Source organism: Salinicoccus luteus DSM 17002 (assembly GCF_000712035.1).
In the GTDB taxonomy this organism is placed as follows: domain Bacteria; phylum Bacillota; class Bacilli; order Staphylococcales; family Salinicoccaceae; genus Salinicoccus; species Salinicoccus luteus.
On record NZ_JONV01000010.1, the window covers coordinates 1 to 115,343 of the forward strand.

The following is a 115,343-nucleotide window of genomic DNA, read 5'->3' on the forward strand; positions in this document are numbered from 1 at the left end:
TTATTCCACAGTAGCTCAGTGGTAGAGCTATCGGCTGTTAACCGATCGGTCGTAGGTTCGAATCCTACCTGTGGAGCCATTTTTTTGTTTCAATACATATATATGCTGGCCCGTTGGTCAAGTGGTTAAGACACCGCCCTTTCACGGCGGTAACACGGGTTCGAATCCCGTACGGGTCATTGATTGGAGAATTAGCTCAGCTGGGAGAGCATCTGCCTTACAAGCAGAGGGTCGGCGGTTCGAACCCGTCATTCTCCACCACGGAGGGGTAGCGAAGTGGCTAAACGCGGCGGACTGTAAATCCGCTCCTTCGGGTTCGGCAGTTCGAATCTGCCCCCCTCCATTTTTAAAAGTATTGGGCTATCGCCAAGCGGTAAGGCAACGGTTTTTGGTACCGTCATGCGCAGGTTCGAATCCTGCTAGCCCAGCCATGAGCCATTAGCTCAGTTGGTAGAGCATCTGACTTTTAATCAGAGGGTCAGAGGTTCGAATCCTCTATGGCTCACTAATAAGGCATCTTCCTTTTGGAAGGTGTCTTTTTTGTTCGTGCACATAATTTTATTCACTATTCATAAATATTTGCATAAAAATCCAAGGTTGTATACTATAGTATTTGTGAGACTGAACTGAATGGAAAAGGGGATCTTTATGAATCATAATGTACATATTATTGGTGCCGCAACTGCCTTTGGACAGCCTAGACTTGGTGTGGATTTCGGTCCGGATGCCTTGAGGTATGCTGGTCTTATCCAAACATTGAAGCAATTGGGTCTCTCTGTGACAGACAAGGGAAATATTAGAGGGAATTTCAAGGTCGAGGCAGGGCGTCATAGCATCAAGAATGATGATAATCTGTTGAACTATGATGCTGTAAAGGATTTCAATACTGTACTTGCCGGCTCAGTAGATGCTTCCATTTCAAATGGATATTTCCCATTGATACTCGGGGGAGATCATTCCTTGTCCATCGGATCGCTTGCAGGCATCAGCAGGCACTATGACAATCTGGGAGTCATCTGGTATGACGCCCATGGAGACTTGAATGACAGCAGGACCTCTCCATCCGGAAACATTCATGGTATGCCGCTTGGCATATCGTGTGGGATTGGTGATGCAGCTCTGGTCAACCTCTATGACGAAGGACCGAAAGTAAAACCTGAAAATATTGTGCTTATAGGTATGCGGGACTTGGATGAGGGGGAGAAGGAATATATCCGTGATAATGGTATCCTGACCTTTACCATGATGGATATCAGATCCAAGGGTATTGAGGCTGTAATGAAGGAGGCATTGGACCATCTTGCTGCAAAGTGTGATGGCATCCACCTGTCCCTTGATGTGGACGGCCTCGATCCGATGGAAACCCCTGGGACAGGGACACCGGTGGACGGTGGTCTTTCACTGTCTGAGACCCAGTTGGCGATGGATATACTGAACGATTCCGACAGTATTACGTCAATGGATTTGGTTGAAGTGAATCCTCTTCTGGATGACAGGAATAAAACAGCAGAGAAGGCTGTAGAGATTGCCGCCTCCCTCTTCGGTAAAAAGCAGTTATAGACAAAAAAGAACTGCATCCTCTGGTGGGGTGCAGTTTTATAATATCTAGTCTTCTCCTATGGGCATGATTTGGACCTTGTAGTCCTTTGTATTCTTGGCTCCTTTTTTTTCGGAGTTGTCCTTTACGAAGTTCTTCAGTTCCTTTTTGAACTGCTTGAGGTCATCTTCCTTCATTCTCAAGTTATATGACATGCTGTCTTTCTTCTTTTCATCGGCGCTGTATCTCAGGAGGTCTATATTGGGAACGACCTTTTTCGCCACAGGTTCATAGAACTTCTGAATGATGCTGTTCTTCTCCTCGGTCTTCACTACATGAATAATCCCATTCTTAAGAAGCTCATTCAGATGATAATGGATTTTGGCCCGCGGGATGTCGAGCTCATCAGCAAGCATCTGTCCGGTTTTCGGCTTCTCGGCAAGCATGGTCAGCAGTTCAATCCTAAAAGGGTCGCTGACGCTTTTCAGTTGGGCCAGGTTATCGATAACCAGTAATTTTTTCATGCAGAACACCCCTTATCATGTATATTTATAGTATGATTAAGTATAAATGCGATGTCAATTAAATGAACATTGATTTTGTTTGCTTGGTCACACTTGTAACATTTGTTGCATATTTGCCAATTTGGTATGATGGAACTGTTAAGAAAGTGAAAGGGGCACCATTATGATTGGACAGCGGATCAAGGAGATACGCAATAATAACAATCTGACCCAGGAAGAACTGGCAGACGGCATCATTTCCAGGACGTATTTAAGCTTGATTGAAAAGGGAAGCGTGCATCCTTCGACCAATGTATTGATAAAATTGAGCGAGAGGCTCAACTGCTCGGTCAACGACTTTATGCAGGAAGTTTCTCATTTCAGGTATAATGATGTGGAGATTCTAAGGGAGATTGCCTACTATGAACAGAAGATTGAACAGGGGGACTATTCGTCACTCCATTATTTCATAGAGAAGGAATACGAAGGGGTCGAACAGATTCCTGCACCTGATAGTGGCCGGGTTCATCTACTCTATGCCAAGTATTTCAAGCATACAGGGGACAGGCGGAAGCTGACGATACATATTGATCGGGCACTTGAGTTGCTGTCGACTGTATCAATCAACCAGGCGTATATCGATGCGGTCATTCTCAAAGTAGGGCTGCTGGCTGAAGAAGAAGCACATGAAGCATCACTCGACCTGCTGGAGGATACACTGTACACCATCCTCCATTTTTCCGAATTCGACCTTGGAGTCATCAGAATCATTTTTGAGATCGCACAGTGCTATCATGAGTGTGGGGAATATCTTACATCTTCACGTTTTATTGCACGAATCAAAAAGCATTCCAGAATGCTGAACATCGACTACAGAAGGGATGACCTTTCACTGCTTGAGGGGAAGAATCTTGCCATGCTTGGAAAAGTCGAAGAGTTGGAAACGGTGGCATCACAATCAAGACTTCCGCTGATGCAGCTGTTGAACAGCTATGCAAAATATAGAAATGGAAATATCAGAGCCGCAGAAGAAGGTTTTAAAAATCTTGATTCCGATCCGGAGATGATCAGACAGGATAAAGTCCTATCCAGTATACATGAAGAATTGGAAGAGAGACTCGGATTTATATGAATGATTAAGTGAGGGACGCGTTATGCAGACAGACAATTTTTTTGAGAATGTCACAACGGCAACCATAATTGCAAGCATTGTCGATCTGCTGATTGTATGGTATGTAATATATCTTTTGATTACTGTAATGAAGGGAACAAAAGCCATCCAGCTGATAAAGGGTATATTCCTTATCCTCATCGGCCGGTCAATCAGTAACTTTTTCGATTTGACAACGACAACACAGATGTTCGATACTGTTCTGGAATGGGGTTTCCTTGCGATTATCGTAATCTTCCAGCCGGAGCTGAGGCGCGCACTCGAACAGCTCGGGCGGGGGAGCCTATTCCGTACGAATGGAAATGCAAGCTCCACAACGGAGCAGGACAAACTGAGGGAAGCCATGGTGAAGTCGGTCCGTTACATGGCCAAGCGCCGCATTGGTGCGCTTATCGTATTTGAAAAGGAGACGGGGCTGAAAGATTATATAGAGACCGGCATTCCGATCAATGGAAACATCACTTCCGAGCTGTTGATCAACATATTCATTCCGAATACACCGCTGCATGATGGGGCGATGATCATACAGGGGAACAAGATCGCCACCGCAGCAAGCTATCTTCCTCTATCAGACAGCAGCAAGATTGCCAAGAACCTCGGCACCCGGCACCGCGCAGCTGTCGGAGTGTCTGAAGTGACCGATGCATTCACGGTCGTCGTTTCCGAGGAGACGGGGAATATATCCGTAACCTACGCGAGCAAGCTCACGAAGGAAATCTCTCTCGAAGAACTGGATGAACTGCTTAAGACACACTGGAGCATTCTCCCACCGTTGAAGGAAGGAGGCGGTCTTTTTGCTAGAAAGTAAATGGGGATTGAGATTTGTTGCCCTGCTGCTTGCCCTGTTCATGTTCCTTTCAGTAAATAATGTGTTCGATGAATTCCTCTATTCCAATGGGGAAGCACCGGAATCTGAAGTAATTGAAGGTATGCCTGTGGAAATCCTCTATGACGAGGAGAACCACTATATTTCCGGTGCTCCCGATCAGGTCAATGTACAGCTCTATGGCAATACATCGAATGTAAGAAGGCTTCAGACGACGAGGGATTTCAATGTCTTCCTCGATCTCAGGAACCGGAGCGTCGGTGAATATGAAGAACATTTCACAGTCGAAGGTCTGCCTGAGAACGTGACCGCTGAAGTTGTACCAGAAACCGCCAATGTAAATATCCAGGAACTGGTGACACGGACGTTCGAAGTTCAGGCGGAAGTCAGTGAAAGTCGTGTTGGACCAAACCATGACCTTGAATCTGTACAGATTGAACCCGAAACTGTTACGGTGATGGGTGGGGAAAGCGAAATGAATCGGATACAATATGTACGGGCTACGCTGAACGATAATTCAAGGATTACTGAAAATCGAGTGGAAGAAGCGGAAGTAAGTGTATTTGATACGCAATTCAACAAGCTCGATGTCCGTATCGATCCGACACATGTACGGGTGGAAATCAACGTCGAGGAGCGGAGCAAGGAAGTGTCGGTAAGCTTTGAAGTGAACGGCCAGGTTGAAGAAGGCCATTCACTGGAAAACGTGTCCCTCAATTATGACACGATTGAAGTTTATGGTACGGAAGAAGTATTGGCGGAGTTGGATAATATAAATGTCGGTGTGGATGTGGATGGTCTTACGGAATCCACTACACAGGACGTGGAGATTGATGTACCTGAAGATGTTGACCGGACAGAACCTGCGGTCCTTCAGGCGGATATAGAAATTGAACAGGATAACGGATAATATACTGCATAAAAAAGGAGAACGTCATGGGTAAATATTTTGGAACTGATGGAGTAAGAGGTGTAGCGAACACTGAACTGACTCCAGAACTTGCATTCAAATTGGGTAGATTCGGCGGTTATGTACTGGCAGGTCAAAAAAGCGAGAATAAGACGGTACTTGTTGGACGCGATACGCGTATTTCAGGTGAGATGCTCGAGTCTGCGCTCGTAGCCGGACTGCTTTCAATCGGAGCGGAAGTCATGAGGCTCGGCATCATTTCCACTCCGGGTGTCGCATATCTGACCAAGGAAATGGAAGCGGACGCCGGGGTCATGATCTCTGCTTCCCACAATCCGGTAGGGGATAATGGCATCAAGTTTTTCGGCGCGGACGGCTTCAAGCTCACAGATGACCAGGAGGCAGAAATTGAAAAACTTCTGGATATGGAGGAAGATACGCTCCCAAGACCGACAGGTGCAGATCTGGGCAATAAATCGGACTACTATGAAGGCGGACAGAAATATGTCAGCTATCTCAAGTCGACAGTCGATGAAGATTTCGAGGGCATGAAGATTGCACTCGACGGCGCCCATGGCTCCACCTATTCCCTCGCCCCCTACCTGTTTGGGGATCTTGAAGCGGATACCGTCACTGTAGGCTGCAACCCGGACGGCACAAACATCAATGCAGGTGTCGGCTCCACTAATCCCGACAAGATTGTTGAACTCGTAAAGGAAGAATCGTGCGATTTCGGTTTTGCCTTTGATGGGGATGGCGACAGAATCATTGCAGTGGATGAAAAAGGAAATATCGTGGACGGAGACAAAATCATGTTCATACTGGCCCAGCATATGAAATCTGAAGGCATGCTGAGGGATGACATGGTCGTATCGACGGTCATGAGCAACCTCGGCTTCTACAAGGCATTGGAGGCACATGGACTGAAGAGCGACAAGACCAAGGTCGGTGACCGCTATGTCGTCGAAGAAATGCGATCAGGCGGCTACAGCCTTGGTGGAGAGCAGTCCGGTCATATCATCATGATGGACTATAATACAACGGGTGACGGTCTCCTGACTGGCGTACACCTTGCATCGATCATCAAATCCTCCGGCAAGACGCTGAGTGAATTGGCAGGCCAGGTGGAAACATTCCCGCAGGAACTTGTGAACATCCGTGTCTCCGACAAGTACAACGTAGTGAACAATAATCTTGTCGCAGAAAAGATCGAAGCGGTAGAAAAAGAGATGGACGGCAATGGCCGCGTCCTAGTAAGGGCTTCAGGCACAGAACCCCTCGTCCGTGTCATGGTGGAAGCGGAAACGGAAGAACTGGCGCGACAATACAGTAATGACATCGCAGAAGTGGTCCAAAAAGAGATGGGTCTCGACTAATGAAGGCATAGTACCTCCAAACCTTGGGTTTGGAGGTTTTTTATTCCAAATTATATGGAGAACGCATATTTATATTGAAGTATGGACATTTATCGATTACAATATGGATGGTGAGGACTAAGGAGGGTAGGGTGTATAAAAAAATCGGAATAGCGCCTGGGCAAGCATCGGCTTGCTGACGAGGAGGACAGTGATCGATCATCGGCGGATACTGTCCCGGATACTGAAGTATTCGTGAGGTCAGCTGTTAAAACTGTTGGGTGACCAACGGGACAGAGCACTGGCCAAAAGAAAGATAACCAGAGAGAGAAAGGGCGTTTTTAAATGTGTGGAATAGTAGGGTATATTGGAAATAATGATGTAAAGGAAATATTGCTGTATGGACTCGAAAAGATGGAGTACCGTGGCTATGACTCTGCAGGTATCGGAGTCAGGGATGACAATGAAGTGAAGGTATTCAAGGAAAAAGGCAGAATCAAGGATCTGCGGGAAAAAGTCGATATGGGCTTTGATGCGACAGTGGGCATCGGTCATACAAGATGGGCGACACACGGCGTGCCGAACGTCAAGAATGCACACCCGCACCAGAGTGCGGATGGCCGCTTTACGCTGGTCCATAACGGTGTCATAGAAAACTATGAACAGGTCAGACAGGAGCACATCCCGGATGTCGACCTCGTTTCAAGCACAGATACTGAAATCATCGTGGAGCTCATTTCCAAGTTCGCACATGAAGGCATGTCTACTGAAGAGACCTTCACCAAAACACTGGAAATCCTCCATGGTTCGTATGCGATCGGACTGCTGGATGAGGAAGATCCGGATGTCATCTATGCGGCAAAGAATAAATCTCCGCTGCTGCTCGGTAAAGGTGAAGGCTTCAATGTCATCACTTCCGACGCCATGGCAATGCTGCAGCAGACAAATGAATTCGTCGAACTGATGGATGGCGAAGTCGTTCTGCTCAAAAGGGACGAAATCATCATCAAGGACAAGACAGGCAAGGAGATTGAGAGAGACTCCTATATCGCAGAAATCGATGAAAGCGATACTGAAAAGGGCACATACGACCACTACATGCTGAAGGAGATCAACGACCAACCTGCAGCAATGAGAAAAATCATCCAAGAATATCAGGATGAAGATGAAAATCTCAAGATTGATCCTGAAATCATCGACCAGCTGAAAGATTCGGACCGCCTCTATATCATCGCTGCAGGCACGAGCTATCATGCCGGCCTCATCGGCAAGGAATTCTTCGAGAAATGGGCAGGCGTGCCTACAGAAGTCCACGTCGCTTCAGAGTTCGTCTATAATACGCCACTGCTGTCAGAGAAGCCGCTCTTCATCTTCATTTCACAATCCGGTGAAACTGCAGACAGCCGTGCCGTACTGGTTGAAATCAAGAAGCTTGGACACAAGTCGCTGACAGTGACGAACGTACCAGGGTCTACCCTTTCAAGGGAAGCCGACCAGACACTCACCCTGCATGCAGGACCTGAGATTGCCGTCGCTTCAACCAAAGCCTATACAGCACAGATTGCCGTCCTCTCCATCCTGGCCCAGGTTGCAGCAAGGGAACTTGGAAAAGGTACGGAGATCAATCTGATGCAGGAGCTCGCGAAAGTCACGACGGCCATCACAGCAATCATCGATGATGCACCAATGATCGAGCAGATCGTCAACGAGTACCTCGAGACGACACGCAATGCATTCTTCATCGGGCGGACGATGGACTACTACGTTGGACTCGAAGGGGCACTCAAGCTTAAGGAGATCTCCTATATCCAGGCAGAAGGGTTCGCCGGCGGGGAACTCAAGCATGGTACAATTGCACTGATCGAAGAGAATACCCCGGTCTTTGCACTCGCTACACAGGAGAAGGTGAACCTGAACATCCGTGGCAATGCGCAGGAAGTCGAAGCACGCGGCGCCAAAGTGTGCATGGTATCCATGGAAGGACTGGACCAGGAAGGCGACACATACGTCATCCCGCGCGTCCATGAGATGCTTACACCACTCGTATCCGTAGTCGTGTACCAGTTCATCGCATACTATGCAGCGCTTCACCGCGGCAACGATGTCGACAAGCCGCGCAACCTGGCGAAATCTGTAACGGTTGAATAGTATAAAGTAAGGAAAATAACCTCCAACGGTCTGGACCGTTGGAGGTTATTCTAGTCCTTTGTTAAGCCCATTACGACGGTTACATATAGTATCTATGTCTGGATTGAAAGGGTTATGGATATGAAGAAAACGAATATCGCAATTGTTGTCATTATTACTGTCTTTGCGGCTTCGGTGGGACTCATAACTTTGTGGAATGGCAATGGTAACCCGGAGACAGAAGAAGCATAGGAAGGACCCAATACAGCAGAAGGGGTGGACTACAACTATCCGCCGGAAAGGGCGGAAGAGCTGCTCCAGGAACAGGAGAGGCTGGAAGCGGATATTCTGGCGGAAAGTAGTGGTGGTACACTGGAGGATCCATATGTGAACCTGGACCCTTATGGCCGTAGCCCGCTATCTGCGCTGGTGGTCTTTGGTACGGAAGAGCGCGCCCAAGTTTCCTTCACCGTTCTGGGAAAGGACAGTGAAACGGATATTTCAAATACAATCGAAGGGTTCAGGACACATCACGAGCTTCCCATCGTGGGTCTGTATCCCAGCTATACGAACACGGTGGAAATCATTGTGGAAACGGAATCCGGGGAAACCATGACCAATACTGTGACGATAGTGACAGGGCGCCTGCCCTCTGGCATGCCCGCAGTAGAGATCAAAGAAGCCAAGCCTGAAAAGATGCAGCTCGCTGAAAATGAATTGACTTTCTATGTGCCGAGTACAAGGCATGCATTCGCATTTGATATCAATGGGGACTACGGTGGTATGGAGCGGGCTTCAACAGTCATATCCTGCAGGAGTTGGATAACGGGAACCTGCTTTATTTGAGCAAAGATGACAATAGTGGAAGTACGTATAACCGTCTGTATGAAATAGACTATATCGGCAAGTTGTATAACGCTTTCGATATCAGTGAAGAAGCGGCCGAGCAGGAGGCTGAGGACTTGGAATCGACTCTGATCCATCATGACGTAGCAGAACTGCCGACGGGAAACCTCCTGATGACCGTTAACGATGGGGGTGGCGAATACATGGAAGACATGATGGTAGAGGTGGACAGAAAGACGGGGAAAGTGCTGAAAGTCATTGATCTGAAGGATCTGTTTCCAAGGGAAGTATATGAAGAATACGAAGTCAGGGATGACTTTGGTCTGCGGGACTGGTTCCATCAGAACTCTGTCGTATATGATGAAAGCGATGACAGCATCATCATTTCCGGGAGGCATCAGGATACCGTTATGAAGATTGATTATGAGACGGAAGAAATCATCTGGATCTTGGCCCACCCCGAAGGATGGAGCGAAGAAATGGCGGAGCATCTTATAGAAGGGGAGAATGATGATTTCAAATATCCCGCAGCCCAGCATGATGCCACAATACTGCCCGACTTTGACAACAATCCGGCAACGATAGATGTATTGTTGTTTGATAATAATACTGTGGTCACCCGGGGGGATGAAGAGTCGGCTGGAGAATACAGTGCCGCAACCCATTACAGGGTCAATGAGGAGACATTGGAGGCGGAAATAGTCTGGACCTATGGGGAGGAGCTCGGGGCAGATTATTTCACAAGGATCATAAGCAGTGCGAGATATCTGGAGAACAGTGGCAACATACTGATTGACTTCGGTCATGCCGAGGATGGGGAAAGAAGTTCATTTGTGGAAGTGACCCATGATGCCCAGTCGGAAAGGGTATTCGAAGCCGAAATGACAAGGTTCCGGACAGGAGCGTGGGCCTACCGGGCTGTTAGATATCAATTATACAATGATTTGTGGGAAGAAAGGTTCGCTCTTGAGAAGTAGAAGCGCATGCCCTTATCGTTGTCCCCAGTCAATTTATAGTCACATTTTAAGATGGATCTGATAGGTTTTACACCTTATAAATTTACATTTGATAGGGATGTGGTAAAATAACGGACAATATGTATTAGAAGGAGAAATGACATTAATGAAGAAATTATTATTCAGTTTATCTCTCGGCACATCCATAGCTGTTCTGGCAGCATGTGGTGGCGGAGATGAGTCTGCAGAAAATACAAATGAAGAACCGGAAACACAGGAGGAAGCAGCATCAGGAAATAACGACGAGACGGCCTCAGAAAGCAATGGAGAGGCGACTGGAGAAGGGGAAAGTGCAGGACACCCTGAAATGCCGGAGCCGGATCTGGAAGATGTACCGGATGTTGTTGCTGAAGTGAATGGTGAGGAGATAAGTAAGGAAGATTTCGAACAGTTCTATACTGTACAGTTCCAGCAGGTAGCAATGCAGCAGCAGATGGCCGGAGAGGAAGTCGATCAGGATCAGCTGAAAGAGCAGGTTGTTGAAGGTATGGTTGGTCAGGAGCTGCTCATGCAGGAAGCGGAAAACAGTGATGTCAGTGTGCCTGAAGAGGAAGTCAATGAAACGCTGGACCAGTTGGTTGAACAGAATGGTCTTGAATCCCAGGATGAGTTCTTTACGGCACTGGGGGAGCAGGGCATGTCCGAAGAGGAAGTGCGCTCCCAGCTAGAGACGGAATTGAAGGCCAACAAGTTGATTGCTGAAGAGGCTGGAGATATAGAACCGACCGAAGAAGAACTCCAGACGATGTATGATGAGATGACAAGCATGCAGGAAGAAGCGGGCGAAGGGGAAGTACCTTCCTTTGAAGAAGTGAAACCGCAGCTTGAAGATCAGGTGAAGATGACGAAAGAAGGAGAAGCAGCGCAAGGTCTTATTGAAGAACTGCGTGAAGATGCTGATGTAACCATCCACCTGTAATTATAAGAGTGAATAAAGGACCCCCTCCAGTATCTTTTTATCTGGAGGGGGTCCTTTGCTATTCGACTGCCTTTTCGAAAATTTTGCGGTCGAACGATGCGAAGGTCTCTGCGCCGTTCTCGGTAATATGCACGGACTCTGTAATGGAGACGCCGAAGTTGTCGAACCAAAGGCCCGGCATCAGGTGGAAGGTCATGTCCGGCTGAAGCATGGTATGGTCCCCTGGCCTGAAGCTGATGGTATGCTCTCCCCAATCAGGTGGATAGCTGAGACCGATGGAGTAGCCGATGCGGGCATTCTTAACATAACCATGCTTGCCGATGGTGCGGGTCCACACCTCATTCACCTCCTCGGCTGTAGTCCCGGGAGTCATATGGTAGAGTGTTTCATTGATGCCTTCATTGATTACGTCTGCCACCTCCTGGACATGACCAGGTGCTTTGCCAAGGATCATGGTGCGGGCCATAGGAGTGTGGTACCGCTTATAGCATCCGGCGATTTCGAGCGTCAATATATCGCCTTCATCATATCTTCTGTCGGACCATGTAATGTGTGGGCTGGCTGTCAGTTTTCCGGAAGGAATCATGGGTACCATCGATGTATAATCTCCTCCAAAATCGTCACTTCCGTAGATTTGGGCGTGTGTAATGGCGGCGGCAACTTCATTCTCCCTGACACCGATATTGACAGTATCATATGCCGCCTGCATGGCTTTTTCTACGATTTGGGCAGCGTTGCGCATATAGCTGATTTCCGTATCGCTCTTGATGACCCTGACCCAGCTTACAAGGTTTCCCGTATCTTTCAGCTCAGCGTTGGGCAGGCCGATCTGAAGCCGTTCATGGCACATTGCCGTATAGTAGAATGAATCCATTTCGACACCGATCTTTTTGTCGTCCTGACCACATTCGACCAATACTTCAGCGACATAGTCCATGGGATGCCTGATGGTCGACTGTACATATTCATCCGGATAGAAGCGGATGCTCGATTCCTTCATCCAGGTTGTCATTTCCGCACCGCTGGCATCCATCTGCCTCCCGATCCATATGGGTTCGTCCATATCGATGAATATGAGGACGACCTGATTTACATAGAAGCTCCATGCATCGTACCCCGTCAGGTAGTACATGTTTGAGGGGTTGGAAATAATCAGCCCCTCGACCCCGTACTGCAGCATCTTTTGCTTAGTATTGTTCATTCTGATATCATATTCCTCTTTGGAGAACATGGGCCTCTCCCCTTTATCTGTGGATTGTTGCTCAAAAGCCGGGTGTTATGGATTATGATGGGGTATTGTGGACATTGAGTGCCTGTAGTGCATTTTCAAGGTCCTGCTTCAGGTCGTCGAATGACTCTATGCCCGCAGAATACCGGATGAGTCCCTCAGCGATGCCGAGTTCCGCCCGTTCTTCCGGAGTGGATTCCACATGACTCGTCGTCCGCGCCGGTCCAACTGTCGTTTCGACGGCACCAAGGTTGGCTGCCCTGTTGGCAAATTCAAGCCGCGGCAATACTTCTTTGACGGCATCCATGCCGCCATGCAGGGAGAAGCTGAACATGCTGCCGTACCCTTTCATCTGTTTTTTTGCGATTTCATGGTTTGGATGGTCCTCAAGTCCCGGGTAGAATACTTCCGCTACAGCAGGGTGATCGGACAGATACTCGGCGAGCCTGCCTGCATTCTCCGTCTGCTTCCAGACCCTCAGATCCAATGTCTTCATACCTCTGATCATCAGATAGGCGGCATTGGGATCCATGGTGGCTCCATTGATTTCACGATAGTGGAAGACCTGCTCCACAAGATCTTTTCTTCCGCATAGTACCCCGCCAAGTGCATCCGCATGTCCGCCCAGAAACTTCGTGGCACTGTGGATGACAAGGTCGGCTCCGAGTGACAGAGGGTTCTGCAGAATTGGAGTGGCAAATGTATTGTCCACGACAAGCAGGGCATCCTGTTCTCTGGCAAGTTCTGCAATCCTTTCGATATCAGTAATTTTTACGGTCGGGTTGGTCGGCGTCTCAAGATGGATCAGCCGGCAGCCTTTTCCGATTTCAGTTTCCATTGCCTCGTGATTGCCGGTCTCACACAGTTCAATTTCAATATCGAGTTTCGGCAGGAATTCTGTAAATATCTTGTTGGTTCCGCCATACGTGTCCTTGATGCTGACAACACGGTCCCCGGGTCGCAGGAATGTGTGGAGGGTGTTGCTGATGGCCGCCATACCGGTGGAAAAGCTGGTTGCCGCTTCAGCGCCCTCCATCTGTTTGATCTTATCTTCGAATGAAGCGACGGTCGGGTTCGTATTTCTTCCGTAGATGTGTCCCTCTTCTTCACCAATCGCCACCTGATACCAGTGATCGAGGTCATCATAGTTATAGGCGACGCTGTTGACAACCGGCACCTGGCTGGCTCCGTGCACCCTGTACGCCTTCTCTCCCGCCCAAACAGCTTCTGTTGCATGATCTACATTTCTCTTCATTTCAACACACCCCTTTAATATAATGGAAACGCTTACATAAATATACGTTTAGTGTACTATAACATTAAAAGGGTATATTTATAAATAGAAATGAACTATTTAATGAAGGAAAATTAAAATAGGGGGAATGGTGATGACGGTTTTCGATGAATTCCTCAATGGAATCGAAAATAGGGAGCACAGGGAGAAAGTGGCACATGTCCTTTCATGGGTGCATGACAAATACCCGCATATGGAAAGGGTGGTGAAGTGGAACCAGCCGATGTTGACCGACCACGGTACTTACATCATCGGTTTCAGTGTGGCGAAGAAGCATATGTCGGTTGCTCCCGAGAATAAGGCAATCACAGAATTCAGCAGTGCGCTGGAAGAAGCGGGCTATGGTTATACCAATCAAATTTTCCACATGCCTTGGGACAGGGAGGTCGACTATGATCTCCTGAAGAAGGTCATCGATTTTAATATTGAAGATAAAGCGGGGCTCGATACATTTTGGCGATGATTTAAACATAGTACGGGGACTGGCCATCAGTCCCTGTTTTTTTATGGAAAAATCAAGTCAGATACTTGAAAGTCAAAGAAGGTCAATGTATAATAAAGTTAAGGTCAAAGATAGTCAATAAGAGTGGATTTGAAGATACTGACCTTAATCATCTTAGTGAGCAACATTATTGAATCAGTGTTTCAAAGGTTTTATAATTAATTTATAGTCAAATAAAGTCAAACTAGAAGGTAAGTTTATATATAAGTTGAAGGAGGAACTATTCATGAAATGTCAAAATTGTGGTATCAATGATGCGAATGTCAATCTGGCAATGAACATCAATAACCAGAAGACGCAAGTCCACTTATGTAATGAATGTTTCCGTGAAATCAGAGGCCAGATGATGGGTGGCAGTGATTTCTTTTCCGGGTCTCCTTTCGAAAATTCAGGGTCCAATGATAAATATTTCCAAGGAAATGGCGGCAGCCAGACGGGGACGCGGACAAGACAGAAACAGGGAAGCGGAGGAAACGGCCTGCTGGATCAGCTTGGCAAGAACGTTTCCGATGAAGCGAGAGCGGGCAACATCGACCCGATTATCGGACGTGACACGGAAATCAAGCGTGTCATTGAAACACTGAACAGAAGGAACAAGAACAATCCGGTACTGATCGGTGAGCCGGGTGTCGGTAAGACGGCAATTGCTGAAGGCCTTGCCCTCAAGATTACAGAAGGGGCAGTCCCTGCGAAATTGACGCATAAAGAAGTCTATGTGCTTGATGTGGCATCACTTGTCGCGAATACAGGCATACGCGGCCAATTCGAGGAACGCATGAAGCAGCTGATTGCTGAGCTTCAGGAGCGTAAGGATGTCATCCTTTTCATCGATGAAATCCACCAGATCGTCGGTGCAGGTACGGCAGAAAGTTCACAAATGGATGCAGGCAATATTCTGAAGCCGGCACTGGCACGTGGTGAAGTGCAGATTATCGGTGCGACGACATTGAAGGAATACCGCCAGATTGAAAAGGATGCGGCACTGGAACGCCGTCTGCAGCCGATCATCGTAAAAGAACCGACGCTGGAGGAAGCGGAGCAGATTCTCCAGGGCATCAAGGACCGCTACGAAAAATTCCATGAAGTACGCTATTCCGATGATGCCATCCATGCATTTGTTACACTGTCCGACCGCTATATCCAGGATCGTTTCCTGCCGGATAAGGCAATCGACCTTATGGATGAAGTCGGTTCACGACTGAATCTCTCCAATGCGGAAAGTGACTCGAACTCGATTCAGCAGCGGCTGAATGAGATTGCCCAGGAAAAAGAGGAAGCGGCAGAGCGTGAAGAGTATGAAAGGGCAGCCAACCTCAAGTATCAGGAAATACAGCTTGAAAAACAGCTGGAGAAAGCCAAGGACAAGGAACAGGTGCTCGATGTCGAGGTTTCAGACATTCAACTGATCGTTGAAGAGAAGACAGGCATCCCTGTGACGAAGCTGCAGGCTGATGAGCAGAAGAAGATGCGCAACCTGGAGGGCGAGCTTGCCAAAAAGGTCATCGGACAGGAGGAGGCCGTGGGCAAAGTAGCCAAAGCCGTGCGCCGCAGTCGTGCAGGACTGAAGTCCAAGCACCGTCCGATCGGTTCATTCCTGTTCGTCGGGCCGACCGGTGTCGGTAAGACGGAGTTGACCAAGGCACTGGCTGAAGAGCTTTTCGGCTCCCGCGAATCGATGATCAGGCTCGACATGAGCGAGTACATGGAGAAGCACACCGTGTCCAAAATCATCGGTTCACCACCGGGATACGTCGGACATGAAGAAGCGGGACAGCTGACGGAGAAAGTCCGCCGGAACCCTTACAGCATCATTCTGCTGGATGAGATAGAAAAAGCCCATCCGGATGTACAGAACATGTTCCTGCAGATCATGGAAGATGGTCATCTGACAGATTCCCATGGCCGTACGGTCAGCTTCAAGGATACTGTCATCATCATGACAAGCAACGCAGGTACGGGTGTGAATACAGCAAGCGTCGGTTTCAATCCGGACAAGCATGAATCGGTATCGACGCTGGACAACTTGAGCGACTACTTCAAACCTGAATTCCTGAACCGCTTCGATTCCATCATCAACTTCAATGCGTTGACTGAAGACAACCTGATTGAAATTGTCGATCTGATGCTTGCAGAACTTCAGGAGACTGTCGAAGAGAACGACATCAGCATCTCAATCACGGATGAAGCCAAGCGTGAGCTTGCGAGACTCGGCTATGACAGACGATTCGGTGCGAGACCGCTCCGCAGGGTCATCCAGGATAAGATTGAAGACCAGCTGACCGATCTCATCCTGGAAGAAGAGATTGTAGATAGTGTGAGAGTACAGATGGAAGATGAAGAGATTGCAGTTGTAAGAGGTTGATTCATCAATTGTATATAAGGAAAGGCTGCCGCCCCTCCCATGGGACGGCGGCCTTTTCTATTATCTGGTGTTGTTTCGCATCTGCAGCAGGAGGGAAGAGTGTTGCAACAATACTCTAGGAGGAGATACTGTGAAGGAGCATCAGTTATATATAAATGGTGAATACACTGCGTCCACCGGAGATGAGTGGCTGGACATCATCAATCCGGCAACGGAGGCAGTGATATCGAGGACACCAAAAGGCACATCAGAAGATGTGGACAAGGCAGTGGGAGCGGCTTCGCGGGCTCAGGCTGCATGGGAGCAGATGCCGAACATTGAACGGGGCAAAATTGTACGCAAAATGGGTGAGAAGATTGCAGAAAGAAGGGAGACATTCATCGACCTGCTTCAGGAAGAGCAGGGGAAGGATTATGAACTGGCAAGCGGTGAAGTGGATCTGGCAATAGACTATTTCGAGTATATGTCCGAATGGGCAAGAAGAATTGAAGGGGACATTGTACCGAGTGACCGTTCAAATGAAAACATCCTTGTCTACAAAAAACCGATCGGGGTGGTGGCCGGCATCATTCCGTGGAACTTCCCAGTCTTCATCCTGGCACGGAAAGTGGCCACTGCACTGATGACGGGTTGTACCGTTGTAATAAAGCCGAGCCAGCATACGCCGAACACGACGATGGAATTCACCAGAATCGTAGATGAGATGCCGGAGGTGCCTGCAGGCATATACAATGTCGTAACAGGTGCAGGCTCTGAAATCGGCAATGCCCTGGCTTCACACAAGGATGTGCACATGGTGACGATGACGGGCAGCATCACCGCAGGTACAAAAGTGATGGAGGCAGCGGCTCAGAACATTACAAAAGCGAATCTGGAGCTCGGAGGGAAGGCACCTGCCATAGTTACTGAAAATGCCGACCTTGACCTTGCGGCAGAAGAAATCACGACTTCGAGGCTTGCCAACAATGGCCAGGCTTGTACAAATGCTGAGCGTGTCTATGTACATGAGAATGTGGCCGAAGAACTGACCCGTAAACTCAAGGAGAAGTTTGAAGCGAAGACATTTGGTGATCCACGCAAGGACAAGGAAGCGGATCTTGGGCCGCTCGTCAACCAGGACCGTCTTGAGACAGTGGACGAAATGGTACAGAATGCTGTCTCAGCAGGGGCTGAAGTGGTTACAGGCGGCGAGGCCGCGGATGTTGACGCAGGATTCTTCTATAATCCGACGATCCTGACGGGTGTTACCCATGAATCTGATATCATGACAGACGAAATATTCGGGCCGGTGTTGCCCATATCTACTTTCAGCACATTGGATGAAGCCATTGAAAAAGCCAACGATACAGTATATGGGCTATCCTCATCCGTCTACACGGAAGATCTGAACGAAGCGATGCGGGTTGTCAATGAGATGAAGTTCGGAGAAACCTACGTCAACCGTGAAAATTTCGAAGCTGTCCAGGGCTATCATGCCGGCATGCGCCAGTCGGGCCTTGGGGGTACAGACGGCAAGTATGGCGTAGAGGATTTCCTTGTGACACAGGTCGTCTATATGCAATATAGAGAAAACAAAAAATAAAATATTAAGAATGGGGTGCAGTGAATTTCTGCACCCCTTTAATTTAAAATGAAAATATTATTCCCTCGGTTTTGGCATTTGGATGATTGTATCGATGCCGGATGGACAACTCATTGTTCGAAAAGTGTTATAATACACTAAAAGCCTTGTTTACATAAATGAGTGTGAAGCATGCGTTCCCAATAGAAGAGGAGGGGTGTCATGAAAAATCAGGCAATGGTCAAGAAATTCGACAGGCAGTCAAAAACGTATGACAAGAGAAGGGGCAACGATCCTACAGATAAATACCGTGCACGCATCATCCCGGAAGCTGAAGGAAAGGTTTTGGAGGTAGGCATTGGTGCCGGAGGGAATTTCCCATACTACGAAGCGGATATTGAGCTGACAGGCATCGACTTCAGCTCCAAAATGATTAATGCGGCACAGGAAGCTGCATCAGCCTATCCTTTTGAAGCGACCCTGTTCGAGGCGGATGTAGCGGAGTTGGAGTTTGATGAAAACAGTTTTGACACAATCGTCTCCACGCTTTCATTCTGTGCCTATGAACACCCTGATGATGTACTCGACAGTTTCAGAAAGTGGTGCAGGCCGGAAGGGACGATATTGATGATGGAGCACGGCAAGAGTACGAACCGTCTGCTTGCAGGCGCGCTGAATATAGTGGACCCGGTTTCGATGAAGGTGCTCGGCTGTCATCAGAACAGGAATATATCAGAAATCGTAAGGCGTTCCGATTTGAAGATCATGAAGGAGGAGAGGCATCTGGCCGGCTGCCTGTATATGCTGTGGATAAAACCCTGAATAATGGTAAAATCAGGGCAGGAGAACATCTTCTGCCCTGTTTGAATGTATGATATTCAGGGAATGGAGCAAATAGCAGAAAGGGAAAGGAGTCCATATGAAACGCTTTAGACTTTTGGTGGCGGCAGTAATGCTGACTACATTGATGGCAGCATGTGGAATGAACAATGATTCCGATGAGTTTGATCAGCAACAGACGATAAATGATACGATGGACCAGCAGGGCCAGGGCGGATCTGATGGAAACAGCCAGGAGTAACATCTACATAATAGTTATTTTTAAAAGCGGTCGGATATGACCGTTTTTTTGGTGCCATTTAATATAGGCAGCCTGGGAAATGAGTTTAGGTTCATATTTTATGGGAATCGAATATATAAGACAGATTGTAAAGGGGTATGTCATGAAAATCTGGAAACTTTTATTTTTGACGCTGATAGTCGGAATCGTAATGGCAGCCTGTGGCGGCAATGAGGAACCGGAAGCGGAAGATCAGGAAAGGGTGGATGAAACGATTGACGAAGAAAGGAATGATGTCGCCGAGGAGACGAATGAGAGCGCTGAAGAAGAAGTCGTCCTTATGAACAATGAGGGGGAGGAGACCGCGACTGCTACACTGAGTGAAGGTGAGCATGGGGTGAATATTGAGCTTATAGGAGAAAACCTCCCTGCCGGTACACACGGTTTCCATATTCATGAGACGGGAAGCTGCGAGCAGCCCGACTTCGAATCAGCCGGTGGACACTACAACCCGACAGATGCCAACCATGGATTTGACGATCCTGAAGGACCACATGCCGGTGACATGGAAAACATAGAGGTTGCTGAAGATGGCACTATAAACACGGAAGTCACAGCAGATATGGTGACGATGGAAGAAGGTCAGGAGACTACGCTCTACCCGGAAGGCGGTACGGCACTCGTCATCCATTCCGGTGCTGATGACTATGAAAGCCAGCCTTCAGGCGATGCAGGAGAACGTATCGCCTGCGGGGTGATTGGAGAATAGAGGCATGGAAAATTCCGGAGGACGGAAATGACCTCCGGAATTTTCTTTTGAGCTATTCGTCTCTATTCAAGTCCCATCGATTTCTTATAGCCCTCCAAGTATGGGATTTCTGACGGAGATCCCCTATCCAGGCTGTTCATCGCACGATGCCATAGTGGGTAGTATGGTTCAGGACGGGCGGCGGCTTCAATTCTGTCATGCTCTTTTTGCGTAAGACGTATATTATATGATGCGATATTCTCATGGAGCTGTTCTTCATTTCTTGCTGCAATGACCACCGGCCCCACATTTGGGCGGTCCTTGATCCATGCCAGGGCAATCTGCGGTACTGTGGCATTGCGATTTTCCGCCACTTCCTTGAGTGCATCGATGACATCATAAAGGCGCTCCTCATCCTTTACCCAGGGCTCGGGCCAGCCTTCGCCCTGACGGGTGCCTGGAGGGGCTTCGTTATTGCGGTCGATCTTGCCGTTCAGCAGCCCCTCACCGAGCGGACTCCATATCATGGAACCGATGCCGAGCTCGCTCCCTGCAGGCAGCAGTTCATATTCCGCTTCCCGTGCTTCAGGCGTATAGTAGATCTGTTGGGTAATCGGTGGAATGAGCCCCCTTTGTTCTGCAATCGTATAGGTTCTGGCCAAGGCCCATCCACTGTAGTTCGAAACACCCCAGTAGCGTATTTTACCGGACTTGATGAGGTCATTCATCGTTTCGATCGTCTCCTCGATGGGGGTACGTCCGTCCCACAGATGGACAAAGTAGATATCCAGGTAATCCGTACCGAGCCGTTCCAGGGTCCGGTCGATCGACGTTTCAATATTGATGCGCGAGGCGCCTCCGGCATTGGGGTCCTCTCCCAGGTCAAATCCTGTTTTGGAAGTCAGGAGCACCTTGTCCCGCCTCCCCTTGATCGCCTCACCAAGCACTCTTTCCGCATCCCCTTCAGAATAGAGGTTGGCCGTATCAAACATGTTGATGCCCGCATCGAGACATATGTCCACATGGCGTCTGGCAGCTTCTGCATCAATATTGCCGGTCGGCTCAAAACCGTTCGTCCCACTGAAAGGGATGGTGCCAAGAATATACTTCGGCACTTTCAAACCGGAATTTCCCAGATAGATGTAATCCATAATATCCTCCTTAGAAACCTTTTGGAAGTTAAATTCCCCCTGGATGCGAGCATAAACATTTCCATATGTTATCTCCCTTCTCCATTCACCAGCCAGTTGGAAAATGAAATGAGATCCCTGAAATGATGATCTGCGCCGATCTTCTTATTTTTCCTGTCCCCGATGAAGACGGTCCGAGTGCCTGCATTCCGGCCAGCCTGGATATCCGGCTCCCTGTCGCCGACCATGTAGCTCTCTCCAAGGGAGATGCTGTGCGCCTCTGCAAGCTCCAGAATCATCCCCGCTTCCGGCTTCCTGCATGCACATCCTTCATGGGGCGTGTGCGGACAGTAGGCGATATCATCCACCTTGGCACCCGATGCCTCGAGAAGATCCACGAGCCTGTCGTGTATTTCCCCAAGCGCATCCTCAGTCATATAGCCAAGGCCGACACCGCCCTGGTTGGTGACGATGAACACTTTCCAGCCACCCTCATTGAACTGCCTGATGGCCTGCTCCACACCTTCAAGGAGGTGGAGATCTTCGGGGCGGTTCACGAACTTCACCCGGTGGTTGAGCACTTCGTTAAGGACTCCGTCCCGATCAAGAAAAACTGCCTTCTGCATAGGCCTCATCCTTCCTATCTAGTTCCATGTACATTACATCTTCCCGGATTCATACAGTTCAATCCATTCATCCGCGGTCATTTTCCCTGCAAGTTCCCCAAGCAGTGCATAGGGTATTCTGTCCGGATTGGAAAAACGGATACAGCTTTTGCCCATGTTGAGTTTGGTCGTCATGTGCTTTGGATATGTTTCTGTAAACCATTCGTACAGTTCATCATCGGTGTATACCCCCATATGATAGATGGCGAGGTGCCTTTTTTGGGCGGCGACACTTATAAAGGGCAGGGCTTCGCCATCCACATGGTAGCCTTTCGGATACGTCTCCTTTGGAATAACATAGGTCGGCATGCCGTGCTGCATCTCTGCCTGGAATCCTCCAGGGAGGTTTTCACCGATGGTTCTCCAGACTTCTAGAAAAGTATCCCGCCATCTGTCGTCGATCTGTCTGATGTACTCTTCAGTGTCCATATTGCCACTTCCTTCATTTTTAAGATTGGTCATGATTCCATTTAACCACAAATTTCAATCATTGGGTGTAAAAATACTTTACCCGAAACATACTGCAGGTCATAGAACTCCAGAGCGTGCACCCGGGGGTTTGCATATTCGCTGTGTAAAGACGGCCATGCTGATATAATTGCACATGAAAAGACACTACAGGAGGGATGGATATGCCGCATGATCATTCGCACGGAGCGAACAGGAAGGTTCTGCTGGCCAGCTTCTTCATCATTACCGGCTATATGCTGGTCGAAGCAGTCGGCGGCTGGCTTACGAACAGCCTCGCCCTTCTGTCGGATGCAGGACATATGCTGAGCGATGCGATAGCATTGGGGGTTGCGGTCCTGGCCTTCAGTCTGGGACGGAGGACGGCCAACTACAGCAAAACGTACGGATATAAGCGGTTCGAAATATTGGCGGCGATCTTCAACGGCGTGACGCTCATCCTCATTTCCATCTACATCTTCTATGAGGCGTTCCAGCGCTTCATGGATCCGCCGGAAGTTGCGTCAGCAGGGATGCTGGTGATTGCTGCAGTGGGACTGGTGGTCAACATCATTGTCGCATGGATACTGATGCGTGGCGGTGATACGGAGGGGAACCTGAACATCAGGGCGGCCTTCCTCCATGTGATGGGGGACCTGCTCGGCTCGGTCGGAGCCATTGTGGCTGCGCTCCTAATCATGTTCCTCGGATGGAGTCTGGCCGACCCGCTGGCGAGTGTCATCGTGGCGGTGCTGATCATCATCAGCGGCTGGCGTGTGACGAAGGATGCCATCCACGTACTGATGGAGGGCACTCCTGTGAATATAGATGTGGACCATATCATCAGCGTCATGCATGCGGACGAGCGGGTCATCGACATCCATGATCTCCATATGTGGAGCATCACAAGTGGACAAAATGCCCTGTCATGCCATGTGACAGTCGATGGCGGCATGACCATCAGGGAGAGCGGTGATCTGCTGCACGCACTGGAGCAGAGGCTTGAGGATGAGGGGATCGGTCATGTGACCATCCAGGTCGAGAGCGAAGTCCACCCACACGATGATGCATTGATGTGCCGGCTGGATGATATGGAACACGAATAAAATGCATAGGGGTGGTCGCAGTCAAGACAATAACCCGCCCCATTTGACTGAATTTTTTGATTTGTATATGATGGAGACGATGACATTGCAGTATTGATAGCCATAAGCGCTGCATCACATTCGATTCAAAACTGAAGGTTTGAAAGGGGAAGCGTAATGAGTAGAATCAATTTGGAAAATGCAAAGAAGATAATTGAGGGCGCAGAGCAGAAGGCGTCGGAAATCGGTGTACAGATGGTAATCTCCGTCATCGATGAAGGGGGCAACCTGGTTGCGGTACACCGCATGGATGATGCATGGCTCGCAAGCATCGACATTGCCCAGAACAAGGCATGGACAGCGGTGGCATTGAAGATGCCGACTTCCAATCTGGAGGAGGCGACGGTGCCGAACGCAGAGCTGTTTGGTCTGAACACGACCAATCAGGGCCGTATCGTCGTATTCGGCGGCGGCATCCCGCTTGAAGCGGACGGCAAGGTTGTCGGAGCGATCGGTGTCAGCGGCAGCAGCGTGCCGGACGATGTGAAAGTTGCTGAAGCGGGCGTCGAGGCATTCAAGGCGCTGTAGCCGGTCGTCTTTGAATTTCATAAGTGCGGAAGACCTCCCTATGGATTGGAATATCTGAAGGGAGGTTTTCTGCCCCTTATGAGGCGGTGTACATGTACAGAGATATCGATGGGAGGAATGAATATGCAGGAGGATCAAAGGTTGTCGGATGAGGAAAAACAGCAGTTGCTGAGTGTATTGAAAACGCGTTTTGAATCACATATGCATCGGCATGAGCGTCTGGATTGGAAGGATGTTGAAGCGCGTCTTGATTCCCATCCGGGGAAGCTATGGTCACTCGGGGAGATGGAGCGGACCGGCGGCGAACCGGATGCAGCAGGTGAGGCGGATGGTTTGATAGTATACTATGATTTTTCAGAGGAAAGCCCGAAGGGGAGACGGAAAGTCTGCTATGATGATGAAGCGCTCCAGGCAAGAAAGAAGAACAAACCGGAACACAGTGCAGTCGGCATGGCGGAGGAGATGGGGGTGGAACTTCTGGATGAGGCGCATTATCGGCAGCTCCAGACCATTGAAACCGTCGACAGGAAGACATCGAGCTGGATCCGGACACCTGCTGATATCAGGGGGCAGGGAGGGGCACTGTTTGGTGATTACCGTTACGGCGCGATGTTCATCTATCATAACGGTGCAGACTCCTACTACAGTGCCAGGGGATTCCGGGCCGTGCTCCATGTATGATGCGATATATGACAGATGTCATGTGTTATTGCTGACACCTGCCTCTACGTCATCTTATTGGCCTATATTAAAATAAAGTCAACGAGATTACAGGAAAGAGGTTGGTCAACATGTCAAAACAGAAACAGGCACAGCTCAGAAAAGATGTCATGCCGTTCGCGAAGTCACAGACGAAGGCGAGCATCATCCAGCTGTTCAATACGATTCTGCCATTCTTTGCACTATGGTTCCTGGCGTACCAGTCACTGAGCATTTCATTCTGGCTCAGTCTGCTGTTCAGCATCGGAGCTGCCGGATTCATGATCCGGACATTCATCATCTTCCACGACTGTGCCCACCAGTCATTCTTCAAGAGCAAGAAGTGGAATACGATATTCGGAACGATCACCGGAGTCATCACCCACTTTGCGTATGAAAAATGGAAGCGGGAACACTCGATCCACCACGCAACAAGCGGCAATCTGGACAAGCGGGGCATCGGTGACATCTGGGTCATGACGGTTGAGGAATACGAGGAGGCGGGCAAATGGGAAAGGCTCAAATATCGCCTGTACCGCAATCCGCTCATCATGTTCGGCCTCGGACCATTGTCACTGTTCCTGCTGGACAACCGCTTCAACCGCAAGGGCGCCAAGAAGAAGGAGCGCATGAACACCTATCTGATCAACGGCCTGATTGTTGCGATCTACTGCCTGATCGGCTTTACGCTCGGCTGGCATGTACTGCTGCTCGTACAGCTTCCAATCGCCTATGTGGCAGGCATGCTCGGCATCTGGCTCTTCTATGTCCAGCACCAGTTCGAAGATTCCTATTTTGAAAATGAATCCGAATGGGATTACGTAAAAGCGGCAGTGGACGGCAGCTCCTACTACAAGCTGCCCCGCTGGCTCGAATGGATGACAGGCAGCATCGGCTATCACCATGTGCACCATTTGGCGCCAAGAGTGCCCAACTATTCACTGGAAAAAGCACATGAGAGTACGCCACCCCTGCATCAGGCGACGACCATCACTCTGAAGTCGAGCCTCGAATCCATCCGCTTCCGCCTGTATGATGAGAAGAAGAAGACATTTGTGACCTTCCGCGAGATGAAGGCGCAATTGAATGAAAAGCACCAACCAAGTACAGACTAGATGAAATCCCCCTAATCAGTTAGGGGGATTTATTTTTATACATTTTTCATGGGCCCATCGTTCCATAAAACTGTTACACTGGAACAAATAAGGAGAAGGGAGGCGGTCATTCATGCGCGACTGGTATCATATATTTCCGAAGAATACCGGACTCAGTCTGTACATATGGATCATATTCTGCATCCTGCCGTTCTATTTCATATTCCGCTCCAATGATTCATGGGAGATCGTCTCCGGTGTCGTCTTGACCATCCTGTTCTTTACAGTATACTGGCTGACGTTCAATACACGGGGGCCACTGATCTACATAGGTCTGAGCATTGAATTCTGCATCAATATCGCGATGACCATATTCTATGGCTATGTCTATTTTGCGCTTTTCACCGCATTCTATGTCGGAAACATAAGGAACAGGGGCGGCTTCATCTCGATGTATGTCATTCATCTGGTGACAACGGTAGGCGCCATCACTTTCGGATTCTTCTACAATTATACGCTGCTGCTCAGCCACCTGCCTTTTCTGATCATGACCGTCCTCGGCGTCATCCTTCTGCCGATCAGCCAGTACAACCGCCTGAAACAGGAGGAGTTGGAATCACAGCTTGAAGACGCCAACATGAGGATTGCGGAACTTGCGATATTGGAAGAGCGCCACAGGATTGCCCGTGACCTGCATGATACGCTGGGGCAGAAGCTGTCGATGATCGGGCTGAAGAGCGAACTGTCACAGAAGCTGATAGACAAGGATTCAGATGCCGCAAAGCGCGAGCTCGCAGACATCCAGTCGACGTCCAGACAGGCGCTGAAAGAGGTGCGGGAGATGATCAGTGACATGAAGAATGTCGATCTGGAGGATGAGGTCGAGCACGTGAAAAAACTGATGGATGCCGCCCAGATACGGTATGATATAACTGTAGAAGGGGATTTCAACAATATCCCCGTGCTCGTCGAAAATGTGCTGAGCATGTGCCTGAAAGAAGCGGTCACCAATGTGGTGAAGCACAGCCAGGCGCATCTATGTGTCATCGAGCTGGTTGATACGGATAAGGATATTCTGCTCAAGGTCATGGACAATGGAGAGAGCAAGGAGGCTTTCCAGTCGGGCCATGGCATCCATGGGATGCGTGAACGTCTGTCATTTGTGAATGGGGAGATGCAGATCGTCAATAACAATGGTGGTTTTGAAATCAATATCGTAGTACCGAAAATATTGAAAGAGATTGAGGAGGGGTGAAGATGATCCGCATTGTGCTGGCTGAAGACCAGAACCTGTTGAGGGGGGCGCTCGGTGCGCTATTAGATTTTGAAGAGGATATGACTGTCGTCGGACAGGCAGCGAATGGCTCGGAAGCCCTGGACCTTGTGTCCAGGGAATCTCCCGATGTCTGCCTGATGGACATCGAGATGCCCGTGATGACCGGATTGGAGGCTGCGGAACGTCTGAAGGATGAGCCATGCAAAGTCATCATACTTACGACCTTTGCACGCCCCGGCTACTTCGAACGGGCGAAAAAGGCACAGGTGAGTGGGTATCTGCTGAAGGACAGCTCCAGTGAAACACTCGCCCAGTCGATCAGACATATCATTGAAGGCAGACGCATCTATTCCCCCGAGCTGATAGACATTGCTTTTGAAGCCTCCAATCCCCTTACCCCGCGGGAGATGGAGATCATCCAGCTGCTTGAAGCGGGGAGGACGACGAAGGCCATTGCGAAGGAGCTGCACCTGTCGAATGGGACGGTCAGAAACTATATATCCATCATCCTGGATAAGCTGTATGTCGACAACCGCATCGAAGCCATCACAAAGGCGAGGGAAAAAGGATGGTTGAAATAGAATCCATATCTGTAGTATAGGATTTAAATGTTTAACTTCGGCTTCCCATGAAGGTATAATGGGGGAGAGACATTATGGCAGTAAGCAGTTATTTTTATACACCATGGATTGGGAGCTGATCAGATGAAATATAGTTATGTATCGCATCTCTATTGTCCAAAATGCAGCAGTACTTATGACACGAAGGCGCAGCATCAGCTGTGCACATGCGGAGCGCCTCTGCTTGTCGACTACGATCTCGAAGGGGCCGGGAAAGTTCTGTCACCGGAGCAGCTGAAGCATCGGAAGGCCGATTTGTGGAGATACCACGAACTGCTTCCGGTGGAGGATGAAAACAATGTCGTGTCACTCGGGGAAGGCATGACCCCACTTGTTCCATTGTACCGTCTGGCGCGCGACATGGCCGTGGACCACCTCTACATAAAGGATGAGGGCCTGGTGCCGACGGGTACATTCAAAGCACGGGGTGCCGCCGTCGGTGTATCGAAGGCAAAGGAACTGGGTGTGGAGGAACTGGCGATGCCGACCAATGGCAACGCCGGGGCGGCCTGGGCGCTGTATGCCGCAAGGGCGGGGATGAAATCCACAATCGTCATGCCCGAAGATGCACCGGAGATCACCCGGAATGAAGTCGCCATATCCGGAGCGGACCTCTATCTCGTCAACGGACTGATCAGCGACGCCGGAAAGATTGTCGGCAGGGCGGTAAAGGAATATGGCCTGTACGACGCTTCCACCCTGAAGGAGCCGTACCGGATAGAAGGCAAGAAGACGATGGGACTGGAAATAGCTGAACAGCTGGGCTTCAAAATGCCCGATGTCATACTCTATCCCACAGGCGGCGGGGTCGGCCTGATCGGCATCCATAAGGCACTGAAGGAGCTGAAGGTACTCGGATGGGTCGAGGGAGACCTGCCGAGGCTCGTCGCTGTACAGGCGACAGGCTGTGCACCAATCGTCAGGGCATGGGAGGAAGGAAAAAGGGAATCCGAATTCTGGAACGACTCCGAAACCAAAGCCTTCGGCATCAACGTGCCCAAAGCGCTCGGTGATTTCCTGGTGCTCGATGCACTCTATGAGACGAATGGCTGTGCCGTCGCAGTGGATGACGAAGTGATGCTCAAAGAGCAGGAGCGGCTGGCCCGCCTGGAAGGCAGTTTCGTCTGTCCAGAAGGGGCGGCCGCCTTCGCAGCGGCCCGCAGGCTGAAGGAGACGGAGTGGATCAAAGAAGGCGAAACAGTCGTGGTACTGAACACCGGAGCAGGCATCAAGTATCCGGATACGGTCGACATCCAGCCTGAGCGGCTGGAGAAGGAAGCGGCGATCGACAAATAAAGCCGGAATACTGGGAACTGGTATGAATAAAAATGCGCGCCTTCCATCGTATTGATGAGGCGCGCATGAATTTATGGCTACCAGAACCTGAACCATCCGAGCGTTTCGTATCCAAAGTAGAAGGCCAGAAGCGCAAGAATGCTGAAAATCAGGTTCTCCACCTTGCTTCCGGTTCTGATGGTGAGGGGGAAGCGGACGGTGAGGTCGAGCGGGAAGAAGAGCTTGATGCCGCTTCTTGTCGCCATATCCAGTATATAATGGCTCACCATACCTGTCAGCAGTCCATATTTCAGTATATCGTTTGGAAAGAACCGGTCGATGAGGAACGATACGATTACCAGAAACAGGAGGCTGTGGGTGAATGTCCGGTGGCCGAACAGTAGATTGATGATCCGGGAGAGGATGGGAAACCGTCTTCCGATTCTGCTCCCACTGTGGCAGATGTCCGGCAGAAGCGCCCCGGCGATGCCGGCGCCGACCATGATCAGCGGGTTTTCATTCGCTGCATGGGCAACCGCAAGACTTGCTGTGATGCCACCCATTATATGTGTTTTTCCAGTCATGATGCCGCCTCCTTAATTTTGCCCGAATAATAATTATAATATATTATATGCATTTTTTCTGTATTTTTCATGATTTGCCTTATGAATATATGTGATTGGCAGGGGACGAAGATTATATCCCCTCATAAAGGGAATGAAGAGATAAAGGAAAATAATGGACGATAATGGCATCTTGCCATATTCGAACTGACGGAAAACGGGATAAATCAGGAGGGATAGTCATGGGAAGACTGGACGGCAAAGTGGCAATAATCACTGGCGCAGGCAGTGGCCAGGGGGCAGTGGAGGCAGAACTTTTCGCCCGGGAGGGTGCGAAGGTCGTAGCGACGGATATGAATGAAGCGCATCTCAATCCGGTGGTGGAAGACATCAGCCGGCAGTACCCGGATGCGGTGATTGCCCTGAAGCATGATGTGTCGAAGGAAGCGGACTGGGAGCGCATTGTGGAGGAAGCCCTCGGCGCATTCGGCAAAATCGATATCCTCATCAATAATGCGGGCATAACGGGCATGACGGAATTCACCCTGAACAAGCTGACGGTGGAAGAATGGGATAAAGTCATGAACGTCAACGCACTGGGGAACTTCCTTGGCATGAAGCACACCATTCCTGCGATGAAGAGGAATGGACAGGGGGCAGTCGTAAACATCTCCTCCCTGACCGGCATCAGCGGTCTTGGGGGGCTTACTGCGTACTCCGCTTCCAAAGGTGCAATCCGCACCATGACGAAAGGGGCGGCAAGGGACTTTGGAGGAGACCACATACGCGTGAATTCCATCCATCCAGGCTATATTGAGACGCCGTCTACGGATTATCTGACATCCAACAACGATATCAGGGAAGCCCTGATTGCAGCTGTGCCACTCAAATATTTGGGTGAATCGGAAGATGTGGCATACGCAGCATTGTTCCTCGCATCGGATGAAGCCAAGTTCATCACCGGGGAGGAACTGATCATCGATGGTGGACAGACGATAAAGGAATAGGACTATATCATTCATTAAGGAGATTATCAATGGACGGAACAAAAAGAGAGCATATTAAACCAGGCGTAAAGGTGAAAGTGGTACAGAAGCAGCATCAGCGGTCGGGGGAACTGACCGAAGGGGTTGTGGCGAGATTGCTGACCAACTCGTCAACACATCCCCACGGCATTAAGGTGAAGCTCGAGGACGGCACTGTTGGCAGAGTGAAGGAGATATTGGAATAAATAGGAAAAGTGCCCATCAGAAATAACTGGTGGGGCACTTTTTCTATTCGACATTTGTATCTGCAATGTCGTCCGGCCGGGCACGATATACACGCAGTGCCATCACTGCCGCAATGATGGAAACGATGAAGGCGATGAAGTATACGAGCTCCACACCCGCGACCATGGCGAGGTCGATTGTTGCGGGGTCCTCAGGTGTTTCTGCATTTGAGAGGTAGCTGGCCTGTCTTGCATTGAGAATGCTGATGAAGACCGAAACGCCTATGGCACCGGCTATTGGCTGCAAGGTGGAAATGACAGCGGTGCCGTGCGGGTAGAGCCGTTTCGGCAGCTGGTTGAGTCCATTGGTCTGGGCAGGCATCATGATGACCGAAACCGAAACCATGAGCAGCAGGAAGCCGATGACGATCATCCATACGGAACTGTCGGTATCCAGGCGGCTCATCATGAACATGGTGCCGCTCAGTACAAGCGTCGCGGGAATCATCATCGGTCTCGGACCGACCTTATCGAACAGCTGTCCCATGAAAGGCGAGAGGGCGCCGTTCAGCAGACTTCCGGGAAGCAGGAGAATGCCCGCAGTGACGGCACTCAGTGCCAGAGGTCCCTGCATGTAGATCGGCAGAATGATTTCCGAGGCAAACATGGTCATGATGATGATCAGGAACATGATGACGGCATGACGGTACATCGGGTATTTGAATACCCTCAAATCCATAATGGGCTCGTCCAGGCGCAGCTGCCGGTAGGCAAACAGGAAGATGCCGGAAACCCCCAAAAGGAGGAAAAGAAGGACTTCCGGGCTCAGGAAGCCGGCTTCACTCTCTCCGACCGAGCTGAATCCATAAATGGTGGCGCCGAAACCGACAGTGGAAAAAACGATGGATGGGATGTCGATTTTGGGCCGGGTCACTTCCGATACATTGACCAGGAAGAAGTACGCGAACACTACGGAGAATAATGAGAACGGAATGACTGTAATGAACAGGAAGCGCCATCCGAGGTATTCTACGATGATGCCGGAAAGTGTCGGGCCGATGGCCGGTGCGAACATGATGACGAGCCCGACGATTCCCATGATTCTGCCCCGTTTATGGGGCGGGTACATGAGCAGGAATACATTGAACATGATCGGCATCAGCATTCCGGTACCGACGGCCTGTATCAGGCGTCCTGTCAGAAGAATGCCGAATGTCGGGGCGGAGGCGGCGATGGTCGTTCCGATGGTGAATATGATCATCGTGCCCAAAAAGAGCTGGCGGGTGGTGAACCATTGGAGCAGAAGGGCCGAGACAGGGATGACGATTCCCATGACGAGCATGAAGCCTGTTGCCATCCACTGTACGGTTGGCAGCGTGATGTTGAATTCAGTCATCAGTGTCGTCAGGGCGATATTGAGCAGTGTCTCATTTAGAATCGCAAAAAACGCCCCGATGATGAGCGAAAGCATGATCGGGAGGGTTTTGATATCGGGATTATCCGATAGATATTCATATTGGCTGTTGGTGTTGTTTTCCATGTATAGGTCTCCTGTATGTATTGGATTTGAATGTTTGATGCACAAGTGCATTTGAATATACTATTATGAATGGAGGGATTACACAAGGGTTACGACTTGTGAATATCCAGAAAAAGGAGCCGAGCACATGAGATGTGGTACAGAATGCTTCATTGTGACATTCGAAAAAGACGGTGCCGATTATACCAGGGAGGCCCGGGCAAAGTCGCAGATCGAAGCGCGCAGGATGGTAAGCAGCAAATATGGTCCGGACAGCCGAATCAAAAAAATAGTGAAAAAGTACAAATAAAGGTTTGCAATTCATACACTTTTAGTGTAGTATGCAAAACTATAGTATATTTCTTAAATATTCGGAAAATATTGAAATGTACTATAAATTAAGTGTATACAAAATACGGAGGCGAACTATTTAACATGTCCAAACTTTGGAATGATGTGGACGCGTACTTTACTTCCCAGCTGAATGCTGATGATGAGGTAATTACGGGAATTCTCGAAAACGAAGAAGAAAGAACCGAAGCGACGAGTGGCCAAGGAAAGTTTCTTCAGTTATTGGCGAGAATCAAAGGTGCAAAAACGGTGTTGGAAATAGGCACATTGAGTGGCTACAGTACATTATGGCTGGGTAAGGCACTGCCGGAAGATGGCAGGATGGCCACCATCGAGTCCAACCCTGAATATGCAAAAACAGCGTTCGAGCACATTATGGCTGCTGAACTGGATGACAAGGTTGAAGTCATCGAGGCGCCGGCGGAAAATACATTGCCGAAATTGCTTGAGAGAGGATATCCACGCTTTGATTTCATCTATATCAATGCAAATCAGCAGCATTATCCGGATTACCTTGAAGCGGCAATCAACATGGCCAAGAGCGGCTCGGTCATCGTAACGGAACGTAAGATCATGGAATCGTTTGAAGAGGAAGAGGCGAAATGCCCCAAAATGCAGCGTTTCCTGCAGATTCTTACAGAACATCCCCGTGTAGATGCGACAGCAGTTCAGACAGTAGGCAGCAGAGGACACGACGGGTTCGTCATGGCAGTATTGGATTAACCGAAAAGTATACAAATTAAAAAGCTCAGTATCAACCTACTAAAGTGGATTGATACTGAGCTTTTTATTGGCGCTCTTATCGGCGGGTGGCCGTTATGGTAGAGTATAATAAAACTGTAAAGAAGGGGATACGATGCTGACGCGTTTCAACGCTTTCATTCAAAAATGGATTGCGGTCCTCACGCCGCTCAGTCTCATCATCGGGGTGGTGCTCGGCGAAGTCGGGACGCACTTCCTCTTTCTGATTCCATGGTTTTTTGCCTTCATGACCTTCACAGGGGCGCTGGGCATGGATTTCAAGGACTTCAAAATGGTCGCAAAATATCCGAAGGCGATACTGCTGAGCATTCTGTTCTTGCATATCCTGATGCCCCTGTGGGGATATATGCTGTCGACTATCCTGCTGGATGATTCCCTTCTGACCGTCGGATTCACACTGGCGGTGGCGGTACCGACAGGTGTGACTTCAGTCATATGGGTAACCATCACCCGAGGCAATCTGCCGCTTGCACTCTCCATCATTCTGCTGGATACACTGCTCGCCCCGCTGATACTGCCGCTCATACTTGTAGCAGTTGCAGGCACAGCCGTTACCATCGATTCCGGGGCCCTGATCATGGGATTGCTGTGGATGATCGTATTGCCGACCCTGGCCGGCATCATGATGAACGAAGTGACACGCGGCAGTGTGAAGGACACATTGGGAAGGCAACTGGCACCTTTTTCAAAAATAAGCCTGCTGCTCATCATCATGATCAACGGCAGTGTCATCGCCCCCTATCTTCAGGAATTTTCATGGGAAATCGTCGGCATACTGCTCCTTGTCCTGTTCATTACTTTATCTGCGTATGCCTTCGCACTGGCTACCGGACACTACCTGCTGAAGGAACCATCCATCGTTACGACCTTCACCTATAATGTGGGGATGAGGAATATTTCGGTAGGGGTGGTCATCGCCACTGCCTATTTTCCGCCGAAAGTCGCGATGCCGGTGGTGTTCTGCATGCTTTTCCAGCAGCTGATCGCCTCCTTCGCGAGCAAAGCGATGATTCGGTATCAGGCGTATAGAAACTATTGAAGCCAGACAGTCGGCGTTGAGCTGTCTTTAATTTTTACAATGACACCTACATAAATAGTGCGAGAACGGGTATAGGAAAATATTGAAGTTTTATCATTTTATGAGGAGGCTACATATGGAGCGATTCAAAGCATTGGTCGTCGACCAGGTCGACGAAGAAACAGTGATGGATATTAAGGAAATCGGTATGGATGATTTGTCTGATGGGGAAGTGACGATTAAAGTTGCCTATTCAAGCGTCAACTATAAAGATGGTATGGTGGCGGTGACAGGCAGCATCGCTGAAACATTCCCGCTGGTTCCGGGCATCGACCTTGCTGGAACGGTGATCTCTTCTGAAGACGAGCGTTTCAAGGAAGGGGATGAAGTGATTGCCACCAGCTACTATATCGGCACACGGCATAGCGGTGGTTTCAGTGAAGTCGCGAGAATTCCTGCGGAATGGGTCGTGACACTGCCGGAAGGACTGACGCTGAAGGAAGCGATGGAGCTTGGCACTGCAGGGTTCACGGCTGCGTTGTGCATCCAGAGGCTGGAAGAGAATGGGCTCGAACCTGGCCCGGGCAAAGTGCTCGTCGATGGAGCGAGCGGTGGAGTCGGCAGCCTCGCCATCAATATGCTTTCCGACAAGGGCTACGATGTCGTCGCAAGCACAGGACGGACGGAAGAAGCGGAATACCTGAAATCCCTCGGTGCGGCCAAAGTCATCCATCGTGATGAAGTGACCGACACGGACGGGAAGTCGACCAGAAAGCGGCAATGGAAGGCGGCAATCGACCCGGTGGGAGGTAAAACCCTGCAGTATATCCTGAGCAGCCTCGATTATGGCGGTTCAGTCGCGACTTGCGGGCTGGCCGGCGGCATCGAAGTGGAGACGACGGTACTGCCCTTCATTTCCCGGGCAATAAACTGGCTCGGCATCGATTCCGTCAAATATCCGATGGAACGCAGGGTGAAAGTATGGGAAAGCTTGGCAGGGGACATGAAACCTTCTGCACTGGAAACCCATATCTCCCATGAAGTATCGCTCGAAGAACTGCCGGACACTTTGCGAGATATTCTTAAAGGCCGCGTCCGTGGCCGTATCATCGTCAAATTCCAATAAAAAGATCCCTTCATCCAATCTGTTCATGGATGAAGGGATTTTCTTTTATTTGGCGTAAGCCTCTTCTTCAAGTACTTTAATCTGGGCATTCACTTCGTCTGCCGACAGATCATTTTCGATGACATATCTGTTTCTTGGATGCTTTGTGCATTCCAGGGAGCAGCCGCCAAGGTGCTTCGCTTCGTTTTCTTCGGAGGCGAGGATCTGGTCGTTGCACTCGGGATTTGCACAGTTGATATAACGTTCACATGGAGTGCCATCGAAATGGTCGCGGCCGACGATATTATGCTCCACCTGGTTCACAGGTACAGTCAGTCTTTCATCAAAGACATACATCATGCCGTCCCAGTGCTGTCCTTTGACCTCGGGGTCTTTACTGTATGTTGCGATGCCGCCATGGAGTTGACCGACATCGTCGAATCCTTCCCGCTTCAGCCAGCCTGAGAACTTTTCACAGCGGATGCCGCCAGTGCAGTATGTCAGGATGCGCTTGCCCTCAAGCATTTCACGGTTCTCCTTGACCCATTCCGGCAGTTCACGGAATGCCTCGACATCCGGACGGATGGCGCCACGGAAATGGCCGACATCATATTCATAGGTGTTTCTTGCATCCAGGACGATTGTATTTTCATCCTGCATCTGTTCATAGAAATCTTTCGGGTCAAGATACTCGCCTGTCAGTTCGCGCGGATCGATATCATCCTCGAGGCTGAGGTTGACGAGTTCCGGACGCGGACGTACATGCATCTTTTTGAAGGCATGGCCTTCCGAGGCGTCGATCTTGAACACGATGCCATCGAACAGGGGATGGCGCTTCATGTATTCCATATACTTTTCGGTATCTTCCACAGTTCCTGAGACGGTACCGTTTATACCTTCATTGGCGACGAGAATGCGTCCTTTGAGGTTCATTCCTTTGCACAGATCAAGATGCTCCTCTGAGAATGCTTCGGGATCTTCAATGTCTGTGTAGTAGTAATAGAGTAAAACTTGATATTTCATTGTCTTTTCCACCTATCAATTATATTTGCAGGATATACCTGATAGCTGCATGGAATAAAAGTCCTTTCATGCAATTGTTTATTATATCAATTAAACAATGCATTTGAAAGGACTTTTTACACCTGTCAAAAATTATTCAATTCGTTCGGACTACAGACCTTCAGCACCTCCCGGGCGTGGCGAGTCGGCTGCACCGTAGAGTTTGTGTCCGTTCGTCTGGTCGATCATGATTGCCTGTACATCCCCGAGGCGCGTATCCGCAGTTTCTTTCCGGTACGACTGATCGAAGTCATAACCCAGCTTCTCCAGTGCCTCCAGCACCTCTTTTTCAAGGCCATCCTCCCACTGGGTAGCGAGATCGCGTGTCACATATATTCTCGGCTCCTTAATCGCCTCATCCAGTGACATGTTGTAGTCTATGATGTTTATGATGGTTTGGGCGACGGAGGCAACAATCGTCTGGGCCCCCGGGGAACCGAGTGTAAAGAACGGTTGCCCTTCATGGAACAGTATCGTCGGACATTTTGAGCTTGTCGGATACTTGTGTCCATTCGGTCCGTTGACCTTGTCGGGTTCTGTTTCGAAATCGGTCAAGTCGTTGTTCATGAGGAAGCCGTGATCCGGTACCATGATGCCGGATCCAAAAATGCGCTCTATGGAAGAGGTGCAGGCTGCAACATTGCCCCACTGATCCACGGCAGTGAAGTGCGTCGTTTCCATTCCTTCATTGTCCGCGTACCTGTCAGTTTCAATCGTGCCGTCCCTGCCCGGCTGGTACTTCCAAGGATCACCTGCTTCGTATTCTTTTGCTTCATTCTCTTCCGATATCAACTTGATGCGTTCTTTAATATAGTCCTCATTCAGCAGTCCATCCATTGGCAGTTCATGGAAATCGGCATCGCCGATATGGGTATTCTTATCGGCCAGGGCCAGCTGGATTGTCTGGGCGAGCAGGTGATACTTTTCTGGAGAGTGCGGGTCGTATTGTGAAATACCAAGGTTTTCCAGTATTTTCAGCTGCTGGGCAACGGCAATTCCGCCACCGCTCGGCGGCGGAGGCATGGCGATGTCGAATCCCTTATAGCGGCTCCATAAGGGTTCTTCAATTTTGACATGATAATTGATCAGATCCTGATGGGTCATGACACCGCCCTGTTCTTCTACGGCGTCCACGATGGCGTCGGCAATCTTGCCCTCATAGACGGAGTCGAACCCTTCATCCCTGATGGTCTTCAAAGTTTTGGCGAGTTCGGGCTGGGTGATGGTATCCCCTTCCCTGAGCGGTTTGCCGCCCGGCACGAATTTTTTCCGGGCTTCCTCCCCGAGGCGGTGCTCGAACAGGTCGAGTGTACGTTCCCATAGCGAATTTACACGGAAATCCGATTCGGCCAGTTCGATGGCTGGCCCAATCAATGTCTCAAGCGGCAGGGTGGCATAGTTTTCATGCAGGTGCTTGAGCCCTTTCATGATGCCGGGGACACCGACGGAACTGCCATGGGTGGACCGTTTGTCGAATGGAATGGCTTCTCCTTCTTTATCCAGGAAACAATCCGATTCAAGTTCGGCAGGCGCTCTGGAATGGGCGTTGATGACCTTCGTCTCCTCATTCTCCCTATCGTAGCATACGATGAAGCCGCCTGCGCCGATGCCGGTATTCATGCCTTCGACGACGGACAGGGCAAGCTGCACCGCAATGAGTGCATCGAATGCGTTGCCGCCCTGATCCAGCATCTGGTTGCCGGCATGGGTGGCTTCCTTGATGGCACTTGCGACCATGCCGTATCTGCCGGTGTCCCCCTTGATCTGGTTGCCTGTATCATAATATTTTTCCTGGGCCTCAAAAATCTCTTTCAGATTTGCCATTTTAAATCTCTCCTGTCCTTCTTTTGTAAATCGAGTTATAGTTTCATAACCTAAAAAGTGCGGGGATAAACACAATTTTCAGCCTGAAGGATGAGGAATAAAAGGTTCGAAGAGTGGAAATTCACCATGAAAATTGGTAAAATCATATAATTGGATATCGAATGATGAGAGGTAGATGATGAATGGACAGAAACAAAGCACTCGTTGTTTTCTCCGGCGGACAGGATAGTACGACATGCATGTTCCATGCTATGGCAAACTATGATGCAGTGGAACTGGTGACATTTGATTACGGACAGCGCCACAGTAAAGAGATTGAAGTGGCAAAGAGCATTGCAGAGGAGCAGGGGCTCAAGCATCATGTGCTTGATATGTCTCTGCTTGGCCAGCTGAGCCCGAATGCGCTGACCGAGCATGGGATGGATATTGCCCAGTCAGAGGATGAGGCCGTGCCGAATACATTTGTGCCTGCCAGAAACATGCTCTTCCTCTCCTTCGCCACCGCCCTCGGCTACCAGACAGGTGCCGGGACGATCATTACAGGTGTATGCGAGACGGACTTCAGCGGCTATCCGGACTGTCGTGATATTTTCATCAAATCGATGAATGTCACTGCGAACCTTGCGATGGACCGGAATTTCGTCATCGAAACACCTCTAATGTGGCTGGATAAGAAACAGACATGGGCACTGGCCGATGAATACGGCCAGCTCGATTATATAAGAAATAGAACATTGACGTGCTATGAGGGCGTCATTGGAGACGGGTGTGGAGAATGCCCGGCATGCAACCTGAGAAACGCAGGACTGCATGCATATCTGAACGAAAAGGAGTTGTAATGATGAGCTATAAGACACCCGAGCATGATTATAAATATGAACTCAACAAGGATCTGAACTTTTCAGCGGCACACTTTATTCCTGATGACCGTGCGGGAAAATGCAGCAAAGTCCACGGCCATACCTACTTCGTCAATATCACGATTGCCGGTGACGACCTCGATGACCTTGGATTCCTGGTCAACTTTTCATCGCTCAAATCCCTGATCAGCGATGCATTCGACCATACACTGCTCAACGAACACGAACGGTTCCAGGAGCGGCCGCCGACATCCGAGACGTTGGCGGAGACCATATATGAGATGGTGGCGGAATTTGTCGGCGGCCTGGAGAACCGGCCGGTATGCCTGCAGGTGTATCTCCAGGAGACACCGACAAGCTATGTCATCTATCGTCCCAAGGAGAGTCGGAAATAATGAAAGTGCCAGTACTTGAAATTTTCGGTCCCACATTCCAGGGGGAAGGCGCAGTCATCGGACAGAAGACCATGTTCGTCAGGACGGCGGGATGCGACTACAGCTGCAGCTGGTGTGATTCAGCATTCACCTGGGACGGCAGTCAGAAGGACAAGATCCGCATGATGACCGCCGACGACATATTGGCCACGCTGGATGACCTTGCACCGGGCAACTACAATCATGTAACGATATCCGGAGGGAACCCGGCACTGCTCAAGAATATGCAGGAGTTTGTGGAGAAGGCCAAGTCGCGTGGCATCGCGTTGGCCGTGGAAACGCAGGGAACGGTATTCCAGGGGTGGCTCGCAGAAGTCGACGATGTGACCATCAGTCCGAAACCGCCGAGTTCAGGCATGAATACCGATTTCGAAAAACTCGAAAAGGTGATGGCGGGTCTGGATGAAGGCCCCGCCCACTACAACCTCAAGGTTGTCGTCTTCGACGATAAGGATTTTGAATATGCAGCGGATGTCCACCGGAGATATCCGGATGTGGATTTCTATCTCCAGGTGGGCAACCCATACTTGGGTGATAATGTCGAAGGCCATACCTTCAAACTGCTTGAACGCTACGAGCATCTCGTCGATATGACCATGGCCGATCCACGCATGAATGATACGAAAGTGCTGCCGCAGCTGCATACGCTGCTGTGGAGCAACAAACAGGGCGTCTAAAGGCTGCAGGCATTTGACAGGAAGAGGATGCCCTTGAATTGTTATAATGTGCACAGGATATATTCATTGAAGGAGGCAGGGTTATGGAAATTGAAATCTGGTCGGACATCGGCTGTCCATTCTGTTATATAGGCAAGCGCAACTTTGAAGCGGGACTTGAACGGTTCGAGTCAAAAGATGAAGTAAATGTCGTCCATAAGAGTTTCCGCCTTGATCCGGCGGCATCCACAGAACCGGATCAGAGCATGGCTGAACTGCTGGCCAAAAAGTACGGAAAGAGCCTGGAAGAAGCAAGACAGATGAACCGGCAGGTCAGCCGGGCGGCAGAGGCTGCCGGACTCGAATTCAATATGGATGCGGTCGTACCTTCCAACACCATGGACGCCCACCGCCTGATCAAGATGGCGGAAGCGGAAGGGAAGGACGGCGAAGCACTGGATCATCTCTACCATGCATATTTCACAGAGGGCAGAAATGTCGCCCGGGCAGAGGTGATTCTGGAGATTGCACAGACCATCGGGATGGACACGACGGCAGTGGAGGAGATGCTCGGTTCGAATGACTACAAGGAAACGGTCATCTCGGAACAGAATGAAGCCACTCGGCTGGGCGCCCAAGGCGTGCCGTTCTTTGTCATCAACCGCAAATATGGTGTATCCGGTGCACAACCTCCGGAAGCCTTCCTCGAAGCGATCGAAAAGGCCCACGAGGAGGAGAAGCCGCTTGTCGACCTGGGTGGAGATGATGGTGCATCCTGTGGCAGAGACGGCTGTGAGTAGTAAAAATTCAATATAGAGGTCCCTTAGCTACCCTCTATAAAAAACTAGGACACATGAAGGGCCATGTGGCCGGAGAAGCCTCATGGCCCTTGATGTATGAAAAGGAGCAGGAATGATGAGTGAAGAAAATACACAGGATTTGAGTCTTCTGGGCAACCAGAACGTAAAGTATGATTTTGACTACAATCCGGATGTCCTCGAGACATTCGACAATAAGTATCCGGGACGGGACTATTTCGTCAAATTCAATTGTCCGGAGTTTACGACGCTATGTCCGATAACCGGTCAGCCTGATTTTGCAACACTGTATATCAGCTATATCCCGGATGTCAAAATGGTGGAAAGCAAAGCGCTGAAACTTTATCTTTTCAGCTATAGGAACCACGGGGGATTCCATGAGAGCAGCGTTAATATGATCATGGACGACCTGGTGAAGCTTATGGATCCGAAGTACATCGAAATATGGGGCAAGTTTACGCCACGTGGCGGCATCTCCATCGACCCCTACTGCAACTATGGCCGCCCTGGGACGAAGTATGAAGAAATGGCGGACTACCGCATGATGAACCATGATATGTATCCTGAAAAAGTGGATAACAGATAATTGATGGCAAAAATAAAGGAGCCCGGAAGGGCTCCTTTTCTATTCTGAAGCGGTACGGCCGGACCGATTGTAGGTGACAATCTTGTACAGATGATGGCCGGCACCATACAGGACCAGCAGTGGTGTAATGATCAGCAGCAGGAAGAAGAACAGGCCACCGAACTCACGCAAACCGAAAGTGGCAAAGAATTCCTGTGTAGCGACATCGGAGAGCGGCGGGTAGAATATATATACATAGATGAACCCGATTACTGCAAGTGTAAACACATAGAAGATCATGTTGGTAATGTGGTAGGGCAGTGTATATTTGTCGAATTTGAACATAATTATAAAATTCCCCTTCGTATTCATTTCATCCACATTATACACTATAATATGGATATGAGAAAATAGAAAATGGTGAATTATAGAAAAACTAGGAGGTTCTTTATGGGTATCAGAAAAGCAGTGCATGAAGATCTGGAAAGAGTCATGGAGATAAAGGAAAAGGTGGTCCCGCTGATGGTTGGTGCGGGAAATACACAATGGAGTGAGGCCTATCCCAATCAGAACCGCTTCAGCAGGGATGTGGAAGCGGGGTCATTATATGTATATGAAGAGGACGGCGCCCTGGATGGTTTCGTCGTCGTGGATGACGACCATCCTGAGCAGTATGACAGAATAGACTGGGAAGTGCCGCGGACGGAAAGCAAGGCGATGCACCGTATGGCAGTGGACCCTTCAAGGCAGGGGCGGGGCATTGCCCGCAAAATGATGGCGGCAGTCGAAGCGCAGCTTGAAGCGGAAGGCATCAGAGCCATCCATACGGATACTTCCCTTGAAAACGAAAGGATGCAGAAGCAGTTCGAAAAGAACGGATATACTTTCAAAGGGAAACTGCATCTGGATGATAATGACGACGACTGGTATGTCGCCTATGAAAAAGTTTTTGGGAACAGGTATTGAATGCGCATTCACAATTTGGTTTTTTTCCCGGGGTGTATAGTGTAAGATGAAGAGTGGAATTAATGAAAATAGGAGGAATTTTTAAGTGAAACTACTACTCAAGCTGATTGCCGGTATCGTTGTCGGTATCGGAATCGGTGCACTGTATTATGGTGTGGATGCATCAGGGGGAATGGAGTCGGTGCTGGCGTTTTTGGTCAGGCTGCTGCTTACTTTGGAATCTATTCTGGGAAGCTTCATATTCTTCATGATTCCATTGATCATCCTTTTCTTCATCGCCAACGGAATTTCAAGGATTGGAGCAGGGTCCGGCAAGGTGGTCGGGGCAACATTGGGTACAGCATACATATCAACACTCGGTGCCGGCATCCTGGCGTATCTGGTGGCAATGATGGTCATGCCGCGCATCACTGATGGGGGGAGTGTTCCTGAGGAAGGTGCAGGGCTCGAACCGTTCTTCGAATTTGAAATCGCACCGCTCATGGACATCCTCACAGCGCTTGTTCTGGCATTTGCTTTCGGGATTGTCATTACACTTACGAAGTCGGAACTCATGCAGAGATGGTTCGAAGAAGGGAAGAACATCGTTGAGTTCCTGATCGAAAAGGTCGTCATTCCAATCCTTCCTTTCTACATCGCAGGTGTATTCGCAGGAATGGCATCACAGGGGACGGTATTTGACACGCTTGCTGTATTCGGTGTTGTGCTTCTTGTGGCGATACTGCTCCACTGGGTTTGGATTACCATACAGTATACGATAGCCGGTGCATTAATCGGGAAGAATCCATTAAAGATGGTGAAGACGATGATGCCCGCCTACTTTACAGCATTGGGTACGATGAGCAGTGCTGCAACGATACCTGTCACACTGAGACAGACGAAGGAGAACGGTATCCGCAACAGGATTGCAGACTTCGTCATTCCATTGTGTGCAAATATCCACCTTTCGGGAAGTACAATCACAATCGTCAGCTGTTCCATTGCAGTCATGTCGGTACTGCCGGACTATGAACTCCCAGGCTTCTTCACGATGCTTGGAACAATCATGCTGCTTGGGGTTGTAATGATTGCGGCACCGGGCGTACCCGGAGGGGCCATCATGGCAGCAAGCGGTGTACTTATGACGAATCTTGGCTTCACTGAAGCGGCCGTTGCATTCATGATTGCCCTGTACATGGCTCAGGACAGCTTCGGTACTGCGGCAAACATCACAGGAGATGGTGCAGTCAGCGGCATCATCGATGCGTACGAACAGAAATTGAATAGATGACGTGAAAAAGACCGCTATTTGCGGTCTTTTGTTATTTCCTTAATGAAGATGACGGTGGGGAGAACGATGCCCAGAAATCCTTCAAATATGGATATGAAACGTATGGGGCCCACGGGCACCAGGTCTCCATACCCTATTGACAGGAGTGTAACCCCACTGTAGTAGAGGATCTGCATGAATGTATAGTCAGTGATCAGTTCCCCCGTGTGTCCCACTTTAAGAATGGGGGTATAGACAGAAGAAATGTAATATATTACAGCAAATATGAGCATGGTGGAGAGCAGTACAGTGAGTATGTACAGATAGAGCGGCCACTGGAGAGAAAACTTATGGGTATCCTTCATATCGCCCTTCTTCTTGACGAATGCGCCCAGCTGAAACAATATAAGAACAACAAGAATGCCTAGAAAAGCTTGAGTCATCGAATTCCCCCAAAATCAAAAAGTTGTTTATAATGGTATGTAAGATAAATAAGAAAAAAGGACATGAGTCATGAACAAATTTCTCTACCTCATAATCATCATATGTTTTCTGGATCTGTTTGTCCAGCTGCCGATCATCACCCCATTCGCGCTGTCTCTAGGTGCTGATGAATATACGGCAGGAATCATAGTAGCAATATATTCCCTGTTCAACATGGTGGGAAACGTTTTTGGCGGATTTTTCTCTGATAAATTTGGACGGAAGAACATGCTGCTGCTGGGCATGGGTCTGCAGGTGATCATCCTGCTCACCTACACTATAGTTCCTTCGGTGGGTCTGTTGATCCTCATCCGTGTGGTGCATGGATTTTCAAGCGGATTGCTGACACCTGCCGCATTCAGCCTGGTGGCAGATATATCCAAAAAGAAAGCCATTGGCCGGTCGATGGCCCTGACGGGCGTCTCCATCGGTACAGCAGCAGTCCTCGGTCCTGCACTTGGTGGCATAGTGTCGAGCCGGACAAGTTACGAGATGGTCTATTTCGTCATGTCGGGCATATTCATCTTTGGAATCCTGCTGATCCTCCTGACAGTCAAGGAGAGCACGACAGAGCAGAGCCGGGAGATTCATTATGCGACGAACTATGGACAGATCATTACCCGTCCATCTCTGATTGTTGCCTATATATCGGCCTTTACACTGATGGTCTCAAACGGGTCCCTAGCATTTGGACTACCATTGAAAGTGGCGGCGGTCGGACTGTCCGACCAGACGACTGGAGCCATGCTGAGTGTCTTCGGAATCGTGGCCATCCTTGTCTTTGCCACGCCAACCAACCGAATCTATACGAAATATAGTCCGGTCGCTCTCGTCTCCACAGGAATATTCATTGTGGGGACAGCGATGATCTTCCTGCACTTCGTGCCTGTAGTCTCTCTCATCTATACGGCGATGGTCATTTACGGAATTGGGTTCAGCTTCATCTTTCCATCCATGAACAAGATCATCGGCCAGAATACGGAGATGCATGAGAGGGGGAAGGCAAATGGAATATTCTATTCCTTTTTCTCACTCGGATCTGTGGCGGGATCCTATCTTTCCGGGATATTCGCTACGTATTTCGAGACCCCCTTCCTATTCATCGGATTAATACTCCTAATGCTGCTTGCCGCAATATATGCTGCACATAAAAAGAGTGGATTCAAGGAGTCATTTTAGGGAAATAAGTTGTCTAGGGAAGTGATAAAGTGAAAAATGTCCTATTAATGGGTGTGAACGGCAGAATCGGACAGAATCTCTACAGGGAATTAAAGGACTCCTTCAATCTGTATGCATTCTCGAGTGCCAACCAGGATGATAAAAATCTGGATATCACTTTTCTGAAAAAGGATCTGTTCATACTTCCGGAAGTGGAGGAGGCCTTAAGGGGAATCGATATTGTAATATTCTTCGAGGATCCGATTATGAGGCTCAACCGGCAGACACAGGGCAGATTTGAGGACCTGTATATACTTTTGGCTGATAATATTGCCCGGGCATCCCAGATCAGGGAGGTCGAACAGATTATATTTGTTGCGGATGAAGTCAGCAGCGAATATACAGCCGAGGTGCTTGGCGCCTACGGTACAGAAGTCAGGATCACCCAGACGCCCATCAGGAGATACGGAAAAACCCTCTCATATAAAGCTTCCGACTACAACAGCGTCAGAAGTGTGCAGAGGGCTCCGCTTCCAGCTGGATGGCACATCAAGGATGTCGGCAAATACTATTTTGAATGGTTGAATGATATCCTTTATGATCTGATTAATGTTGAATATGACAGCCATCTCATAAAAATACGATTTGCCAGGATGGATACGCCTGCACTGATTGTGGAATACGATGCAAAAAGAAGCTACAATGGCGTTGAAATCTACAGGATACAAGGAGGCGGCCTGTCAAAGCGGATGTCGAACAAGACGCCCCGTCTGGAGTTCAGGGAACTCCCGGGCCGTGAAGAATTCATCATGGCGCTCCATGACTTTGAGCCGAAATCCCCTTGGTCCGTATATCTGCTCACCCAAGCGCCGCTGTATACACTGGTGAACCGGATATACCAGGTGGAGATGACCATAAATAATGAAGCGCCGGGGTCACATAACCGTCCGTTCAACGGAGAATAGAAAAAGAGCGCAGCATACCATTGGTATGCTGCGCTCTTTTGTGGTTTGATCCTCTATTAGTGGATGAAGTTGTGGCCTGAAACTTGGGAAGAGCTGATTGTCCTGAAGGATTTGACGCCCTTGCCGCTGCCGAAGTTCATTTCGGAAACGAGGATGGATCCGTCAGAGTTGATCCTTTCAACAACTGCTACGTGGCCAAGGCCCCAGGCGAAGTTGGTCCATGCATTTGCCTGCATGATTGCACCAACGGATGGAGAGTTGTTCACTTTGTAGCCTGCACTTCTTGCTTTGTTGTCCCAGTCATATGCATTGCCCCAGTTGTTGCCTACCGGTTTGCCGAGCTGCTGGCGGCGTTCGAATACATACCATGTGCAGTCTCCCCAGTAGTAGTAGTTCTTGCCGTAGGATACATTCGTTGGTGCCGGCGCAGAAACATTTTGTGTTACTGAGCTGCTGCTTTCAGAAGCGCTTGAGTTGGTTGAAGCACTTGAGCTGTCAGAAGAACTAGCCGTACCGGAGACTTTCAGCGACTGTCCCGGGTAGATGACTGTGGATGACAGGTTGTTGAGGTTCATGATGTTCCTGTATGTAGTACCATGAGCTGAAGCGATTCTGCTCAGCGTGTCACCGGATTTTACTGTATAGGATCCAGTCGAAGCGCTTGAAGAACTGCTTGAACTTGAAGAACTGCTTGAGCTGGAAGAGCTGCTCGAGTTGGAAGACTTGTCAGAAGAGCTGGAAGAGCTTCCGCTTACAGACAGTTTCTGTCCTGGATAGATGATATGTGAAGAAATGTTATTGATATTCATCAATGTTCTGTAGTTCATGCCGTGTGCTCTAGCAATTTTGCTCAGCGTATCACCGGATTTGACCGTGTATGTACCGCTTTTGGAGCTGGAAGCACTGCTTGAGCTTGAAGAACTGTTTGAGCTTGAACTGCTTGAAGCACTGCTGCTTGAGCTGCTTCCGCTAGTTTTGAGGCTCTGGTTTACATAGATCATATCAGAAGACAGATTGTTCCAGGATTTGAGCTGGGATACGGATACGCTGTTCTGATTTGCTATTTTCCAAAGTGTGTCTCCACTTTGTACTTTATAGGATGATGCTTCCGCTTGGTCTGAAAGACCGTATGTAGTAAGGGCTGCTGTTGCCGTCAAAGCAGTAATGACTTTTTTCATAAGTGAGTCGATCCTCCTGAGTTGTGTTTGTAAGTATATATATGATTTATGTTAAGTTCAATGTTGGCTGTCTGTGTTTACAAAACATATCTTAGCAAACTAATGACGAAAAAAGGGCGATGTAATACAACTGTAATATAATTAAAACATTACTAATACATTCTGGAGGCTTATGTAATGGAACGATAACCTGCTCTGGTTGTTTTAGGCGATCTGGGGTATAGACACTGTATTAATACAAAGTAAATGGAGGGTATTCGAATGGCGGACCGTCATGACTATAGATTGGTATGGCTTTATTTTCTTTACTACTGGGTGATTTTCGGCATAGGGACATACTTCGGCCAGTATCTGCCCGAGGAATGGCGGCCGACTGCTTCGATGGTGCTGTTCGGCCTGCTGATGCTTTCACTTTTCGTCAGGGGGTTCAACCATAGCGGGCCGATCATAAGTCATCTCTATGCCTTTCTGGTCGGCCTGGTATCATTCGGCCTGTTCGAGTCATTCATAGCGGATTTCGGGGCGGATATATTCTACCGTATAGTACTCCTTGGAATCATCGTATTCGTCTTCTTCGGATTCATAGGCTACTTCTTCCTGAGGGACATCACCCACTGGGGGAAGTACCTGTTCGTTGCATTGCTCATACTCATCTTCGCCTCCCTGCTCAACTTCTTCATCAACTTGCCGTATATGACACTGGTGATTACGATAGTGGGTCTCGTGCTCTACATCCTCTTTACGATGTATGACTTCAACCGTATGAAGAACAAGAAATTCAGGCCGAGGGAAATGGGGTTCAACCTCTTCATCAACCTTCTGATCATCATCAAGAGGTTGCTCAGGCTCTACCAATACATTAACAATAGGCGATGAATGTTATAAAATGATATATTAAAGGATATAAACCAGCTAAAAAGGAAGATGACCAATGGGACGCAAATGGAACAATATCAAAGAGAAGAAAGCACAGAAGGATAAGGATACGAGCCGGGTCAATGCGAAATTCGGACGGGAGATATATGTCGCCGCCAAGAAGGGGGAACCGAATCCCGAGAGCAATCAGGCATTGAAGGCTGTACTGGACCGGGCAAAGACCTATTCTGTGCCGAAGCATATCATCGATAAGGCGATTGATAAGGCCAAGGGCAGTGACGATGAAGCATTCGACGAGCTTCGCTATGAAGGGTTCGGTCCCGAAGGTTCCATGATCATTGTGGATGCACTGACGAACAATGTGAACCGCACCGCTTCAGACGTACGTGCCGCTTTCGGTAAAAATGGCGGCAATATGGGTGTCAGTGGTGCGGTAAGCTACATGTTCGATGCCAAATCGGTTTTTGTGTTCACAGGCTTTGATCCCGAGGAAACGATGATGGACTTGATGGAGAAGGATTTGGATGTGGAGGATGTAACGGAGGAGAACGGCTTTACAGTCGTCTATGGCCCGCCGCAGGCCTTCCATGAAATCAAGGAAGCACTCGATGAGATGGGTGTGGAAGACTACGAAGTCGCTGAACAGACGATGATTGCACAGAATGAGGTATCATTGGAAGAGGAGTCCCAGGAACAGTTTGAAAAGTTGATTGAGGCACTGGATGATCTTGAGGATGTCTCAAACATCTACCACAATGTCAACCTGGGCGAATAATCAAAGGGGGATAACAGCATGGATTTCGGATATGAAGGAAAGGTAGCAGTCATTACAGGCAGCAGCAAGGGCATTGGACGCAAGACGGCCGAGCAGATGGTGAAGCTCGGGGCGAAAGTCATGCTTGTTGCGAGAGGTGAAGCGGGGCTGAAGGAAGCCAGGGAGGAGATTTCCCGGTTCGGAGAAGTCGACTATGTCGTTGCGGATGTGAAGGATGATGCATCGGCATCACAGATCATCGAACAGACGGTTGAAAGGTTCGGCCGGCTGGATGTGCTCATCAACAATGCCGGCGGCTCCTTCGCAAAACCATTCGAAGAAGTGTCGGTTTCCGACTGGGAGCAGGATCTTGATCTCAAACTGATGGCTGCGGTCAGGATATCGAACGCCGCACTGCCGCATTTGAAAGAGCGGGGCGGAGCGATACTCAACCTCACTGCGGTCCTCGGCAAGACGCCGCCCGCCTCCTCACTGCCGACGACGGTGTCGCGTGCGGCAGGCATGGCGATGACGAAAGCGATGAGCAAGGACCTCGGGAAGTACGGTATCCGGGTGAACACGGTATGTATCGGACTCATCAGAAGCGAGCAGATAGAGGAAAGATGGAAGAATGAAGAGCCGGGATTGACGTGGGATGAATATTCAAGACTCGACAAGCATAATATTCCGCTCGGCAGGATCGGGGACACGGAAGAAGCGGCCAATGTCATCACCTTCCTCTGTTCTGACCTCGCTTCATATGTCAGCGGGGATGCTGTCAATATAGATGGTGGCGCCGGTCACGCGCTCTGATTTTTCAACGCCTTCGGGCGTTTTTTTTGTTGCCTTTTAACCACACTAACTGTATTATTATAATTAATACAGTAGGGAGGAGGCAGTCTGGTGATCAATTTGGATCTTAAAAGCCGTATGCCCATATACGAACAGCTTGTCGATAGAGTAAAGCAGCTCATCATACAGGGCGTCATAAAGCCGGATGAGAAGCTTCCTTCAGTCAGAAGTCTAGCGCAGGAATTGACGATCAACCCGAACACGATTCAGAAGGCCTACCGTGAACTGGAGAGGGAAGGGTATATATATTCCCTTCCCGGCAAGGGCAGTTTCGTCGGGAAGATGGGGGACCAGGAAAATGACAGGAAGATCGAGTCGCTCACCCGTAATTTTGAACAGGTGACCAGTGAACTGCTCTATCTTGGCGCATCCAAGAGGCAGCTCATCAAGCTGATTGAACAATTGGAAGAGGAAAGGGGAAAAGAAGATGAATCTCGAGACTAGGCAGCTGGACAAGGCATTCAGCAGACAGAAGGCGGTCGACACCGTTACATTGACCGTCACTTCAGGGACCATCCATGGCCTTCTCGGCTCCAATGGCGCAGGCAAGACCACCTTCATGAAACTGCTCAGCGGCATATATAAGCCGGATGCGGGAGAGGTGCTGTATGATGGTGTCCCCGTGTTTGAGAATCCTGACATCAAGGATGATGTACTGTTCATCAATGACATCCCCTATTTTTTCAATGGTGCCACGCTGGAGTCCATGGCACGCTTCTACAGATCGATGTATCCCAGATGGTCGACCAGCCGTTTTGAACAGCTTTCAAAACATTTCAACCTTGATGTGAAAAAGCCGCTTTCACAGCTCTCCAAAGGAATGAAAAGGCAGGCATCGTTTGTTCTGGCCTTTTCTGCACGGCCGAAGGTTCTGCTGCTGGATGAGCCGTTTGACGGGCTTGACCCGATCATTCGCCGCCAGGTGAAGAACATCATGATGCAGGACATCGCGAACCATGAAATGACGGTCATCGCCTCCAGTCATAACTTGAGGGAAATGGAGGACCTGTGCGATTCCGTCTCCATCATGCATCAGGGGAAGCTTCTGTTCCATCGCGACCTGAACGAGGTCAAAGGCTCCCACTGCAAGCTGCAGATCGCCTTTGATACCCTTCCGGATGAACGCTTCTACAGGGAGATGGGCGTCGTCCATCGCGAAGTGAAGGGACGGGTCATCACGTGCATCATCAAAGGGGATATGAAACACATTGAAGAGAAGGTGACGAAATATCACCCGTTGATGTACGATATCCTGCCTTTGTCACTGGAAGAGATATTCGCTTATGAAATGGGGGAAAAAGGCTATGAAATCAGCAACATCATTGTTGAATAGGACACTGCTCAATCATTTTACAGGATCGGTATTCTGGCTTTCCATACTGTTTCTTATCGGAAATATACTGATTCAACCTTTGGCGCTGTGGATAAATTCAACCAATATCCGAATGAGGAGTGATCGTTTTATCCCTGATAACCCTCTGGATATGATGGGTGGTTTTCAGTTGGCTGGTGGCATGGTCTATGTCATATTCTTGACAGTCTTTTTATTTAGTTATAAGAACAAGGAAAGCTCGCTCGATTTCATGCATGCTCTACCCATCAGAAGGGAACGTCTGTTGAGTCATGCACTGGTTGCCGGACTTATATATATTGCCGTCCCGCTGGCTATTACAGCCATCATTCTATTTTTCGAACGGTATTTCCTGGCATTCAACATCAGCACTATGGATATCATCGAGTGGTTCTTCTACTCCCTTTTTGTACTGTTCGTCGTCTTCGCATTTTCCGTATTCTCGGGTTTTCTAGTTAATAGTGGTTTTGTCCACTTGCAACTCGTAATAATTATATTCTTTTTGCCGGTAATATTTTGGGGATTGAATGTCACAGTTGCCGATACGCTTTTCGAAGGGGTGAGTACCACATCCTCCACCGGGAATGGAAATGATCTTTTAAGTGTGGTCGTAAACAATACCTTTCCGATATTTGCCGTGCAGCAGATGATGGACGGAGTAATTTTATGGAAAACGATCGTTTGGTTGATACTTGCGCTGGTATTTATCATGTTATCTTATTTTCTATATGGCAGAAACAGGAATGAAAATGTGCATTCTACGTTCAACCATTTATGGGTACGCAACATGCTGGTGGCGTTCCTGTCCATATCCGGCATGCTCATCGTCGGTCTGATCATCTCATTCACACTGCCGGATGGTTTGTTCATCTTCGTTCTGTCATTCCTTATTGGTACAACTTTTGCTTATATAGTCGTGGAGATGTCATTTCAGGGGACTGTACGCATACAGCGTGAGAAGGGGTCTCTCATCACTACCACCATCGCACTCATCATCTTCTGGATCATTTTCATCGTCGGATGGAATCAATATGTTTCTTATGTTCCGGATGAAGCAGAGATCGAGGGTGTAAGCCTGAACAGTTCATGGAACAGTAGTTACAGCAGCTATGGGGGCAGCGGTGGACAGATGAAGGAAGAATATTTGTATATCAGTGACACAGAAGTAATTGAAGAAGCAACCCAGCTTCATAGGGAGGCTGTAGAGGGTCCCTCTCTCAAAAACAGCATTGAAGATTCCGATTGGGTGGAGATCAGCTATAGAATGAGTGATGGGTCTCATATCAATAGAAGGTTTGATAATTTGACGGCTGGTAGTGCACCTTATCAAGATATTCTTACAAAAGTGAACAATGGTAAATATGCCAAAAATTATGATGTGCTATATAACATTGAGAGTCCTTCCGAAGTCAGACTGGTTGAAATAACTACCTCGGGAGGTTATATACCGATCGAAGAAGGAGCGGCATTCGTAGAGGAATATCAAAGGGCGGCCCATCAAATTGATGAAGGTATTCCTATATATATGGGCATCGGAAATTTTTCTCTTCTCAGTGCCAACGTTGAATTCGACAATGAATTCTACAATGGGAATGTCTCCATCTATAATCCGGTGCTGCTTAATGCTATAAATGAAGAGCAAAGCATTACAAGTTTCCTCAATGTGAGAAACAGCGAGGAGATGTTTGTGATATCGCTTGGGGAAAATGACAAAAATGAATTCTTCGAAGATTATCAGAAGATCGAACCAGAAGCTCTCATTACAAAGTATGACCTTGAGGAAGTTACTGGTGAGGAGAAGAGTGAAATACTGAATGCGATTGATCAAGGCCGATTGAATGAGAAAGGTAACAGGATTCTGATGTTCCATTCAGATGCTAAAGAATGGATAGAGCCTGGAAATGCTGCACCCACGGCTTCCCAGGAATACAATATAATTGGCATCGAATAGCCTGTAATATTTAAGACCCTTATCCCTTCACATTCTTTCCCCGATTTTTGTATAATTGGGGGAAGGAGATGAACGTGATGAAAACCAAATATCTCGATAAGAGAGGATGGAGACGTCTCCTCCGATCTGACTACAAGGAAAAAATCATCCACCATGACGGTGAGGAAATGCTGGTCGGACTGCTCGACATCCATAAAGTGCGGTCTCCACTCACGGTGCCGATACTGGATAAGAAGGTCCGGGTATGTGATGACCACTATAAATGGCTGCAGATTATGCCGAGGGATGGGAATTACAGTCTTACTGTCATGTACGATGACAATGATCATGTGCTGCAGTACTACTTTGATATCAATGTCGAACATATACTGGAGCTTGGTAATGCCAGGCGGAAGGATATCTATCTGGATGTGCTCGCCCTGCCGGACGGACGCTATGAACTCGTTGATGAGCGGGATATAAAACGGGCGGTCAAAAGAGGGCATATCACTGAGGATCAGCGCGACTATGCCTATTCGGTCGCGAATCAGGTGATGCAGGAGCTTGAAGTGGATTTCAACCGCTTCAGGCGTCTTGCGGAACACTGCAAAAAAACAATCGACCAGTAGAAAAGCAGTAAGGGGAAGAAGTCCCCTTACTGCTTTTGTTTAAGTGGTCATATAGTCTCCACCGTTGACATGGATGACCTGGCCGGTCATATAGCTTGAATCATTGGATGCGAGCATCACATAGCTTGGGGCAAGTTCGCTTGGCTGGCCGCGACGCCCGAGTGGCGTGTCCCCGCCATGCTGTTCGACTTTCTCTGCATCGAATGTTGCCGGAATGAGCGGTGTATATATCGGTCCGGGAGCGACGCCATTGACACGGATGCCTTTTGAGGCAAGGTTGCCTGCCAGGGAGCGTGTAAATGAGGTGATGGCTCCGTTTGTCGCCGAATACTCGATGAGTCCAGGTGACCCCCTATAGGCCGTGACACTCGTCGTGTTGACGATTGCATCCCCTTTGTCCAGATATGGCAGCGCTGCCTGGGACATGAAGATGATGCCGTAGATGTTCGTCTCAAAAGTCTCCCTGATCTGGTCTTCACTGATATCGAGGAAATCCTCTGTTGGGTACTGGACGCCTGCATGATTGACCAGCACGTTCAGTTTGCCGAAGTTGTCTATCGTGAACTTGACGAGATCCTCACATTCCGATTTCTTTTTGACATCGAATGCGTAGGTTTCACATTTGACACCATAGGACTCGACGGCTTCCTTCGTCTTGTCTGCATCGTCATGTTCGTCGAGGTAGGCAATGACCATATTGGCGCCTTCCTTGGCATAAGCCACGGCAACAGCGCGTCCGATGCCGGAGTCGCCTCCGGTGATGATGGCAACCTTGTCCTTCAGTTTACCGCTGCCTTTATAGTAGTCATCATCGAATATCGGTTTTGGATCCATCTCCTTCTCAACACCGGGTTGGCGGTCCAGGGTATACCCTTCAACCGCTTCATCAACTTTCTCATGCTTATTCTTTTCAGTCATGGTAGTGTTGCCTCCTATTACAATGATTTAATCAATAGGCATATACCCAAAGCGCAGCCTTCCTACACTTATTTGAAATCAAGGATTGTGCAAATGTTTATTTATGATAAGATTTTCTTATTGATGAAAGGATGTTGAATGAATGAAAGTCGATGATTATAAGCTGCTTGTCACACTGGATGAGACCAGGACGCTGCGGCGTGCTGCAGAAAAGCTTTTCATATCCCAGCCGGCTGTGAGTCAGCGCCTGAAATCCATTGAAGATGAGTGGGGAGTAAAGATATTTGTCCGGACCAAGAAGGAATTGTATGTGACGGGGGAAGGGGAGAAGATCATTGAGCACGCCCGCAGCGTAGTGGAGCGTGAATCCCTGGTCAAAGAATACATACGCATCAACCAGAATTCCATACAGGGGAATCTTTCCATAGGCGTCTCCTCCCTGATCGGACACACCATACTCCCCGAAATACTGGCCCAGTACCTGAAGCTCTATCCGAATGTGAACATCAAAATCAAAGTCGGTTCATCCCAGCAGATCATCAACGAACAGAATGATTTCCATATATGCATCGTGCGGGGCAACCGGATACTGAACAAGCAGAATGAACTGCTGTTTGTAGACCGCCATTATCTGGTGACGCCGAAAACGACGGATGATGAAAAGCGGCTTCCCATTATAGAATTTCAGGCGGATCCGATCTACATCAGTGAAATCGAACAGTTTTTCGAGCGGCGGTTCAACCGCAAATACGATTCACAGATCAAGGTGGACCAGATTGCAACCTGCCGTGCCTTGCTGCTCGAGGGCATCGGTATGACCGTACTGCCTGAAATTGTGGTGGAGGGCTTCGACAGTGCCCAATTCAATATCGACGAAGTGCTTTATGAAGACCGTCCAATCACCCGTGATACTTATATCGCCTTTGACAGGAGTGTGCTCGAACTGCCCCAGGTAAAGGCATTCCTGACACTGGTGCGGACATTCGTCAATGCAAACTAGAATTTAAAAATGTATAGAAAGAATGGTTAAGATAATGCGCAAACTCTTTCACATCCAGAACTACCGGCTCTTCCTGCTCAACATGACACTGCTGGGCATGGCTGTATCGCTCACCGCCCCTTTCCTCGTCATCTTCATGACGGAGACGCACGGCATGCCGACCGCCACATACGGCCTGTTCATGGCAACGGTTGCCGTAGGCAGTTTCATGATGAACACTTTCATCGGAAGGAAAAGCGACCGCCTGGCATTCGACCGCAAGTATCTCATCATCGGTGCCCTGGTGATGATGGTCATCGCTTTTTCAAGCTATCTCATAATTGGCAATGTCTGGCTTCTGGCCCTGTCCTACATCCTATTCGCATCACTCGGTGCGCCTGCAATGCCGCAGCTCTATGCCTCGGCGCGGGAATCGATCAACGCCTACAGATCGAGTATCGCAGTGCTTGCGAATACCGTGCTCAGATCCATGTTCTCCTTCGGTTTCCTGTTTGGTCCGCTGATCGGTTCCGTGCTGATTGGCATCTATGGTTTCGATGGTCTCTTTACGGGTACTGTGATCATGTTCATCGTTGTCCTCGGTCTGTCTTTCCTGATCCGTCCTGCAGAGAAGAAGGTTGTGCCCCAGAGTGCTGTTGATATAAAAAGCTATGAGGAGAAGATTGCGCCCAATCTGTTCAGGACGCCTGCTTTGCTGCTGCCATTTATAGCGTTTACGATGCTGTATGTGGGACAATGGATGTATCTCCTCAACATGCCGCTCTATGTGACGAACCATCTTGGAGAAGGGGAGCGGGGTGTGGGCATACTGTCCAGCCTATGTGCCGGCTTGGAGGTGCCTTTCATGATTTTCATGGGGATGATCGCAGGGAGGGTCAGTTCCAAATCACTTCTGATACTCGGTGCTTTTCTCGGCAGCCTCTACTTCGCATCGATCGGCATCTTCAATGATTTTACAGTGATGGTAATCGGGCAGCTGCCGCTGGCGATATTCCTCGCCGTGCTGCTCGGTCTCGGCATCAGCTATTTCCAGGATCTGCTTCCGGATTTCCCGGGGTATGCATCGACGCTTTTCGCCAATGCCATGATCATCGGGCAGCTGCTGGGCAATCTGCTTGGTGGAATGGCCAGTGATGTTGTAGGATTGGAGTACTCATTCTTTGTATCGGGAGCGTTCGTATTTGCAGCGTTCGTATTGTTCTTCTTTACTAGAAGTGAAATCAGGAAAGGGGAAATATAATGGAAATCATATGGTGGCTCATCGTCATCGCTTCATTCATCATCGGATTTTTGGGGCTGGTCTTTCCGGTCGTACCGTCCGTATTGATGTTCTGGCTCGGTTTTCTCGTCTACCACTTTGCAGTCAACAGCGAGACCCTGTCATGGATGTTCTGGCTCATCGTCTTCGTTCTGACGGTCCTGGTCCTTTTCAGCGACTTTATCGCAAACAGTTATTTCGTCAAAAAATATGGCGGCACCAAACGCGGGGAATACGCCGCAATCGTCGGCGTGATCATCGGGATGTTCCTGTACCCGCCGTTCGGCATCATCTTCGTTCCATTCGTGCTGGTACTGATTGTAGAAGCGCTGAATTCAAAGGACTTCAACCAGGCACTGAAGGCTTCGGTCGGTTCACTGCTCGCCTTCTTATCCAGCGCCGTATTCAATGCAGTCGTCTATGTATTGATGGTGGCATGGTTCCTGCTCGATGCACTCGTGTTCTAGACGTAAATAAAGCTCCCTCATCTTGAGGGAGCTTTATTTTATTTCTGTATTTATTTCCGTGCCTTTTCCACTTCTTTTTGCGTACTCTGGTTATCCGTGCCTTCTTCATCAAGGCTTTTGCGCACATCCGTCATATTGTACTTCGGTTTGTGCTTGCCCTGCTGAATATCCAGTGCATAGTGGCAGGCCACGCTGTGTTTGCCTTTGTAGATTTCATCCTTCTCTTCCAGTTCCGGAACCACGTCACGGCATTTATCCGTGGCGAAGGGACACCTTGTATGGAAACGGCAGCCTGTCGGCGGATCGATCGGGGAAGGGACGTCCCCACGCAGGAAGATCCGCTCCGATTTCTTCTTCGGATCCGGCACCGGTATCGCAGAAAGCAGTGCTTTCGTATAAGGGTGCTGCGGGTTCTCGAAGATGCTCTTCGTATCACCGATCTCGACGATCTTGCCCAGATACATCACGATGATGCGGTCCGATATGTGGCGCACGACACCGAGGTCATGGGCGATGAAGAGGTATGTCAGCCCCATTTCACGCTGGAGCCGTTTGAGCAGGTTCAATACCTGTGCCTGAATGGATACATCAAGGGCACTTACGGCTTCATCACAGATGATGAGCTTTGGGTTGACCGACAGTGCACGGGCAATGCCGATACGCTGCCTCTGTCCGCCGGAGAACTCGTGGGGGAAGCGGTCGATCTGGTGCTTTTGGAGCCCGACCGTTTCCATAAGTTCAATGATGCGGTCGTTGCGCTCCTTCTTTGGAACGATATTATGGATGTCCATGGCTTCGTTAAGCGTCTGACGAACAGTCTTACGCGGGTTCAGGGAGGCATATGGATCCTGGAAGATGATCTGCATTTCACTTCTCATGCTGCGCATTTCAGAAGCATTCTTGCCGAGCACATCCTTGCCATCGAATTCGATTTTACCTTCGGTCGGTTCATCAAGCCTGAGGATGGCGCGTCCTGTAGTGGATTTTCCACAGCCGGATTCCCCAACTACGGAGACCGTTTCGCCCCTGCCGATCGTGAAAGAGATGTCATCGACCGCCTTGACATTATTTACGGTGCGTCCCAAAAGTCCGCCTTTGATCGGGAAATATTGTTTAAGGTTCTCTACTTTAAGTAGTGGATTCTCTGTCATAGACTTTTACTCCCTTCTCGCCGTCCCATTCTTCAGTGTAGATCCAGCATCTTACATCATTGCCGTCTTCCTGGGTTTCGAGTCCGGGCAGCTTGCTGCATATATCGGATGCGTGCGGACAACGCGGTGCGAACCGGCACCCCGTCGGCATTTCATCCGGTGCAGGAACGTTCCCTTTGATTGGAACGAGTTCATCCTGATCGACATCATGGCGCGGCAGTGAATTGAGCAGCCCTACGGTATAGGGATGTTTCGGGTTCGCGAACAATGTTTCCACATCTGCATACTCAACCACCTTGCCACAGTACATGACGGCGACATAGTCGCATGTTTCAGCCACGACACCAAGGTCATGTGTGATCATGACGACGCTCATGCCGATTTCGTCCTGAAGCTCCTTGATCAGTTCGAGGATCTGAGCCTGGATGGTAACGTCGAGTGCTGTAGTCGGCTCATCCGCGATGAGCAGCTCCGGTTTGCAGGCCAGTGCCATGGCGATCATGACACGCTGCCTCATGCCGCCCGAAAGTTCGTATGGATACTGGTTGATGCGCTTTTCAGGGGAGGGGATGCCGACGAGTTCGAGCATTTCGATGGCCCGTTTCGTCCCTTCCTTCTTGCCAAGTCCCTCGTGGATCTTATAGGACTCCCTGAGCTGCTGGCCGATTGTATATACAGGGTTGAGTGAAGTCATCGGCTCCTGGAAGATCATGGAGATTTCATTGCCACGGATATCCCTCATCCTGGAGTTTTTGGCCTTCGTAAGCTCCTCACCCTTGAAGTTGATGCTGCCGCCGACGATCTTTCCGGGGTTCTCGATGAGCTGAAGTATGGACAGGGCACTGATGCTCTTGCCCGAACCCGATTCGCCGACGATGCCAAGTGTCTTTCCTTTGGGCACCTGGAATGTCACCCCATCGACCGCTTTTATTTCATTTCCTTCGACAAAGAAGGAAGTTCTGAGATCATTTATATCAAGAATATTTTCTGACACATGTGTCACTCCTAACTTAGTTTAGGTCAATCCGCTTGTTCAGGAACCTGTAGGAAATATCGACTGCCAGATTTACAAGAACGAAGGTGACGGCAATGACCAGGATGGCCCCTTGGACAACCGGGAAGTCACGCTGCAGAATGGAATCGATGATCAGACGGCCGAGACCGTTGATGGCGAATACACTCTCGGTGAGGACGGATCCTGCAAGGAAGTAGCCGAATTGAAGACCGATTACAGTCACGACCGGAATCATCGCATTCTTGAGCGCATGCCTGAATATGACGACACGCTCCTTGACGCCCTTTGCCCTGGCTGTACGTATATAGTCCTGTGAGATGACATCGAGCATGCTGCTCCTTGTCATACGTGCAATGATTGCGGCACCGGCAGTACCCAGTGCGATGACCGGGAGAACAATCTGGTCGGGGTCTCCCCAGCCTGTCGGTGAGAACCAGCCCAGGTTGATGGAGAACCACTGGATGAGCATAAGGCCGAGCCAGAAGTTCGGCATGGACAGCCCGAAGAGGGCAACAATCATGATGACAACGTCAGAGATTGTGTACTGGCGTACCGCTGAAACGATGCCCGCCAGCAGTCCAAGCACTATCGCGAAAATCATGGAGTATACGGAAAGCTCCAATGTAATCAGGAACCTTGACTGGACATGGTCGAATACCGGGATGTTGTCCCGGATGGATGTACCAAGATCCAGCTGCAGGGCATTGCCCAGGAAGTTGAAATACTGTATATGAAGCGGGTCGTTCAGACCCAGGCGTTCTTCGATTGCCTGTACTGTTGCCTGAGGGGCACTTTCTCCTGCCATAATAACCGCTGGGTTACCCGGAGTGAGGTGCATCAGACTGAATACGAGAATTGTCACCCCAATGAGAACGGGGATGGCCTGTAGCAGCCTACGAATAATAAAAGTAGTCATATGATGCCTCCTATTTTTTGAATTTCGGATCGAGTGCGTCTCTCAATCCGTCTCCGAATAAGTTGAATGCGAGTACGACGATGACGATCATCATGCCAGGGAAGAATGTGATATGTCCCGCCTGGTACATGTAGTTCCTTCCGTCATTGAGCATGGCACCCCATTCAGGTGTCGGCGGCTGTACGCCGAGGCCGAGGAATGAAAGGCCGGCTGCGGAAAGGATGGCTGTAGCGATGAACAGAGTCGTATTTACGATGATTGGGGACATGATGTTCGGCAATATGTGCTGGAAGATGATCTTGCCATCACGTGCACCGAGGGCACGGATTGCATCGACATATTCCAGTTTCTTTGTTGTAAGGGTTGAACCGCGGACGATCCGGGCAAACTGAGGTACGGCCCCGATCGCAATGGCAATGGTTACGTTTATTGTGCTGCCGCCGAGTACGCTGACGATCGCAAGCGCAAGCAGGATGCCCGGGAAAGCGAGTAGAACATCCATGAGCCTCATGATGATCGTATCAAGCCATCCGCCGTAATAACCGGCGAGGATTCCAAGTGGTACACCCACAAGGCCGGCAAGGAAAGTCGCTGCAAACCCTACCCCTAATGTTATGTACATACCGTGGATTATTCTGATGAAGATGTCCCTGCCGAGATGATCCGTACCGAACCAGTGGGCGGCTGAAGGACCTTCCAATTTTTCTGTCAGACTGGTTGCATTTGAACTGATTCCTGTAAAGCCGTAGTTTGCATCGAGTGCACCGAAAATCGATACAATGAAGAAGAAAACAAGTATATAAAAACCGATGAGGGCTGATTTGTTCTTCTTCAGGCGCTTATAGAAATCCTTCATGCTTTTAACCCGTGGATTGACCGGTTTGGTATCCCGGATTCTTTCTTTGGATGCAACTGCCATGAATTGACCTCCTAATAATTCTGATTGAATTTTATGACAAATCCTTGAATTGCTTCTTATAATGATACAGTCATAAAGTGAATTTTTCAATATTTTAAAGAAATAAATGAAAGGGCTTTCATGTATTTATCAAGAAAAATTCTTAAAATTGTGTAAAATGACTCATTTAATTTAATATTTTGCGTTTAAATCTGTTTGAAAGATATGTATATTTGATGTAACTGTCAAAATTCTGTATATTCAATCAATTTAATTATTTTAAATGTGTACATTACATTGGATTTAAGGGGCAGACTAAACTTGGCTGGAGTAATTTTGATAGAGGTCTGACAGGGGGCAGTAAAAACTGTATTGAACATCCTCTTAATCTAGTGTACTATTACCTCTATAAAACCTGTTTGTTAAGTATGGATTAAATAGATAAACAGAAGGTGGAAGGCGGGATTTGATGAAGAGATTTATGGGGATGTTCATGCTTGGGTTGTTCCTCGTTCTGTCGGCATGTACGGACGACAGTGATGTTGAGCCGGAATCGGATTCAGACGAAGGGGCAGCTGAGAGCGGGGGAGACCTTGTCATTTCCACTGCAAGTGACCTTGTATCCCTGGATCCCCACGGCAGTAATGATCTGCCTTCGGATAAAGTGAGGAATACGATCTACGATGGACTGGTTGCACACAATGATGAACTCGGCATTGAACCGCTTCTGGCTTCCGATTGGGAGCAGACGGATGACACGACATGGGTGTTCAATCTGAGGGAGGATGTCACATTCCACGATGGCAGTGCATTCAATGCTGAAGTAGTAAAAGCGAACCTGGATCGTATACTCGATCCGGCAATCGCATCCCCCCGCGTGAATATCTTCGAAATGATTGAAGAAGTCAATGTTCTGGATGAACACCGGGTGGAAATCGTCACTGCCTATCCATTTGCGCCGATGCTGAACCATCTCGCCCATGACGGCGGCGGAATGATCAGCAAGGAAGTCATCGATGAGGATTATCAATATGCAATTGAAGAGGCTGGCCTTGATATGACAGTTGAGGAGTTATATGAAATGCGCGAATCGGACCCTGAAGCATATGAGGGCGTATCCGATGACATCTCCGAAAACCTGCATGCGATTGTTGAACAGAATCCGGTAGGAACGGGCTATCTCATGTTTGTGGACAGAACCCCCGGCGAACGTACGGAACTCGCAAGATTCGATGATTTCCTGGAGGAGCCTGCCAAACTTGATACTGTCACATTCAAAGTGGTTTCCGAGACGGGCTCGAGAATTGCCGAGCTTGAAACAGGTGATTCCCATGTAGTTGCCGGATTTGAGCCATCCAGTGTGGAAAGAATCGAAAACAATGAAGAAACAAACATGTATACACTCTATAATATCGCGATGGAATACATCGGCTTCAATACGTCGAAGGAACCACTCGATGACAGGCAGGTCAGGCAGGCGATTTCCCATATGGTGGATAAGGAAGCAGTCATCGATGGCATATACAGCAGTACGGGAAGGATCATGGACGGGCCACTGCAACCTGAAATCCTCGGCTACGACGAAAGCATCGAAGGGCTCGGGTATGATGTGGAACGGGCAAAAGAGCTCATGGCGGAAGCGGGTTATGAAGACGGATTCGAAATTTCAATCATCACCAATGACGCGCCGGAAAGGGTCGATCTCGCAGTATTCCTGCAGGAGCAGCTGAGAGAGATCAATATCGAAGCCACAGTGGACCAGTTGGAGTGGGGTGCGTACCTCGAGGCTGCCTCATCCGGTGATCATGAAATCTTTATACTGGGATGGCCGAACTCGACAGGCGATCCCGACAATGGACTCTGGCCCCTCTTCCATTCATCCATGACAGGCAATCAGGGAAACCGGTCTTTCTATGAGAACGATGCGGTTGACCAGCTTCTCGAAGAAGGCAGACGGACAACGGAAGAAAGCGAAAGAGCAGAGATCTACAGGGAGGTCCAGGAAGTGCTGGTCGACGAAGCACCGATGGTCTATCTGCGTCAGGCAGAAAGTATGAATGCATATAGGGATGAAGTGAATGATCTCTATATCGACCGGTTCAACAGGCCGGATTTCAGGAATGTGACATTGGAGCAATAGAAAAAGGATTGAGCTGGTTATGGCCGAAGGCGCCATACCCAGCTTTTATTTTTAATTTCCGAATAGTTACTATTGAATGAAAATTCCGTTTAATATAATATTGAAGCAAGCACTATGGGATGACGTGATAACAGAGGACGAACCGTGGAGCAGCATCCCGATACGAGGAGGAAATCCATGAAACACTTATTGAGAATACTACTGGGTCTGACCGTTCTTCTGCTCACTGCATGTACGGATGATAGTGATGTCGAGCCGGACGATGGCAAAAGTGGGAGTGCAGGTCAGGAGGCGGGCGGAGACTTCACAATAGCCACTGTGAATGATATCGTTTCCATGGATCCGCATGGCAGCAACGACCTGTCATCCGACCAGGTGAGGGACACAATCTATGAAGGACTGGTGACGCAGAACGACGAACTGGAAATCGAACCCCTCCTGGCAACCGACTGGGAGCAGACCGATGATACGACTTGGGTTTTCAACCTGCGGGAAGATGTCACTTTCCATGACGGCAGCGCATTCAATGCTGAGGGGGTGAAGGCGAATCTGGACCGTGTGCTCGACCCGGCAGTTGCATCTCCCCGTCTGAATATATTCGAAATGGTCGAAGAAGTGAATGTGCTGGACGAACATCAGGTTGAAATTGTAACCGCCTATCCATTTGCTCCGCTGCTGTCCCACCTGACGCATGATGGTGGAGGGATGATCAGCAAGGAGGTCATAGACGAAGATTATCAATATGCGCTGGATGAAGCGGAGAGCGGCATGTCACTGGAAGAGCTGTATGAACTGAGGGAAGCCGGTGGGTCCGGGTATGAAGAAGTTTCAAAAGAAATTTCAGAGCACCTGCGTACCATAGTGGAGCAGAAACCGACAGGTACAGGATATCTGCAGTTTGAAGAGAGGAACCCTGGTGAAAAGACGGTTCTTGCCAGGCACGATGAATATTGGCGGGAACCGGCAAAACTGGATACCGTCACATTCAAATATGTTGCTGAAACCGGCTCGCGCATAGCCGAGCTTGAAACCGGCGACTCCCATATGATCAATGGTTTTGAAGCTTCGAACATCGATCGGATTGAAAATAACGAGGAGACCCATATATATACATTCCATTCCATTTCAATGGAATACGTCGGGTTCAACAACCAAAAAGAGCCATTGGACGATAAAAGGGTCAGACAGGCGATTTCCCATGTATTTGACAAGGAAGAGGTCATCGATGGCATATTCGGCGGTACAGGACGGGCGCTGGAGGGCCCATTGCAGCCGGAGGTGCTCGGGTACGATGAAGATGTGCAAGGTCTCGGGCATGATGTCGATCGTGCGAAAGCGCTGATGAAAGAAGCAGGCCATGAAGATGGCTTTGAAATATCCATATTCACAAATGATCTCGCTGAGAGGGTGGATTTGGCAGTGTATCTCCAGGAGGCACTGCAGGAGATCAATATAGAAGCGACGGTGGAACAGTTCGAGTGGGCCACCTATCTGGAGACGATAAGCAACGGCGATCATGACCTCTTCATACTCGGCTGGCCGAATGCAACCGGTGACCCGGACCATGGGCTGTGGCCGCTCTACCATTCTTCGATGATGGGCGCCCAGGGCAACGGTTTCTTCTTTGAAAATGACGAGGTGGATTCACTTCTGGAAGCGGGCCGTATGGAGAGCGACGAAGAAGCGCGTGAAGAGATCTATCAGGAAGCACAAAGGGTGCTCATCGAAGAGGCACCGTCCATCTTCATGCGTCAGGCCGAAACGCTGATGGCATACCGGGACGAGGTCGAGGGACTGTATATTGACCGTTACAACAAGATCGACTTCAGGAATGTAACAATAGAGTAGCTGATTAATATCTCAAAGTTCAATCTTCCCCCTTGAACGCCTGTTGGCATCGAGGGGGCTTTTTTCTGCGAGTAAAAACATTTCAAAATCTCTCTTCGTCTGCAAAGGGGGTTCTTTGAATAAAGCAGAATTATTTTTTAAAGTTCAGAATATTCCTTATTGAAAGAATACTACAGCTGTTATAAAATGGTTTTACCCCAAAAAAGAGCTTACATATTTGGATGGGAGAGATTTTTCAAGAGGAGGAATAGGATGAGGAATTTTTGGAAGTTGATGCTGCTCAGTGTGTTTGTTCTCGTACTGGCAGCCTGTACAGATGACAGTGAGGTCGAACCTGAAGGGGGTGCCGAAGGGGAGTCGTCTTCCAGTGGGGGCGGTGAGATGGTTCTGGCATTTCCGAGTGATGCTGTATCCATGGATCCCCATGGCAGCAATGACGTGCCTTCCGAGCAGGTACGGGATACAATGTATGAGGGTCTCGTGACCCAGGATGAAAACTTGGAAATTGTGCCGGTTCTGGCTTCCGAATGGGAGCAGACGAGTGACACTACATGGGAATTCACCCTGCAGGAAGGTGTGACTTTCCACGATGGCAGTGAATTCAACGCTGAAGTTGTAGAGGCGAATTTCGACAGGTTGCTGGATACTGCAACGGCTTCGCCGAGGTCTTTCCTGCTTGAAATGGTGACGGAAGTGAATGTCATCGATGATTATACTGTTGAACTTGTAACGGAGTTCCCTTTCTCCCCACTGCTGAACAACCTGACGCATGGGGCGGGCAAGATGATCAGTAAAGATCTCATTGATGAGGACTATCAGAATGCGATTGATGAAGCAGGGCTCGATATGACACTTGAAGAGTATTACGAACTCCGTGAAGAGGGCGGGGATGAATATGAAGAAGCGGCCAATGCAATAGGCGGCGCCATCGGCACCGTGGTGGAGCAGAATCCTGTTGGTACAAACTACCTCCAATTTGAAAGCAGGAATCCGGGTGAGAATACCGAGCTAACTGCATATGAAGATTATTGGAATGGTGCTCCAACAATCGACGCAGCCACATTCAAGGTCGTTTCAGAAACGGGATCCAGGCTTGCAGAACTGGAGACGGGAGACTCCGACTTCATTGCACAGGTCGAGTCCAGCAACATTGAGCGTGTAGAGAGCAATGAGGATGTAACACTGGAAAGAACCGATTCAATGTCCATCGACTATATCGGTTTCCATACCCAGAAGGAGCCGTTTGATGATCCGAGAGTCAGACGAGCAATTACGCATGCATTCGACAAGGAAGCGGTACTCTCCGGAGTCTACAACGATTCAGGCAGACCTGCAGTCGGCCCTCTTGCACCTGGAATATTGGGTCACAGCGAGGACCTCGAAAGTCCGGCATATGACATGGACCGGGCAAGGGAACTGCTTGCAGAGGCTGGTCATGAGGATGGATTCGATATCAACCTGATGGTCAACGACGATAATCCAGAACGTGTGGATATGGCTGTATGGCTACAGGAATCATTGGCTGAACTCAACATCAATGTGAACATCGAACAGGTTGAATGGGGTGCGTATCTTGAGATGACGGGCAACGGTGAACATGACATGTTCATCCTTGGCTGGTCCAACTCGACAGGGGACCCGGATAATGGCATCTCACCACTATTCCATTCCGACATGGTCGGTGCTCCTGGTAACAGATCATTCTTCGAAAATGACGAACTCGATGCATTGCTGGATGAAGGAAAGCGTGAATCCGACCAGGAAGCGCGGGAGCAGATTTATCAGGATGCCCAGCAGCTTCTTGTGGACGAGGCTCCGGCAATCTTCGTCCGTCACTCGGAGAACCTCAATGCATACAATAACAATGTGGAAGGTATTGAAATCGACACCTACAATATTTTCGACCTTAGAAACGTCAATATCAACGACTAGAGTATTTTGTAGGCAAGTGAATTCATTTGAAAAGCGGAAAACACAGTTTGTGTTTTCCGTTTTTTATTCTTTCCATTATTTGAAAATGTGGGAAAATTCATCTTGAAGGCGCTTCCCTCTTCCTGTATCATGAAGTTGATTAAATCTTGCATTTAATTAAAAATTATTAGGAGGTCCAAAATGAAAAATTTAAAACTGCTTCTAATGTTGAGCCTGGTTTTAATTTTATCATTTGCGCTGGCTGCCTGTACGGATGACAGTGATGTCGATCCGGAGAGCGATTCTGCAGACGGCGGAGAAGAATCTTCAGGTGATACTGAAGGCGGAGAAGGTGGGGAAGGCGGAGATCTCGTCATTTCCGAGATGAGTGACATCGTCAGCCTGGATCCGCACGGCAACAATGACGTACCGTCAAGTAACGTACGTTCAAACATCTATGACACACTGACTGTTCTTGATGAGAACATGGAAGTTCAGCCTGGTCTGGCAACTGAATGGGAACAGCTGGATGACAATACATGGGAATTCACTCTCAAGGAAGGCGTTATGTTCCACGATGGTACTGAATTCAATGCTGAAGCTGTGGAAGCGAACCTGAAACGCATCACAGACCCGGCAATGGCATCACCACGTATGTTCCTGTATGAGATGATTACAGATGTTGAGCCGGTGGATGAATATACTGTCGAAATTACGACTGAATATCCATTTGCCCCGCTCCTTGCACACCTTGCACACGATGCAGGCGGCATGATGAGCAAAGATGTCATTGATGCAGACTATGAGCAGGCACTGTCCGGCTCTGGTGAAGAAATGACGCTTGAGGAGTACTACGAACTGCGTGATAATGGCGGAGAAGAGCATGAGGAAGTTGCAGACGCAATCTCTGGAAACATGGGGCAGCATGCTGCTGACAACGCAATCGGCACAGGTCCTTTCAAGGTACAGTCCCGCGCCGCTGGAGAGAACGTTGTACTCGAAAGGAATGAAGATTACCATGAAGATCCTGTATCACTCGATACGGTAACGTTCAAAGTGGTACCGGAAACGGCAGCACGTATCGCTGAGCTTGAAACTGGCGACAGCCATGTAGCAGGTGCAGTCGAGTCCAACAACATGGAGCGTGTGGACTCCCACGAAGAAACATATCTGGATAATACAGAATCACTTTCACTCTCATACATCGGCTTCAATGTTGAAAAGGAACCACTTGATGACCCACGTGTTCGTCAGGCGATCTCTTATGCCATCGACAGGGAAGCAATCATCGAGGGGGTATATGATGGTGTAGGCATCCCGGCAGAAGGGCCACTTGCTCCGGATGTATTCGGCTATGATGAAAGTGTCGAAGGCATCTCCTACGACATGGATCGTGCGAAGGAACTCATGGCGGAAGCTGGATATGAAGATGGCTTCTCCCTGGAAATCTGGACAAATGACAGCCCGCAGCGTATCGATACGGCAGTCTATCTGCAGGAATCCCTGCAGGAGCTCAACATCGAGTTGAATGTCGAGCAGCTTGAGTGGGGTGCGTATCTTGAAAGAACTGCACAGGGCGAGCATGACATGTTCGTTCTTGGATGGTCTACAGTAACAGGGGATGCGGACTACGGCATGTATCCACTGTTCCACTCTGAAATGCACGGGGATCCGGGCAACCGTTCCTTCCTGAGCAATGATGAACTGGACGCGCTGCTCGAAGAAGGACGTCAGGAGACTGACCCTGAAGCCCGTCAGGAAATCTACACTGAAGCGCAAGAAATGCTTGTGGACATCGCGCCTATGGCGTATATCCACCACCAGAACTACCTGACTGGTGTCCGTACAGATGTACAGAACTTCGAAGTGGATGCCCTCGGCATCTATCAGCTGGACGAAGTCACTCTAAGCGAATAGATACCGTCAACACCCCGGAAAACTCCGGGGTGTTTTTAAAATTTTCACGAATTCCATAAAGTGATATAATCGGTATCAGGATGAAAAAAGGGTGATCGAATGAAACGTCTGTTCATTGTTGCACTGGTGGTGCTTCTCGCCGGGTGTGGAGAAGGTGAAAGCCAGGCTGCAAAAGATCTGGAGAAAGTGAACGAGGAAAACAAATCATTGGAAAATAAAATACAGAATGTCAAAAGTGAAAACAGCCAGTTGGAAGAGAATATTGAAACGAAGGAAGATGAACTGGAGGAGCTGCAGCAAAAGGAATCCAGTAATGAAGAATCCAAGGAAGAAGAGGCCGAAGAAGAAACCGGGGAAGGCACTTCGGAAGAATAGCCGCTAAGATTAAACGTCTCTCAAAAGGGAATATATGATATAAATACTTTAGGGAGAGGGATGTTTATGCACGAAGACAAATTCAATATCATTGAAGGAAAAGAAATGACTCTTGAAGCATTGGGCTATGAAATAGAGGAGATCACCGGTATGGCAGTCAGGGATTTTGAAGGGGATGCTTCCCGGTTCGTTTCAAAAAAGCCCAATGCAGATCAGGAATTCGAAACATTCAATGTGAGATATGATTTCAAAGAATCCAATGATTTTGTGGATGTTGTATTCACTACACAGCAGAAAGAAGAGCTGGAAGATTATGATTTCAATGAGAAAGAAGTGAAGGTGCAGCTCATCACTTACAAGAGGATGGATGCTCCACTCGAGAATGAAAGTGAGAAAGTGGAGGAGTAGAGGGATGCCTGCCCTCTTTCTCTTTCATTTTTATGTGATGGAGCCGTGGAACACAGTCATTATATAAATGAGAGAATGGTTGAGGATAAGCATGAAATACATCAAAACGAAACGATTGATATTGCGTGACTGGCAACAGAGCGATATCGATTCTTTCATCAGAATGAACCAGGATCCTGATGTACGCAGGTATTTTCCCGAAAAGCTGTCCAACGAGATATCCAGACAGTTCATCGTTGATGCACAGAAAGATATTGAAGATAGAGGGTTTGGGTTGTTTGCAGTGGAACGGCGGGATACCGGAGAATTCATCGGATTTACAGGCATGCAGGTGCTGGAGGAGGATGGTCCTTTCAGGCTTGAATTCCTTCCTTGCATAGAAATTGGCTGGCGTCTCATGAAGAAGCACTGGAACCAGGGCTTTGCCACTGAAGCGGCAGTCGGGGTCCTCAAATTTGCAGAACGCCATACGGATATCAGAGAAATCTATGGGCTCGCAGCAAAAAGAAATTGGCCCTCGATTCATGTCATGGAAAAAATCGGCATGACCAGAGTGGAGGAGTTCGAGCATCCCTTGATTACCGATGGCCATTCTCTGAAGCGGCATGTTGTGTACAAGTTGGAACTATAAAAAAACGACGTCCTAACGACGTCGTTTTTCTGTTTCGTATGTTCTTATTTCAATTGGTTCGTATGTTTCAAAGCTTTTCAATATTTCATTGGCATCATCCCCGATGAAAAGTTGGCCCATATACTTTTCATCCAGAAATCCTTCTTCAATCAATTTTTCGAAAAGGTGGGTGAGTGCATCAAAGAAATTATTGACATCCAACAGCCCAATCGGTTTTTTCTGGAGTCCAATCTGTCCCCAGGTGAACATTTCGAAAAATTCCTCCATTGTTCCGGCGCCTCCGGGCAACGTAATGATGGCATCGCCGAGCGTCTCCATCCTTGCTTTTCTTTCATGCATACTCTCTACGACTTCCATATGCTGGACTTTGGGATGTGCCATTTCACGGTCTACAAGGAATTGGGGGATGACACCTGTCACAGTGCCACCTTTTGAGAGTGCTCCATCAGCCACAGCCCCCATCAGTCCCACAGCCCCGCCGCCAAAGATGATGCCGATTCCTTTTTCTGCCAATAGTTGGCCGAGCGCATAGGCACGTTCTTCGTATACCGGGTCACCTCCCGTGTGTGCACCACAGAATATGGTGATATTGTTGATTTTCATCGTATGTCACCTCTCTCTATAATAGGGGTCAAAGCTTTGGATGCTACTGTTTGTATTGTTTCCTTCTATGTTTGTTGATTTTCTTTTCAAGTTTCTTTTGTTTCCTGGATTTTCTGATTGCTCCCGGTTCGCCCGTCTTCCTGCCTATAGAGGACATTTGGGACTCATGGAGTGAACGATGCTGGTTGAAAAGTGAATCGTCCTGCTCTGCCCTTTTGTTCGGTGCTTCTGCATTTCTTGGGTCCAGAGTGTTCTTGTGCTCTGTAAACAGTTTTCCGTTCTCGTATTCATCCTCTTCATGCCCTTTTACTTTTTTATCAATCCAGTGGTTGATGTTCTGATTCATGTGGTCCAGCCTTTCCTGTTCATTGTTGTTTTGATCATGTGACTCTCCCTGGATATCGATATCCAGTCTTTCCTCGTCATCTTCGGACAGGCTTGCCCGGTTGTGCGATTGATCGTCATCATATTCTGTGGCGATTCCATAATTGTCGGGGTTGGATTTTTTCTCAGCCCGGGTTTCGGGGCTGCTGGTATCCGGTTCTTTATAGTCATCGGATACCGTCATTGATTGGGACCTGTCTTCCTCATCCGGCACTGAGCCTGATTGCAGGATTTTTGGCACGGCTATCCTGCTCTCGTTCTGCTCCTTCAGCCGATCCTTCCTATGCTTCTCCTTTTCCTTCTCAAATTGTTTGAGCAGGGACTCTTCCTGCTTCAAGCTTTGTTCATATTGTTTTTGATCCTTCTTGTAAGTATGCTGCAGACGTCTGTCGGAAACGACATCACCGACCTTGGAAACCGCCGACTTGCCTGTCTGGTATGTGGATGTGCTTACATTCTTTACCGATTCTGCTGCACTGCTGCCTTTGTCTTTGGCCACATGGTAGACTGTGCTCGATGTCTCCCCGAGCTTCTGCATGTCGGGATGCTCTTTAATCCGTTTTCTTTCATTAAAAAGAGGGACGAGTATAACGGGTAGCAGCGTGGCTGCCATTTTCACTTTATCATTCATTCATCTAACCTCCAGCATCTTCGTATATGATGATTATAATATACCCTTGGAGATCTTTCATTAAACTGTAAACAAATTCGTTTAAATAACGCAGTGTGAAGGTATGGTTATAATAAATGAGGAGGAATGCATGATGAAAACAATTACTGGTCAGATGACGCTTGGTGACGTCGTAACAGAAGTTCCGAAAGCAGGGGATATTTTAAGGAAGCAGAGAATCGATTTTGCCAATGACGGAAACAGGACCCTGAAGGAAGCTGCCCTTGCCCACCAGCTTCCATTGGAAAACCTGCTATATGAAATCAACCGGGAGGGGTCCGCAAACCAGGATGGCATCGATATAAAATATATGGATGAAGAGAGCATCATCAAATATATACAAAGAAAATATCATGAAGATCTGAAGGATGAGCTTCCAGTACTTGAACCCTATGTGGAAAAGATGGTCAAGGAGGATGGAAATCTGGAGGATGTGGAAGACATCTTCCTTAATCTGAAGGCAGCGTTGCTCGATCACACCAGGGATGAAGACGATAATGTCTTTCCAATGCTGAAATCATTCCTCAACAACCCGTCTGAAGATAGGAGGGAGGCCCTCAAACCCCATATAACTGAGCTTGAGGATGAACACCGCAATGCAGCAGAAGCTTTCTGGCGTCTTCGGGAACTGACGAAAGATTATACACCATCAGAAGGGGATTCAGGCATCATCCGCTTCGTCTATCAAAGATTGGAAAAGCTTGAAAAAGGGACCCTCGACCATGTTCACCTTGAGAACAACATTCTTTTCAAAAGGGTGAAGGAAGCGCATTACCAATAAAAAACGCATGAAGACACCCCCGACTTCCTTTGGGAGCGGGGGTGTCTTCATGTGTTTTGTGTATTCCTAGTACCGGCGAGTGGCCTCCTAAATACTCATCTACACCTATTCATTCTCCTGCTTCTTTGGCAGTGTGACGGTGAAGGTTGTACCTTCGCCTTCGCGGCTTTCCACCTCTATCTTACCATGGTGTGATTCTATCAGATGCTTGACTATGGCAAGACCGAGCCCTGTGCCGCCGGAATGGCGGGAGCGCGCCCGGTCAACGCGGTAGAAGCGTTCGAATATGCGGGGGAGGCTCTCTTCCGGGATGCCGATGCCATCATCCTGGATGATGAGTCGGACTTTTTCTACATTCTCTTTCAATGAGACTTTGACAGTCCCACCTTCGGCGGTGTAGTTGATGCCATTGCCCACCAAATTGAGTATGATCTGTCTGAGACGGTCTTCATCCCCCTGCAGATACACATCTTTCGATGGATCAGGGAGCAGCAGCCTTGTCTTCTTCTCCTCGACGGCCCCCTGCAGTGTAACGGAGACTTCGTGGACGAGTGCTGTCATATTGACGGTTTCAAGACTCAGCGGCATTTCCTTCTTCTCTATTTTGGAGAGGTTCAGAAGGTCTTTGATCAGACGGTCGAGCCGTTGGCTTTCATCGTGTATAATCTTGAGGAACTGCCTGGTTGTTTCTTCATCAGTCACTTCCCCACTCATCAGTGTTTCCGAGAATCCTCTGACGGAGGTGACGGGTGTCTTCAGTTCATGGGAGACGTTGGCGACAAAGTCACTGCGCATCTTTTCCAGCCTTCTTATGTCTGTAATATCATGGAGGACGATGATGACCCCCCTCTGCTGCCATCCCTGACCGTAGTAGGGGGCGAGATGGGCATCCATGATGCGTTCCTGAGGATAGTAGGAGTGGACTTCCTCGTGCACCTTTTCGTTACTTTCCAGGACGGTGCGTATATGCGGACTCAGCGCAAAGCGTTCACCGACTTTTTCATAGGGCTGGCCGATGATCTTGTCCTTGTGTTGGGAGAGGAACTTTTCCATCGCCGAGTTCAGCAGTACAACTTTTCCGTCCTGGTTGATGAGCATGACGCCGCTCACCATGTTCGAAATGATGCTCGTGAGCTGCTGTTCATTCTCCTCTATCTCTTTCATCTGCTTCTGAAGGCTGGCGGCAAGTGCATTGATGGAGCGGGAAAGGTCGCCGATTTCTCCTTTTGGCTCTGTATTCACCCGGCTGCTGTAATCGTTCTCCCTGAGGCGTGAAGTGACGTCCATGATGCTGTCGATGGGTCGTGTGATGCTTCTTGCAAGCATCGTGCTCGCGATGGCAGCGATGAGGAACATCAGGCCGAGTGCGACCGACAGGCTGAACCATAGCCTGTTCATGGCGTCATCGATGACTTCCAGGGACACCGAGGTTCTGACTGCCCCTACTGTCTCCCCCTCGGACACAAGGGGAAGGGCAACGTACATCATATTGAAATCCTGGGTGGTGCTGTAGCGGATCGATTCTCCGAATTCCTCCTCCTGCTGAAGCACATCCTGAATTTCAGGACGATCGAAATGATTGTTCATTTCTCCAGGGTCATTTTCGGAATCGGCAAGGACTTCACCCCCCGTATCCACAACTGTAAAGCGCATCTGGATCGGCTGTTCGAAGTTTTGGATGAGATCCTGCAGCTCATCCCGTTCAGAGTAGCTGTCTGAGGCCACGATGAGCTGTGTGACCATCTGTGCATTTTCAACCAGATGACTGCGTGTCATATCCGTATAGGCATTCTTCAAAAGAGCTGCCAGAAAAAAACCGAGGACGACAATCAAAATGAGGATCAGGATGAAGAAGGCGGATGCAATCCTGAACCAGAGGCGCTTCATTCTGCCGGAACCTCAAGCTTATAGCCGAATCCCCGGATGGTCCGGATGTAGGCCGGGCGTTTCGGGTCGGCTTCGATCTTCTCGCGCAGATGGCTGATGTGCACATCGACGATCCGTGTATCACCATCATAGTGGAAGTCCCACACCCCGTTCAGCAATTGATCGCGGCTGAGGACCTTGTTCTTATGGTTTGCGAGATAGAGGAGCAGTTCATATTCCTTCGGAGTGAGTACGAGCTGTTCCCCGCGGGCATATACATCATAAGTATCCGTATGGATTTCGAGTGCCCCGAGCTGGATGACGGCAGATGCGTCATCTGCTGCCTTCTGAGTCTGCGTCCTTCTCAGTATCGCCTTGACGCGTGCCACTACTTCCCGTGGACTGAAGGGCTTTGTCATATAGTCATCAGCACCGAGTTCAAGCCCCAGTATCTTGTCGAATTCCTCATCTTTGGCGGTCAGCATGAGGATGGGCGTATCCACCTTCTCCTGTCTGAGTGTCTTGCAGACATCCATGCCATCCATGCCGGGCAGCATCAGATCCAGTACAATAAGATCGGGTTTTTCAGTCAATGAAAGATCGAGGCCCTGCCGGCCGTCCTCCGCTGTCATCACTTCGTATCCGGCCTTCTCCAGATTGAATTTCATCAATGTAACGATGGATGGTTCGTCATCCACCACGAGGATCTTATGCACAGTAATAGCTCCTTCCATATATATCAGTTTTTTATATCTAATTATCTCAGCCGTTATATTTTACCATGGAGTCACAGAAAATTTGAAAACTTTACATACTTGTCACAATCTTTTTTGGGGGCTTTCGGGAAAAGTAGGAATTTCCCTAATATCATTCTCTCAGGAATAGACAGATAATGGATATATCTTAGAGTCATAGTAGATATTCTGATAGGAGTGGCACAGATGAAGAAATTGTTCGGCCTGAAATTTTTCGAACCGACGGAAAAATTCAACGGCAACTGGTCAATAATGGAAGACAAGAGCAGGGAATGGGAGAAGATGTACCGGCAGCGCTGGAGTCACGATAAAGTCGTGAGGACAACCCACGGTGTAAACTGTACCGGTTCCTGTTCATGGAAGGTTTTCGTCAAGAACGGCATCATCACATGGGAGAACCAGCAGACGGACTATCCTTCCTGCGGTACTGATATGCCCGAGTATGAACCGAGAGGATGCCCACGCGGTGCCTCCTTCTCATGGTATGAATACAGCCCGATGCGCATCAAATTCCCCTATATGAGAGGCAAGCTGTGGCGCCTCTGGCGGACGGCACTGGAAGAGCAGGATGATCCGATCCAGGCATGGGCAAGCATCGTTGAGGATGAAGAGAAGGCGAAGTCCTACAAGCAGGCCAGGGGCATGGGCGGACATGTGCGCGTCACATGGAAGGATGCCACGCAACTGATTGCAGCCCAGCTCATCTACACCATCAGAAAATACGGTCCCGACCGCATTGCAGGCTTCACCCCGATTCCGGCAATGAGCATGATCAGTTACGCAGCAGGGTCAAGATTCATTACTCTGCTCGGTGGAGAGATGCTCAGTTTCTACGACTGGTATGCGGATCTTCCGAATGCTTCCCCTCAAATATGGGGAGAACAGACGGATGTTCCGGAATCAGCGGACTGGTACAACTCCAACTATCTGATGATGTGGGGATCGAACGTTCCATTGACCCGCACACCGGATGCCCACTTCATGACCGAAGTGAGATATAAGGGGACGAAGATCGTTTCCGTCGCACCGGACTATGCGGAGAACGTCAAGTTCGCGGACAACTGGCTCGCTCCAAATCCGGGGACAGATGCGGCAGTCGCACAGGGGATGACGCATGTCATCCTGGACGAATTCTATCACCAGAGGCAGGAGCCGATGTTCATCGACTATGCGAAGCGCTTCACCGATATGCCATTCCTGATCATGCTGGATGATTTCCAGGATACATTGAAGGCAGGCAGATTCCTCAGGGAAAGCGATCTGGGCATCGAATCGACACATGCAGAGTGGAAGCCGGTAATCATGGATGCCAATACGGATGAGCTGATCGCACCGAACGGTACGATGGGGCAGCGCTGGGAGGACGGCAAGCAGTGGAACCTCACACTCGACCGGGAGGACGGCACCGTCATCGATCCGGCGCTCACCGTCGAAGGACATGACGCTGAAGTGATCGAAATCGTCTTCCCATACTTCGACAACGCCGGCAACAGTGTATTCAAACGTCCGATCGCAGCACGGAAAGTGAAGCTTGCAGATGGCACCGAGCGCTATGTGGCGACGATCTATGACCTGATGACGAGCCAGTATGGCGTCAACCGCTTCGGCACTGAAAATGAAGCGCGGGGCTACGATGATGCCGAATCCATCTATACACCGGCATGGCAGGAAGAGATTACAGGCGTGAAACAGTCCCTCATCGTCCAGATCGCCCGTGAGTTTGCACAGAACGCAGTCGATACGGACGGCCGCTCCATGATCATCATGGGTGCCGGCATCAACCACTGGTTCAACTCCGACACCATCTACAGGGCGATTTTGAACCTCGTGATGCTGTGCGGCTGCCAAGGCAAGAACGGCGGCGGCTGGGCGCATTACGTCGGACAGGAGAAGGTGCGGCCTTATGAAGGTTGGGGTCATGTCGCATTTGCGAAGGACTGGCAGGCACCACCACGCCAGCAGAATGCAACCAGCTGGTTCTACTTTGCAACAGAGCAATGGAGATACGAAGAGGCCGGTGCGGACGCACTGCAGTCTCCGACAGCCGAGAAGATCGACTACAGGCACCCTGCGGACTACAACGTACTTGCAGCACGCCTCGGATGGCTTCCGAGCTATCCGCAGTTCAATAAGAGCAGTCTCGAATTTGCCAAGGAAGCCGCTGCCAAAGGAGACGACTCCGATCAGGCCATCATCGACCTGGCTGTCGAACAACTGAAGAATAAGGAAACACGATTTGCGATTGAAGATCCGGGTGCAAAGGAGAACCATCCAAAAACACTGTTCGTCTGGCGCTCCAACCTGATTTCATCTTCTGCAAAAGGGCAGGAATATTTCATGAAGCACCTGCTTGGTGCCAAAAACGGCCTGCTCGCCACACCGAACGATGAATTCGTACCTGAAGAGATCGAATGGCGGGATGATGTCGAAGGAAAACTCGACCTCATGATCGCACTCGACTTCAGGATGACGGCGACACCAATCTATGCGGACATCATACTGCCGGCGGCAACGTGGTACGAGAAGCACGACCTGTCAAGTACAGACATGCACCCGTTCATCCATCCGTTCAACCCTGCCGTCGATCCATTATGGGAGTCCAAATCGGACTGGAACATATTCAAGGACCTGTCGAAAAGATTCACCGACATGGCGAAGGAGCACCTACCGGGCAAACATAAGGATCTTGTCACAGCACCATTGGCCCATGATACGAAACAGGAGATCGCACAGCCCCTGGGCCATGTGAAGGACTGGTCGAAGGGCGAGGTCGAAGCCATCCCGGGCCAGACGATGCCGGGAATGAAGATCGTCGAGCGGGACTACACGGAAGTGTATGACAAATTCATCACCGCCGGACCGCAGTTCAAGACGAACATCGGTGCCCATGGCGTTTCCTTCGATGTGAGCGACCAGTACGAGGAACTGAAGGGCATGCTTGGTGTATACACCGATGGCACAATCAAGGATGGCCTGCCGAAGATGGGCACAGCAAGAAATGTGGCCGATGTCATCCTCCACGTTGCTTCCTGCTCGAATGGGGAAGTGTCCAGGAAGTCCTATGAAAACCTGCAGAATCAGACGGGCATGCCGCTCACAGATATTGCAGCCGAGCGTGAACATGAGAAGATCACATTCAAGAACATTACCGCCCAGCCTCGGGAAGTGCTGCCGACTGCAGTGTTCCAGGGCTACAACAGGCCGGGCAAACGCTACAGTCCATTCACGATAAATATTGAGCACAACGTGCCGTTCAGAACATTGACGGGACGCCAGTCATTCTATCTGGACCATGACATGTTCCTGCAGTTCGGAGAGGCGCTGCCGGTCTACAAGCCGACATTGCCGCCGATGGTGTTCGGCACAAGGGACAAGCAGATCAAAGGGGGCGTCGACAGTCTTGTGCTGAGATACCTGACACCTCACGGCAAGTGGAATATCCACTCCACCTACCAAGACAACCTGCACATGCTGACGCTCTTCAGGGGCGGCCCGACAGTATGGCTGTCAAGGCTCGATGCAGAAGCGCACGACATCAATGATAACGATTGGCTTGAAGTATACAACCGCAACGGCGTGGTCAACGCACGGGCAGTCGTCTCCCACAGAATGCCGAAAGGGACGATGTTCATGTATCACGCACAGGACAAGCATATTGAGATGCCGGGTTCTGAAATTACGGATACAAGGGGCGGCAGCCACAACGCGCCGACGAGAATACACATGAAACCGACACAGATGATCGGGGGATATGCCCAGACAAGCTACGGTTTCAACTACTATGGACCGATAGGGAACCAGAGGGATGTGTATGTGGCAGTAAGAAAAATGAAGGAGGTCAATTGGCTTGAAGATTAAAGCGCAAGTAGCAATGGTGATGAATCTGGACAAGTGCATCGGATGCCATACGTGCAGTGTAACGTGCAAGAGTACATGGACGAACCGACCGGGTGCAGAATACATGTGGTTCAACAACGTGGAGACGAAGCCGGGAATCGGTTACCCGAAACGCTGGGAGGACCAGGAACACTATAAAGGCGGCTGGAAGCTCAAGAACGGCCGTCTTGAACTCAAAAGCGGCACGAAGCTTTCGAAAATCGCCCTCGGGAAGATATTCTACAACCCGGATATGCCTGAGATGAAGGAGTATTATGAGCCATGGACGTACAACTATCACGATCTGATCACTAAAGAGGAGGGCGAGCACAGCCCTGTAGCGAAGGCACACTCCGTCGTTTCCGGAGAAAAGATGGATCTCGAATGGGGACCGAACTGGGAGGATGACCTCGCTGGTGGCCACATTACCGGACCGAAGGACCCGAACATCGAAAAGATTGAAGAGGAAATCAAATTCAACTTCGAACAGACATTCATGATGTACCTGCCGAGACTGTGTGAACACTGCCTGAACCCAAGCTGTGTGGCCAGCTGTCCATCAGGTGCAATGTACAAGCGTGACGAGGACGGCATCGTACTCGTCGACCAGGAAGCATGCCGCGGCTGGCGCTACTGCATGACCGGCTGCCCTTACAAGAAGGTATACTTCAACTGGAAGACCAACAAGGCCGAAAAATGTACATTCTGCTATCCACGTGTGGAAGCGGGACTGCCGACTGTATGTTCAGAGACATGTACAGGCAGAATGCGCTATCTCGGGGTTATGCTCTATGACGCGGACCGTGTGCTTGAAGCGGCATCCGTCGAAGATGACCAGGCTCTGTATGAAGCGCAGCTCGACCTCTTCCTCGATCCAAATGATCCTGAAGTAATCGAACAGGCGGAACGCGACGGCATCTCCGCAGACTGGATTGAAGCGGCCCAAAGCTCGCCGGTATACAAACTGGCAGTGGAATACAAGCTTGCGTTCCCGCTCCACCCGGAATATCGTACAATGCCGATGGTATGGTACTGCCCGCCGCTCAGCCCGATCATGAACTACTTCGAAGGCAAGGACTCCATCAAGAATCCGGATGCCATTTTCCCGGCAATCGAGGAAATGAGAATCCCACTCCAGTATCTAGCGAACATGCTGACTGCCGGAGATGTGGAGCCTGTCAAAGGGGCGCTTCAGAAAATGGCCATGATGAGACAGTATATGAGGGCCATCTCAAGCGGCAAGGATTTTGATGAAACAAGGCTGGAACGTGTCGGCATGAATGCCAATGTAACAAAATCTCTGTACCGCCTGCTGGCAATCGCCAAGTACGAAGACCGCTTCGTCATACCAAGTTCCCACAGGGAGCAGTATGCAGACCCATACCGTTCACAGGGCAGCAGCGGCTTCGGTTTCGGTGGATCGGACTGTGACGGATGTGGACCATCCCTTGCACAGGCATCAGTAGCAAAATCTGGTAAGGAAGTCTATGAAGAGAACTTCTACGGGGGAATATGGCGTGATTAATCTCGAGAAATTATATGATTACAAGGAATCATTCGGATTCTTTGCAAACCAGCTCACATATCCTGAAAAACTGGACTTTCATCCAAGGGAATTCGAGGGGGCTTTCTGGGAAGGCCACCCCGCCTACCCTTACGTTCAGCAGTATTGGGAGGATATGCATGAAATAGGCCTGGATGATATCCAGCAGGTCTATACGCAGACATTCGACTTCGACAAGCATACGAATCTGTATATGACGTACTTCAAATTTGAAGATCAGAAAGAACGCGGGCAGATGCTCGCCAAGCTCAAAGTGCTGTATGAGATGTTCGGTCTGAAGATGCCGGACAACGAACTGAGCGATTATCTTCCATTGATGCTCGAATTTCTCTATGCCGCAGACTGGCGTGGGGACGACCGGGCGAAAGAGAGCATGGCACTGCTCATCATGGTACTTGAAGATGGCACCTACCACATCATCCAGGCGCTTGAGAAGAACAAAAGTCCATATTTCAATCTGATCAAGGGGCTGAGGGAAACATTCAAGACGTGTGTGGAAGTGTCGGAGAAAGAGGGCGTGGAAAATGATTGACCAATTTCTATGGGTGATTTTCCCATACCTGTGTGTGGCGGTTTTTGTAGTCGGCCACATCTGGCGATATAGAATTGACCAATTTGGATGGACCGCCAAATCGAGTGAGTTCATCGAAAAGAAGCAGCTGATGGTCGGAAGCATCCTGTTCCACTTTTCCGTCATCCCCGTCTTCTTCGGCCATGTGGTCGGCCTGCTGATTCCAGCGCGCTGGCTGGAAGCCGTAGGTGTGACCGAGCATCTCTATCACCTGGGGGCGGTCTATGTTGGAGGATTCTTCGGCATCGTGATGCTCCTCGGCATGATCATCCTCACTTTCCGCCGCATTACAAAGCGGTCGGTGCGGAGACTGAGTTCGGCATCTGACATCATGGTCAACTTCCTCCTGCTGTTCATCACTTTCATCGGTGTATATGCCACACTCGTGACAAATGCAGTCGTCACCGATTTCGACTATCGTGCCTCAATTTCTGTATGGCTGCGGGGACTGCTGATCTTTTCACCAGATGCGAATCTGATGACAGATGTGCCATTGACCTTTAAAATACATGTGATCACTGGATTCCTGATTTTTGCATTATGGCCTGCGACACGTCTCGTGCACGCATGGAGTCTGCCTTTCAACTATGTGGGCAGAAGCTATGTCGTCTACCGCAAGAACAGATAGCAGAGGGGATCTCCTTGAGATGGAGGAGTAGTATGATGGTAGAGAAAATTGAAACTGTCCTGACGGACATGAAGGAAATGTTCGGTTTCGATATAGTGGCACTGACGGATGTAAAAAACAGACGTGGCCAATATATGGTCAAGTGGAAATACAATATCGGCAGTACGAACATCCGGTGGAGGAAAATTGCGCTTCCCAGCGGCAAAGGGGTGCCGGGTGCCGTGATGAAGACCGGCAAATCCATGATTATAGAAGATGTTGAAGATACAGAAATAGCGACCAGCCTTTTCCGCTATCCCATACTCAGAATGGAAAGGTTGAAGAGCTTTGTCGCCATTCCCATATGGAATGACGACGAAGAGGTTATAGGCATTCTGCTGATGGGTAATAGAAGGAAAAGGGCGTTTACAGAAATGGATTATGAAAAGATCAAGCACCATGTTGAAACGACCCTCAGACAACAAATATTGAAAGAGCTGATGGTTAATGAATAATTCCAGCCTGGTCACTTTGCTTGAGGCAATGTTCCACCAGTCAAAAGAAATGATCCTGTTCGTCAATAACGATGGTGAAATCGTATATATGAATGCACATGCAGCAGAGACTCTGGATGACACCAACTATGACAAGAGCCAGTTCCAGCATATATGCACGCATTGCCAGGGCATGTATGCAAGCGGGGGGCGTGTGGAGTGCAACAACTGTTATCTGCATGTCGATGAGAAGGTATCCTTCCAGGTCTATATGCGTACGAGGGAAGGGGAGGTTGTCCCTTTCATCGCCAACTTCCAGCGTATCGATCCGGAAAACGACATCAGTGTATTCACCCTGAACCCATTGGCTGAACAGCTGAAGACACAGGAAATTGAACACCAGAAAAGACTGACGCAGCGCATCATCCATGCACAGGAAGGTGAGCGGAAACGGATTTCGAGAGATCTTCATGACGGCGTCACCCAGGAACTGCTCAATGTACTTCTCGAAATGCGGCTCTTCAAGTATATCGAGGACCGTGATGAGCTCAACGAGAAGATGATGAAGTCGGAAGAGTCCCTGAGTCGTCTGCTCGACTATGTCAGGAACATTTCGGTGGAGCTGCGCCCGGCGAGCCTCGATGACCTTGGGATAGAGGCGGCACTCAAAACGCATTTCAAGTGGATTGAAAAGCAGTACGGCATCACTGTGAACTGCGAACTCGACATCAGACAAAAACGCTTCAATCCGGAAGTCGAGACCGTCCTTTACCGCATCATCCAGGAAGCGATATTCAACGCCGCCAAGTATGCCGATATCGATATGGTCGATGTCAGGCTCGAGGAAATCGACAACGGGGCGGATCATCATATCAGCTTTGAAATAGAAGATTCCGGTCTGGGCTTCCGTACTGGGGATACACCAATCGGTACGGGCCTCGGTCTCTTCGGCATGTCGGAGCGGGCCAGCAGTGTAGGCGGTACTGTCAGTGTGGACAGTGCCCCCGGAAAAGGCACCAGGGTGTTCGGTTCCATTCCAGTTTAGGAGGAGATAGCATGAAAATTGTCATTGCTGATGATCATGCGGTTGTCCGTACAGGCTTCAGCATGCTGATCAACTATCAGCCGGATATGGAAGTGGTCGGCACAGCAGCTGACGGCAGGCAGGCTTTTGACAAGGTGAAAGAACTCGGGCCGGATGTGCTCCTGATGGATCTCAGCATGCCTCCAGGAGAATCCGGCCTTTTTGCTGCCAGCCGCATCCATGATGCATTTCCTGATATAAAGATACTCATTTTGACGATGTATGATGACGAAGAATATATTACGCATACTTTCAAAAGCGGGGCAAAAGGCTATATTCTGAAGAATTCACCGGATGAGGAACTGATCAAGGCGATCAGGGCAGTGCATGATGGGGACAGGTACATCGACCCGGTGCTCATGGACGAGAATATGGAAAAGCTCCTCAACGATGAAGAGGTTCCGGGGAAACTCGGTGAACCCTTCAGCGTCCTCACCAAGCGGGAACTTGAAATCCTGCCGCTTGTCGCCAAAGGATATGGCAACAAGGATATTGCCGAAATGCTGTTTGTTTCCGTGAAGACTGTGGAGGCACACAAGGCGAGAATCATGGAGAAACTTGGTCTGGCCACACGTCCTGAACTTGTAGAATACGCCATGAAGAAAAAACTGATAGATTTTTGAATGTAGGTGAATGTAATGGTAGAGCAGGAACAGTTTCAATTTAAAGTGAAGGCATTGCGTGTATTGGAGAACGAACACAGGTATTTGAAGTACTTGATGAATGATTGGTTCCAACTGGTGCTCAAGTTTGAACATGAGGATGTCAAAAGCCGTCTCGAAGGCCTGATGGTCATAAAGGACCTTAGGGAGAAGCTCACTGCATTCGAAAAGCCCCTGAAGCGGCACCAGGCTAAGGAGGAGCAGTACTTCTTTCCGATGCTCGGCGCCTATATCGGAATGGAGCAGGGGCCGATCCTTTCGATAGAAGAGGAGCACCAGGAAATCGATGCCTATATCGAGCACTTTTTCCATCATTCCATGCATGATATGAATGAAATGTCGCTGGAGAGCATGAATGAAATGGTCAAGGATGTCATGGAAGCATACGAGGTGCTGATGGTACATATGGTGAAAGAGGAATCCGTCCTGTTTACTATGGCGGACAGGGTACTCAAAGCAGTCGATGAGGAAGTGCTGCTGGAGCAGGTGAATACGCTGATTACTGAATGATGGAGGCGTGCTGAGCCGCAAATATAGGGTTTTCCCTTCTTACAGAGATTGCCATCCAGATTATATAATACATTTGTAAATAAAATCACAATCTAAAGTAAGTGAGGTTGGTCCGTATGAATGAAAACATGGGCAAAAAACAGCTGGTCCTCCAGACATTCAGCCTGTTGGCTGGGTTCATGGTATGGACACTGCTGGCTCCACTGTTCCCGGAAATTGTAGAGGATATACCGGAGGCTGCCGAACAGCAGGCGATCATCGTTGCGCTGCCGGTGATACTGGGTTCCATACTGCGTATACCCTTCGGCATATTCGCCAATAAGATAGGGGCGCGCATCGTATTCCTGTTCAGCTTCATCTTCCTGCTGATTCCCGTATTCTACCTGAGCATCGCATCCACACCGACGGATCTGATGATTGCAGCTGTATTTCTCGGCATCGGTGGTGCGACGTTCAGCATCGGCGTGACAAGTCTTCCCAAATACTATCCGAAAGAGAAGCATGGCTTCGTCAACGGGGTATACGGCATGGGCAATATCGGTACTGCGGTGACGAGCTTCGGTGCTCCGGCGCTGGCACTCGCCTTCGGCGGCTGGCAGGCGGCAGTGCAGACATATCTCGTCGTATTGGCACTCTTCGCCATTCTGCAATTCATACTTGGTGACAAGCAGGAGAAGAAGGTCAACCTGCCACTCGGAAAACAGTTCAGGGAAGTCATCAGGGACTACAAGTTCTACTTCTTCAACCTGTGGTACTTCATCACATTTGGTGCATTTGTGGCTTTCGGCCTCTTCCTGCCTGGATTTCTTACAGACGAGGCACTGTTCGGTCTGACGACGCTTGATGCCGGCGTCAGGACGGCGGTATTCATCATCATAGCGACGCTGCTCAGACCTGTCGGTGGACTGATTGGGGACAAATTCAATGCACTGCATGCCCTGATCATCACATTCATCGGCCTGACACTTTCCGGTCTGCTGCTGGCGTTCACGTATAACTTCATCTTCCTGTTTACAGTCGGCAGCCTGCTGGCGGCGGTGTGTGCAGGCATCGGAAACGGCCTCGTATTCAAGTTCGTTCCGACATACTTTTCGAAACAAGCAGGCATCAGCAACGGCTTTGTTGCCATGATGGGTGGACTCGGCGGCTTCTTCCCACCGATCGTCATCGATCAGACGCACAACATGACGGGAAGCTACGCTCTGGGGTTCATACTCCTGTCCGTCTTCTGTGTCATCGCCCTGTTTACAATGTTCTACATGAATAGTACGCTTAAGAAAAATGAACCGGTATGAGAGTGATAATATGGAACGCTATTCCAGACAGATGCTTTATAACAGAATAGGATTGGAAGGACAGCGCCTCATTGCGTCCCGGACGATACTCATCGTCGGGACCGGGGCGCTTGGTTCTCTTTCGAGTGAACTGCTGGCGCGTGCAGGGGTGGGGAAGCTCATCCTGATCGACCGGGATTATGTGGAACATTCCAACCTGCAGCGCCAGACGCTGTATACGGAAAGTGATGCGGATGAGAAGAAGCCGAAAGTGATTGCGGCCAAGGAAAGGCTGCTGGAAATACGTCCGGATCTTGAAATCGACGCCCATATCGCACATTGTGACGGGCCGCTTCTCGAGAGTCTCGCCGGGGAGGCGGATCTGCTTCTCGACGGCACCGACAATTTCGATACACGTCTCCTGATCAATGATGTGGCCTACAAGTACGGCAAGCCGTGGGTATATGCAGCATGTGTGGAAGCATCCTACAGCAGCTGCGGTTTTGTACCGGGCGCAACACCCTGCTACCGCTGTCTCGTGCCGGTGCTGCCGACTACGACATTGACATGCGACACGGCCGGCATCATAGCGCCGGCTGTCCAGATGGCGGTGGCCGAACAGGTCACCACAGCCCTGAAGATATTGACGGAACAGTATGAAGCGCCGTTCTATATGCGCATCGGAAATGTATGGGATATGGATCATATGAAATACCGCATCGACGGCATGAAGGAAGCGCATTGTGATACATGCGGGGAAACCCCGGCCTATCCGGCTCTCGATATGAAGGCCGATATGGCGATGCGCCTGTGCGGAAGGGATACGGTCCAGGTGATGGATGACCGCATTACCGAAGCGGCGGTGGCCCATGCGGTGGACCACCTTGGCACGGCTGTGAACCGGACGCCGTACTTCCAGGAATTCCATTATGACGGCTACCGTTTCGTGTGCTTCAAAAACGGACGGATGCTGATCCATGGTCTGGATGAAATGAACAAGGCGAAGACACTCGTCAACCAACTGTTTGGCTAGGAGGATACTTATGAGCATCATCGGCAGAATCGATCGGGACATCAAAGTGGGCGTCATCACAATCAGTGATACGCGGACGAAGGATACGGACAAGGGTGGACGCGAGGTCATGCATCATCTGGAGCAGCTCAATACTGTTCTGGAGGCATCGGACTACAGGATTGTAAAGGATGATGCAGGAGAAATCACCGAGGCCATCCATCATATGGTGGACCGGGGGCTCGACGCCATCATCACGACCGGGGGCACGGGCATCGCCCGCCGGGACGTGACGATTGAGGCACTGAGGCCGCTGTTCGACAAGGAGATTGAAGGATTCGGTGAAATCTTCAGGATGCTGAGCTTCACCGAAGATATCGGGTCACGCAGCATTCTCTCCCGGGCTGTGGCCGGGACCGTAGGACGGACGGCAATCTTTGCACTGCCCGGTTCGACGGGAGCGGTGAAGCTCGGCATGGAGCGGCTGATTGTGCCTGAACTGAACCATTTTGTGCATGAACTCAACAAATAAAGCGTGCCCCTTGGGGCACGCTTTATTTGTCCATATGGTAGTCTCCGGATTTTCCTCCGGTTTTTGATACGAGCGCCGTATCATGGATGACCATGCCCTTGTCTATGGCTTTGCACATATCATAGACGGTGAGGGCGGCGGCGCTGGCGGCAGTGAGTGCCTCCATCTCCACACCTGTGCGTCCGGTCGTCCTGACGGTCGCCTCGATATGGAGGAAATGCCCCTCCTCAAGATTCCAATAGAACGATATGTCGACACCGGACAGGGGAAGTGGATGGCACATCGGGATGATCTGATGTGTATTTTTGGCTGCCATGATGCCGGCAACCTGTGCAACGGACAGGACATCGCCCTTTTTGACGGTGCCGCCGGCAATCGCCTGATGAATCTCTTCCGACACGCCAAGGATGCTTCTGGCAACGGCTGTCCTGCTCGTCACCTCCTTATCCGAGACGTCGACCATACGGGCTCTGCCTTCCGGGTTGAAATGAGTGAATTCCGACATTTGAATCTTCCTTTCTAGTACAATGAGTATAACAGAATACACAAGATGAAAGTAGTGATGAAATGAACCTGAATCGCACACCCATCCCCGTGACGGAAGCGGTGGACAGAGTGATCGACCGCATAAAACCCCTGGCCGTGGAAACGGTATCCCATACAGAAAGCTATGGGCGTATTCTTGGGGAAGATCTGAAGGCGACCATGGATGTACCACTGTTCGACAAATCCGCGATGGACGGTTTTGCCATCCGCGCTGAAGACAGCACCGGGGCATCCGGGGGAAATAGAATCGAATTTGAAGTTGTCGCCGAGGTGCCGGCCGGATCCACAAGCGACTATGAATTGAAGCCGAATGAGGCATTCCGCATCATGACCGGCGCACCAGTGCCTGAGAGTGCGGATGCTGTGGTCATGTTTGAACAGACGCGCCAGACGGGAAATACATTTACTGTAAGGAAAAACTTCGAAGCCGGAGAAAATATCGCAATCAGAGGCGAGGAATGCAGGGAGGGCGAGGTCATCGTGCCCCGAGGGACCTTCATCAACCCGGGCACCGTGGCCACGCTTGCGACATTCGGCTACAAGAATGTGAGGGTATACCGGCAGCCGGTCGTCGGGATACTTGCAACCGGCAGCGAACTAGTGGACATCGATGCTCCGCTTGAGCCCGGGAAGATACGGAATTCCAACGGACCGATGATCTTGAGTCAGCTCAAACGGATGAATATCGAGGGGCGCATGTATGCCCTGGAAGCGGACGACTTCGATGCGCTTCTTGCGAGGGTGCGTGAAATGCTTGGGGAAGTGGATGCAATCATCACCACCGGTGGTGTATCCGTCGGTGACTATGACCACCTTCCAAAGCTCTATGAAGCACTGGGCGCTGTGGAGCTGTTCAACAAGGTCGGCATGAGGCCCGGCAGTGTCACGACGGTAAGCATGCTTGAAGATACACCGCTCTTCGGCCTGAGTGGAAATCCGTCCGCCTGCTATACGGGATTCGAACTCTTCGCACGGCCTGCCCTCCTGAAGATGATGGGGCACGACCGCATCCATGCACCGATTTTGCAGGCAGTGCTTGATGGCGACTTCAAAAAGGCGAATCCATTCACCCGCTTCGTCCGGGCGGAGGTCAACTACCGCGACGGCCAGGTATATGCCAGGCCGGCCGGATTCAACAAATCGAATGCGGTCACTTCCATTGCGAGAAGCAACGGCATCATCGTACTGCCCGGTGGGACAAGGGGATACGCAGAAGGGGATGGTGTCAAAGTCATGATGACCGATATGACGACGGGCACTGCACATTTCGAGCTATGAAGATTCTGCAGGTCGTCGGCTTCAAGAATACCGGGAAGACGACCCTGATCCGGCGCATGGTGGCACTGCTGAAAGCACAGGGCAGGAGTGTCGCGGTCATCAAGCACCACCATCTGGATGAGGGCATCATTGATGAAGATACGGATACCGGCAAGTTCCTCTCGGAAGGTGCGGATGTCACGATACTCAACACACCGGGTATGACGATGCGGACAGAAAATCTGCAACCGTCCCTCGACGCCCAGATTGCACAATTGTCAGAAGACGTCGATGTATTGTTGATAGAAGGATACAAGCGTGAGGAATATCCCAAAATCGTACTGATCCACTCTTTTACGGATGGTCACACAAATGTAGATAAAATAGGGATTCGGAATGTTTTAAAGCATGCCGATATGCGGTATGATGAGGGTAATATTATCCAATGGTTTGATGAATGGAGTTCTGATGATGAAACAGTTTGAAGTAGTCGAAGCACCGATTGACATCAATCGGTATCACGAATATACAATAGATGAAAAGCAGGGCGCCGTGTGCATGTTCACCGGCCATGTCAGGGAATGGACGAAAGGGACGCGGACCGTACATTTGGAGTATGAAGCGTACAAACCGATGGCGGAGAAGAAGCTCGCCCAGATCGGGGAGGAAATCAGCGAACGCTGGCCGGGTGTCCGGACGACGATTGCGCATCGTGTCGGCAAGCTCGAAATTTCGGATATCGCAGTCGTCATTGTGACCAGTGCCCCGCACAGGAAGGACAGCTACCGGGCCAATGAATATGCGATCGAACGCATCAAGGAGATCGTCCCCATCTGGAAGAAGGAAGTATGGGAAGACGGAGAAGAATGGATGGGCGACCAGCGCCAGTACCATCCAAGCTTGGAGGAGAAATGATATGAAAGTAATGCTGTTTGCAGGACTGAAGGAAAAGACCGGCGAAAGCCGCATCACATTGAATACGCCCGGCGCCATGACGGCGGGCGAACTGAAACAGGCGATATACGCGCAGTTCCCATCACTCGAAGGGGATGTGTTCCAGGTGGCCTGCAACGAGTCATTCGTGAAGGATGACCAGGTCGTGAATGAAGACGATGAGGTTGCATTGATTCCACCAGTGAGTGGCGGATGACAGAGACGATCGGCGTCGTATTGGCCGGCGGCAACTCAACACGTTTCGGAGAGGACAAGGCATTCTTCGAACTGGAGGGGAAGGCAATGTACAGACATGCAGCCGGAGCCCTCGAGGCGGCCGGCGTATGTGATCGCATAGTCGTCAGTACGAATGACCGGCTGAAAACATGTTTCAGTGACTATCAGACAGTTGTAGACCACCCGGAATTCCGGGATCAGGGCCCCCTCGGGGGACTTTATGCACTGTCGGCATCCTTTCCGGAGTGCAGACTGCTAGTCGTGACATGTGATACTCCGTATGTTTCGCCACCATGGCTGCGCATTCTACACGACTGGGCGGCCGGCCACGATGAGGCAATCATCGTCACGAAGGAAGCGGAACGCCTCCACCCGCTTATCGCGGTGTACCAGGGGAACGGACTGGCTGGAACCATCAGACAGCTGCTGGAAGAAAATCGCCGGAGCATGCGCGCTTTATTTGAAAAGAGGGAAATAATCGAAGTGGATGCAGGCCTTCATGACATCGATAACAGGACACTCATGAATATAAACAGAAAGACGGACATTCACTGAGGAGGAATACTATGGTAGAAAGTATTACAGATAAATTTGGCAGACCAATCCGCGATTTGAGAATATCAGTGACTGACCGCTGCAACTTCAGGTGCCGCTACTGCATGCCGAAGGAGATTTTCGGTGACGACTTCGAATTCATGAAGAAGGACGAACTCCTGTCTTTTGAAGAATTGGAGCGCATCGCAAAGATCTATGCTTCCCTCGGTGTCAAAAAGCTCCGGATTACAGGAGGGGAACCCCTGTTGAGGAAAGATCTGCACGAGCTGATCGCCCGGCTCGACAGGATAGAGGGCATCGAGGACATCGGGATGACGACAAACGGACTGCTGCTCAAAAAGCATGGCAAGAAGCTGTATGATGCGGGTCTCAGAAGGCTCAACATCAGTCTGGACGCCATGGACGACGAGCTCTTCGGCCAGATCAACGACCGCGGCATCGGGACCTCCAGGATCATCGAGCAGATCGAGTACGCCCTGTCGCTCGGCTTTGAAATAAAGATCAACATGGTCGTCCAGAAAGGGCTGAACGAACATGAAATACTGCCGATGGCCCGATTCTTCAAGAAAATGCCCGTCACTCTTAGGTTTATAGAATTCATGGATGTGGGTAATGATAATGGCTGGAACTTTGATAAGGTGATCACGAAAAAGGAAATCCTCGCCATGCTGGAGGAGGAGTTCGATATCGAACCTCTGAACCCTGCCTATTACGGTGAAGTCGCAAAGGTCTACCGCCACAAGGATGCAGAATCCTACCTCGGTTTCATCACAAGCGTGTCGGAGAGCTTCTGTTCCACCTGTACGCGCGCAAGGCTTTCATCAGACGGCAAGTTCTATGGCTGCCTGTTTGCTGTGGATGGTTTCGACATCAAACAGATCATGCGGGCGGGCATCTCGGATGCCGAACTGGTTGAAGTGCTGACAGGTGTATGGAACAAGAGGGATGACCGCTATTCGGACCTCAGGACGGAAATTACAGCGGAAAACCGGCGCAAACGGAACAAAATCAATATGAGCTATATAGGTGGCTGAGGAAACGTGAAGTATATCTTCACGTTTTTTGTCGATAGGAAGGAAAAATTATGAAGCTGAACATGCCAATAAAATACCTGATCCTCTATATCTTCATGTCTGCACTCGGGGTGCTCGCATTCATCATGTTCGGACACTACCTCTCCACGGCGCTTGAGGATATCGTCATAGAGGGGGCTGCACCTGCTGCTGGCGCAATGATCTGGATTGCCCTGTTCTTCATCCTCTATGCACTCCTTTCTGCACTGTACAAAGTAATCGGGGCGAGGGTGGCGAATAGCAGAATCGAAGCGCTTGCGCACAGGGTGGTGGCAAGGATTGGTGACCAGACGCGGAAGCATTCGGAATCGATGCTCAATGCAATCTTCGTCCACCTCGAGAAGTATCGTCCATTTGAAAAGGTGTTCATTCCGACCGTCATCCAGACGGCAGTCAAAATTACGGTCATCATCGCTGCGATGTTCCTGATCCACAGGAATGCAGCCTTCATCATGCTGTTCACAGCGCCGTTCGTGCCCCTCTACTATGTACTGGTGGGGCTCCGGACCAAGGACGAGTCCGAGGCGCAGGCCGCCCAGTTCGATGAACTCGGCACACTGTTCCTCAATCTGATCCGGGGAAAGAATACGGTCAAGCATACAGGGGCGGAGCATACGGTAATCGAAAGACTCAGGCAGTATAACGAACGCTATGTCAGGGAGACCATGCATATTCTGAAGTATGCCTTCCAGTCCACATTGATGCTCGAATTCATCACGATACTCGGCATCGGACTGATTGCACTTGAAGTGGGGCTGCAGATCATCATTTTCGATGGTATCACCTTCTATGCGGCCTTCTTCACACTGCTGCTCGCTCCTGAATTCTACAATGCCCTGAAGGTGCTCGGCATCGAGTTCCATAACGGAAAACTCGCGCAGGGACATCTGGAACGCATAGAGGAATGGCTCGATACCGATTCCGACAGGAGCGACTACAGGACATTTGATGCAGCGCCCGAGTCCGTTGCACTAAGGAACGTCTCCATCGGCCATGGGCAGGATATGCTGCTCGAAAATGTCGATATGGCACTGCCGGAGACGGGTTTCATTGCCATCACCGGCCCATCGGGCATCGGCAAAAGTACGTTCATACGCATGCTGCTTGGCCTGCATCGGCCAAGGAAGGGTACTGTCGCTCTGTCAGATGAAGATGTCGGATACATTTCGGACGAGGTCTACTTCTCGGACACCACGATCCAAGAATATGTTTCAGATGGTGAGTATGGGGAGGCGGATGTTATCAGTATACTGGATCAGCTCAGGCTGATGGACAGTCTCGACAATCTGGAGAAAGGCATCCATACACCGATAGTGAACCACAACATCCCACTCTCCGGCGGTGAAATCGTCAGACTGAAGATGGCAAGGGTGCTGATCCGTCGGCCCCGCATCATCCTGATGGACGAGCCGACCGAATTCCTTGATGCCACGACCGAGGCGCTCATCATGGAACACTTGGCTGAACTCAAGCAGGAGGCGGCAATCGTGGCAGTGGTCCACCGCAGGAAACTGCTGAAAATCGCGGACCGCCACTACACATTCAGCAACAGGCAGATCACCCTCGCGAAAGGGGAGTCATGATGGAATTCTTGAAAAATGAAAGGAAGCAGATACTCTACAGCATCATGCTTGGCCTTGTCGGTGGTCTTGTCGGCATTGCCCTGTTCGGGCTCAGCGGGTACATGATCAGCCTGAGCTTCTTCGATCCGCCATTCTTCGTCATCATACTGATCATTGCAGTCATCAAACTTTTCGGCATGATGAAGGGGGCTTTCAAGTACATTGAACGGCTCCTTTCCCATGAGGCGACTTTCCAGCTGATCGGCCGGCTCAGACTGGACTATTTCAGAAGCACGATCCGGACCGGGCGGAATACGCACAGTGTAAAGTTCATCCAGAAGCTGAACCAGTATTTCGAGCAGGTGGAGAACTATTACATCCGTATCATCTATCCATACATCGTTGCCGTACTGATTTCACTGCTCCTCATGGTGCTCTCGGTCTACTTCGGCATGGCTTTTGTGGTGCTGACAGGCGGGATTGGGCTCATGCTGCTCTTTGTCATTCCAAAGGTTTTTGAAGGACGGATGTCGAAAGCGCTCGAAGCAAGGGAGGCCACGGATGATGCCCTCTACAGCAGGCTCTATCACTTCATCCATGACTATACAGACCTATGGGTGACAAAAAGGGCGGGGAGGGAAGAGGCGCGCCTCTCCCCTGATATGGAAAGGATCAGAAGGAATGAGGACAAGGTGGCCATGTATGAAGCAGCGATGCAGTTCATTGCCCAGCTGGTCCAGATTTCAGCAATCATCCTGATCATCCTTATGCTCCAGGAAGATACACCGCTGTGGGTGCCGATGGTGATGCTCATTGCCCTGAGCTATTTCGATCTGGCAATGCCCGTAATGAATCCTGCTAGCCAATACCGGAGGGTGAGGGCGGCAGTATCAGAACTGGAAACGGATGTGCCCCAGGAGGAGACGGGGGCGCATTCTGAAGTGACGGCAATCCAGGTGGCAGGACTGGACTTCCGTTATCCGAATGCATCGCTTGATGTACTGAAGGATATATCTGTGACATTCAAAAAAGGCGAGAAGCATGCCATCATCGGCAGCAGCGGTTCCGGCAAGACGACTTTGATTGAACGCGTCATCCATGGAGACCCGGCAGTGACCCTCTATAATGGGGACAAAGAGGCAGGTCACAGTGCATTGAGGGGCAATGCTTCAATCATGCCGCAGCAGCTGGATTTCTACAACGCGACGGTGATGGATAACATCACTCTGTTCGGACATGTCGAAAGGTCGCAGGCAGAAGCCGAAAACGATCTGGAGGCGTTGGGAATGGCGCACTATGCACCAGAGACAGCCATCGAATTCACCGGCAGGCTGTCGGGTGGTGAACAGAAGCGGCTCCATTTCATCCGCATGCTGGCTGAAGACAAGCCACTGTGGATTATGGATGAGCCGACGGCACGGCTGGATGACCGTCTGAAGCAGAAGATATGGGACCGCATACTCTCAAAGCCGACACTCATCATAAGCACGCATGATCTCAGCAGGCTCGAAGCATTCGATTTCATCCATTATATGGAGCAGGGACGCATCATCGAATCGGGTCCATACGAAGAGCTGATGCAGCAGAAAGGTGCAGTATACCAGGCAGTCCAGCGCTTCAAAGACTTGCTATAGTATTATATTTCAGTAAATGCTACACTGGTTGAAACATAACGTGGCGTGAAAGAAGGGATAAACATGAAAAAAATAGCAGTGGTAACGGATTCCGCTTCCGGTGTCGATTATGCATACAAGGAGAAGCATGACGTCAAAGTGCTTCCAATGTCTGTCATCATCAATGGTGTCGCCTATAGGGATGGCATTGATGCGACGACTGAAGAAATATATGACATGCTGAAGGAAAGCGGGGAAGGGGCAAAAACCTCCCAGCCGACCATCGGCGAGTTCATGGAAATATATGAAGCACTTGAAGCGGATGATGACTATGAAGCAGTCATAGCCATCCACGCATCGAGTGAGCTTACAGGCACATACCAGAGTTCGATCAGTGCATCGGAAGGCATGTCAAAGCCTGTATATGTCATCGATTCCCGTATCGGCAGCTATCCGATGAAGCAGATGGTCGAGCATGCAGTGGAGGCCAGGGAGTCGGATAAGGATATAGAGGAAGTCGTTGATGAGATCAGGGAGATGACTACACAGACCCAGCTCTACCTCCTCCCCCAAAGCTTCAGTCAGATGAGGAAAAGCGGAAGGGTATCCGCTTCCCAGTCAATGCTTGCCTCTGTACTCAATATCCATCTGAAACTTGAATTCGATGATGGCAAGGTCGTCGTCGGAGAAAAGCTGCGTACCAAAAAGAAGATAGTCAATGCAGTGCTTGAAAATCTCGAGTCGCACATAAAGGAAGACGCGGTGGAAACAATCGGCATTGTGCATGCCGGCAGTTCGAGTCTGGTGGATGAATGGAAAAGGAAGATCAAAGAGCGATTGCCCCAGGTCGATTTGGTAGTCGAACCCCTGGTTACTGTAGCCGGGGTGCACACCGGACATGGCACAATTGGATTCGGGTTTACAAAAGGCCGATAGGAAATGCGATTCGGAATCAGTTCCGGATCGCAATTTTTTCTGCAAGTCCGAAAAAGCATGGAGGCCAGGAGTGGCGCTTGGACATAAAGCCTACATATTATATTAGGAATAAAAGTGACTGGTAGTAGCAAGGGGAAAGCCGATTATGGTAAAATGACTATAATTATTAACTTTTGGGAGGTGACTACAATTGGGAAGGCGGATTTGAAATTTCATGTGCCGACTGAGATGTTAGAAGAGAATCGTTACCCTGTTTCAGAAAGCACTTTACGCGAAAATTGTAGTCATATATTACCGGAGGTGAATCCCTTCTAGACAAGGGAACTAATTGGACATAACCACGATATGGAACTTAACTTTATTTGTAATTCTTATATTACTCACAATGCTTTTTGTAGGATCTGAATTTGCACTCGTCAAAGCAAGGCTTTCCCGCATCGATCAGCTCATTGAAGAAGGAAACAGGAAAGCGCGCCGCGTGCGCAAAATGACATTGGAACTCGACTATTACCTATCCGCATGTCAGCTGGGTATTACTGTAACTGCCCTTGGTCTCGGCTGGATCGGGGAGTCGACTTTCGAAGTCGTGCTGCACCCTCTTTTTGAACTGATCGGGGTACCTGATCAATTGACGACGGTATTGACCGTGGCGCTGGCATTCATCATCGTCACATTCATTCATGTTGTTGTCGGCGAACTTGCACCAAAGACAGTCGCAATCCAGTATGCTGAAAAATTGGCATTGATACTTTCAGGCCCCCTGTATTTCTTCGGAGTCATCATGAAACCACTGATCTGGACGATGAACGGCGCAGCAAGATTCCTCGTCAGACTCGTCGGGTTCAAGGATGTGCCCGTTGAACAGGCCCACTCTGAAGATGAGCTTAAGATTATAATGACACAAAGTTATCAAAGTGGAGAAATAAATCAGACGGAACTGGCATACATGCAGAACATCTTTTCATTCGATGAAAGGCTGGCAAAGGACATCATGGTGCCAAGAACACAGATGATCACACTGACGGACCCTGTAAATATCGAAGATGTACTGGAAAATGTCAAAGAGCATAACTATACCCGCTACCCTGTAACCGAGGAGAGTGGGGACAAGGACCAGATCATCGGCTTCCTCAATGTGAGGGAGTTTCTGACGAACCATGTGTCGGATGAAGAAGTCAGACCAGAGGATCATATACATGAAATACCGATGCTTACTGAAGTCTCCCGCATCAGTGACGCACTGGTGAAGATGCAGCGTGAGCGTGTGCATATCGCACTCATCATCGACGAGTACGGTGGTACAGCGGGTATGATCACGATGGAGGATATCCTTGAAGAGATCGTCGGAGAAATCAGGGACGAATTTGATGAGGATGAGGAACCTGATATTGTCAAGGTCGAGGATAACATCTATCATATAAATGGACGCGTACTGCTCGATGATCTCAATGAGCAGTTTGACATCACATTCGACAACAGTGACGACATCGATACCATCGGCGGTTGGCTGCAGAGCGTCAATACCGATATCGAAACGGATGACTATGTCAATACGGAAGAAGACAAATGGATTGTACTCGATATGGATAACCATCTGATCAAACAGGTTGCGCTGCTCAAAGGCTATAACCAGTCTAATGATGATAATGAAGAGGAATAGAAATAGAACCCCACAGAGTGGGGTTCTATTTTTGTGCATGCGTACCGGATTCAAGATACTTGTATAAATCATAATCGAGCGGTCTCTCCATCACCATGTTCATCGTCACTACAGGTTTGCCCGTGCCATCGTTCATCCTTGTCTCCTCCAGTGTCTGATAGTCGATATGGCCTTCACCGAGGTAGTAGAATGTGGTTCCTTCATCATCGTCCTTCTTGACGAAAATATGAATTGGGGCACCCTGCCTGTGTGCGTGGAGGATGGTTTTAATCTCTTTGGACTCGAGTGTACGGTTGCTGCGGGTGAACCACTTGAGCGTATTTGGGTCAAGGAACTGGTCCTCGTACCTGATGGTGTCTTCAATATCCTCGTTCTTATGATAGGTGATGAATACTGGACAGGTCCCGTGCTTGTATTTGTAGCCGTATAATGTGGAGGACTCATCCTTATCCCAGTTGAGGAGGCGACAGGCATCCTTCCGGGAATACTTGCGGTTGATCGTCAGGGAATTCGATTGGTCGTACTCCTTGCCGAGAGCAAGGGACAGTTCCATGACTTGACTGACATGTTCCCTGACTACAGGATTCTCCAGAGCACTGGAGAATGTATCGGAAGGATGGATGAAGTCACCTGCAACTTCAATGAGCGGCTCACCGTATTTCTTTATGTCCTGCTGCGTGTGAAATGCGTGGGTGAGGACCCGAAGAAGCGAATGCATCGTATCATCGGTCATATGATAGCCCCGCCTATGCATATCCAACTGGAAATCCCTCATATTGACCGGTGATTCGATGACCTGCTGCAGCAGGAGGGTCTCATGGATGCGCTTGCCATCAGCGATCTCCTTGGAAAGGAAAGCCAGAACCTGATGATCATTCTTTGATATGCTCAGATCCTTCTCTTTGATTTTAACCAGGAATTCCAGATAATGGCTGTACTTATGCAGTATCACCAGTGGATCGATGACATCCGTATCATCATGGAAATCAATGAGCGTGGGAAGCCTGCCGATTTTATTTTTAAGGTACAGGTGCATTTCCTTCAGGAAACTCTGGCTGTTGAGTGTCGTTGTGCTGATGGACCTGTATATCTTTTCCTTGGCAATTGATTCAAAATTGATGGTGGAGACGCCGCTGATTGCATCCCGGTCTATGAGGGATTTCCTGAGCCTGTCCTTGTTGTATGACCTGTCGCCTGTGAGGGCGATGGGAATCATGTAGTTGTTCCTGTAGTTGCCGATGAAGTCGATGACCGTCAAGTATTCCTTGTCATCATGCTTTCTGAGCCCCCGGCCAAGCTGCTGGATGAAGATGATGCTCGACTTTGTCTGACGCAGCATGACCACCTGGTTGAGGGATGGGATGTCGACGCCTTCATTGAATATATCCACCGTGATGATGTAATCGAGCCGCCCATTTTCCAGTTCCTTGATCGTCTGCAGGCGCACCTGCTGGGGATCATCACCAGTCAGTGCCCGGGTTCTGTAGCCGCGCATATTCAATGCCTGGCTGAGCTCTCCAGCTTCCTTCCTGTTGGACACGAACATCAGCCCCCTGAGCGTCTCGCCGGAATGGCCGTAGTATTCGATCTTTTCCACAAGATGTGCGACCCGATCATTGCTGGTCAGTTGTCCGAGCGCAGTCGTATCGTCGATGCTCATGCCGTCCTTCTCGTAATCGGTGACGCCGAAGTAGTGGAAGGGCGCCAGAATCTCCTCCTCCAATGCCTGCTGGAGGCGGATTTCATAGGCGATGTTGTAGTCGAACAGGCTGAATATCTCCATGTCATCCGTCCGTTCGGGTGTGGCAGTCATGCCAAGCAGAAATTCCGGATTGAAATGATTGAGAATCTTCCTGTATGTCGCCGCGCTGGAGCGGTGCGCTTCGTCCACGATGATATAATCGAAATCATCCGGATCGAACTGTTCCAGGTTGGCCGTTTTAGACAACGTCTGGACAGTGGCAAAAAGGTATTTCACATCCCTCCTTTTTGTACTGCCGCTGTATATTCCAAATTCTGATTGGGATGCATCGAGCAGGTTTGAAAAGTCGTTCATGGATTTCTCCAGAATCTGTTCCCGATGCGCCAGGAAAAGCATGCGACCGGGTCTGTACTGCTGCACATCAAAAGCTGCCAGATATGTCTTCCCGGTACCGGTGGCGGAAACCACAAGTCCCTTATCCTTTCCGGCTCTCCGCAGACCGGCCAGTTCGATCAGGGCCTCCTTCTGCATGATATTCGGCTGGATGACCTGACCGGTCAGGGCTTTGTGCTGATATCTGGACCTATCTTCGATGACTTCCAGCACCTTCCGCTGTTCCGGCTGTTCAACATGGGTCTGTTCATACTGCCGGATCCATTCGGCATCTACAGTTGTGGATTCTTCCCATAACTTTTCGAATTGGCTGTTGAAATGCTGGATGACCGCTCCATTTTCAAGGCTTGTCAGCTTGAGGTTGTATTCGTAGTTCTTTTTCAGTGCAGCATCCGTAAGGTTGGAACTGCCGATGAACATGGAGGAATAGTGGCTGTTTTTGAAGACATACCCTTTTGCATGGAAACCTTCCTTGTCGGCCACCCTGACCTCAAGGTTCGGTATGTTGAGCAGTGCTTTGAATACTTTGGGCCTGTTGAAGTTCAAATATGTAGAGGTGATGATCCGTCCGCCCCTGTTCCTTTTCGCAAGTTCATAGAGCGCCGTCTTCAAAGTCGCCAGTCCGCCTTCAGTAATGAAGGCGACGGATATGGAGAACGAAGTACAGCCTTCCATTTCATCAAGCATGGAAGAGAGTACATTCTCCTCTTTGGAATTGATGATTATGCGTGGTGGATGATGGCCAATCTTGTGAGTATGCTGGTCCAGGAAACCTTGTTCGTATGCATTCAATAAATTATCTCTGTTCACTTCCATATAATTACACCTCTTTCTCTTCATTATATGAGAGTAGGGGATACTTTCCAAGATCTCCTTCGCACTTTCAAAAATATTCAAAATGATTATGGGGATGTGATAAAATGAAACTAACAAACGAGGGTGGTGTCCAAATGGGTATTTTTGAGTTTCTTGTCACAATCGTCCCGGTTGCACTTTTCTTTTCCATTCCGCTCTACGCCATCAACGTCGGACATAGGCAGAAGAAGGAGAAGCTTGAAATCCGGAGGCTCCAGGAGGAGAAGGAGCTGGAACGGCTCAGGCAGGAGAACTTCCTGCTTGAGAATAAGCACATGCAGATTGAACTCGACCGTATGAAGGAAGAAAGCGAGCAGCGGCGTCTGGAAGATTCCAAGGAATCGCGCTGGCTGATAAAGGATACTAAAGACGAAATCACAGAAAAAAAGACCTCGTAAAGTAAATTACGAGGTCTTTTCACGTATTATGCCCTGTTGCCGCCAAGTGCTTTCATAATGAATGAAACAATAAGAATTAAAATGATTGCACCGAGCAGACCACCGATAATACTTACACCGCCGACTTCCGGTCCAAAGCTCAAGCCGAGTGCATTTGCAATGGCAGCACCGACAAGTCCTGCGATGATGTTTCCAATGATGCCGAATGGTACGTCTTTACCGATAATGAGTCCGGCGAGCCATCCGATGATGCCGCCTACGATCAATGTGATAATCCAACCCATGGATAATTCCTCCTTGTGTCTTGATTGTCTGTTTTAACATAAGAAATAAAACTTCTTTCTAGTAGAATAAATACCCATGGACTGGCTTTTCTAAACAAAATTATGAAATTTTTGCTGATCTCATCTCTTCCTTCCTGTACCGTCTCATGATGAAGAGGAAGAGGATGAGTGCCAGTGTGACACTGACCGCACTGGAGAAATAGATGGTGCTGTAGCCGAACGCCTCGGCAACGAAGCCATAGCTGATGGCACCGAGTCCGACACCGAGATCGAAGGCGGAAAAGAACGTTGCGTTGGCCATGCCGCGGCGGTTGTTCTCGACGCGGTTGACCGCCCAGGCCTGAAGCGCCGGCTGCACACATCCGAAACCGAAGCCGTAGAGTGCGGCTGCCACGAACAGAAATATCGGCGTCGGCAGGAAGCCGAGCAGAATCATCGCTGCAATGATGGCCAGGGAGCCCGGGATGAATACGATGGTGATGCCATGTCTGTCATACAGTCTGCCGGCGAGTATGCGGGAGAGCATCAGGAATGCTGCATATATGACAAAGTAGAACTGGATGTAGGTGGAGTCGAATCCCTTCTCATACGTATAGACCGGCAGGAATGTGGCGATGCCGCCGAATGTCACGGTGATGAAGAAGAGCAGTGAGGCGGGAGCCAGTGCACGCCGCTCTACAATGTCGAAGTGCGGATAGGATTCCTTCTGCTTGCGTGTATCAGCGACTTTCTCCGGTTTGTCGTATTTGATGTTGGCAGCGAGGATGATTGCGGTGAGGCCGAGCAGGCCGCATATCGCAAACAGCATCGTAAAGGAGATGTGGTTGACCAGGAACAGCCCGAGTGCCGGACCGAAGGCAAGCGCAATGTTACCGCTCAGCCCGTAATACCCGAGTCCTTCCCCACGGCGTTTCCTTGGCACGAGGTCTGTGGCGATTGTACCGGCGGAGGTGCTGGAAAGCCCCCATCCGACCCCCTGGATGATTCTGACCATCAGCAGCATGAGGATGGTGAAGCTTGCGGCAAGGGAGAACATGGAAACGACGAAGAGTGCGAGTCCAGTCAGGAATACCGGTGCCCGGCCCTTCGTGTCCAGAAGCTTGCCCGCACTCGGCCGTATGAGCAGTGCAGAGAAAGTGAATATCCCCACAACAATTCCAATCCAGCGGTCGCTCGCCCCGATTTCCTGGACGAACAGCGGCAAGGTGGGCAGGGTCATCTGGAACGCGGTAAATATGAAGAAATTGACGATGACGATGAGTATAAAGTCTTTTGTCCATATTTTCTGGTTTTGATCCGACATGTAATTTCAACCTTCTTACTTTTGATTGTTTTTTATGGAGATGATTTTATTTCGAAAATCGAAAAAAGGAATAATATTCATTCTACATCAATGAAATTAATTTTTCATCCGTCATAGAGAGTATATCCTTATTTTCTTAAACAAATCCGAATGTGGTAAAATAGGAGGAAATTAAGACAAAGGACAAATCTGTACTGATGAAAATACTCATGATAGACAATTACGACTCTTTTACATATAATCTTGTCCATTATCTGGAGGACAATTCCGAGGTGACGGAGGTGATGGTCCGGACACCGGATGAGCTGGGTCAGCTTTGCCTGGAGGACGTTTCGGGCATCATCATCTCACCGGGCCCTTCCCATCCGGCAGACCGCCAGGAAGTGATGGATTTCATCGAAGGGTGCTGGCATGCGTATCCCATACTCGGCATCTGTCTTGGCCATCAGATGCTCTGGCATATGGCCGGAGGGATGGTCGGACGCGGGGTGCGCCCGATTCATGGCCACATATCGGAAATCAACCATGATGGCCAGGGGCTGTTCCGCGGTCTGCCCGGTGCCTTTACAGTCACCCGGTACCATTCACTCGTCTGCTCGGGGGAAGCGCCCCGCGGGTTCATCGTCTCGGCCCGGACAACGGATGGTGTCGTGATGGCAATACGCCACGAGCGCTATCCGGTCTACGGACTGCAGTATCATCCCGAGGCGATCCTCTCCGAGTACGGCAGGGAGCAGTTGGGACGGTTCATCAGTGTGCTGAAGGAAGGTGAAATGGATGCAGGTCCATGTAAAGTTTAAAAAGGCGGGCAGGACGGAAGAATTTTATTTTACGGAGCCTGTCGAAGTGATGACTGAACAATACATGTCGCTGGATGAAGCGCTGGAGCGCGCCCAGCACCATGCTGAGGGGGCACGATATGTGATTCCGGCCCTCAGCTACGAGGCGAAGGAGGGCGGCCCGTTTATCATCGGCGTCTTTGAAGCACCGGTGGACAGGGCGGCGTTCCTGAAGGATTATGATGGCGATGGTGTATACATGATGGGGGAACCCGTCTTCACAGAACCACCCGGAAAAATTATGGCGGACATCGAAAAGATCCGAAACAGCATAAAAGACGGCCATACGTATCAGGTCAACTACACGACCCGGCTCAAAGGCACTTTTTCCGGGGACGCCCATGCTCTGTTCGAACAGCTCATCGCAAAGAACAATGGTGACTATACGATGTTCATCCACTGGAAGGGGAGGGCAATCGTGAGCTGCTCGCCGGAACTCTTTTTCGAAGTGGATGCAGCCGGAAAGATTTCGACCCGGCCAATGAAAGGCACAGCAAGAAGGTATGACGACCCGGTGAGGGACCAGGAGAGTTTTGAGTTTCTGAAGCATTCGGGCAAAGATCGGGCGGAGAATGTAATGATCGTCGATCTTCTGCGCAACGATCTGTCGAAAGTGGCCAGAAAAGGCAGCGTACATGTGCCTGAACGCTTCACGATCGAGCACTATGATACGGTCTATCAGATGACTTCGACAGTCGAAGCGGAACTGGCAGAAGGCACAGGGCTGCCGGATGTGATCGAAGCCCTCTTTCCGTGCGGATCGATCACCGGGGCGCCGAAGCAGTCGACGATGGAGATCATCCGTGAACTTGAGCGCACGCCCAGGGGCTTCTATTGCGGCACTCTCGGCATCATGCATCCGGACGGCTCCCAAGTATTCAATGTCCCCATCCGTACGCTGTATATCGAAGGGGGCCGATATGAATATGGCACAGGCGGCGGCATCACCTACGATTCCATACCCGAAAGCGAGTATGATGAAATGGTCGCCAAGACTGCCTTTCTTGAAGACGGAAGATACAAGCTGATCGAGACGATGCGTCTCGAGTCCGGGACCGTCAGGCGATTCGGGCTGCATGAGAAGCGTGTCCTGAAATCGGCACGTGCCCTTGCCTTCTCGCCGCCGGACTTCAGGAGCGAAGTCATGTCATACATTGAGAAGCACGGCCTAAATGGGATGGACGACATCTGCAGGCTCCGTGCAGTCGCCGATGCCGCAGGCCGGCTGACACTCTCACATGGAGAAGTTGAAGATATGTCGCACGCAGATGCCCGGCTCGCGGAAGGGCCGATTAATGCATCCCCGATGTTCCTGACGAATAAAACGACGGTCAGGCACCATTATCACAGTGTGAGCGATGATTTCCCCATCGTTTTATATTATAATGAATATCAGCAACTGACCGAATTCAATATCGGCAACCTGGTCGTTGAAGAGGATGGGGAATTCCATACACCACCCGTCACCAGCGGTCTGCTTGATGGCGTGATGCGGCAGTGCCTGATGGCACAGGGAATTTTGACAGAACGGGACTATTCCCTGGAATCATTCCTTGAAAAATATGAGAACGGCAGTATAAAAATTTATCTGATCAACAGCCTGAAAGAATGGGTGGGGATCAATCTGAATATTCCGGGGTGAAGGCATGTTAACTCTCTTTTTAATAATATTGGTGATTGCGATTGTGATGTTTACCCATTTCGTAGTGACATACCTCATTGAAAATGATGTCAAGATCGTGGGGGTGCTCCTCGCTTTTGTCGGAGTCATCGCAGCCATCATCATCGTACAGTTCATCATCAGTGGGATCACCGATTTCGTTGCGGGTGAATTGGATATTTTCTACAGGGATAATTAGGAGAACATTTGAGGAGGAACCAGTCATGATTTTTGCAAATGGGGATTGCTATGTCACATACCAGCAGCCGGAACCGATCGATTCCACGAAGCGGGTGGAACTGGAGCAGGCATTTGAAGAAGGGGACCACGTCTATCTGAGGGACATGGTCACGACCGAGCACACACTCACTTTCTACTATTCTCCCATCAGAGTGATGGAAGAGAGGAACACCATTGAACCCGGTGATATCATCATAGAGGAAGTCGGGGAATTTCTCACAGGAATGGAGTTTTCAATATGAGTCTAATCATACAGGACAGCGGGATGCTGACGCTTCTGCAGACACTGGACCCCGAGGATTCCGCCAGGGGCAATGAATACAACGGAGCCTGCGACCGACTTGCTCATCAGCTTGCCAACCAGCTTGTAGGGAACAGCCCCGATCAGCCGACCATCGAAATGACGTTGCGCCCGGGGGCAATCAAATTCACAGAGCCGACCATCGTCGCCTTCTCAGGTGCGGAATTCAAGGCGAAGTCCGGCGACCGCAACATCTTCATCAACAGGATATATATGTTCGATCGTGGAGATGAGCTTGTATTCGGAGAATCCACAAGAGGGAACAGGGTCTATCTGGCTGTTGCCGGCGGCATCAAAGTCGAAGGATCGAATATTCTGCAGTCCGGTGATGAGGTCATCATGTGCCGCAACTATACTGCACAGCATGATGAGCTTTTCAATATGCTTAAGCAGCAGAATGAAGTGAACTGGGGTGTCGACACCTATGCGCTCGTTGAAGTGTATCTGTCAGACACGTACCATGTGGTCAGGCGTCCGGATGTGCCGGAGGAAGTCTATAGGGCCATCGAAGCCAATGAGTACACGGTGAGGAATGAGAAATACCGTGCGGCCCTGTACCTTGAAGGTGATGAGGTGGACATGGTTCCCGGTGGCATCGAACATCCGGGCCTCAAGGGTGGGGTATATATTGCAGACGGCCAGCCTGTCATTGCATTGAACGACTTCAATGACAATACGACTGCACCGCATGCCGGTACGATACCATCCTATCATCTGCACAAGCTCGTCCAGAAGCGTGCAGGCTCCAAAATACGCTTCAAATGCATCGAGGCGGAAGATGCGCATGCGAACCTGTATGCCCACCACCTGTGGGTGAAAAGCCTGTTCAAGGCCATCGACTACAAGCTGTCGAAGGAGCTTATCAAAGAAAAGATGTAGCGTGCGATCCCAGGGCGGCGGCCCTGGGATTTTTTTGATGATTTCTGGCAAAATTTAAATCGCCAGCAACAATTGGGCTGAAAAATAAGGTATAATGATGTATCAGAAATAATGGACTTTTGGTAATGACCAGTGAACGGTGGGATCGGTTTTGATATGGAAAAAATTTTGAAGCAGTATTTTGGATTTGAAAATTTCAGACCTAAACAAAAGGAAATCATAGAATCGGTCGTAAGCGGCCACAATACTCTGGGCGTGCTGCCGACAGGATCAGGGAAGTCGATCTGTTTCCAGGTGCCGGGTCTGGAGATGAAGGGCCTGACGCTTGTCATCTCCCCGCTGATCTCATTGATGCGGGACCAGGTGGGGACGTTGAATGCACAGAACATTCCGGCGGCCTACTTGAATTCGACCCTGAAAAAGAAGGAAATAGATACTGTGATGTCGGGCCTCGAATCGGGCCGGTACCAGTTTCTCTACGTGGCGCCGGAGCGTTTTAATAACGAAGAGTTCCGACAGCTGATCAGCCGGCTGGACGTTTCCCTGATTGCATTTGACGAGGCGCACTGTATTTCAAAGTGGGGCCATGACTTCAGGCCGAGTTATCAGAACATCATCCCTGTATTGAAGGAACTCGTGCCGGAGGCGACTACGGTTGGACTGACTGCCACGGCAACGGAGGAAGTCCAGGAAAACATCCAGGAGCTTCTGGACATCAAAGGGGCACATGTATATACGACAAGTGTCGCCCGGGAGAACCTGCATCTCAGCGTCAATCCGACATATCAGCGTGAGCAGTTCATAGAATCCTACATCAAAGACCGTCCCGGTGCTCCCGGCATCGTCTATGCGGCCACACGTGCAGAAGTGGAGAAGATATCGCTCCACCTGGAAGAGCATGATGTTGAAAATGTCATCTACCATGGCGGCCTCGGCAAAGAGGAGAGGAACCGCAACCAGCGGCTGTTCATTACAGGGGAAGTGAACATCGCTGTAGCGACGAACGCTTTCGGCATGGGGATAGACAAGCCCGACATCCGCTTCATCATCCACCATAACCTGCCGGGCGATCTCGAGAGCTACTATCAGGAAATCGGGCGTGCCGGCCGGGATGGGGAGATCAGCGAATGCATCCTGATGTCCAGTCCGCGTGACGTCAACCTCCATCAGTTCTTCATCGACCGATCAAGCTCGACGGAACAGTACAAGGATCACATGCGTGCAAAGCTCGACCGTATGATCCAGTACAACCGGACGAACAAGTGCCTGAGCAGCTTCATCATCAAATACTTTGATGCAGATGAATATGTAGTGGAGTGCGGGAAGTGCTCAAACTGCCGGAATCCCGGACGCACATATGACATGACGCTCGAAGCGAAGCTTGTCCTGAACCTTCTGGCGCAGAGCGAGATGCCTGTGACCAAGGAGCAGGCCATCCAGATACTGCGGGGGGAGGCGGCTGAAAACGTCCTGGCATTCAACCTGGATACACTGAGTGCATTCGGCACGATGGAGAGCTATCTGACGAGCGAAGTCAACCATATACTGGAGGAGCTCATCTACAGGGGCTACGTGCATCTGAGGGACGAGCAGCTCTATATTGTGGACCGGAGCAGGAAAGTGATGAATGGATCGGCCACACTCCATACCGTGCCTTTCAGAAGGTTTTTTAATGAAAAGGTGGATATCAGCACAGCCTCCTCGCCGAATGAGATACTGTATGAAAAGCTGGTGGAGACGAGGCGCCGCCTTGCCGAGAAGCATGGCGTGGAGGAAGCGTCCATATTCACGGACAATGTACTCAGGGATTTTGCCAAGAAGGTGCCCGAAACCAAGCAGGATATGGTGCATATCCAGGGGGTCGGAAACTACAAACTGAAACATTACTGCCCAGAGTTTCTCGAGACGATCAATGCATACAAGAGGCAGATGACCGAAACGGAATAATCCAAGCCGGCCGATGGCCGGCTCTTGTCGTTACATGGTGGAGTGCTTCGGCGGCCTGTTCTTCATGAACATGTAGAAGCTGGCTGAAAAAATGATGATGTAGCCGAAGATGGACAGCATGTCCGGCACTTCATTGAAGAAGACGATGCTGAAGATTGCCGTATAGAGTATCGTGGAATAGAAGAATATCGATATCTCCCGGGCCGGAGCATAGCTGTATGCGATGGTCAGCCCGAACTGGCCGAATGCCGCAGACAGCCCGGCGAGGACGAGCATCCAGAACTGGGATGCAGTCATCGGCTCATACTGCCAGATGAAGAATGGCAGCAGGACGGCCGAGGAGAAGAAGGAGAAGTAGAAGACCACTGTATAGAATTTTTCCCGGCTGCCAAGGACCCTGAGGACCGTATAGGCTCCTGCTGCGAACAGTGCCCCGAGCACCCCGACCACGGCATACAGCGTCTCACTCGACATGGAGGGCTTGATGATGAAGACGGCACCGATGAAGGCGATGAGGATGGCAATCATCTGATATTTGCGGATGTATTCCTTGAGGAAAACAGCGCAGAGTATTATGGTGAAGAAGGGGCTCAGCTTATTGAGTATGTCCGCATCGCTCAGCACCATCCTGTCGATTGCGAAGAAGTTGAGCAGGACACCGGTGACACCAAGTGTCGAACGCAGCATCAGCAGCCCCTGGTTCTCCCGGCGGCCAAAAAGCTTCTCCCTGTAGTATAATGCCAGGGAGAGGGAGACGATCATCGCAACGAAATTCCTGAAGAACGCCTTCTGGACCGTCGGCAGATCCCCGCTGTATTTTACGAAAAGGGCCATGAGACTGAAGCCCAATGACGAGATGAGAAGGGCGATGATGCCCTTTGTTGTATTACTCATTTAAATGCAGCTCCATAATAAAATTTTTGATGAAATTTTTATTTCACAGTTGTATGAAGACAGAGTTTTACCAAAAAATTTTTGGTCGAATTTTTGCTATAGTATAACATACATATGGTGCGACTTTGGCTATATTTAAGTGATATTATTCCCAATGAAATGTCTTATTATGCCATTGATAATTATGGATGATTATGTCATTATAGAACGTGCAATACACATATATTGTGTGTAAATTTTCAGTAGGGCACAATATATAGTGTTTACTTACTTTAAGAAGCGTGTAAAGAGAGAATAGAAGCAACCCATGATTTTCGGACGAGAGTTCGATTATTTTATTTTGCAGGACTAGAAATGAGGGGGCGTTGGCATGCTGATTGCATTCTATTCCATGACGGGGAATACCAGACGCTTCATCAGGAATTCCGGGGTGGCTGAACACTACGACACCTATGAAATCACTGCTTCAAACAGCAGTGGACAGATCCGGGAACCCTTCATACTCGTTACCGGAACCTATGGCTTCGGCGGGGTACCCGATGAAGTGAAGTCGTTTCTTGAAGTGAACCACGAATTGATGGTGGGTGTCGCGTCAAGCGGCAACCGGAACTGGGGGAACAACTTTGCGCGTGCCGGAGAGCATATCAGTGACGAATACGGAGTACCATTGCTGATGAAGTTTGAGCTTCATGGAAACCAGAAAGACAGAGAAGAATTCATTGAAAAGGCAGGGGCTATGCATGAAAGTCTTGGACGAGAAAAAATACAACCATATTGAACTGAATAATGAAGTGACAAAACGCGATGAAACAGGTTTTTATCAGCTGCATAAAGACCAGGAGGCCCTGGCGGTGTTCATGGAGGAGGTCAAGGACAAGACCATCCATTTCGACAGCGAGCTCGAACGTCTGCACTACCTCGTGGACAACGATTTCTACTATGACCTGTTCGCGGAGTATTCCGAAGAGGATGTAATGGACATCGTCACGTATGCAGACAGCATTCCATTCCAGTTCAAGAGCTACATGGCAGCGAGCAAGTTCTTCAAGGACTATACATTGAAAACGAATGACAAGAAGCAGTATCTGGAGGACTACAAGCAGCATGTGGTGATTGTGAGCCTCTACCTGGCGAAGGGCAACAAGGAACAGGCGAAACGCTTCATCCTGTCGATGATCGAGCAGCGCTACCAGCCGGCGACACCGACATTCCTGAACGCAGGCCGTGCACGCCGTGGCGAAATGGTATCCTGCTTCCTGCTTGAAGTCGATGACAGCCTGAATTCCATCAACTACATCGATTCCACAGCCAAGCAGCTTTCCAAGATCGGTGGCGGTGTGGCAATCAACCTGTCCAAACTGCGTGCCCGTGGGGAAGCGATAAAAGGCATCGAAGGCGTGGCCAAAGGTGTACTTCCGGTGGCCAAAGCGCTGGAAGGCGGATTCGGCTATGCCGATCAGCTGGGCCAGAGACCAGGCGCCGGTGCAGTCTATCTGAACATCTTCCATTATGATCTGCCTGAATTCCTGGATACGAAGAAAGTGAATGCGGATGAAGATATCCGCCTTGCAACGATCTCCACCGGACTCGTCGTCCCGTCCAAGTTCTTCGACCTGGCCAAGAACAACGATCCATTCTATCTGTTCGCACCGCATACGGTCGAACGCGAATATGGCCAGTCATTGGACGATATGAACCTCGATGAGATGTACGATGAACTCGTTGCAAACGACAAGGTGAAAAAGCGCGAGATGGATGCACGCGAGATGCTCAATACGATTGCACAGACACAGCTGCAGTCCGGCTATCCGTACATCATGTTCAAGGACAATGCCAATAAGGTCCATCCGCTGAAGGATATCGGACAGATCAAAATCAGCAACCTCTGTACAGAGATCTTCCAGCTTCAGGAGACATCAACAATCAATGACTACGGTACGGATGACGAAATCCGCCGTGACATCTCCTGCAACCTGGGGTCGCTGAACATCGCCAATGTAATGGATTCCGGCAAGGTGCGCGACTCCGTTCATGACGGCATCGAAGCGTTGACCGTCGTCAGTGATGACACTGCGATTGCGAACGCACCGGGCGTCAAAAAGGCGAATGATGAACTGCATTCCGTAGGCCTCGGAGCGATGAACCTCCACGGCTACCTGGCGAAGAACAAGATCAGCTATGAATCCGAAGAGGCGAGGGACTTTGCCAATGTATTCTTTATGCTGCTTAATTTCTATTCCCTTGAAAAATCAATGCTGATCGCCAAGGAACGCGGAGAGACGTTCAAGGACTTCGAGAAATCCGACTATGCGACAGGCAAATATTTCGAGCGCTACATTTCAGAGGCGGTGGAGCCGAAATCCGAAAAGGTTGCGGCCCTTTTCTCCAATATCCACATCCCAAGCCAGCAGGATTGGGAGGCACTGCGTGATGAAGTGATGGAAAATGGCCTGTTCCATGCGTACCGCCTGGCAATTGCGCCGACACAGAGCATCTCCTATGTACAGAATGCAACCAGTTCCGTGATGCCGATTGTGGATACGATCGAGCGCCGGACCTACGGCAACTCGGAAACGTTCTATCCAATGCCGTTCCTCTCTCCGGAGACGATGTGGTACTACAAGAGTGCATTCAATACGGACCAGATGAAGCTGCTCGATATGATTGCGACAATCCAGCAGCATATCGACCAGGGCATCAGCACAATCCTGTATGTGAATTCCGACATTTCTACAAGAGAACTGGCAAGACTGTATATATACGCACACCATAAAGGATTGAAATCCCTCTATTACACAAGGAACAAACTGCTCAGCGTAGAAGAGTGCACAAGCTGTTCCGTGTAATATAATCGAGCGACGATAAAGGAGTCATTAAAATGATTGCAGTAAACTGGAATAAAGAAGACGACATGACGAATGTCTTTTGGCGTCAGAACATCTCACAGATGTGGGTGGAATCGGAATTCAAGGTTTCCAAGGATCTGAGTTCATGGTCAAACCTTACAGAAGATGAACAGGACACATTCAAAAAGGTGCTTGCGGGGCTCACAGGCCTGGACACCCACCAGGCTGATGACGGCATGCCGCTCATCATGCTTCATACGGAGGATCTCCGTAAAAAAGCAGTGTACTCCTTCATGGGAATGATGGAGCAGATCCATGCAAAATCCTATTCCCATATATTCACGACACTCCTGTCATCCAAGGACACGAATGAACTCCTGGATGTCTGGGTGATCGAAAACGAACAGCTCAAATACAAGGCGGATAAGATTGTCGGATACTACCATAAACTCTATGGCAAGGAAGCTTCCGTATACGACCAGTACATGGCGCGTGTCGCCAGTGTATTCCTCGAGTCCTTCCTGTTCTATTCCGGATTCTACTATCCGCTGTATCTTGCCGGTCAGGGCAGGATGACGACAAGTGGTGAAATCATCAGGAAAATCCTTCTCGATGAATCAATCCACGGTGTGTTTACAGGTCTCGATGCACAATCCCTCAGAGGCGAACTCTCTGCTGAAGAGAAGGCGCATGCAGACAAAGAGATGTATGAACTGCTCAAGGCGCTCTATGCGAATGAGGAAGTCTATACCAAAGAACTCTATGACAACCTGGGTCTGACAGAGGATGTCCTGAACTATGTCCAGTACAATGCGAACAAGGCACTCTCAAACCTTGGTTTCGATGCCTACTTTGAAGAGAAGTCGTTCAACCCGATCATCGAGAATGCCCTCGATACGACAACGAAGAACCATGATTTCTTCAGCGTCAAAGGCGACGGCTATGTGATTGCGCTCAATGTCGAGCCGATTCAGGATGAAGACTTCATCTTTGATGATGTGAAATAAGGGCATCCTGTATAAAGTTAAAATGTCCCACAAAAAAGTGGCACGGAGATCACAATAGATCTTCGTGCCACTTTTCGTTTAATTGAAAACATCGTGACGCCGGAGGACTTACTCTTCAGGCTTCTCCTTCAATTCTTCACCATTTTTCCCTTCATATCTCAGGCCCCAGCCTGTCAATGCTGCGAAAAGCATGATGAGGAAAAGGAACCAGCCCTGGAATACAAATGGGAATACTGCTGTCGGTTCAACGACAGGCAACCAGTCATATGATTGGTTCCTTATTGTTTGAATCGTTGACCAGCCCAATAGAACTGGTGCGCCCCAAGGGAAGATATATCCCAATGCTGAAGTTACAGCGTCCAGCATATTCGCCCTGCGGTAACGGTGGATCCTATATTTTTCCCCGATCTCCCTCACGAAAGGTGCCGCAGCAATTTCTGCAGCAGTGTTGATCGTTATTGAACTATTCAGTATGGAGACTATTGTCCAGATGGAAAGTTCGGCGCGTCGGACAGAGTTTCTGATCCATTTGACCAGGCCTTCAGTTATCGCCGCCATCGTTCCGCCGAGCCTCATCAAATGCGCTGCACCGACTATAAGCAGAATCAGGATGGCCATGTTGAAATATCCAGTCAACCCGGAAACCAGTGCCCCTTCAACAACTGTGTCCGACTCCGGGTTAAAGCTTAAAATATCTCCCAGTGACCCGGGGGCTAATGTAATGACCAGCAGGATGGCCGATAAGATTCCCCACGTCAGGGACGTCAGGAGATGCTGGCCGGATAAGGCGAGGATGAGTACAAGAGCGAAAGGTACGAGCATGATCAATCCGTCCGGCGTGACGGAATCCAATATGGAGGCGGTTGAAGCCTGGTCGGTTGTGGAAGCGCCTCCTCCTCCGAAGATGCCAAACAGGATTGCGGCAGGAATCGCTGCAGCAATTGAATATTTGAAACGACTGCGCACAACCCCCGGTACATCTGCGTTCTGTGTAGTTGCAGAAACAATTGTCGTATCGGATACCGGTGCCAGGTTGTCACCGAATACCGCGCCAGCCAGAATGGCCGCGAACATGAATGTCGGGTCCGCCCCGACAGCGACCCCTGCCGGATACATCAGTGTACAGAACGCAACGGTTGTACCATATCCAGTGCCGACAGCAGTTGAAAAGACAGCTGCCAATAAAAAGGTAAGTGCGACGAAGAGGCCCCCTTCAACCCCTGTCACCGAACCAATCCATACCAAGCCCTCAACCAGTCCGCCGACCTGCAGTACCTGTGCGAACATGCCGGCATAGAACCAAGCCACCATCGCAATCAGACCGACCGGTTGAGCCAATCCGT

114 protein-coding genes and 6 tRNA genes (1 of these 120 running past the window's edge) are annotated in these 115,343 nt (G+C 49.6%); 92 read left to right on the top strand and 28 right to left on the bottom strand.

The window, feature by feature from the left end; all coding sequences use genetic code 11:
• The first annotated feature begins 4 nt into the window (after positions 1-4).
• The 7 genes from BO53_RS0107975 to rocF all read left to right on the top strand — a co-directional run bounded on the left by BO53_RS0107975 (position 5) and on the right by rocF (position 1,560).
• A tRNA-Asn gene (locus BO53_RS0107975) sits at positions 5-79 on the top strand.
• Between the two features lie 28 nt (positions 80-107).
• Positions 108-179, top strand: a tRNA-Glu gene (locus tag BO53_RS0107980).
• A gap of 6 nt (positions 180-185) precedes the next feature.
• A tRNA-Val gene (locus BO53_RS0107985) sits at positions 186-261 on the top strand.
• Position 262: 1 nt separating this feature from the next.
• A tRNA-Tyr gene (locus BO53_RS0107990) sits at positions 263-343 on the top strand.
• Between the two features lie 13 nt (positions 344-356).
• A tRNA-Gln gene (locus BO53_RS0107995) sits at positions 357-431 on the top strand.
• Between the two features lies 1 nt (position 432).
• Positions 433-505 (top strand) — tRNA-Lys (locus BO53_RS0108000).
• A 143-nt stretch (positions 506-648) separates the two neighbouring features.
• Positions 649-1,560, top strand: coding sequence for an arginase (gene rocF, locus BO53_RS0108005; RefSeq protein WP_031547125.1), 912 nt, complete (start codon positions 649-651; stop codon positions 1,558-1,560).
• A gap of 45 nt (positions 1,561-1,605) precedes the next feature.
• On the opposite strand, the gene BO53_RS0108010 is transcribed toward rocF, so the two are convergent.
• Complete coding sequence (locus tag BO53_RS0108010) at positions 1,606-2,061, bottom strand: ArsR/SmtB family transcription factor (RefSeq protein WP_031547126.1); 456 nt, start codon at positions 2,059-2,061, stop codon at positions 1,606-1,608.
• 163 nt (positions 2,062-2,224) lie between these two features.
• On the opposite strand from BO53_RS0108010, the gene BO53_RS0108015 reads away from it, so the two are divergent.
• The 8 genes from BO53_RS0108015 to BO53_RS0108050 all read left to right on the top strand — a co-directional run bounded on the left by BO53_RS0108015 (position 2,225) and on the right by BO53_RS0108050 (position 11,210).
• Positions 2,225-3,172: a helix-turn-helix domain-containing protein gene (locus tag BO53_RS0108015; RefSeq protein ID WP_031547127.1), complete on the top strand. Its 948-nt coding sequence runs from the start codon at positions 2,225-2,227 to the stop codon at positions 3,170-3,172.
• Positions 3,173-3,194: 22 nt separating this feature from the next.
• A complete protein-coding gene (cdaA, locus tag BO53_RS0108020) occupies positions 3,195-4,019 on the top strand; it encodes a diadenylate cyclase CdaA (RefSeq protein ID WP_031547129.1) in 825 nt (274 codons plus the stop codon).
• The gene (locus BO53_RS0108025) at positions 4,006-4,947 is read left to right on the top strand and encodes a CdaR family protein (RefSeq protein WP_031547131.1); all 942 of its coding nucleotides are present in this window, start codon (positions 4,006-4,008) and stop codon (positions 4,945-4,947) included. The genes cdaA and BO53_RS0108025 overlap by 14 nt, the downstream gene beginning before the upstream one ends.
• Before the next feature lie 26 nt (positions 4,948-4,973).
• Positions 4,974-6,323 (top strand): phosphoglucosamine mutase, encoded by a 1,350-nt coding sequence (gene glmM, locus BO53_RS0108030; protein ID WP_031547133.1) that lies wholly within the window; start codon positions 4,974-4,976, stop codon positions 6,321-6,323.
• A 324-nt stretch (positions 6,324-6,647) separates the two neighbouring features.
• Positions 6,648-8,450: a glutamine--fructose-6-phosphate transaminase (isomerizing) gene (glmS, locus tag BO53_RS0108035; RefSeq protein ID WP_031547134.1), complete on the top strand. Its 1,803-nt coding sequence runs from the start codon at positions 6,648-6,650 to the stop codon at positions 8,448-8,450.
• Positions 8,451-8,705: 255 nt separating this feature from the next.
• Positions 8,706-9,275 (top strand): aryl-sulfate sulfotransferase N-terminal domain-containing protein, encoded by a 570-nt coding sequence (locus BO53_RS13585; RefSeq protein ID WP_051683068.1) that lies wholly within the window; start codon positions 8,706-8,708, stop codon positions 9,273-9,275.
• The gene (locus BO53_RS13590; RefSeq protein WP_245608219.1) at positions 9,248-10,252 is read left to right on the top strand and encodes an aryl-sulfate sulfotransferase; all 1,005 of its coding nucleotides are present in this window, start codon (positions 9,248-9,250) and stop codon (positions 10,250-10,252) included. The genes BO53_RS13585 and BO53_RS13590 overlap by 28 nt, the downstream gene beginning before the upstream one ends.
• 145 nt (positions 10,253-10,397) lie before the next feature.
• The gene (locus tag BO53_RS0108050) at positions 10,398-11,210 is read left to right on the top strand and encodes a SurA N-terminal domain-containing protein (RefSeq protein ID WP_031547135.1); all 813 of its coding nucleotides are present in this window, start codon (positions 10,398-10,400) and stop codon (positions 11,208-11,210) included.
• Positions 11,211-11,268: 58 nt separating this feature from the next.
• Here the strand turns inward: BO53_RS0108050 and BO53_RS0108055 are convergent, their stop codons facing one another.
• Together BO53_RS0108055 and BO53_RS0108060 are read right to left on the bottom strand one after the other, a co-directional pair.
• Positions 11,269-12,441 carry a M24 family metallopeptidase gene (locus BO53_RS0108055; protein WP_031547136.1) on the bottom strand — a complete coding sequence of 391 codons (1,173 nt, stop codon included), beginning with the start codon at positions 12,439-12,441 and terminating at the stop codon, positions 11,269-11,271.
• A 52-nt stretch (positions 12,442-12,493) separates the two neighbouring features.
• On the bottom strand, positions 12,494-13,693 hold the full coding sequence (locus BO53_RS0108060) for a cystathionine gamma-synthase family protein (RefSeq protein ID WP_031547138.1): 1,200 nt from the start codon (positions 13,691-13,693) through the stop codon (positions 12,494-12,496).
• Between the two features lie 133 nt (positions 13,694-13,826).
• Between BO53_RS0108060 and BO53_RS0108065 the strand changes: the two genes are divergently transcribed.
• From BO53_RS0108065 to BO53_RS0108090, 6 genes are all read left to right on the top strand, one after another.
• The gene (locus tag BO53_RS0108065) at positions 13,827-14,195 is read left to right on the top strand and encodes an iron chaperone (RefSeq protein WP_031547139.1); all 369 of its coding nucleotides are present in this window, start codon (positions 13,827-13,829) and stop codon (positions 14,193-14,195) included.
• A 265-nt stretch (positions 14,196-14,460) separates the two neighbouring features.
• On the top strand, positions 14,461-16,596 hold the full coding sequence (locus BO53_RS0108070; protein ID WP_031547140.1) for an ATP-dependent Clp protease ATP-binding subunit: 2,136 nt from the start codon (positions 14,461-14,463) through the stop codon (positions 16,594-16,596).
• A 130-nt stretch (positions 16,597-16,726) separates the two neighbouring features.
• Positions 16,727-18,178, top strand: coding sequence for an aldehyde dehydrogenase (gene aldA, locus BO53_RS0108075; protein ID WP_031547141.1), 1,452 nt, complete (start codon positions 16,727-16,729; stop codon positions 18,176-18,178).
• A 201-nt stretch (positions 18,179-18,379) separates the two neighbouring features.
• On the top strand, positions 18,380-18,979 hold the full coding sequence (locus tag BO53_RS0108080) for a class I SAM-dependent methyltransferase (RefSeq protein WP_031547142.1): 600 nt from the start codon (positions 18,380-18,382) through the stop codon (positions 18,977-18,979).
• A 97-nt stretch (positions 18,980-19,076) separates the two neighbouring features.
• Positions 19,077-19,238, top strand: a complete 162-nt coding sequence (locus BO53_RS13890; protein WP_156956119.1) for a hypothetical protein — start codon at positions 19,077-19,079, stop codon at positions 19,236-19,238.
• Between the two features lie 142 nt (positions 19,239-19,380).
• Positions 19,381-19,986, top strand: a complete 606-nt coding sequence (locus tag BO53_RS0108090) for a superoxide dismutase family protein (RefSeq protein ID WP_031547143.1) — start codon at positions 19,381-19,383, stop codon at positions 19,984-19,986.
• A gap of 62 nt (positions 19,987-20,048) precedes the next feature.
• Here BO53_RS0108090 and BO53_RS0108095 read toward each other — a convergent pair whose 3' ends face one another.
• The 3 genes from BO53_RS0108095 to BO53_RS0108105 form a co-directional block, all read right to left on the bottom strand.
• Positions 20,049-21,116, bottom strand: coding sequence for an aldo/keto reductase (locus BO53_RS0108095; protein ID WP_031547145.1), 1,068 nt, complete (start codon positions 21,114-21,116; stop codon positions 20,049-20,051).
• A gap of 68 nt (positions 21,117-21,184) precedes the next feature.
• Positions 21,185-21,721, bottom strand: coding sequence for a D-glycero-alpha-D-manno-heptose-1,7-bisphosphate 7-phosphatase (locus tag BO53_RS0108100; protein WP_031547146.1), 537 nt, complete (start codon positions 21,719-21,721; stop codon positions 21,185-21,187).
• Between the two features lie 33 nt (positions 21,722-21,754).
• Entirely contained in the window at positions 21,755-22,189 is a 435-nt protein-coding gene (locus tag BO53_RS0108105) for a DUF1801 domain-containing protein (protein ID WP_031547147.1), read from the bottom strand.
• A 197-nt stretch (positions 22,190-22,386) separates the two neighbouring features.
• Here BO53_RS0108105 and BO53_RS0108110 point away from each other — a divergent pair, with 197 nt between their 5' ends.
• The 7 genes from BO53_RS0108110 (at position 22,387) to BO53_RS0108140 (ending at position 28,865) form a co-directional block, all read left to right on the top strand.
• Positions 22,387-23,313 carry a cation diffusion facilitator family transporter gene (locus BO53_RS0108110; RefSeq protein WP_031547148.1) on the top strand — a complete coding sequence of 309 codons (927 nt, stop codon included), beginning with the start codon at positions 22,387-22,389 and terminating at the stop codon, positions 23,311-23,313.
• A 156-nt stretch (positions 23,314-23,469) separates the two neighbouring features.
• Positions 23,470-23,880, top strand: coding sequence for a GlcG/HbpS family heme-binding protein (locus BO53_RS0108115; RefSeq protein WP_031547150.1), 411 nt, complete (start codon positions 23,470-23,472; stop codon positions 23,878-23,880).
• 117 nt (positions 23,881-23,997) lie between these two features.
• Positions 23,998-24,561 carry a DUF4256 domain-containing protein gene (locus tag BO53_RS0108120; protein WP_031547151.1) on the top strand — a complete coding sequence of 188 codons (564 nt, stop codon included), beginning with the start codon at positions 23,998-24,000 and terminating at the stop codon, positions 24,559-24,561.
• Positions 24,562-24,671: 110 nt separating this feature from the next.
• Positions 24,672-25,694, top strand: a complete 1,023-nt coding sequence (desA, locus tag BO53_RS0108125) for a Delta(5) desaturase DesA (RefSeq protein WP_031547153.1) — start codon at positions 24,672-24,674, stop codon at positions 25,692-25,694.
• A gap of 112 nt (positions 25,695-25,806) precedes the next feature.
• On the top strand, positions 25,807-26,928 hold the full coding sequence (locus tag BO53_RS0108130) for a sensor histidine kinase (RefSeq protein ID WP_031547155.1): 1,122 nt from the start codon (positions 25,807-25,809) through the stop codon (positions 26,926-26,928).
• 2 nt (positions 26,929-26,930) lie between these two features.
• Entirely contained in the window at positions 26,931-27,530 is a 600-nt protein-coding gene (locus BO53_RS0108135; RefSeq protein WP_031547157.1) for a response regulator transcription factor, read from the top strand.
• Positions 27,531-27,653: 123 nt separating this feature from the next.
• A complete protein-coding gene (locus tag BO53_RS0108140) occupies positions 27,654-28,865 on the top strand; it encodes a threonine synthase (RefSeq protein WP_031547159.1) in 1,212 nt (403 codons plus the stop codon).
• A gap of 77 nt (positions 28,866-28,942) precedes the next feature.
• Here the strand turns inward: BO53_RS0108140 and BO53_RS0108145 are convergent, their stop codons facing one another.
• Positions 28,943-29,428, bottom strand: coding sequence for a metal-dependent hydrolase (locus tag BO53_RS0108145; RefSeq protein ID WP_031547161.1), 486 nt, complete (start codon positions 29,426-29,428; stop codon positions 28,943-28,945).
• Between the two features lie 221 nt (positions 29,429-29,649).
• Here BO53_RS0108145 and BO53_RS0108150 point away from each other — a divergent pair, with 221 nt between their 5' ends.
• Together BO53_RS0108150 and BO53_RS0108155 are read left to right on the top strand one after the other, a co-directional pair.
• Positions 29,650-30,414, top strand: a complete 765-nt coding sequence (locus tag BO53_RS0108150; protein WP_031547163.1) for an SDR family NAD(P)-dependent oxidoreductase — start codon at positions 29,650-29,652, stop codon at positions 30,412-30,414.
• Between the two features lie 29 nt (positions 30,415-30,443).
• The gene (locus BO53_RS0108155) at positions 30,444-30,638 is read left to right on the top strand and encodes a YwbE family protein (protein WP_031547164.1); all 195 of its coding nucleotides are present in this window, start codon (positions 30,444-30,446) and stop codon (positions 30,636-30,638) included.
• A gap of 43 nt (positions 30,639-30,681) precedes the next feature.
• On the opposite strand, the gene BO53_RS0108160 is transcribed toward BO53_RS0108155, so the two are convergent.
• Entirely contained in the window at positions 30,682-32,157 is a 1,476-nt protein-coding gene (locus tag BO53_RS0108160; protein ID WP_031547166.1) for an MDR family MFS transporter, read from the bottom strand.
• Positions 32,158-32,284: 127 nt separating this feature from the next.
• Here BO53_RS0108160 and BO53_RS13895 point away from each other — a divergent pair, with 127 nt between their 5' ends.
• The 4 genes from BO53_RS13895 to BO53_RS0108180 all read left to right on the top strand — a co-directional run bounded on the left by BO53_RS13895 (position 32,285) and on the right by BO53_RS0108180 (position 35,393).
• Positions 32,285-32,446, top strand: coding sequence for a hypothetical protein (locus BO53_RS13895; protein WP_156956120.1), 162 nt, complete (start codon positions 32,285-32,287; stop codon positions 32,444-32,446).
• Positions 32,447-32,571: 125 nt separating this feature from the next.
• Complete coding sequence (locus tag BO53_RS0108170) at positions 32,572-33,210, top strand: O-methyltransferase (protein WP_031547167.1); 639 nt, start codon at positions 32,572-32,574, stop codon at positions 33,208-33,210.
• A 133-nt stretch (positions 33,211-33,343) separates the two neighbouring features.
• Positions 33,344-34,288, top strand: coding sequence for a bile acid:sodium symporter family protein (locus BO53_RS0108175; protein ID WP_031547168.1), 945 nt, complete (start codon positions 33,344-33,346; stop codon positions 34,286-34,288).
• A 115-nt stretch (positions 34,289-34,403) separates the two neighbouring features.
• Positions 34,404-35,393, top strand: coding sequence for an acrylyl-CoA reductase family protein (locus tag BO53_RS0108180; RefSeq protein WP_031547169.1), 990 nt, complete (start codon positions 34,404-34,406; stop codon positions 35,391-35,393).
• 45 nt (positions 35,394-35,438) lie between these two features.
• On the opposite strand, the gene trhO is transcribed toward BO53_RS0108180, so the two are convergent.
• The gene (trhO, locus tag BO53_RS0108185) at positions 35,439-36,395 is read right to left on the bottom strand and encodes an oxygen-dependent tRNA uridine(34) hydroxylase TrhO (RefSeq protein WP_031547170.1); all 957 of its coding nucleotides are present in this window, start codon (positions 36,393-36,395) and stop codon (positions 35,439-35,441) included.
• A gap of 150 nt (positions 36,396-36,545) precedes the next feature.
• Positions 36,546-38,258: a gamma-glutamyltransferase gene (ggt, locus tag BO53_RS0108190; RefSeq protein ID WP_031547172.1), complete on the bottom strand. Its 1,713-nt coding sequence runs from the start codon at positions 38,256-38,258 to the stop codon at positions 36,546-36,548.
• A gap of 182 nt (positions 38,259-38,440) precedes the next feature.
• Between ggt and queC the strand changes: the two genes are divergently transcribed.
• From queC to queF, 5 genes are all read left to right on the top strand, one after another.
• Positions 38,441-39,097, top strand: coding sequence for a 7-cyano-7-deazaguanine synthase QueC (gene queC, locus BO53_RS0108195; protein WP_031547175.1), 657 nt, complete (start codon positions 38,441-38,443; stop codon positions 39,095-39,097).
• 2 nt (positions 39,098-39,099) lie between these two features.
• On the top strand, positions 39,100-39,513 hold the full coding sequence (gene queD, locus BO53_RS0108200; protein ID WP_245608220.1) for a 6-carboxytetrahydropterin synthase QueD: 414 nt from the start codon (positions 39,100-39,102) through the stop codon (positions 39,511-39,513).
• Positions 39,510-40,229, top strand: a complete 720-nt coding sequence (gene queE, locus BO53_RS0108205) for a 7-carboxy-7-deazaguanine synthase QueE (RefSeq protein WP_031547178.1) — start codon at positions 39,510-39,512, stop codon at positions 40,227-40,229. Before queD ends, queE begins: the two co-directional genes overlap by 4 nt.
• An 83-nt stretch (positions 40,230-40,312) precedes the next feature.
• Entirely contained in the window at positions 40,313-41,008 is a 696-nt protein-coding gene (locus BO53_RS0108210) for a DsbA family oxidoreductase (RefSeq protein ID WP_037342056.1), read from the top strand.
• A gap of 115 nt (positions 41,009-41,123) precedes the next feature.
• Entirely contained in the window at positions 41,124-41,612 is a 489-nt protein-coding gene (gene queF, locus BO53_RS0108215) for a preQ(1) synthase (RefSeq protein WP_031547181.1), read from the top strand.
• 39 nt (positions 41,613-41,651) lie between these two features.
• On the opposite strand, the gene BO53_RS0108220 is transcribed toward queF, so the two are convergent.
• Positions 41,652-41,936 (bottom strand): hypothetical protein, encoded by a 285-nt coding sequence (locus tag BO53_RS0108220; protein ID WP_031547183.1) that lies wholly within the window; start codon positions 41,934-41,936, stop codon positions 41,652-41,654.
• A 105-nt stretch (positions 41,937-42,041) separates the two neighbouring features.
• On the opposite strand from BO53_RS0108220, the gene BO53_RS0108225 reads away from it, so the two are divergent.
• Together BO53_RS0108225 and BO53_RS0108230 are read left to right on the top strand one after the other, a co-directional pair.
• Complete coding sequence (locus BO53_RS0108225; RefSeq protein WP_031547184.1) at positions 42,042-42,557, top strand: GNAT family N-acetyltransferase; 516 nt, start codon at positions 42,042-42,044, stop codon at positions 42,555-42,557.
• Between the two features lie 85 nt (positions 42,558-42,642).
• Entirely contained in the window at positions 42,643-43,827 is a 1,185-nt protein-coding gene (locus BO53_RS0108230) for a dicarboxylate/amino acid:cation symporter (protein WP_031547186.1), read from the top strand.
• Positions 43,828-43,841: 14 nt separating this feature from the next.
• On the opposite strand, the gene BO53_RS13405 is transcribed toward BO53_RS0108230, so the two are convergent.
• A complete protein-coding gene (locus tag BO53_RS13405; protein ID WP_037342058.1) occupies positions 43,842-44,249 on the bottom strand; it encodes a potassium channel family protein in 408 nt (135 codons plus the stop codon).
• A gap of 70 nt (positions 44,250-44,319) precedes the next feature.
• On the opposite strand from BO53_RS13405, the gene BO53_RS0108240 reads away from it, so the two are divergent.
• Together BO53_RS0108240 and BO53_RS0108245 are read left to right on the top strand one after the other, a co-directional pair.
• The gene (locus BO53_RS0108240; protein WP_031547189.1) at positions 44,320-45,468 is read left to right on the top strand and encodes an MFS transporter; all 1,149 of its coding nucleotides are present in this window, start codon (positions 44,320-44,322) and stop codon (positions 45,466-45,468) included.
• 29 nt (positions 45,469-45,497) lie between these two features.
• A complete protein-coding gene (locus BO53_RS0108245; RefSeq protein ID WP_031547190.1) occupies positions 45,498-46,412 on the top strand; it encodes a Rossmann-fold NAD(P)-binding domain-containing protein in 915 nt (304 codons plus the stop codon).
• 56 nt (positions 46,413-46,468) lie between these two features.
• Here the strand turns inward: BO53_RS0108245 and BO53_RS0108250 are convergent, their stop codons facing one another.
• Positions 46,469-47,590, bottom strand: coding sequence for a LysM peptidoglycan-binding domain-containing protein (locus BO53_RS0108250; RefSeq protein ID WP_031547191.1), 1,122 nt, complete (start codon positions 47,588-47,590; stop codon positions 46,469-46,471).
• Between the two features lie 261 nt (positions 47,591-47,851).
• Here BO53_RS0108250 and BO53_RS0108255 point away from each other — a divergent pair, with 261 nt between their 5' ends.
• The 7 genes from BO53_RS0108255 to BO53_RS0108285 all read left to right on the top strand — a co-directional run bounded on the left by BO53_RS0108255 (position 47,852) and on the right by BO53_RS0108285 (position 53,982).
• The gene (locus BO53_RS0108255; RefSeq protein ID WP_051683070.1) at positions 47,852-48,466 is read left to right on the top strand and encodes a Bax inhibitor-1/YccA family protein; all 615 of its coding nucleotides are present in this window, start codon (positions 47,852-47,854) and stop codon (positions 48,464-48,466) included.
• A gap of 55 nt (positions 48,467-48,521) precedes the next feature.
• Positions 48,522-49,241: a YebC/PmpR family DNA-binding transcriptional regulator gene (locus BO53_RS0108260; RefSeq protein ID WP_031547194.1), complete on the top strand. Its 720-nt coding sequence runs from the start codon at positions 48,522-48,524 to the stop codon at positions 49,239-49,241.
• Between the two features lie 18 nt (positions 49,242-49,259).
• On the top strand, positions 49,260-50,033 hold the full coding sequence (locus BO53_RS0108265) for an SDR family NAD(P)-dependent oxidoreductase (RefSeq protein WP_031547195.1): 774 nt from the start codon (positions 49,260-49,262) through the stop codon (positions 50,031-50,033).
• A gap of 90 nt (positions 50,034-50,123) precedes the next feature.
• Positions 50,124-50,516, top strand: coding sequence for a GntR family transcriptional regulator (locus tag BO53_RS0108270; RefSeq protein WP_156956121.1), 393 nt, complete (start codon positions 50,124-50,126; stop codon positions 50,514-50,516).
• Positions 50,500-51,405 (top strand): ABC transporter ATP-binding protein, encoded by a 906-nt coding sequence (locus BO53_RS0108275; RefSeq protein WP_031547197.1) that lies wholly within the window; start codon positions 50,500-50,502, stop codon positions 51,403-51,405. The genes BO53_RS0108270 and BO53_RS0108275 overlap by 17 nt, the downstream gene beginning before the upstream one ends.
• A 169-nt stretch (positions 51,406-51,574) precedes the next feature.
• Positions 51,575-53,374 (top strand): ABC-2 transporter permease, encoded by a 1,800-nt coding sequence (locus BO53_RS0108280; RefSeq protein WP_156956122.1) that lies wholly within the window; start codon positions 51,575-51,577, stop codon positions 53,372-53,374.
• A 77-nt stretch (positions 53,375-53,451) separates the two neighbouring features.
• Complete coding sequence (locus BO53_RS0108285; RefSeq protein WP_031547200.1) at positions 53,452-53,982, top strand: ribonuclease FAU-1 family protein; 531 nt, start codon at positions 53,452-53,454, stop codon at positions 53,980-53,982.
• A 39-nt stretch (positions 53,983-54,021) separates the two neighbouring features.
• Here the strand turns inward: BO53_RS0108285 and BO53_RS0108290 are convergent, their stop codons facing one another.
• Positions 54,022-54,900, bottom strand: coding sequence for an SDR family oxidoreductase (locus tag BO53_RS0108290; protein WP_031547202.1), 879 nt, complete (start codon positions 54,898-54,900; stop codon positions 54,022-54,024).
• A 142-nt stretch (positions 54,901-55,042) separates the two neighbouring features.
• On the opposite strand from BO53_RS0108290, the gene BO53_RS0108295 reads away from it, so the two are divergent.
• Genes BO53_RS0108295 through BO53_RS0108305 form a run of 3 tightly spaced genes read left to right on the top strand, consistent with a single transcriptional unit; the run spans position 55,043 to position 57,625 of the window.
• Positions 55,043-55,900: a LysR family transcriptional regulator gene (locus BO53_RS0108295; RefSeq protein WP_031547204.1), complete on the top strand. Its 858-nt coding sequence runs from the start codon at positions 55,043-55,045 to the stop codon at positions 55,898-55,900.
• A gap of 31 nt (positions 55,901-55,931) precedes the next feature.
• Positions 55,932-57,140 carry an MFS transporter gene (locus tag BO53_RS0108300; RefSeq protein WP_084184988.1) on the top strand — a complete coding sequence of 403 codons (1,209 nt, stop codon included), beginning with the start codon at positions 55,932-55,934 and terminating at the stop codon, positions 57,138-57,140.
• Entirely contained in the window at positions 57,140-57,625 is a 486-nt protein-coding gene (locus BO53_RS0108305; protein ID WP_031547208.1) for a DUF456 domain-containing protein, read from the top strand. The genes BO53_RS0108300 and BO53_RS0108305 overlap by 1 nt, the downstream gene beginning before the upstream one ends.
• 50 nt (positions 57,626-57,675) lie before the next feature.
• On the opposite strand, the gene BO53_RS0108310 is transcribed toward BO53_RS0108305, so the two are convergent.
• From BO53_RS0108310 to BO53_RS0108325, 4 genes are read right to left on the bottom strand one after another with little or no spacing between them, the layout of a single operon-like run.
• On the bottom strand, positions 57,676-58,776 hold the full coding sequence (locus tag BO53_RS0108310) for an ABC transporter ATP-binding protein (protein ID WP_031547209.1): 1,101 nt from the start codon (positions 58,774-58,776) through the stop codon (positions 57,676-57,678).
• Positions 58,754-59,770 (bottom strand): ABC transporter ATP-binding protein, encoded by a 1,017-nt coding sequence (locus BO53_RS0108315; protein ID WP_031547210.1) that lies wholly within the window; start codon positions 59,768-59,770, stop codon positions 58,754-58,756. The genes BO53_RS0108310 and BO53_RS0108315 overlap by 23 nt, the downstream gene beginning before the upstream one ends.
• A 16-nt stretch (positions 59,771-59,786) precedes the next feature.
• Entirely contained in the window at positions 59,787-60,707 is a 921-nt protein-coding gene (locus BO53_RS0108320) for an ABC transporter permease (protein ID WP_031547211.1), read from the bottom strand.
• 10 nt (positions 60,708-60,717) lie between these two features.
• The gene (locus BO53_RS0108325; protein ID WP_031547212.1) at positions 60,718-61,626 is read right to left on the bottom strand and encodes an ABC transporter permease; all 909 of its coding nucleotides are present in this window, start codon (positions 61,624-61,626) and stop codon (positions 60,718-60,720) included.
• Positions 61,627-62,074: 448 nt separating this feature from the next.
• Here BO53_RS0108325 and BO53_RS0108330 point away from each other — a divergent pair, with 448 nt between their 5' ends.
• From BO53_RS0108330 to BO53_RS0108360, 7 genes are all read left to right on the top strand, one after another.
• Positions 62,075-63,745, top strand: a complete 1,671-nt coding sequence (locus BO53_RS0108330) for a glutathione ABC transporter substrate-binding protein (protein WP_037342061.1) — start codon at positions 62,075-62,077, stop codon at positions 63,743-63,745.
• A 177-nt stretch (positions 63,746-63,922) separates the two neighbouring features.
• Complete coding sequence (locus BO53_RS0108335) at positions 63,923-65,593, top strand: glutathione ABC transporter substrate-binding protein (protein WP_031547216.1); 1,671 nt, start codon at positions 63,923-63,925, stop codon at positions 65,591-65,593.
• A 252-nt stretch (positions 65,594-65,845) separates the two neighbouring features.
• Positions 65,846-67,525, top strand: a complete 1,680-nt coding sequence (locus BO53_RS0108340) for a glutathione ABC transporter substrate-binding protein (RefSeq protein ID WP_031547219.1) — start codon at positions 65,846-65,848, stop codon at positions 67,523-67,525.
• 180 nt (positions 67,526-67,705) lie between these two features.
• A complete protein-coding gene (locus BO53_RS0108345) occupies positions 67,706-69,421 on the top strand; it encodes a glutathione ABC transporter substrate-binding protein (protein WP_031547221.1) in 1,716 nt (571 codons plus the stop codon).
• Between the two features lie 99 nt (positions 69,422-69,520).
• Complete coding sequence (locus BO53_RS0108350) at positions 69,521-69,796, top strand: hypothetical protein (RefSeq protein WP_031547223.1); 276 nt, start codon at positions 69,521-69,523, stop codon at positions 69,794-69,796.
• Positions 69,797-69,862: 66 nt separating this feature from the next.
• Positions 69,863-70,204: a hypothetical protein gene (locus BO53_RS0108355; protein ID WP_031547224.1), complete on the top strand. Its 342-nt coding sequence runs from the start codon at positions 69,863-69,865 to the stop codon at positions 70,202-70,204.
• Between the two features lie 91 nt (positions 70,205-70,295).
• Positions 70,296-70,835, top strand: a complete 540-nt coding sequence (locus BO53_RS0108360; protein WP_031547226.1) for a GNAT family N-acetyltransferase — start codon at positions 70,296-70,298, stop codon at positions 70,833-70,835.
• 12 nt (positions 70,836-70,847) lie between these two features.
• On the opposite strand, the gene BO53_RS0108365 is transcribed toward BO53_RS0108360, so the two are convergent.
• Together BO53_RS0108365 and BO53_RS0108370 are read right to left on the bottom strand one after the other, a co-directional pair.
• Positions 70,848-71,438, bottom strand: coding sequence for an LOG family protein (locus BO53_RS0108365; protein ID WP_031547227.1), 591 nt, complete (start codon positions 71,436-71,438; stop codon positions 70,848-70,850).
• Between the two features lie 43 nt (positions 71,439-71,481).
• Positions 71,482-72,453, bottom strand: a complete 972-nt coding sequence (locus tag BO53_RS0108370) for a hypothetical protein (RefSeq protein WP_031547231.1) — start codon at positions 72,451-72,453, stop codon at positions 71,482-71,484.
• A gap of 133 nt (positions 72,454-72,586) precedes the next feature.
• Here BO53_RS0108370 and BO53_RS0108375 point away from each other — a divergent pair, with 133 nt between their 5' ends.
• On the top strand, positions 72,587-73,273 hold the full coding sequence (locus BO53_RS0108375; protein ID WP_031547233.1) for a DUF542 domain-containing protein: 687 nt from the start codon (positions 72,587-72,589) through the stop codon (positions 73,271-73,273).
• A gap of 105 nt (positions 73,274-73,378) precedes the next feature.
• Here BO53_RS0108375 and pnpS read toward each other — a convergent pair whose 3' ends face one another.
• Positions 73,379-75,160: a two-component system histidine kinase PnpS gene (pnpS, locus tag BO53_RS0108380; protein WP_031547234.1), complete on the bottom strand. Its 1,782-nt coding sequence runs from the start codon at positions 75,158-75,160 to the stop codon at positions 73,379-73,381.
• Positions 75,157-75,855 carry a response regulator transcription factor gene (locus BO53_RS0108385; protein ID WP_031547236.1) on the bottom strand — a complete coding sequence of 233 codons (699 nt, stop codon included), beginning with the start codon at positions 75,853-75,855 and terminating at the stop codon, positions 75,157-75,159. Before BO53_RS0108385 ends, pnpS begins: the two co-directional genes overlap by 4 nt.
• Positions 75,856-76,080: 225 nt before the next feature.
• Between BO53_RS0108385 and BO53_RS0108390 the strand changes: the two genes are divergently transcribed.
• The 11 genes from BO53_RS0108390 to BO53_RS0108440 all read left to right on the top strand — a co-directional run bounded on the left by BO53_RS0108390 (position 76,081) and on the right by BO53_RS0108440 (position 88,080).
• On the top strand, positions 76,081-79,752 hold the full coding sequence (locus BO53_RS0108390; protein ID WP_031547238.1) for a nitrate reductase subunit alpha: 3,672 nt from the start codon (positions 76,081-76,083) through the stop codon (positions 79,750-79,752).
• Positions 79,742-81,295 carry a nitrate reductase subunit beta gene (gene narH / locus BO53_RS0108395; protein WP_031547239.1) on the top strand — a complete coding sequence of 518 codons (1,554 nt, stop codon included), beginning with the start codon at positions 79,742-79,744 and terminating at the stop codon, positions 81,293-81,295. The genes BO53_RS0108390 and narH overlap by 11 nt, the downstream gene beginning before the upstream one ends.
• Positions 81,288-81,866, top strand: a complete 579-nt coding sequence (gene narJ, locus BO53_RS0108400; protein WP_031547241.1) for a nitrate reductase molybdenum cofactor assembly chaperone — start codon at positions 81,288-81,290, stop codon at positions 81,864-81,866. Before narH ends, narJ begins: the two co-directional genes overlap by 8 nt.
• On the top strand, positions 81,859-82,533 hold the full coding sequence (narI, locus tag BO53_RS0108405; protein WP_031547243.1) for a respiratory nitrate reductase subunit gamma: 675 nt from the start codon (positions 81,859-81,861) through the stop codon (positions 82,531-82,533). Before narJ ends, narI begins: the two co-directional genes overlap by 8 nt.
• A 32-nt stretch (positions 82,534-82,565) precedes the next feature.
• Positions 82,566-83,027, top strand: a complete 462-nt coding sequence (locus tag BO53_RS0108410) for a GAF domain-containing protein (RefSeq protein WP_051683071.1) — start codon at positions 82,566-82,568, stop codon at positions 83,025-83,027.
• A complete protein-coding gene (locus tag BO53_RS0108415) occupies positions 83,020-84,051 on the top strand; it encodes a sensor histidine kinase (RefSeq protein WP_031547247.1) in 1,032 nt (343 codons plus the stop codon). The genes BO53_RS0108410 and BO53_RS0108415 overlap by 8 nt, the downstream gene beginning before the upstream one ends.
• 11 nt (positions 84,052-84,062) lie before the next feature.
• A complete protein-coding gene (locus BO53_RS0108420; protein ID WP_031547248.1) occupies positions 84,063-84,713 on the top strand; it encodes a response regulator in 651 nt (216 codons plus the stop codon).
• A gap of 15 nt (positions 84,714-84,728) precedes the next feature.
• Entirely contained in the window at positions 84,729-85,262 is a 534-nt protein-coding gene (locus BO53_RS0108425; protein WP_031547249.1) for a hemerythrin domain-containing protein, read from the top strand.
• Between the two features lie 116 nt (positions 85,263-85,378).
• A complete protein-coding gene (locus tag BO53_RS0108430; protein ID WP_031547250.1) occupies positions 85,379-86,557 on the top strand; it encodes a nitrate/nitrite transporter in 1,179 nt (392 codons plus the stop codon).
• 10 nt (positions 86,558-86,567) lie between these two features.
• A complete protein-coding gene (locus BO53_RS0108435) occupies positions 86,568-87,569 on the top strand; it encodes a ThiF family adenylyltransferase (RefSeq protein ID WP_031547251.1) in 1,002 nt (333 codons plus the stop codon).
• A gap of 10 nt (positions 87,570-87,579) precedes the next feature.
• A complete protein-coding gene (locus BO53_RS0108440; protein WP_031547252.1) occupies positions 87,580-88,080 on the top strand; it encodes a MogA/MoaB family molybdenum cofactor biosynthesis protein in 501 nt (166 codons plus the stop codon).
• Between the two features lie 22 nt (positions 88,081-88,102).
• Here the strand turns inward: BO53_RS0108440 and moaC are convergent, their stop codons facing one another.
• Positions 88,103-88,585, bottom strand: coding sequence for a cyclic pyranopterin monophosphate synthase MoaC (gene moaC / locus BO53_RS0108445; protein WP_031547253.1), 483 nt, complete (start codon positions 88,583-88,585; stop codon positions 88,103-88,105).
• A gap of 62 nt (positions 88,586-88,647) precedes the next feature.
• On the opposite strand from moaC, the gene BO53_RS0108450 reads away from it, so the two are divergent.
• The 10 genes from BO53_RS0108450 (at position 88,648) to BO53_RS0108495 (ending at position 98,452) form a co-directional block, all read left to right on the top strand.
• A complete protein-coding gene (locus tag BO53_RS0108450) occupies positions 88,648-89,904 on the top strand; it encodes a molybdopterin molybdotransferase MoeA (protein WP_031547254.1) in 1,257 nt (418 codons plus the stop codon).
• Positions 89,901-90,368: a molybdopterin-guanine dinucleotide biosynthesis protein B gene (mobB, locus tag BO53_RS0108455; RefSeq protein WP_031547256.1), complete on the top strand. Its 468-nt coding sequence runs from the start codon at positions 89,901-89,903 to the stop codon at positions 90,366-90,368. The genes BO53_RS0108450 and mobB overlap by 4 nt, the downstream gene beginning before the upstream one ends.
• Complete coding sequence (locus tag BO53_RS0108460; protein WP_031547258.1) at positions 90,355-90,798, top strand: molybdenum cofactor biosynthesis protein MoaE; 444 nt, start codon at positions 90,355-90,357, stop codon at positions 90,796-90,798. Before mobB ends, BO53_RS0108460 begins: the two co-directional genes overlap by 14 nt.
• Before the next feature lies 1 nt (position 90,799).
• Positions 90,800-91,033 (top strand): molybdopterin converting factor subunit 1, encoded by a 234-nt coding sequence (gene moaD / locus BO53_RS0108465; protein WP_031547259.1) that lies wholly within the window; start codon positions 90,800-90,802, stop codon positions 91,031-91,033.
• Positions 91,030-91,608, top strand: a complete 579-nt coding sequence (gene mobA, locus BO53_RS0108470) for a molybdenum cofactor guanylyltransferase (protein ID WP_031547261.1) — start codon at positions 91,030-91,032, stop codon at positions 91,606-91,608. Before moaD ends, mobA begins: the two co-directional genes overlap by 4 nt.
• 11 nt (positions 91,609-91,619) lie before the next feature.
• Positions 91,620-92,642, top strand: coding sequence for a GTP 3',8-cyclase MoaA (gene moaA / locus BO53_RS0108475; protein ID WP_031547262.1), 1,023 nt, complete (start codon positions 91,620-91,622; stop codon positions 92,640-92,642).
• A gap of 50 nt (positions 92,643-92,692) precedes the next feature.
• Positions 92,693-94,264, top strand: coding sequence for an ATP-binding cassette domain-containing protein (locus BO53_RS0108480; RefSeq protein ID WP_031547263.1), 1,572 nt, complete (start codon positions 92,693-92,695; stop codon positions 94,262-94,264).
• Positions 94,264-95,877, top strand: coding sequence for an amino acid ABC transporter ATP-binding/permease protein (locus tag BO53_RS0108485; RefSeq protein ID WP_031547264.1), 1,614 nt, complete (start codon positions 94,264-94,266; stop codon positions 95,875-95,877). The genes BO53_RS0108480 and BO53_RS0108485 overlap by 1 nt, the downstream gene beginning before the upstream one ends.
• Before the next feature lie 63 nt (positions 95,878-95,940).
• A complete protein-coding gene (locus BO53_RS0108490) occupies positions 95,941-96,792 on the top strand; it encodes a DegV family protein (protein ID WP_031547265.1) in 852 nt (283 codons plus the stop codon).
• Between the two features lie 328 nt (positions 96,793-97,120).
• Positions 97,121-98,452 carry a hemolysin family protein gene (locus tag BO53_RS0108495; RefSeq protein WP_031547266.1) on the top strand — a complete coding sequence of 444 codons (1,332 nt, stop codon included), beginning with the start codon at positions 97,121-97,123 and terminating at the stop codon, positions 98,450-98,452.
• A 25-nt stretch (positions 98,453-98,477) separates the two neighbouring features.
• On the opposite strand, the gene BO53_RS0108500 is transcribed toward BO53_RS0108495, so the two are convergent.
• Positions 98,478-101,363, bottom strand: a complete 2,886-nt coding sequence (locus BO53_RS0108500; protein WP_031547268.1) for a DEAD/DEAH box helicase — start codon at positions 101,361-101,363, stop codon at positions 98,478-98,480.
• Between the two features lie 104 nt (positions 101,364-101,467).
• Between BO53_RS0108500 and BO53_RS0108505 the strand changes: the two genes are divergently transcribed.
• Positions 101,468-101,800, top strand: coding sequence for a hypothetical protein (locus BO53_RS0108505; protein ID WP_245608222.1), 333 nt, complete (start codon positions 101,468-101,470; stop codon positions 101,798-101,800).
• A 26-nt stretch (positions 101,801-101,826) separates the two neighbouring features.
• Here BO53_RS0108505 and BO53_RS0108510 read toward each other — a convergent pair whose 3' ends face one another.
• Together BO53_RS0108510 and BO53_RS0108515 are read right to left on the bottom strand one after the other, a co-directional pair.
• Positions 101,827-102,084, bottom strand: a complete 258-nt coding sequence (locus BO53_RS0108510) for a GlsB/YeaQ/YmgE family stress response membrane protein (protein ID WP_031547271.1) — start codon at positions 102,082-102,084, stop codon at positions 101,827-101,829.
• A 100-nt stretch (positions 102,085-102,184) separates the two neighbouring features.
• A complete protein-coding gene (locus BO53_RS0108515; RefSeq protein WP_031547272.1) occupies positions 102,185-103,387 on the bottom strand; it encodes an MFS transporter in 1,203 nt (400 codons plus the stop codon).
• Positions 103,388-103,584: 197 nt separating this feature from the next.
• Here BO53_RS0108515 and BO53_RS0108520 point away from each other — a divergent pair, with 197 nt between their 5' ends.
• From BO53_RS0108520 to recQ, 6 genes are all read left to right on the top strand, one after another.
• The gene (locus BO53_RS0108520; protein WP_031547274.1) at positions 103,585-104,187 is read left to right on the top strand and encodes an anthranilate synthase component II; all 603 of its coding nucleotides are present in this window, start codon (positions 103,585-103,587) and stop codon (positions 104,185-104,187) included.
• On the top strand, positions 104,165-105,868 hold the full coding sequence (locus tag BO53_RS0108525) for a chorismate-binding protein (protein ID WP_051683072.1): 1,704 nt from the start codon (positions 104,165-104,167) through the stop codon (positions 105,866-105,868). The genes BO53_RS0108520 and BO53_RS0108525 overlap by 23 nt, the downstream gene beginning before the upstream one ends.
• Positions 105,869-105,911: 43 nt before the next feature.
• A complete protein-coding gene (locus BO53_RS0108530; protein WP_245608225.1) occupies positions 105,912-106,085 on the top strand; it encodes a hypothetical protein in 174 nt (57 codons plus the stop codon).
• 25 nt (positions 106,086-106,110) lie between these two features.
• On the top strand, positions 106,111-106,368 hold the full coding sequence (locus BO53_RS0108535) for a hypothetical protein (RefSeq protein ID WP_031547278.1): 258 nt from the start codon (positions 106,111-106,113) through the stop codon (positions 106,366-106,368).
• Positions 106,365-107,306: a 5-oxoprolinase subunit C family protein gene (locus BO53_RS0108540; RefSeq protein WP_031547280.1), complete on the top strand. Its 942-nt coding sequence runs from the start codon at positions 106,365-106,367 to the stop codon at positions 107,304-107,306. The genes BO53_RS0108535 and BO53_RS0108540 overlap by 4 nt, the downstream gene beginning before the upstream one ends.
• 156 nt (positions 107,307-107,462) lie before the next feature.
• Positions 107,463-109,253 carry a DNA helicase RecQ gene (recQ, locus tag BO53_RS0108545; RefSeq protein ID WP_031547281.1) on the top strand — a complete coding sequence of 597 codons (1,791 nt, stop codon included), beginning with the start codon at positions 107,463-107,465 and terminating at the stop codon, positions 109,251-109,253.
• 30 nt (positions 109,254-109,283) lie between these two features.
• Here the strand turns inward: recQ and BO53_RS0108550 are convergent, their stop codons facing one another.
• Positions 109,284-110,147, bottom strand: a complete 864-nt coding sequence (locus BO53_RS0108550) for a DMT family transporter (protein ID WP_031547282.1) — start codon at positions 110,145-110,147, stop codon at positions 109,284-109,286.
• 370 nt (positions 110,148-110,517) lie between these two features.
• Between BO53_RS0108550 and nrdI the strand changes: the two genes are divergently transcribed.
• From nrdI to nrdF, 3 genes are read left to right on the top strand one after another with little or no spacing between them, the layout of a single operon-like run.
• Positions 110,518-110,925, top strand: a complete 408-nt coding sequence (gene nrdI, locus BO53_RS0108555; RefSeq protein WP_031547283.1) for a class Ib ribonucleoside-diphosphate reductase assembly flavoprotein NrdI — start codon at positions 110,518-110,520, stop codon at positions 110,923-110,925.
• Positions 110,888-112,993: a class 1b ribonucleoside-diphosphate reductase subunit alpha gene (gene nrdE, locus BO53_RS0108560; RefSeq protein WP_031547285.1), complete on the top strand. Its 2,106-nt coding sequence runs from the start codon at positions 110,888-110,890 to the stop codon at positions 112,991-112,993. The genes nrdI and nrdE overlap by 38 nt, the downstream gene beginning before the upstream one ends.
• Before the next feature lie 32 nt (positions 112,994-113,025).
• On the top strand, positions 113,026-114,000 hold the full coding sequence (gene nrdF / locus BO53_RS0108565; protein ID WP_031547286.1) for a class 1b ribonucleoside-diphosphate reductase subunit beta: 975 nt from the start codon (positions 113,026-113,028) through the stop codon (positions 113,998-114,000).
• A 108-nt stretch (positions 114,001-114,108) separates the two neighbouring features.
• Here the strand turns inward: nrdF and BO53_RS0108570 are convergent, their stop codons facing one another.
• Positions 114,109-115,343, bottom strand: the 3' portion of a protein-coding gene (locus BO53_RS0108570) for a Na+/H+ antiporter NhaC family protein (RefSeq protein WP_031547289.1). It continues 241 nt past the right edge of the window; the window shows 1,235 of its 1,476 coding nt (coding positions 242-1,476); its start codon lies off the right edge, out of view; its stop codon occupies positions 114,109-114,111.

Bases quoted from the DNA above. Each gene is read 5' to 3' on its own strand.
- BO53_RS0108135 (WP_031547157.1), top strand. From the start codon at position 26,931: ATGATCCGCATTGTGCTGGCTGAAGACCAGAACCTGTTGAGGGGGGCG.
- BO53_RS0108515 (WP_031547272.1), bottom strand. From the start codon at position 103,387: ATGTCGGATCAAAACCAGAAAATATGGACAAAAGACTTTATACTCATC.
- glmS (WP_031547134.1), top strand. From the start codon at position 6,648: ATGTGTGGAATAGTAGGGTATATTGGAAATAATGATGTAAAGGAAATA.
- queC (WP_031547175.1), top strand. From the start codon at position 38,441: ATGGACAGAAACAAAGCACTCGTTGTTTTCTCCGGCGGACAGGATAGT.
- queD (WP_245608220.1), top strand. From the start codon at position 39,100: ATGAGCTATAAGACACCCGAGCATGATTATAAATATGAACTCAACAAG.
- BO53_RS0108540 (WP_031547280.1), top strand. From the start codon at position 106,365: ATGAGTCTAATCATACAGGACAGCGGGATGCTGACGCTTCTGCAGACA.
- BO53_RS0108550 (WP_031547282.1), bottom strand. From the start codon at position 110,147: ATGAGTAATACAACAAAGGGCATCATCGCCCTTCTCATCTCGTCATTG.
- BO53_RS0108100 (WP_031547146.1), bottom strand. From the start codon at position 21,721: ATGCAGAAGGCAGTTTTTCTTGATCGGGACGGAGTCCTTAACGAAGTG.
- BO53_RS0108485 (WP_031547264.1), top strand. From the start codon at position 94,264: ATGGAATTCTTGAAAAATGAAAGGAAGCAGATACTCTACAGCATCATG.
- BO53_RS0108070 (WP_031547140.1), top strand. From the start codon at position 14,461: ATGAAATGTCAAAATTGTGGTATCAATGATGCGAATGTCAATCTGGCA.
- BO53_RS0108095 (WP_031547145.1), bottom strand. From the start codon at position 21,116: ATGGATTACATCTATCTGGGAAATTCCGGTTTGAAAGTGCCGAAGTAT.
- moaC (WP_031547253.1), bottom strand. From the start codon at position 88,585: ATGTCGGAATTCACTCATTTCAACCCGGAAGGCAGAGCCCGTATGGTC.
- BO53_RS0108355 (WP_031547224.1), top strand. From the start codon at position 69,863: ATGCACGAAGACAAATTCAATATCATTGAAGGAAAAGAAATGACTCTT.
- cdaA (WP_031547129.1), top strand. From the start codon at position 3,195: ATGCAGACAGACAATTTTTTTGAGAATGTCACAACGGCAACCATAATT.
- BO53_RS0108510 (WP_031547271.1), bottom strand. From the start codon at position 102,084: ATGGGTTGGATTATCACATTGATCGTAGGCGGCATCATCGGATGGCTC.
- moaA (WP_031547262.1), top strand. From the start codon at position 91,620: ATGGTAGAAAGTATTACAGATAAATTTGGCAGACCAATCCGCGATTTG.
- BO53_RS0108115 (WP_031547150.1), top strand. From the start codon at position 23,470: ATGAGTAGAATCAATTTGGAAAATGCAAAGAAGATAATTGAGGGCGCA.
- BO53_RS0108210 (WP_037342056.1), top strand. From the start codon at position 40,313: ATGGAAATTGAAATCTGGTCGGACATCGGCTGTCCATTCTGTTATATA.
- mobB (WP_031547256.1), top strand. From the start codon at position 89,901: ATGAAGATTCTGCAGGTCGTCGGCTTCAAGAATACCGGGAAGACGACC.
- glmM (WP_031547133.1), top strand. From the start codon at position 4,974: ATGGGTAAATATTTTGGAACTGATGGAGTAAGAGGTGTAGCGAACACT.
- BO53_RS0108410 (WP_051683071.1), top strand. From the start codon at position 82,566: ATGATGGTAGAGAAAATTGAAACTGTCCTGACGGACATGAAGGAAATG.
- BO53_RS0108350 (WP_031547223.1), top strand. From the start codon at position 69,521: ATGAAACGTCTGTTCATTGTTGCACTGGTGGTGCTTCTCGCCGGGTGT.
- BO53_RS0108295 (WP_031547204.1), top strand. From the start codon at position 55,043: ATGAAAGTCGATGATTATAAGCTGCTTGTCACACTGGATGAGACCAGG.
- BO53_RS0108220 (WP_031547183.1), bottom strand. From the start codon at position 41,936: ATGTTCAAATTCGACAAATATACACTGCCCTACCACATTACCAACATG.
- BO53_RS0108360 (WP_031547226.1), top strand. From the start codon at position 70,296: ATGAAATACATCAAAACGAAACGATTGATATTGCGTGACTGGCAACAG.
- BO53_RS0108525 (WP_051683072.1), top strand. From the start codon at position 104,165: ATGCAGGTCCATGTAAAGTTTAAAAAGGCGGGCAGGACGGAAGAATTT.
- queF (WP_031547181.1), top strand. From the start codon at position 41,124: ATGAGTGAAGAAAATACACAGGATTTGAGTCTTCTGGGCAACCAGAAC.
- BO53_RS0108170 (WP_031547167.1), top strand. From the start codon at position 32,572: ATGTCCAAACTTTGGAATGATGTGGACGCGTACTTTACTTCCCAGCTG.
- nrdI (WP_031547283.1), top strand. From the start codon at position 110,518: ATGCTGATTGCATTCTATTCCATGACGGGGAATACCAGACGCTTCATC.
- BO53_RS0108420 (WP_031547248.1), top strand. From the start codon at position 84,063: ATGAAAATTGTCATTGCTGATGATCATGCGGTTGTCCGTACAGGCTTC.
- BO53_RS0108275 (WP_031547197.1), top strand. From the start codon at position 50,500: ATGAATCTCGAGACTAGGCAGCTGGACAAGGCATTCAGCAGACAGAAG.
- pnpS (WP_031547234.1), bottom strand. From the start codon at position 75,160: ATGAAGCGCCTCTGGTTCAGGATTGCATCCGCCTTCTTCATCCTGATC.
- BO53_RS0108460 (WP_031547258.1), top strand. From the start codon at position 90,355: ATGAAACAGTTTGAAGTAGTCGAAGCACCGATTGACATCAATCGGTAT.
- BO53_RS0108175 (WP_031547168.1), top strand. From the start codon at position 33,344: ATGCTGACGCGTTTCAACGCTTTCATTCAAAAATGGATTGCGGTCCTC.
- BO53_RS0108375 (WP_031547233.1), top strand. From the start codon at position 72,587: ATGAAAACAATTACTGGTCAGATGACGCTTGGTGACGTCGTAACAGAA.
- BO53_RS0108180 (WP_031547169.1), top strand. From the start codon at position 34,404: ATGGAGCGATTCAAAGCATTGGTCGTCGACCAGGTCGACGAAGAAACA.
- nrdF (WP_031547286.1), top strand. From the start codon at position 113,026: ATGATTGCAGTAAACTGGAATAAAGAAGACGACATGACGAATGTCTTT.
- BO53_RS0108320 (WP_031547211.1), bottom strand. From the start codon at position 60,707: ATGACTACTTTTATTATTCGTAGGCTGCTACAGGCCATCCCCGTTCTC.
- desA (WP_031547153.1), top strand. From the start codon at position 24,672: ATGTCAAAACAGAAACAGGCACAGCTCAGAAAAGATGTCATGCCGTTC.
- BO53_RS0108250 (WP_031547191.1), bottom strand. From the start codon at position 47,590: ATGAAAAAAGTCATTACTGCTTTGACGGCAACAGCAGCCCTTACTACA.
- BO53_RS0108415 (WP_031547247.1), top strand. From the start codon at position 83,020: ATGAATAATTCCAGCCTGGTCACTTTGCTTGAGGCAATGTTCCACCAG.
- BO53_RS0108055 (WP_031547136.1), bottom strand. From the start codon at position 12,441: ATGTTCTCCAAAGAGGAATATGATATCAGAATGAACAATACTAAGCAA.
- BO53_RS0108065 (WP_031547139.1), top strand. From the start codon at position 13,827: ATGACGGTTTTCGATGAATTCCTCAATGGAATCGAAAATAGGGAGCAC.
- BO53_RS0108310 (WP_031547209.1), bottom strand. From the start codon at position 58,776: ATGACAGAGAATCCACTACTTAAAGTAGAGAACCTTAAACAATATTTC.
- BO53_RS0108225 (WP_031547184.1), top strand. From the start codon at position 42,042: ATGGGTATCAGAAAAGCAGTGCATGAAGATCTGGAAAGAGTCATGGAG.
- BO53_RS0108265 (WP_031547195.1), top strand. From the start codon at position 49,260: ATGGATTTCGGATATGAAGGAAAGGTAGCAGTCATTACAGGCAGCAGC.
- BO53_RS0108450 (WP_031547254.1), top strand. From the start codon at position 88,648: ATGAACCTGAATCGCACACCCATCCCCGTGACGGAAGCGGTGGACAGA.
- BO53_RS0108535 (WP_031547278.1), top strand. From the start codon at position 106,111: ATGATTTTTGCAAATGGGGATTGCTATGTCACATACCAGCAGCCGGAA.
- BO53_RS0108520 (WP_031547274.1), top strand. From the start codon at position 103,585: ATGAAAATACTCATGATAGACAATTACGACTCTTTTACATATAATCTT.
- narI (WP_031547243.1), top strand. From the start codon at position 81,859: ATGATTGACCAATTTCTATGGGTGATTTTCCCATACCTGTGTGTGGCG.
- BO53_RS0108290 (WP_031547202.1), bottom strand. From the start codon at position 54,900: ATGACTGAAAAGAATAAGCATGAGAAAGTTGATGAAGCGGTTGAAGGG.
- BO53_RS0108255 (WP_051683070.1), top strand. From the start codon at position 47,852: ATGGCGGACCGTCATGACTATAGATTGGTATGGCTTTATTTTCTTTAC.
- BO53_RS0108430 (WP_031547250.1), top strand. From the start codon at position 85,379: ATGAATGAAAACATGGGCAAAAAACAGCTGGTCCTCCAGACATTCAGC.
- BO53_RS0108425 (WP_031547249.1), top strand. From the start codon at position 84,729: ATGGTAGAGCAGGAACAGTTTCAATTTAAAGTGAAGGCATTGCGTGTA.
- BO53_RS0108500 (WP_031547268.1), bottom strand. From the start codon at position 101,363: ATGGAAGTGAACAGAGATAATTTATTGAATGCATACGAACAAGGTTTC.
- BO53_RS0108370 (WP_031547231.1), bottom strand. From the start codon at position 72,453: ATGAATGATAAAGTGAAAATGGCAGCCACGCTGCTACCCGTTATACTC.
- BO53_RS0108440 (WP_031547252.1), top strand. From the start codon at position 87,580: ATGAGCATCATCGGCAGAATCGATCGGGACATCAAAGTGGGCGTCATC.
- BO53_RS13405 (WP_037342058.1), bottom strand. From the start codon at position 44,249: ATGACTCAAGCTTTTCTAGGCATTCTTGTTGTTCTTATATTGTTTCAG.
- BO53_RS0108305 (WP_031547208.1), top strand. From the start codon at position 57,140: ATGGAAATCATATGGTGGCTCATCGTCATCGCTTCATTCATCATCGGA.
- BO53_RS0108505 (WP_245608222.1), top strand. From the start codon at position 101,468: ATGAAACTAACAAACGAGGGTGGTGTCCAAATGGGTATTTTTGAGTTT.
- BO53_RS0108325 (WP_031547212.1), bottom strand. From the start codon at position 61,626: ATGGCAGTTGCATCCAAAGAAAGAATCCGGGATACCAAACCGGTCAAT.
- BO53_RS0108130 (WP_031547155.1), top strand. From the start codon at position 25,807: ATGCGCGACTGGTATCATATATTTCCGAAGAATACCGGACTCAGTCTG.
- ggt (WP_031547172.1), bottom strand. From the start codon at position 38,258: ATGGCAAATCTGAAAGAGATTTTTGAGGCCCAGGAAAAATATTATGAT.
- BO53_RS0108080 (WP_031547142.1), top strand. From the start codon at position 18,380: ATGAAAAATCAGGCAATGGTCAAGAAATTCGACAGGCAGTCAAAAACG.
- BO53_RS0108050 (WP_031547135.1), top strand. From the start codon at position 10,398: ATGAAGAAATTATTATTCAGTTTATCTCTCGGCACATCCATAGCTGTT.
- BO53_RS0108340 (WP_031547219.1), top strand. From the start codon at position 65,846: ATGAGGAATTTTTGGAAGTTGATGCTGCTCAGTGTGTTTGTTCTCGTA.
- BO53_RS0108160 (WP_031547166.1), bottom strand. From the start codon at position 32,157: ATGGAAAACAACACCAACAGCCAATATGAATATCTATCGGATAATCCC.
- nrdE (WP_031547285.1), top strand. From the start codon at position 110,888: ATGAAAGTCTTGGACGAGAAAAAATACAACCATATTGAACTGAATAAT.
- moaD (WP_031547259.1), top strand. From the start codon at position 90,800: ATGAAAGTAATGCTGTTTGCAGGACTGAAGGAAAAGACCGGCGAAAGC.
- BO53_RS0108015 (WP_031547127.1), top strand. From the start codon at position 2,225: ATGATTGGACAGCGGATCAAGGAGATACGCAATAATAACAATCTGACC.
- mobA (WP_031547261.1), top strand. From the start codon at position 91,030: ATGACAGAGACGATCGGCGTCGTATTGGCCGGCGGCAACTCAACACGT.
- BO53_RS0108105 (WP_031547147.1), bottom strand. From the start codon at position 22,189: ATGGACACTGAAGAGTACATCAGACAGATCGACGACAGATGGCGGGAT.
- BO53_RS13895 (WP_156956120.1), top strand. From the start codon at position 32,285: ATGAGATGTGGTACAGAATGCTTCATTGTGACATTCGAAAAAGACGGT.
- BO53_RS0108345 (WP_031547221.1), top strand. From the start codon at position 67,706: ATGAAAAATTTAAAACTGCTTCTAATGTTGAGCCTGGTTTTAATTTTA.
- recQ (WP_031547281.1), top strand. From the start codon at position 107,463: ATGGAAAAAATTTTGAAGCAGTATTTTGGATTTGAAAATTTCAGACCT.
- trhO (WP_031547170.1), bottom strand. From the start codon at position 36,395: ATGAAATATCAAGTTTTACTCTATTACTACTACACAGACATTGAAGAT.
- BO53_RS0108285 (WP_031547200.1), top strand. From the start codon at position 53,452: ATGAAAACCAAATATCTCGATAAGAGAGGATGGAGACGTCTCCTCCGA.
- BO53_RS0108090 (WP_031547143.1), top strand. From the start codon at position 19,381: ATGAAAATCTGGAAACTTTTATTTTTGACGCTGATAGTCGGAATCGTA.
- BO53_RS0108140 (WP_031547159.1), top strand. From the start codon at position 27,654: ATGAAATATAGTTATGTATCGCATCTCTATTGTCCAAAATGCAGCAGT.
- BO53_RS0108240 (WP_031547189.1), top strand. From the start codon at position 44,320: ATGAACAAATTTCTCTACCTCATAATCATCATATGTTTTCTGGATCTG.
- BO53_RS0108390 (WP_031547238.1), top strand. From the start codon at position 76,081: ATGAAGAAATTGTTCGGCCTGAAATTTTTCGAACCGACGGAAAAATTC.
- BO53_RS13890 (WP_156956119.1), top strand. From the start codon at position 19,077: ATGAAACGCTTTAGACTTTTGGTGGCGGCAGTAATGCTGACTACATTG.
- BO53_RS0108120 (WP_031547151.1), top strand. From the start codon at position 23,998: ATGAATATGCAGGAGGATCAAAGGTTGTCGGATGAGGAAAAACAGCAG.
- BO53_RS0108260 (WP_031547194.1), top strand. From the start codon at position 48,522: ATGGGACGCAAATGGAACAATATCAAAGAGAAGAAAGCACAGAAGGAT.
- BO53_RS0108145 (WP_031547161.1), bottom strand. From the start codon at position 29,428: ATGACTGGAAAAACACATATAATGGGTGGCATCACAGCAAGTCTTGCG.
- rocF (WP_031547125.1), top strand. From the start codon at position 649: ATGAATCATAATGTACATATTATTGGTGCCGCAACTGCCTTTGGACAG.
- BO53_RS0108150 (WP_031547163.1), top strand. From the start codon at position 29,650: ATGGGAAGACTGGACGGCAAAGTGGCAATAATCACTGGCGCAGGCAGT.
- BO53_RS0108490 (WP_031547265.1), top strand. From the start codon at position 95,941: ATGAAAAAAATAGCAGTGGTAACGGATTCCGCTTCCGGTGTCGATTAT.
- BO53_RS0108060 (WP_031547138.1), bottom strand. From the start codon at position 13,693: ATGAAGAGAAATGTAGATCATGCAACAGAAGCTGTTTGGGCGGGAGAG.
- BO53_RS0108155 (WP_031547164.1), top strand. From the start codon at position 30,444: ATGGACGGAACAAAAAGAGAGCATATTAAACCAGGCGTAAAGGTGAAA.
- BO53_RS0108010 (WP_031547126.1), bottom strand. From the start codon at position 2,061: ATGAAAAAATTACTGGTTATCGATAACCTGGCCCAACTGAAAAGCGTC.
- BO53_RS0108335 (WP_031547216.1), top strand. From the start codon at position 63,923: ATGAAACACTTATTGAGAATACTACTGGGTCTGACCGTTCTTCTGCTC.
- BO53_RS0108110 (WP_031547148.1), top strand. From the start codon at position 22,387: ATGGATATGCCGCATGATCATTCGCACGGAGCGAACAGGAAGGTTCTG.
- BO53_RS0108365 (WP_031547227.1), bottom strand. From the start codon at position 71,438: ATGAAAATCAACAATATCACCATATTCTGTGGTGCACACACGGGAGGT.
- BO53_RS0108435 (WP_031547251.1), top strand. From the start codon at position 86,568: ATGGAACGCTATTCCAGACAGATGCTTTATAACAGAATAGGATTGGAA.
- BO53_RS0108480 (WP_031547263.1), top strand. From the start codon at position 92,693: ATGAAGCTGAACATGCCAATAAAATACCTGATCCTCTATATCTTCATG.
- BO53_RS0108330 (WP_037342061.1), top strand. From the start codon at position 62,075: ATGAAGAGATTTATGGGGATGTTCATGCTTGGGTTGTTCCTCGTTCTG.